Genomic DNA, 115,343 nt, shown 5'->3' with positions numbered 1-115,343 from the left:
CATAAATGATGCATTTTGGGATAATCTGTCTGACTAATGTTTTAGTCAAAAGCATATTGATTTTATTATCCTCTACAATTAATATTTTTGGTTCTTCATTTTCAAATTGCAGTATGCGGTTTTCTGTAATTACTTTTAAAGGATCGATTAACTTGTTTTGCTTTAATTTATTACTGCTTTTTAATTTTATGTCAAAGAAAAAAGTACTTCCTACATTATACAGGCTGTCAATCTGCAGTTTACTGTTCATTAAACTTAGTAATTGATTTGAAATTGTTAATCCAAGTCCTGTTCCGCCAAATTTTTTGGTTGTAGAACTGTCTTCCTGCGAAAACGCCTGAAAAATGATTTTTTGATTACTTTTTCGGATACCAATACCTGTGTCTTTTACTGAAAATCTTAAAAGAGTTTTATTTTTATAGACTTCTAATGTAGAAATGGTAAGATCAATTTTACCGGCATGAGTAAATTTAATTGCATTTGTCAATAGATTAATGAGTACTTGTTTTAATCGGATATAATCGACCCAGATGAATTTTGGAACGTCATCATTAATTATATAATTTATTACTAAATTTTTGGAATGAGCCTGATAATTAACCAATTCTTTTATTTGAAGAATAATGTCATTTATACAGTATTTTTCTACGTTAAGCTCTAATTTCCCAGACTCAATTTTAGAAAAATCAAGTATGTCATTAACCACCTCTAATAAAATATTTGCGGATTGGTTAATGGTATTCATATATTGTTTTTGAGTCGTTTCGAGCTTAGAATTCATCAGCAGATCGGTATAGCCTATGATTCCGTTTAGAGGCGTTCTAATTTCATGACTCATATTGGCAAGAAACTCTGATTTTGCCTTGTTTGCCGCTTCTGCTAGTTCTTTTTCTTTAACGATGGATTCGTTTTTCTTTTTTTCGGTAATATCGATAAGAATTCCTTCCATAAAAGTAATTTCTCCATTTTTTAAAATCGAATCTCCAAATTCTTCTACCCAGACAATTGAACCATTTTTATGCGTAATCCGATAAATAATATGCAATGGTATTTTATCCTCCAGAGCAGTTTTGTTTTTTAATATAACATTTTCTAAATCTTCATCAAAAATTAAGTCTATGAAAAATATTTTATTCTCTAAAAAATCAGATTTAGGATATCCGGTCAGTTTTTCAATTTCGTCATTGAGGTAAATTTTTGTGTATTTTTCATCGTAATTGGATAAATACACAGTTCCGGGGATATTATTGGCTAATAAACGGAACCGTTCTTCACTTTCCTCAATAATTGATTCATTCATATTTCGTTCAATGGATGTGGAAATGTTTTTTACTAATAACTGTAATATTGAGATTTCATCCTGACTCCAAATACGTTCTTCTGTTGAATTATCAAAAACAAAAAAGCCATCAAATTCATTTTTTATGAAAATAGGAAAAAACAGCATTGTTGCTGGATTTAATCGGCTTAAAGCAGCACTTACGGTTTCATTTTGGACATTGTTTTTAATGATTTCAAAAAATTCTGCTGGAGAGAAATCCTTTAAAGTGTTGTCAAATTCAGAGAATTCCAGATTTTGCAGGATAGGATAAACAGTGTCGAAATTCTGCAGTTCATTTGTCCACATACATTTTTGGTCAAATAAATTGGTTTTTTTTTCTTTTTTAAAAAATGAGATTCGTTCTGATTTTGTTACTCTTCCTAATTCATTAATTATTCCTCTAATAAGTTTTTCAGTACTTTTTTCTAATAAAAACTGATTAGTATTTTTATTAATAACTAACAGCAATTCGCTTTTGTAAGCTAAATTCCGTTCTATTTCTAATCGTATATGTGATGCTAAAGCAATTACAATTAAATCGGAAACAGATTTCACAAAATTGATATCTTCATTGTCCCAATTTTTAATTCTATGTGTGGATTCGTACGAAAGGATACTTTTTAACTCTCCGTCAATAAAAATAGGAGTGTCCAGTGTTGAGTATATGTTATTGCTGTAAACATAATTGTCTTTTATTTTGTTATTATCAGTATAAGATCTAATATCCGACTGTACTACTTGAAGTTTACTTTCAATTTTTTTAAAATACTCCAGATTTTCATTTCTGAAAAAGCGAATGTCATTTTCCAGAATATTTTTTTTGGATTCATAGAGTTTACTGCAGATTATCTTATCCGTGTCATATATCCAATAGCCTACTCGGTTTACTCCTAATGCAGCAGAGGTAATATGCAGGATTCTAGTAATCGTCTGATCAAAATTTTCATTACTGGAATGGTTTGAAACCGCTATATCTTTTAAGGTTTTGCTGTATTTTCCTATTTTATACTGTCTCTTAGATTTTTCATCTTCGATGTTTTTTAATAGTGTTATATCTCTTGCAATTCCAGAATATCCATCAATTTCTCCACTACTGTTTCTTCTGACAAAAACATTTTGGGAAATCCATAACTCACTGCCGTCTTTTTTGATAATAGGGAATTCGAGTGTTGTAAAATTTTCTTCAATATCAAGAATGTTTTGGTAAAAACTCATGGTATTGGTTATGTAATCTTTTCTTATTAATGAAGAGAAATCTTTGTTGAGAAATTCATCTTTTGAATATCCTAAAGTTTTTATTGCATAATCATTGACAAAAGTAAATCGGCCTCTAGCATCTGCTTCAAAAATAATATCAACAGCGGTTTGAATTAAAATTTCATATTGTTTTCTGATTTTTATTTCATTGGTAACATCTTGGCCAATTCCAATGATGGAGTTTTCATTGAACTTTTTATCAATCCACTGAATGAATTTGTATTCACCGTTTTTACATTTTAACTTCCTTATATATAAACGATTGTCTACAAAGGTTTTATGGTAGTCGAAGCCGATAAATTCAGGGTCTTCTGTTAGTTTCCAAAAACCATACCCCATCACTTCTTCTGGAGTGTATCCTAAAATAGCCGTTATAGTATCACTGCAGAAGGTTACTTCTCCCATTTTGTTTGTGGCAATGGTCAGTGAGTTCCCTTTGTTTACAATTTCATTTGTAAAATTGACCTTTTCCTGAATTTTATAAATAGCGATATGCTTAATATGATTTATTATAAATATCATTATAGAATAATTGATAAGTATAACAGCTTTGGAGGTAGGAACTATATTAAAGGTAAATATTGTAATTAAAAAAGCGCAGACGAATCCACAGAAAATCCAATATTTTTTTATAGGCTTTATAATAAGATAGGAAAAGAAAAATGCTAAAATGAAAGTGTAAGTTGGTATATTATCTGTTGGTAAAAAAACGATATTGTATGCCGTAGTTATGAAATGTATATAAAATAAGACCGTAAATATTGTTTGAACTCTATTGTATAAATATTTTGATTTTTCACTCAATATAAAGAACAATAAAAAAATAACTCCAACAGAAAAGTAGTAATTTAATAAGCTTTTGGGCCTAACCTTAAATAACTCAAACAATATTTCTATTAATGGAAGAGATAGTCCGAGAAATAATAAATAGAGTAAATATTCTCTTTTGTCTAACTCTTTTGATGTAAGATTATTTGTGTTTTTTAGAATACTGTTTATTTTGTGGTTGGAATAAATAATTGCAAGTAAAATGACAAAAAACAGTGCCAGTAAAATGGTATTCCGATTCGTAATGTCTATTAATAAATTTTGTACCAGATTTAATGCCATGGGCGTATAAACTGAACTTGATAAAGAAAAGTTGAAGTTGAAAAACAGTAAAATTTCACAACATAATAGCATAGTTTTCGGGGGTGACTATTTAATAAAATGTTTTAATCGTCTGCAATTTAATTTTAATAGTTAAAAAGTTATTCATTTTCGGCAATACTGTTTATTCCTATAACTGCACTGTAAATGGCATAATTCATAGAATAAATAAAAGGTATTGTAAAAAACATACCGACACAGCAAGCCATAAGACCTATTAATGAACCAATAATTGCTACAACTATTAACCCTAATAAAACAATTGGCTGTTTGAAAACAATTTGAATACTGTATTTTATTGCATCCATTGCCTGTAAGTTACCAAATATAATCAGAGGAATGGTAAGAAGTGTTATAAACGATATGAAATAGTTAGTTATGATGCCCAGAAACTCAAATTTTATATATCTGAATAAAGTAGCCTGAGCAAATGCAATTGTAGTAATAATAAGAGTCGAAATGATAATTTCTTTTAAATAAGGTAATTTATAGAGTGAAAATAAAGAAGAAATCGGGAAATTTTCATCTCTGTCTCCATGATCTGCCATTTTTAAGAAAGCCGCCTGAAAAGGACTGAGCAAACAGGAAATAATTATGGAAATAATTCCCACGGTATCTATATTAGACTCAATAAGTTTTTCAATTTTAAGCTGTCCCGAAGAAAGTTGCTTTGTCATTTCGGTTACACCAACAATTGAGATTAATGAAAAAGCGCTGAAAGCAATGAATAATATGCTGAAGATAACTATAACTGATCCAGCATATAAAGCAATTTTCTTGTAATTTTCAAAGGCATGATTGAATACATCTCCAAAATCAATCTGGTATCCGTTTTTTTCAATTTCCTGTAATTTTTCTAAAGTTTGGTTCATTATATATTGTTAGATTAGTTATTCGTATATTTAAAAAGACTTTTTAAATGAAGCCTCGAGATCAATGATATTATATTCTAAATCACAATTCAATTATTATAAAGGTATGTATTAGTGTACAAATTTACTGTATTTTTTTTTATTTAAATGAAGAAGTTTTTTTGACACTTTTATATCTTTTTCTGAGTGTTTATAGCCAGTTCAATAATTTTTTTAAAGTACTAATTTTGCTGTCTGTATAAGGAGCATATCTTAGGTTTAAATCCAGCCAATTTGCTTTTTTTACAATTCCTTTATGATGGGAAAAAGTGTCAAAACTCAATTGACCATGATAAGCACCAATTCCGCTGTGGCCTACTCCGCCAAAAGGAAGTCTTTTGTTTGCAAAATGAATTATAGTATCATTAATACAGCCTCCGCCAAAAGAATGATTCAAAATTGTTTTTTTTGCAAATTTTCTGTCATCAGTAAATACATATAAAGCTAACGGCTTTTCATATCGTGAAATTATTTTATCAATTTCTTTTTCATCTTTATAAGTAATTATAGGAAGTAAAGGGCCAAAAATCTCTTCCTGCATCAGAGTGCTTTCAAGATCATTTTCTTCAATTAAGGTTGGTGCAATATAGCAGTCTTCAATATCAGTTTCACCTCTGAAAATTACTTTCTCCGGCTCGATCATACTGACTAAACGATGCCAGTTTTTTTCGTTTACGATTCGGGCAAAATCGGGAGAGTTTTTTGGGTTTTCTCCATAAGCATTTGTAATTTCATTTTTTAGGAAATTTACAAAATGACTTTTCATTTCTTCTTGAATCAAAATATAGTCTGGTGCAATACAGGTTTGTCCGGCATTCAGAAATTTCCCCCAGACAATTCTTTTAGCTGCAAGTTTGAGATTTGCAGTTTCATCAATGATGCAGGGGTTTTTACCGCCTAATTCAAGGGTGACCGGAGTAAGATGTTCTGCAGCGGCTTTTGCAACAATTTTTCCAACAGCAGCACTTCCAGTAAAAAAAATATAATCCCAGCGCTGTGCCAATAATTTTTTAGCAGTTTCAATACCGCCTTCAATTACTTTTACATGCTGATGATGGAATACTTTCTCTATAATTTTTAGAACTATAGCCGATGTCTTTGGCGTTAATTCAGAAGGTTTTAATACTACTTGATTTCCTGCCGCAACAGCCGCTATTAAAGGACCTACCGCTAATTGAAAAGGATAATTCCAAGGTGCTATAATTAAAACTTTCCCATAAGGTTCTTTTACAATGTAATCTGTCGAAGGAAAATTAAATATAGAGGGGATTACGTTTTTAATTTTGGCCCATTTTTCAATATTCTTTATTGTATCCTTTAATTCCCAAATAATATAACTGATTTCTGTAGCAATTGATTCAAATGGAGGTTTTTTGAAATCCTCAAGTAATGCCTGGATGATTTCATTTTCATTCTTGATAATTTCATCCATTAATTTTATTAAAGCTTCTTTTCTGGTACTAATATTTAATTTGTAACTCATAGTAAAAAAAGATTTAAGTCATTATCTAAGTGCAAGTTAAATTTAAAATTCAATATAAAATACTTTTTATACGAAATTTAAATAGCTTTCCAGATTACTTCATCTGGAGTTGGAGCAGTTATAATAATCTCTTCTTTCGAAACAGGATGAACAAAGACCAGCTTTCTGGCATGCAAATGGATGCCTCCGTCAGGATTGCTTCGGTCAAAACCGTATTTTAGATCTCCTTTTATTGGTGAGCCAATAGCTGACAGCTGTGCCCGTATCTGATGATGTCTGCCCGTGTGTAACTGGATTTCAAGTCCAAAATAATTATCCAGTTCCTTGATGATTTTATATTCCAGACTAGCTTTTTTACTATCTGGAACTTCTTTTGTATGGGCTTTTGAAGTATTATTTTTCTCGTTCCTTTTGATGTAATGAATCAGCGTATCTTCGCTTTTTGAAGGTCTGTTTTTGACTACTGCCCAATAGGTTTTTTGAGTTTCCCTGCTGCTGAACAATTCGTTCATTCGTGTCAAAGCCTTGCTGGTTCGGGCAAAAACTACAATTCCGGTTGTAGGCCGGTCCAGTCGATGAACAACTCCAAGGAATACTTCGCCAGGCTTATTGTATTTGTCTTTTATGTATTCTTTTACAACCTCGCTCAATGGCTTGTCACCCGTTTTGTCCCCTTGGACAATGTCGCCCACACGTTTATTTACAACAATCAGGTGATTGTCTTCGTGAAGGATTTGAAGATTATGTTTATTTGAAATTACTTTCATTGCTTTTTGAGTTGCTAAGATACTCAGATGCTAAGTCCCTAAGTTATGGAAAAACTTAGAAACTTAGCATCTCAGAGACCTAAAGTCTTAGTATTGTTCTTTCTCGTTTGGAAAATCCTGTGATTTTACATCGGTTACATATTGGCTGATAGCCGAAGTCATTCCTTCGTAAAGATTCATGTAGCGTCTTAAAAAACGAGGGCTGAATTCATTATTCATTCCCAGCATATCGTGGATCACCAATACCTGTCCGTCAACTCCGCCTCCGGCACCAATTCCGATTACCGGAATGGAAATGCTTTTTGCAACTTTTTCGGCCAAATGAGCAGGTATTTTTTCAAGAACTAATGCAAAGCAGCCCAATTGTTCTAGTAGTTTAGCGTCTTCAATTAACTTTTCGGCTTCTTCATCCTCTTTGGCGCGAACGGTATACGTTCCAAATTTATAGATAGACTGTGGTGTTAATCCCAAATGTCCCATTACCGGAATTCCAGCGTTCAGAATTTTTTTTATGGATTCTTTGATTTCTTTACCGCCTTCCAATTTTACAGCGTGACCACCGCTTTCTTTCATAATTCTAATGGAAGAACGCAAAGCCTCTTTAGAATCAGATTGGTAACTTCCAAAAGGCAGGTCAATTACAACCAAAGCTCTCTCTACAGCCCTCACAACAGATGAAGCATGATAAATCATCTGATCCAAAGTAATTGGCAGTGTTGTCTCGTGACCAGCCATAACATTGGATGCCGAATCCCCAACCAGAATTACGTCAACTCCGGCAGTGTCCACAATTTTAGCCATGGTATAATCATAAGCTGTAAGCATGGAGATTTTTTCGCCATTGGACTTCATGTCAATTAGTGACTTGGTGGTAACTTTTTTGTAATCTTTTTTAATTGCAGACATGTAATTTCCTATTTTATTTCCGAAATCTCGGGATTGAAATTGTTTTGAAAGTGTAAAAGTAATAAATAGAATTTTTCTAAATTGAGTTTTTAGAAAGAATATGTGGTTGAGAGCTAGTCAAATTGTGACATTGGTAATTTATTATATAGTTTTGGTGAATTTTGTTAAGATATGTAGTTTTTTAAGAGAAGGATTTCAAGGATTTAGACCTGACAGGTTTCAAAATCCTGTAGGTCTTACAATTGAAACCAAAAAATCACAATTGCCTGTCTCTACAAAAGATTGCAACGAAGAGCGGGAACCATTATTCCTAAAATGCCAAATCTTTCTGCTCCTGAAAATAATGATTGGTTTCAGGGAATTTGAAATCTTTATAAAATCTTTATATCCTGCTTCGTTATATTATAAAATACTTATAGGATATGATTTAACTTTGTCATATCAAATAAATACAGGGATTATGAATAGTATTTTGAATCAGATGAAGATTAAAAATCAATATTTGATAAGCGTTTTATCAGTTGGTATTGTTGCATCATTGTGTTTGTTTATCAGGGATTATTTAGACTACAAAATTGTTGGTTATCTGCTGTTAGTGGTCGTTTCAGTATTGTCGATGTTTTTGACAATTTTGCCAATAGTACTCAGCGCAGTTTTGAGTGCATTGATTTTGAATTTTTTATTTATTCAGCCATATTATACATTTCACATCAGCAATGCCGAAGACTCCTTATTATTGTTTTTGTTCTTCATTATTGCTCTAATCAATGCAGTTTTAACACACAAAATCAGAAGAGCTGAAAAGATATTGCAGGTAAAAGAGGTTAGAATTAATACGATGAAACTTTACAATGCCCTTCTGGATTCATTGTCTCATGAATTGCGAACACCGATTTCGACGATTATGGGAGCGATTGATACTATTCAAACCAAATCGGTGCCTATTTCTGAAGAAAATAAAGAAAACTTATATGCCGAGATTGAGAAAGCATCCTTGAGACTGAATCATCAGGTAGAAAATTTACTGAATATGTCCCGGCTGGAGTCAGGTGTTATTGAACCCAAGCTGGATTGGTGTGATTTAGAAGAATTGATTTATAATGTTTTGGATCATTTAAAGGATGATTTACAGTTTCATAAAGTGGTTGTGAAAACAGATGAAAATTTACCGCTTTTCAAGTTAGACTATGGTTTGATGCAGCAGATAATTTATAATTTGGTTTTTAATGCTTCACAGTACACGCCCAAAGGTGCCAAAATAGAAATTAAGGTTTCCTATAATGCAGATGTCGATTTTGAATATAATCCAGATAAAGTATTTCCGTGTGTAATCACAATTGCCGACGATGGCATTGGTTTTCCCGAAAGCGAAATTGATAAAGTATTTGACAAATTTTATCGACTTCAAAATTCCAAGACTGGAGGGACAGGACTTGGATTGTCTATTGTAAAAGGATTTGTCGAAGCGCAGCACGGGATAGTAACGCTTGAAAATAGGGAAGAAGGAGGATCGGTTTTTATCCTTCGTTTTCAAACCCTGATTATGAATACTAAAGAAATTTCAAATGAATAATGGTGTCCAAATTTTGGTAATTGATGATGAAGTTCAAATTAGAAAACTACTTGAAATCACATTGGATTCCAATGATTACAGAACAATTTTTGCCGTGAACGCAAAAGAAGGATTGTCGACTGCAGCCAATCATCAGCCTGATTTGGTTATTCTCGATTTGGGTCTGCCTGATGAGGACGGACAAGCTGTTTTGAAACGCCTGCGCGAATGGTATAAAAATCCAATTATTATTTTAACCGTAAAAAGTGCCGAAGATGAAATTGTAAAAGCGCTTGATAACGGAGCCAATGACTATTTGACAAAACCGTTCCGCACGCAGGAATTACTGGCTAGAATCCGGACAGCATTGCGGAATAATGTAACGGAGGAAAAAGAACTGATAATTGAATTTGGTTCGGTTTCAATCGATTTGGCTTCCAGAATTGTCAGGCTGAACAATGAAATTTTGAAACTCACGATGACAGAATACAATCTGCTTTCCATTTTTGCAAAAAATGAAGGGCGCGTATTAACTCATCAATATTTATTAAAACAGGTTTGGGGAAACAGTTATGCTGACCAGACACAATACCTCCGGGTCTTTGTTGCCCAGCTCAGAAAAAAGATAGAAGAAGACCCAAACCGTCCTAGGTTTATTATTACTGAATCTGGTGTAGGCTACCGATTCAATACAGGTTAAAATCAGCTAAGAAAGTTTAAAAAAGAATACAATTTGAAGTGTGTTATACGCCTCATACAGGACTTTCTATGTCCAAAAATTAATGAATAAATAAGAATAAATTTTAAATAAAATGAATAAATCAACGGTTCAAAAAGTTACAGCTGCATCACTTTTAGTGGCACTCGGAATTATTTACGGAGATATAGGAACCAGTCCGTTATATGTTATGAAAGCCATTATCGGGCAAAGAGAAATATCGAAACTATTAGTTTATGGAGGGATTTCGTGTATATTTTGGACACTTACTTTTCAGACAACTTTTAAATATGTTTTGCTGACACTTTCGGCAGACAATCATGGAGAAGGAGGTGTGTTTTCCCTCTATGCATTAGTCAAACGATTTGGAAAAGGAAAATTGGTGATTCCGACTATTCTGGGAGCCACAACGCTTTTGGCTGACGGAATTATTACACCGCCTATTTCTGTAGCTTCGGCTGTAGAAGGATTAGGTGATGTAGTTCCAAATATTCCAATACTTCCAATTGTTATTGTAATCCTGTCTGGTCTTTTCTTTTTTCAGCGTTTTGGCACCCAGAAAGTAGGATTCTTTTTTGGTCCAGCCATGGTGGTTTGGTTTTCCATGCTTTTGGTATTGGGATTTGTACAGATTTTGGAGCATCCTGCGATTTTGACCGCTTTGAATCCAGTGTATGCTTATGAGTTATTGGTTGAGTATCCTCATGGATTTTGGCTGTTAGGCGCTGTTTTCCTTTGTACCACTGGAGCCGAAGCCTTGTATTCGGATTTAGGACATTGCGGAAAAAGTAATATTAGAATCACATGGGTTTTTGTAAAAATTGCTTTGGTTGTCAATTATTTGGGACAGGCCGCTTGGTTAATGAATCAAAGCAACCCTTTTCTTGAAGGCAAAAATCCTTTTTATACAATAATGCCTCAATGGTTTTTGTTTTCGGGTGTTGTGATTTCGACTTTTGCTGCAATTATTGCTTCACAGGCATTGATAAGCGGTTCGTTTACATTGATTAATGAAGCGGTGTCACTTAATTTTTGGCCTCGGGTGACGATGAAAAACCCAACCAATTTGAAAGGACAGATTTACATTCCGTCAGTGAATACCATTTTGTGGATTGGCTGTATTTTGATGGTTTTGTATTTCAGGACTTCATCTAACATGGAAGCGGCTTACGGATTTTCGATTACGATCGCCATGCTGATGACGACAGTTCTTTTAAATTATTATTTGATTTACATCAAAAAAATGAACAGGATTCTCATTACTGCAGTCATAACAGTTTTTGTGGTTATTGAAATCGCATTTTTTGCGGCCAATATTGTCAAAATCAAAGAACGATGGATGTTTTTGTTTTTTGAGCTGTTTATATTTATGACAATGTATGTTTGGTATTTTTCAAGAAAAATTAATAACAAGTTGGTGAAATTTACCAATCTGACTGAGTACTCGGCAAAATTTAAAGAATTGAGCAATGATATTTCAATCCCGAAATATTCTACCCATTTGATTTATTTGTCAAAAGCCGACAGGGACTATGAAATTGAAGAGAAAATATTGAATTCAATTTTTTCTAAAAAACCAAAGAGAGCCGATGTGTATTGGTTTTTCCATATCAACCGGACAAACTCTCCTTTTGATCTGAATTATGAGGTTATAGAGCTGCTGGATGATAAAGTAATTAAAATTGTGTTGAATATCGGTTTTAGGATTCAGCCAAAAGTGGAATTGTATTTTAAACGAATTGTCCAGAATCTGATTGATAACAAAGAGTTAAATCTGCACATTCGTTCTGACGGTTCTACAAAATACAATGCGGAACCTGATTTTAAATTTGTTATTATTGAGAAGTTTTTGTCTGTAGAAAATGAGTTTTCTGTAAGAGACGAACTTTTACTGAACTCTTATTATATGCTGAAAAACATGTCTTTATCAGATACCAGAGCTTTTGGACTTGACAAAAGCGATGTTGTCATCGAAGAAATACCAATAGTTTATCATCCGATTACTAAACTGGAATTGGAAAGGAAGGCAGTTAGTTAGCAGTTTTCAGATTACAGAAGGCAGATTTCAGTCTGTGATAAACAGATAAAAAAGATTTCAGAATAAGAATATTAGCATCTTATCTGAAATCTTTTTTATGCTTCTATAATTTTCGATATTTCTAAAATCTGCCTTCTGCTATCTTAATTCTTTTGTCTGCTTTCTTAAACCTAACAATCCGCCATATTTACGGCAACTGCGAGTCCGCCTTCGGAGGTTTCTTTGTATTTGGAATTCATGTCTTTGGCCGTTTGCCACATAGTATCAATGACTTTGTCAAGAGATACTTTAGCATTTTTTGCATCAGTTGCCAAAGCAAGTTCTGCTGCATTTATCGCTTTTATGGCACCCATTGTATTTCTTTCAATACACGGAATCTGTACCAAACCTCCAATTGGATCACAAGTTAGTCCTAAGTGATGCTCCATGGCAATTTCTGCAGCCATTAAGACCTGCTCTGGAGTTCCGCCTATTAATTCGCATAAAGCGGCGGCAGCCATAGCACTCGAAACACCAATTTCGGCCTGGCACCCGCCCATTGCTGCCGAAATAGTAGATCCTTTTTTGAAAATACTGCCTATCTCGCCCGCAACCATCAGGAATTTTTTGATTTCGTTTTCGCCTGCCTGATGGTTTTCGATAACTAAATAATACATCAAAACGGCAGGAATTACACCTGAACTTCCGTTTGTTGGAGCAGTTACAACCCGGCCTAATGCAGCATTAACTTCATTTACCGCTAATGCAAAACAGCTTACCCATTTTAGAATCTGGCGGAACTTTACTTCGGTTTTTCTGATTTCTTCCAGCCATTCCTGCGGTGTAGAATAATTACATAGACCAATCAGATTTTGATGCATGTCAAAAGCGCGTCTTCGTACATGTAAACCTCCGGGAAGTATTCCTTCGGAATGGCAGCCAATATACATGCATTCCAGCATAGTGTTCCAAATACGCAGTAATTCGTGATGAATTTCTGTTTCGGGGCGCATGGATTTTTCGTTATCATAAACGATTTCAGAAATGGATTTATTTTCTTTGGCACAATAGGCCAAAAGTTCGCTTGCTTTGTTAATAGGGAAGGGGAAGGCGCATTTTATTGCAACTTTATTTTGGGCATTTTCCCGTTCTTCTTTGACAACAAATCCGCCTCCTATGGAATAAAAAGTAGAACTGTATTCTGCTTCGTTATTAAAATATACAGTAAATGTTAATCCATTAGCATGAAAAGGAAGAAAGTTTTTATTGAAAACAATGTCCTGAAGAATATAAAAGGGAATATTGATTTGGTTTCCCAAATGGATTTCGTTTTTGGCTTCAATCGATTTGATGATTTTGTTAATATTTTGGATAGGAATGTATTCTGGGTCTTGGCCGCTAAGTCCAAGCATAATTGCCAAATCGGTGGCATGTCCCTTTCCGGTTAATGAAAGAGAACCGTACAGATCTACTTTTACCCTGATGACAGTATTGATGTCGTAATCGCTTCTGAGTTCATTTAAAAAACGTTCTGCTGCACGCCAAGGTCCAAGGGTATGCGAACTGGATGGACCAACACCAATTTTTAACATATCAAAAACAGAGATACATTCTTCCATAAATTTTTATTTTATTGATGAACAAATATAATTATTAATTTATGTAATATTGACTATTTTGTTTTAATAAGTGTGAATTTGATAATATTAGCATGGGTTTTTGTTGATGCTTTATTGGATTGTTAAAAATGAAAGATAGGGAAAGAGCTGTTTTGTTTTTTTAAAGAAAAAAAATAAAGATATAGTGGAGAGCAGGACGGGTGTTTCCTAGAATTTATAATGTTTCTGCTCCAATAAAATATTAATTGTTCTTTAGTTAAAAGCCTGCCAGTCATTCCTTAGTTTTAGGAACAAAAAATATTTTGATAAAATGCTGTAGTTTTTATTGATTTTATTGGTCTGAAAAGATTTAAAACCTATATTTGTCGCTACATTCAAAAATTCCGGAAAACATGTTTGAATTTCAACAGTATTTAGGCTTTTTACTTTTCTTAACCATCCTTACAATGGGATTCTGGTTAATGTTTTTCTTAGTTGGTTTCGTATCTTACTGGGTAGGTGGAGCAACTTGGGAAGCATATAAAGAAAAGAGAGCAAAACAAAAAGAAGAAGAAGCTTAGTCTTTTTTTTGCTTTAAAATAAAAAAGGATTCGTATTACGAATCCTTTTTTTATTGTGTCTACTGAGAAGATTATCCAGGGAAATCGCCGCCTCCGCCATCTCCTCCGCCATCATTTCTAGGCTGAGCATTCTTTTCTCTTTCATTTTTCGCTTTGTTGAAACGGTAAGTAAACGATAAATTGAACTGACGTTTACGGAACTGCATTTCGCCATATGAGATTTGATTATCAAGATAGGTGTATGATCTCATTTTTCTGGTGTTGAAAATATCACTGATATTGAATGCAATTGTCGCTTTATCTTTCATTAGATCTTTACTGAAAGCGGTATTCATAGAAAACTGATCTAAGTTTTTTCCTTGTGCAGTTTTTTGTTCCCCATTATATGTGCCGTTCAGCTGCCAGTCAATTTTGTATGGCAAAGTTAATTTTGAACTTACTCTTGCAAACCAAGAGGTAGCTTGATTGTCAAGATTTTGTACTACAAGTTTTCCTGTCGTATCCGTGTAGCTGTGTTCTCCGGTTGTTTTTACATTGTATAAATTGAAATTACTGTTTATTCTCCATATTTTGAACGGATTATAATTTAAGGTAAATTCAAAACCAAATTTTTGTTCTTTTCCTAAGTTTATAGGCTGGCTTTTGATTACTGGAACTCCATTCACTTCATCACCTGTAGGTGACCGTACAAAGCTGAAAACATCTTTGGTGTCTTCAAAATAAGCAGAAGTATTAAAAGTTACTTTTTCCCAGCGTTTGATGTATCCAAAATCAAATTTATCTGTTAGAGAAGGATCTAAATCTGGATTTCCTTGAAAAATATTGACATTGCTAGAATAATTTACAGCAGGGTTCATGAATCGCCCTCTTGGTCTAGTTAAACGTTTGCTGTAACTTGTTGTTAAGTTACTTTGATCTGAAATTTCATAACTGATGAAAGCACTTGGAAACAAATTGCTGTATTTTTTAGTATTGAAATCTTTAGGGTCTTCTAATAAGTTAACTTCGATATTAGTGTCTTCCCAGCGCAGTCCAAATAAATAAGAGAACTTATTTGCTTTGAAACCATATTGAGTATAAAGGGCATTGATATTTTCTTTGTACTCTAAAGTATTTGATAAATTATCGATTCTTGCTCCATTTTCATCAAGAACGTAATATTCGTTGTTTAAGTCACCGAAACTTCCTTTATATCCAGCTTCAAACTGACTGCCTTTTCCCAATGGAAGAACATAATCAGCCTGAATTTGTGCTTGCTTTTGAATTTGGTTGTTTAAGGTGTTATTGTAGTTATTAGAACCTGTAATTATACTTTGGCTGTCATCAGTATTTCTTGAGATAGAAGCATCAACCGTAAGTTTGTGTCCTTTATCGTTGAAGTTTTTAATTAAGTTTGAAGTATAGGAGATATTTTCACTGCCTGTATCTCCAGTATTCAAACGATACGTTGAACCTGTGTAAATGCGGGAAGCGTCATAGTTATTGTAGTTGATCAAATCATTAGAATCGCCTGTATATTTTTCATAATTAATGGCATTTGTCCAATAAGTATTTGGAGCAACTGTCCATTCAAGTCCAGCTCTTCCATTAAAACCATCATTGGTTCTTTCTGTATCACGGTCTTCATTTAAATAATTTTTAATAGAACCGTCGTTATTAAAATACTGAGAATTCGTTTTACCGCCGCCTTCGTTCGTTCTGTGGTTGTAACCAGCAGTAGTGAAGTAGTTTAATTTTTCGGTTTTATAATTCACATTAGCAGTTAAACCATATGTTTCAGGAATACCTGTTGAAGCGATAAGAGTTCCGTTAAAACCCTGGTTTTTACCTTTTTTAAGTAAAATATTGATTATACCCGAACCGCCTTCGGCATCATATCGAGCAGATGGATTGGTAATTACTTCCACTTTATCAATAGCATCAGCAGGGAGCTGTCGTAATGCTTCTGCGATATTTACGGCATAAGATGGTCTTCCGTCAATTAAAATTCGGACGTTATCACTTCCTCTTAAACTTACATTTCCTTCGGTATCAACAGAAACAGAAGGGACATTATCCAAAACATCACTTACAGTACCGCCTTTTACCATCATATCCTGACCAACGTTATAGACTTTTTTGTCCAGTTTTATTTCAACTGATGACTTTTCGGAACGGACAACAACTTCATTCAGCTGTGAAGCATCATCTTCAAGTGCAATTGTGCCTAATGAAGTTTTTTCGGTTATGCTTTTTCCTTTTATGTCGACTGATTTAAAGGAAATAAATTCGATAGTAATGTCATAAACGCCAGGAATAACATCAGCTTCGTATTCTCCTTTGTTATTAGTAATTCCGCCGGAAATGGCTTTTGGATTTTTTTGATTCTTTAAGGTGATAGTAGCAAATTCTAAAGGCTGGTTACTTTTTTTGTCTACAATTTTTCCAGTAACCTTAACTTTGTTAAAAGAAGGAGGTCTTTGCTGGGCAAAATTGGTTAATCCTAAAAGTAAAAATAATAGGACTACATTAAATTTGAAATTTTTCATTTGTAATAAATAAGATTTCTGGGTAAGACGCAGAAATTTGAAAATAGTTTAAGTTAGGCTTCTTAAACTTATGTTAATGTTTAAATAAAAGGAGAAACCTTGTCTAAATCTCTGCCAATAATGGCCTGGCCATCTTTAACAATGATAGGTCTTTCGATAAGAATTGGATTTTCGGCCATTGCCTGAATAATCTGATCGTCAGTTAGTGTTTTTCCTTTGAAATTTTCTATCCATATTTTTTCTTTTTGGCGCACTAGTTCAATTGGACTGAAATTCAGCTGTTTTAATAACACAGTTAATTCGGCAGCTGTCGGAGGTGTGCTAAGGTAATTGATAATCTCAAAATCTTTATTTGATTCTTCTAAAAAAAGCAGGCAGCTTCTTGATTTTCCACAGCGCTGGTTATGGTAAATTTGTATCATTTTTGTATCATTTTTGGGTTGTTCTAAAATAAAAATGGCTACTTTAGTTTCGGCAAAAATAAGATTTGAAAAGCCATTTGAATTATAATTTAGAAAAAAATAACCAATGTTTATAAAGCAGGGAATTGATAAAGAAAATAAATTTTGGAAGTACCTTTTAGGGTTATTAATTATTGTCGGAGCTTCTTTTTTAGGACAGATGCCTATGCTGGCAGTAATTTTATATCAGACTTCTTTTAAAGGGAAGTCATATCCAGTGACAGATGAGGAAGTATTTCATTTTTTAGAGCCTAATTTGAATTTGTTTCTTTTATTGTTTTCCTATGTAGTTGCTTTGGGCGGTGTGTTTTTTGCAGTTCGATTTTTACATCGGCAGACTTTTATTTCAATTGTTACCGGCCGAAAGGAAATCGACTGGAAAAGAGTATTGTTTTCATTCTCAATTTGGTCTGTATTTACCATTGTTACAACCTTGGTTTCGTATTATTTAAATCCATCTGATTTTGAAATCAATTTTCAGCCCGTTCCCTTTTTAATTTTATTCATTATAGCATCTTTATTGATTCCAATACAGACAACAGTTGAAGAATTAATTTTCAGAGGTTATTTAATGCAGGGCTTTGCTAATTTGTCTCGGAACAAATGGCTGCCATTGTTAGCTACTTCAGCTATTTTTGGATTACTGCATTTGTCTAATCCCGAAGTTTCGAAGATTGGCAATATAATTATGGTGTATTATATTGGAACCGGACTGTTGTTAGGGATAATGACTTTAATGGATGACGGAATGGAATTGGCATTAGGATTTCATGCTGCAAACAACTTGATAGGAGCTTTATTAGTGACATCAGATTGGACTGCTTTTCAGACGTATTCTATTTTTAAAGATGTGTCAGAACCTGAAGCCGGATTTGATATTATCTTCCCTGTAATAGTGATTTATCCTTTGCTTTTGATTATATTTGGGTATAAATACAAATGGACGGAGTGGGTAAAAAAACTGACAGAAAGTATTTGATTTTTAAATAAGTAACATAAAATTATCAATATTATTATGAGTGCAATAACATACAAAAACGTACACAATCATTTTAAAATAAATGGACATCATTTAACAAAAGAGGATTTATGCAGAATTGCTTATAGTTTTATAAAAGAAGGAGCAGATTTCGAGCAGGCAGTCGGAGATTTTTTACTGGATTGGTTCGATGATAAATCTTATATTGATATGTATACTTCGGGAACTACAGGTGAACCAAAAACAATAAGAGTTGAAAAAGAGGCCATGGTTCAATCAGCGATTTCAACAGGAGATTTTTTTGGACTAGAGCCTGGAAATAAAGTGCTGCATTGTCTGCCGGTAAATTATGTTGCAGGAAAAATGATGTTTGTACGTTCATTTATTCTAGGTCTGGATATGGATTTTGTAGAGCCTAGTTCACATCCTTTGGAATATAATGATCAAAAATATGATTTTGCAGCTATGGTGCCGCTTCAGGCCAAAAACTCAATCAATAAGCTGACTAATATCAAAAAGATAATTATTGGGGGAGTTAAAGTTCATAAATCATTGGAACAGGAATTGGTTAAATTACCAGTCCAGATTTATGAGACTTATGGAATGACGGAAACTATTACTCATATAGCTGCTAAAAAAATTGGTACAGAAGCATTTACAACATTGCCAAACGTTACAGTTTCTATAAATGAAAATCAATGCTTGGAGATTGTTGCTAAAAATATCAGAAGCGAAAAAATTGTTACAAACGATATCGTGAAGTTAATTTCAGATACGCAGTTTATCTGGTTAGGACGTTTTGATAATGTAATTAATAGCGGCGGTATTAAAATTATGCCGGAGCAGGTCGAGGGTAAACTATCGACATTGATACCTAGACGTTATTTTGTAAATGGTGAGCAAGATGATAGTTTGGGTGAAAAAGTGGTTTTATATGTAGAAGGAGAAACTATTAAGATTGATAATTCAGTATTTGATGTTTTGGATAAATATGAGAAACCAAAAGACATTATTTTTATACCTAAATTTAAAGAAACTGCTACTGGCAAAATAATGAGAGAAGAAAGTAAAAAATTAGTATTAGCTAATTAAACTTTAAGTAAAGTTTCGGGAAATAAAAAAGAGAGGACAATGTTCCTCTCTTTTCGTTTTTGATATTTTCTGCTGATTCCGGATTGCTATTATTGCTGCATTTTAAAATAGTAATCTGCCGAATTTTTTCCGCTTCCATAAATTAGAAAACCCACACACACTGTTAGAGTTAGTATTGCTAAAAGTAAATTTTGATGGTGCATTTGTCCCATAAAGTTGATAATAATGGCACTAATTAAAATAGGCAGCTGTCCTGCTATGGCCCAGCGTGTCAATAACCCGAAGAATATTAAAATACCGCCGATCAAATGAGCAGGAGCTATATAATGAATCAAGAACATGCCTCCGCCAAATTTGTCAAACTTGTCTATAGGTGATAATAAATCAACTAAATATTGGGTGTTTGAAAAAAAATAAACTCCTTTCATAAATAAAAAAACACCAAGAGCCATTCTAAGGATATCTACAGGTAAATAAGTATGCGCATTGGCCCACTTATTCAAGCTTTTTACATTGTTCATAATATCAAGAGTTTTAAATTGTTACTACTAAGATACTAATAATTAATGATGTATGTGTATTTTTTTTGTGCTTTTAATTATGGATGCCGTTATTTTAGAGTAATATCTTCGCTATTTTGATTTTCGCTGAAAATTATGGGGTTCTTTTTAATGTCTTCCAAGATCCAGCTCAGTTCTAAATCTTTACTGCTTTTAAAATCAGCTGGAGTTGGGATAATTTCTTTATCTGGAAAAATACCGCGTCCTTCGAGTGCTGTTTTATAAGATGGAGCAACAACCATTAATCCTATTGTTATTTTTATATCAGAATTTGGCAGTTTAACAGTCGGCATGATACCTGCAACAGTTCCGTTGTATGCACCGCCTGTTTCTTCACCTACAAAAGTGGCTCTCTTTGATCCTTTTAAATTAGAAGAAATAATACTGGACGCTGAAAATGTGCCTCCGTTTATCATTACGTATATCTTTCCTCTGAATGCATTTTTATTTATTGGTTTTCTCTTTGATGCAGAATTAGGAATGTAGTAATCGCCGTCTTCATTTTTATGAACATTAAGATACATATAAGGCGCATAAAAAGGAGTTATGAAAAATTTTGCAAATAATGGAGCTTTGCTAAAAGGTGTTTTTTCGATTAGAGCCGTTTTTGAAACCACTTGAAAAGGATCTGTAAAAGCATAAGATGCATCCGATAAATAACTGTATAGAATCTCAATTTCTTTTAAGGAACCGCCAGGGTTATTTCTTAAATCAATTATTAATGTTTTTGTTTTATACTGCTGCATTTTCATAAAGCTTTCTTCATAGAAACGAGAAGGTTTTCCCAATGCAAAATGGCTGATTTTAAGTAAAGCAATACTGTTGTCTTTTTCGATGAACTTTAAATCACGATTATTCATTTTCGTGTTTTCATTATAGCCGTACGTTTTTTTATCCTTACTTGTTAGGAAGTTAATTTTCGCTTCATGTCCAACTACTTTCATTAAAGCTCCGTTTCCCTCTTTTTTTGGTGCCGCTTTTCGTTTAATAGATGTTGTGTATAAAGAATCACTTTGTTTAAAAACATATTTTAAACTGTTTTGAGGGCCATTTTCATTGGTGTAAAATGTAGAAAACATTTTGGAAACTCTTTTTCTTTTAAATGTTTTGTTATATCCGTCTGAGGCAAAAAGCGTGTAATATTCATGAATTAATTCACTGGTTTTTTGGTCATTAATGGATATAACTTCTGCTCCTGTCTGTATTGCTTCATCGTCTGATCTGTTTTTAGTGACATACATTTTGTCATTAAGAATTTCAAATTCAAATTGCGAAAAAGGACCAGCTCCCAGTTCTTTGATCGCTTCTTGTTCCGATTTGCTTAATATTTTTACTGAAGGGGAAACAATCAAATGACCTTGACGGATCGAAGAAACCACAGGACTAAGTTTTTTGTAAAATTCATAGCTGGTCATTGGTTTTGTAATGGTACTTTTTAAGCTGTCGAATTTAAAATCGAGTTCTTTTTTTGAAATGTACCAATACAATTTAGGCTGGAGTCGCTGCAGTTTTTGATAAGTAAAATCGACGTCTTCTTTTAGGTCACTTTCCGGTATTAAGTCGTTTAAATGCTCATTGTGTTCTTTCACAGAAGTACATTGTATAAGCAGTAAACTGAAAAATGAAAGTAAGAGAATTTTCCTCATAAATGAAACGTATACAGAGTTTTGTGAAATCAATTTTATCTTACTCGATATAGAAATGCTTGTTTTTTGCAAATATAAAATTTATGCTTATGGTTGGAAAGCTAATTTATGTTAAAAAAAAACATTTTGTTAAAGAATCTAAAAATACTGGTTAATTATGAGTTTACAAACCTAAACCTGAATTACCCCCAAATTAAATTTCTTTTCAATAGGGGAGTGGTTGGCGGCTTCAATACCCATCGAAATCCAGGTGCGGGTTTCCAGCGGGTCAATAATGGCGTCTGTCCATAAATGAGCGGCCGCATAATAAGGCGAAACCTGTTCGTCATACCGGGCTTTGATTTTTGCAAATAATTCGGCTTCCTTGGCTTCATCCACAACTTCCCCTTTTCCTTTTAGCGAAGAAGCTTCAATTTGTGCCAGAACTTTTGCAGCCTGAGTGCCGCCCATTACGGCAAGTTCAGCACTTGGCCAGGCAAATATTAGCCGTGGGTCGAATGCTTTTCCGCACATGGCATAGTTACCAGCTCCGTATGAATTTCCAACAACGACTGTGAATTTTGGTACAACCGAATTGGAAACGGCATTGACCATTTTGGCACCGTCTTTTATGATGCCGCCGTGTTCCGATTTTGAGCCGACCATAAAACCGGTTACATCCTGAACGAAAACCAATGGGATTTTCTTTTGGTTACAGTTGGCAATAAAACGGGTCGCTTTATCTGCCGAATCGGAGTAAATAACACCGCCAAACTGCATTTCGCCTTTTGTAGTCTTAACTACTTTTCTTTGATTGGCTACAATTCCTACAGCCCAGCCGTCAATTCTTGCATAGCCGGTAATTAAGGATTGTCCGTAACCGTCTTTATAAGCTTCAAATTCTGAATTATCGACCAATCGCTTGATGATTTCCATCATATCGTATTGCTCGTTTCTGGCTTTTGGCAGAATGCCGTAGATTTCTTTTTCGTCCAATGCAGGTTTTTCTGTTTTGATACGGCTGAAGCCAGCTTTATCGAAATCACCAATTTTATCGACTATGTTTTTTATTTTGTCCAAAGCATCTTTGTCGTCCTTTGCTTTATAATCTGTCACTCCCGAAATTTCGCAGTGCGTTGTCGCTCCGCCCAGGGTTTCATTATCGATGCTTTCGCCAATGGCCGCTTTGACCAAATAACTTCCAGCCAAGAAGATACTTCCCGTTTTGTCTACGATTAAAGCTTCGTCACTCATAATCGGGAGGTATGCACCGCCAGCAACACAGCTTCCCATAACTGCTGCAATCTGGGTAATTCCCATACTGCTCATTATGGCATTGTTCCTGAAAATGCGCCCAAAATGTTCTTTATCCGGAAAAATTTCATCCTGCAAAGGCAGGTAAACGCCTGCGCTATCAACTAAATAGATAATGGGTATACGGTTTTCCATTGCTATTTCCTGAGCTCTCAGGTTTTTCTTGGCAGTAATCGGAAACCAGGCTCCGGCTTTTACAGTTGCATCATTGGCGACAACAATACATTGTTTTCCTTTGATGTATCCAATTTTTACAACAACACCTCCCGATGGACATCCTCCGTGTTCCTTGTACATATCTTTGCCTGCAAAAGCACCGATTTCAATGGATTTTGCATTTTCGTCCAATAAATAATCAATTCGTTCCCGAGCGGTCATTTTGCCTTCAGTATGCAGTTTTTCGATTCTTTTTTCACCGCCGCCAAGTTTTACTTTGGCAAATTTTTGTCTGAGTTCAGACAGTAAAAGTTTATTGTGATCTTCGTTTGTATTGAAGTTTAAATCCATAAGTGTAAATAGTATTTTTTGTGACGCAGGCTAATTTAAGGAAACGTTTGAAATTATTCGATTTTGCTAAATTATTTCTAATTATAGGAATTTGTGATGCAAAAAAAAGTTATATTAAATTTTTTCTTTGTGTAAAAGATAATTATTTTTTGTCAATTATATTTCCATTTAAGTCAAATAAGACACAAGGATATTGAATTCCTATATTTTCTCCAAATTTTGAATAGTTGTAATTTAAAACTTTCTTCCCTTGCATTACATAAAGTAATAAAGTATTGTCAGGTAATAAAAACCAAATAGAGTTTTCTTCTATTTCTTTATTTGTTAACTCTATAAATATTGCTTTTTCTACAAAATCTTTTTTAAACCTATAATTACAGCCGCAGTGATTTCTTTCAGATGTTTTTATTGCTTCATTTATATCGAAAGATGGTTTGATGTTATTTTTTTTATACCAGTTTAAGCTTTCAATATAATCATCTTGTTTTTTCCACTCAATTGGATTTTTATTAAAGTTGTCAATATTATAGTCATTTATTGGTTTATTGTTAAAATAATAAATATCAAGTTTAACCGATGGATTTTTATTGATATAGTTAATTATAAAATCAATGCTTTGGACTCGTTTGATGATATCTTTATAATTAGATTTAATACTGTCTCTTGAGTAGATGGATTCTCTTTCTTTTGTTGCTAAAAACATAATATTTATTTGAGACAGCATTGATGCGTTTTTTAATCTTGAATAGTATGTCTTTGGTTCGTTCCAGATATATCTTCCACGGCCGTAAATTTCTCCGATTTTTAAAATTTCAAAATCTGATTTTAGTTCATTTAATTCATTAATGTAATCATAAGCTGAAAGTTCATATAAAGTTGGAGTGTTATAGTCTATGATTCTTTTAATTAAATATTTTGTTAATTCTTCGGTTTCAATAATTTTTTCATATTGCTTTTTGTTTTCAAATAAATTAAAAAATAATTTATCAATTGAAGGGTTGTAATTCAGTGTATTATTTGTGTTTACCCAGGGGATTTTTTTTGTATTTGGTAATGATTTTCTAGAAGAATATGTGTTAATTAGAATATTGTTTTCAAATAATCTGATAATATATTCATCTCTATATCTCTGATGCATATTGACACAGCAGCCTAATCCAAGGTAATCAGTAAAGAGCTTCTTGTAGGTTTGGAGTTGAGTCAATTTATCTGAAATATAATCCACTTGTTGACTATTCCATCCGATATATTTATTGTCATAATACTTTAAGAGATGTTTTGGATTTTGAAGTATGGTGATAGTATCAATCTTTGTTTCTGTAAAAAGTTGGTTAATAGACTTAATATTTTTGAGTTCGCTTATAAGCTGATTTATTTTTTTTGAATTCTTAATATCGATTTTGCTTGTTCTATATAAATATTCATTGTTATCAAAGTCTGTTGCGTACAGATTGCGGTTAATTTCAATAGTATATTTTGTATTTTGAGCAAGTAATGTCCCTGAAAAGAATAATATGGATATTAATAAATGCTTCATTAAAAAATAGACATAATTAGTAGTTAGTATCTTTTATTTAAAATCCCAAGCAATTTAATCTTCTTTAAAATCATATAAAAATAAAACCCCGCCATTTTTTGAAAATAACGAGGTTCAGTATCTGTAATCTAATTTTTTGCCTTATTTCAAAACTTACATCGCCATTGAAATTGAATTTTACCATTGAAATTCTTAATTGTAAACTTTGTTGTAATATTCATCAACCATTCGTGCCGAATCAAAAAACGGTACAATTTGTTTCATACTGGTTTCTACCAAATCCCACCAGTCATCGGGATTGTCATAATACAAAGGCAGTATTTCTTCCTCCAGCATTTGGTATAAATTATACAAATCCATTTGGTCCTGCTGGTAAACAGGTAAATTATGGTCAACAATCGGCAGTACAAAAGAATTTTTGGTTTCATTCAAATCTTTGAATTCACGAACCCATCCATCATTGGTTGAAAAATTAATCGCACCGTTCATAGCAGCAGTTACTCCCGATGTTCCGGAAGCTTCCCTTGTTACCCTCGGATTGTTGAGCCAGACATCGGCTCCTTTTTTTAACTGGCGTGATAATTTTAATTCGTGTCCGATAAGTACAGCCATATTCTTGAAATCCTTGCTGATATGAGTAAGATTGTCAAAATTGTGAATCGCACCATAGTCAGTTGGATACGGTTTTCCTGCAAAAATGATTTGAATTGGTTTTTTAGGATCGTTCATTAAGCTTCTGAATTTTTCAAAATCTCTGGTGATTAGATCGGGTCTTTTGTATTCTGCAAAACGCCGAGCCCATACAATTGTTAAAATGTCCGGGTCAAATATTTTTCCCGTTTGATCGGCTACAACTTCAAAAAGCTTGGTTTTCAGTCTCTTTTTTCGGCTGATTAATTCCTCTCTGTCTTTAGTTGCGTGCGCATCATCAAGCCATGGATCTACCCAGTATTTTTTGTTTTGAGCATTGGTAATATGCGTTATGGGGCAAATACCGCTGAAATCTTTCCACATATCTCTGGATACTTCTCCGTGCAGTTTGGAAACGCCATTGGCTTTGTGGCTTAAACGAAGTGCCACCAGCGAATGATTGAAAGTATTGTCTTGGATCCCGGTAATTTCCCGAACGGTTTCCAGTGGAATCCCGGCAAAAAAACTAAGGTTTTCCAAAAAGTGAATATCGTGTTTTTCATTTCCGGCTTCTTCGGGAGTATGTGTTGTAAAAACCATTTTTTCTCTGATTTTTTCAACGCTTTTGTATTTGTTGTACAAATGAAAAACCGAAGAAACGGCGTGAGCTTCGTTTAAATGATAAATGTCCGGTTCATAGTCCAGGGCGTCCAGCAGTTTGGCACCGCCCAATCCTAAAACCATTGTTTGAGCAGCTTTGGCACTTGGATCTGAATCGTATAATCTAAAGGTAGTTGATTTTGCCAGATAATCGTTCTCTGGTACATCTGTGGAGAGGAAAAACATCGGTACAGTTCCAAAGGTTTCCGGATCTAAGAAATAGGCTTTAATCCAGACATCGTGATTGTTTATCTTTATGGTAAATTTGATATTGGTGTCTTCAAGGAAGCTGTAATTTTTCTCTCTAAAGAGCACTCCCATCGAAAGATCTTCTTTCAAATACTGGTCATAATATCCTTTTTTCCATAAAATACCGATTCCAATTAAATTTTGTTTCAAATCATAGGCACTTCGCATATGCGATCCTGCGAGGAAACCCAGTCCGCCGGAATAGATTTTGAGAGATTGGTCGATGGCAAATTCCATAGAGAAATAAACCGCCGATTTTTTATATTTTTTATCAAATGTATAGGGATGTCTGTATTTTTCAGGTAAATTATTGCTCATATAGTATAAGAGTTTTGAGTTTGATACCAAACAAATTTAAATAATTTGTTTGTCAAATTGATGATTTAAAGGCTGTATATGAAGTCAGTAATGTGTTATTTATCAGTTTTTTGAACGATATCGTTTTAGAAATAATTTATTTAAAATGGGAAGTTGGTTTTATTGCATAGACGTCATTTGACGGCAATTTTTTTTGCACTATTCTTAATCGTATTTTGTGGTGTGGAAAAAGTAAATGCGGGATGTGAATTATGAAATTTTCCTGTTTAATGATGTAATGACGGCTGTTTTGTCTGAATCTAATTTTAAAGAGTTAAAAAATGGCTAAGATTTGTTTAAAAACAGTTTTATTCTTTTTCTATGTTTTTATATTTTTTTTACTTTAAATGTGTTACTTATTTTTTTGAGTTGCTTGATAAATAGTTTGTTTAGTGGTATTTGCGTACTATTTGTCAAGTAAAAGAAAATGCCTTTCAGATTTGAAAGGCATTTTTTCTATAATTTGTTAATTGATTAACTGAAAACTATTCTTCTTCACGCTGTCCCATCATCATTAGGTAGGCTTTTAGGAATCCGTCAATGTTTCCGTTCATAACGCTGTCAACGTCACTGGTTTCTTGTCCCGTTCTTACGTCTTTCACCAGTTTATAAGGCTGCATCACGTAGTTGCGTATTTGTGAACCCCACTCGATTTTCATTTTGCCTGCTTCAATGTCAGAGCGCTGTTCCTGCTGTTTTTTTAGTTCAATTTCATACAATTGAGAACGAAGCATCTGCATAGCCCGGTTTCTGTTATCGTGCTGTGAACGCGTTTCCGAACACTGAATCTGAATACCTGTGGGTTTGTGGGTCAGCTGTACTTTGGTTTCAACCTTGTTCACGTTCTGTCCTCCGGCACCACTGGAACGGGCGGTTGTGATTTCTATGTCAGCTGGGTTGATTTCAATCTCGATGGTGTCGTCAACAAGCGGATATACATAAACGGAAACAAATGATGTATGCCTTTTGGCATTACTGTCAAAAGGAGAAATACGTACCAAACGGTGCACGCCGTTTTCACCTTTTAAATATCCAAAAGAATAATCGCCCTCAATTTCTAGTGTCACAGTTTTTATTCCTGCCACATCACCTTCCTGATAATTTAGTTCCCTGATTTTGTAACCTTCTTTTTCAGCCCACATCATGTACATCCGCATGAGCATCGAAGCCCAGTCACAGCTTTCGGTACCGCCGGCACCGGCTGTAATTTGAAGAACAGCACTTAAACTGTCACCTTCTTCCGAAAGCATGTTTTTGAATTCTATCGCTTCAATATGATTTTCAGCAATAGCGTACTGATGGTCCAATTCCTCAACAGAAAACTCACCTTCTTTGTAAAAATCATAGGCAAGCTGCAGCTCGTCTGTCATATCAACAGCTTTGTTGTAATCTTCAATCCACTTCTTTTTACTTCTAAGATTTTTTACAAGAGCTTCGGCTTCTTTGGCGTTGTTCCAAAAGTCGGGAGCGAAGGTTTTCTCTTCTTCGTTAGCAATTTCGATAAGTTTGGCATCGACGTCAAAGATACCTCCTCAACGCACCAAGGCGTTCTACAATACCTTTTATTTGTTCGGTAGTTGTCATAAATTTATAGTAATTTTGTATCGCAAAATTATTGGGTCAGCAGTTTTTTAGTCCTGGCAGCAGTGAAAATCCTTTTCTGTTTTTTCTTAAAAATAGAAAAGATTATAACGGATAGCAGGATTAGCTCCTAATAATAATTTTACTAGTTTTGAGTTACAAAAATAGGATATAGTTTTTAGATTATGGAAATAAATTTGATAAGCGATACGATTACCAAGCCTTCTTTGGAGATGCTGCAGTATATGTTCAATGCCCAAGTGGGTGATGATGTGTATAAGCAGGACCCTACGGTTATTGCTCTTGAAGCGAGATTGGCAGGAATGTTTGGTATGGAAGCTGGGCTTTTTTTTCCGTCGGGAACTATGGCAAACCAAACAGCAATTAAACTGCATACGCAGCCTGGCGAACAGTTAATTGCTGACAGATATGCTCATGTTTACAATTATGAAGGAGGCGGAGTTTCGTTCAACAGCGGAGTTTCCTGCTGTCTGCTGGACGGAAACAGGGGAATGATCACAGCTGAACAAGTGGCAGGTGCAATTAATGATCCGGAGTTTTACCACAGTCCGCTGACAAGTTTAGTATGTGTGGAAAATACCACTAATAAAGGAGGCGGAGCCTGCTATGATCTTGAAGAATTAAAAAAAATAAAAGCTGTTTGTGATGCCAATGCTTTAAAATTTCATTTGGACGGTGCTAGAATCTGGAATGCCGTTGTTGCCAAAAAGCAGCATCCAAGGGAATTTGGAGCATTATTTGATACGGTTTCAGTTTGTTTGTCTAAAGGACTGGGAGCACCAATTGGATCTGTGCTTTTAGGAGATAAAGAAACCATTCACAGAGCATTGCGTGTTCGCAAAATATTGGGAGGCGGTATGCGTCAAGTAGGTTATTTGGCGGCAGCCGGAAATTTTGCTTTGGATCATAATATCGCCAAATTGCTCGATGATCATAGAAGAGCTAAAGAAATAGCAACTGTATTGTCAAGACTGTCATGGATAGACAGTATCGAACCAGTGGAAACCAATATTTTGATTTTTTCGGTGCGTGAAGGGCTTAGCGAAAGACTGCTTATCGAAAAACTGAAAGAGAAAAATATTTTAATTAGCTCACTCGGACATGGGAAACTCCGAATCGTGACGCATCTGGACTATAAAGAAGTGATGCATACTTATGTTTTGGAAACTCTGCAGAAGATTGTTATTTAGTACTTACCTGTTAAGTATTTAGTCCTTAGATGAAAAAGCGAATGAAACTTAATATTAAGTTTTATTCGCTTTTTTGATTATGGTTTGAAATTCTGGCTAAGGACTAAACTATTTAAAAAGATTGTCCATTCCTGGAATCATCGGCATATCCATTTTTGCGACAGCGTCCAATTCAGCTTGATTTGTTTTAGAAGCTTTCTCGATGGCTTTGTTTAGTACCAAAATCAAGTAATCTTCCAGTTGTTCTTTGTCTTCCAAAAGGGAATCATCAATGGTGATTGATTTTATTTTTGAATTGGCGGTCAAAGTCACTTTTAATAAATTATCGCTGCTTTGTTCGTCAATAAGCACGGTGTCTAAACGTTTTTTAGTATCTTCGATTTTTTGTTGGGTTTCTCTAAGTTTTCCCATCATTCCCATTAAATCCATTTTGTTGTCTTTTAAATTATTGAAAAACAAAATTACTGAATTTGATTTTTAATTAAGTTAAATAAGATAAAAAACGAATCCGTTTTAAAATTGCTTTGTGTTACTTTTGCATCAAATTGTTAAAACCAACCGAAAACAATGTCAGAAAACAGTTTACCTCCCGTAGCTAAGATAATCCCTAAGAAATTAAAGAAATTTAACCAAGTCAGAATCGATAATTATTTTTGGTTAAACGACCGGGAAAACCCTGAAGTTATTGACTATCTGAATCAGGAAAATGCTTATTATCAGGAAAAAACGGCCCATACCAAAGATTTTCAAACTGCACTTTTTGAAGAAATGAAAAGCAGAATTAAGGAAGACGACCAATCGGTTCCTTATCTCTACAATGGGTATTATTATATCACCCGTTACGAAAAAGGGCAGAATTACCCAATTTATTCCCGAAAAAAAGAAAGTCTTACCGCAAAAGAAGAAATACTGTTCAACTGTAATGAAATGGCTAAGGATAAGTCCTATTTTCAGCTGGGAGCATTAAGTATCAGTCCGGATAATAAATTGGCACTTTTCAGCTGTGATATTGTCGGGAGAAGAATTTATACCATTCAGATAAAAAATCTGGAAACAGGTGAAATTTTAGAAGATAAAATAGAAAATGTTACCGGAAGCGCTGTCTGGGCCAATGATAATAAGACTATTTTTTATTCTGATCAAGACGATGTAACCCTTCGTTCGGATAAGATTTTTAAACATAAATTAGGAACTAAGCAGGCAGATGATGTCTTGGTGTATTTTGAGGAAGATGAAACTTTCAATGTTGAAATTGCAAAATCCAAATCGAAGAAATATCTAGCTATTGAATCTAACAGTACTTTAACTACAGAATACCAAATTCTTGAAGCAGATAATCCTGACGGTGAATTTAGGATTTTTCAGAAACGTGTCCGTGGATTGGAATACAGTATTAGTCATTATGAAGACAGTTTCTATATTATGACCAATAAGGATAAAGCTGAGAACTTCAAACTGATGAAAACTCCGGTGAATAAAACTTCAAAAGCCAATTGGGTTGAAGTTATTGCACACCGAAACGATGTTTTGCTGGAAGATATTGAGATTTTCAAAGATTTCTTAGTTGTAGAAGAACGTGAAAACGGCCTGAATAAAATCCGGATTATGCCCTGGAGCGGAGAAGGGGAGTATTATCTGCCTTTTGAAAGTGAAACGTATACCGCTTACACAAGTTCCAATGTTGATTTTGATACCGAAATATTGCGTTACGGATACCAGTCTATGACAACACCGTCGTCAATTATTGATTTTAATATGAAGACAAAAGCCAAAGAAATTAAGAAAGAGCAGGAAGTCTTAGGCGGTAAATTTGATAAAAACAACTATGTTGAAGAACGTGTTTGGGCGACCGCAGAAGATGGGTTGAAAATTCCAATTTCGATGGTGTATAAAAAAGGCCTGAAAAAAGACGGTACTAATCCGCTGCTTCAGTATGCTTACGGTTCTTACGGGCATTCTATGGATGCCGCTTTTTCATCAACCCGGCTGACACTGCTGGACAGAGGATTTATTTTTGCAATCGCCCACATACGCGGAGGTGAAGATTTAGGAAGACAATGGTATGAGGATGGGAAATTATTGAAAAAGAAAAACACTTTTACCGATTTTATAGATTGTTCTAAATTTTTAATAGCAGAAAAATATACTTCACCGCAGCATTTGTATGCCGAAGGCGGTTCTGCAGGTGGTCTGCTGATGGGAGTTGTAGTGAATACAGCACCCGAATTGTATAATGGTGTTATCGCTCAAGTCGCTTTTGTGGACGTTATTACTACGATGCTTGATGACAGTATTCCGCTTACCACTGGAGAATATGATGAATGGGGGAATCCGAATGTTCGAAAATATTATGATTATATGCTGTCGTACTCACCCTATGATAATGTGCTTCCGCAAAAATATCCGAATATGTATGTGTCCACAGGATTGCATGATTCTCAGGTACAATACTGGGAACCAGCTAAGTGGGTGGCTAAATTACGCGCTTTAAAAACAGATAATAATCTCTTGTTTTTGGATACAAATATGGATGCAGGACACGGCGGAGCCTCTGGCCGCTTTGAAGCAATTAAGGAATTGGCAAAAGAGTATAGTTTTTTATTAGATTTAGAGAAAATTAAAATCTAATTAGATTTTTTTTGTTAGATTTGCATAATATCGGGGTCTATTAAAAAATGCTCTCAGATAAACTATTTTTTTATGAAAGAAGAAATAAATGCTTATAATAATGTTTTAGAGTTAATAGGGAATACGCCGCTTATTAAACTAAACAATATAACCGAGAATTTAGAAGGTAATTTTTATGCAAAAGTAGAATCCTTTAATCCGGGTCATTCTTCGAAAGATAGAATTGCTTTGTATATTATAGAAGAAGCAGAAAAACAAGGAATTTTGTCGCCAGGCGATACCATTATCGAAACCACATCAGGTAATACTGGTTTTAGTTTAGCAATGGTAAGTATTATAAAAGGATACAACTGTATTCTGGCAGTAAGTTCAAAATCTTCAAAAGACAAGATCGATATGTTAAGGAGCCTGGGTGCGAAGGTTTATGTTTGCCCTGCCCACGTATCTGCAGATGACGATCGGTCTTATTACAATGTAGCAAAACGACTGCACGAAGAAACCAAAGGATCGGTTTACATTAATCAATATTTCAATCAATTAAATATTGATGCGCATTATAAGTCAACAGGGCCGGAAATTTGGAAACAGACTAATGGTAAAATTACTCACCTTGTTGCTTGCAGCGGAACTGGAGGAACAATTTCAGGAACCGCAAAATATCTAAAAGAACAGAATCCAAACATTAGAATACTTGGAGTTGATGCATTTGGTTCGGTTTTGAAAAAATACCACGAAACCAAAGAATTTGACAGTGACGAAATTTACCCATATAGAATAGAAGGTTTAGGTAAAAATCTGATTCCTTCGGCGACTGATTTTGATATCATTGATAAATTTATCAAAGTATCAGATGAAGAAAGTGCTCATTCCGCAAGAGAAGTAACCCGAAAAGAAGGTTTGTTTGTAGGTTATACTTCAGGAGCGGTAATGCAGGCAATCAAACAGTATGCAGAGGAAGGGGAATTTGGAGCCGACAGTAATGTAGTGGCAATTTTTCCTGATCACGGTTCGCGTTATATGAGTAAAGTGTTTAGTGATGACTGGATGAACGATCAGGGATTTTTTGACAGTGTTAACGAAGAAGAAGAGCAAAAAATAGAATTTATTAAATAATATTTTTTTAGATATCAAAAAGCCGCAGAATTTAATCTGTGGCTTTTTTTATGGTTTTGACGTAAAAAAAAGCTCCGGTATGACCTGGAGCCTTTTGTTATTGTTATGCCTGTCTGGTTTTTTTATTCTTCCATAGTATGATACACGTTCATTACGTCATCATCCTCTTCCATTTTTTCAATTAATTTTTCTACGTCAGCCATTTCAGCTTCAGTTAGTTTTTTTGTGATTTGAGGGATTCTTTCAAAACCAGAAGATAATATTTCTAAACTTCTGTTTTCCAATTCTTTTTGGATAGTTCCAAAACTTCCAAAAGGAGCATAAATTAAGATGCCGTCTTCGTCTTCAAAAACTTCTTCTGCACCAAAATCGATTAACTCTAATTCTAATTCTTCAGGATCAATTCCTTCTTTAGGAATTCTGAAGTTACAGGTGTGGTCAAACATAAATTCTACAGAACCTTGGGTTCCTAGAGTTCCATTGCATTTATTGAAATAACTTCTTACGTTAGCAACTGTTCTGTTGTTGTTGTCTGTGGCAGTTTCTATCAAAAGGGCAATACCATGCGGAGCATATCCTTCAAATAAAACCTCTTTGTAATTTGCAGTGTCTTTATCTGTTGCTTTTTTGATGGCTCTTTCAACATTGTCTTTTGGCATGTTGGCTGCCTTAGCATTTTGAATAACAGCTCTTAGTCTTGAATTGGCTTCAGGATTTGGACCTCCTTCTTTTACAGCCATTACAATATCTTTACCAATTCTGGTAAATGCTTTGGCCATTGCAGACCAGCGTTTCATTTTTCTACCTTTTCGGAATTCAAATGCTCTTCCCATTGATTGTTTTATTTTGAATTACAAAAATACAGCTATTCCTTATTTTTCCAAAAGCTATGGAAAAATCTTTTTGCAAAATATGTTAATTAGTCTTTCTCATTGTCATATAGTCTGATATAATTGAAATTGACTCATTCAGATAATGATTCGATTTTAAGCTGTCGAGCTGTATTTTGTTGTATTCTGTAAGCGACGGGTAGAGCAGGAGTAACGATTTGTTGTATTCAGAATTATATACGTTTAAGCTGAGGTTATCTGTAGAGAAATTATTGATTTCCTCAGATAAAATGTTGATGCCGGCCTGATTTTCAAAAATGGCATCTAAGGTCATTGGTATTTCAAATTTTGCTTTGTTGATTATAGTGTCAATATTTGAATTGAGTGCAATAATGGAATTAAAATAAGGATCCAGTGCAACTCTGTTTCTGCTTTTTTTAGCAAGCGATTCGATTAATTCATTGCTTACATATGGCGTAAACCGGATTCTGGATTTTAAGGAGTCATTTTTTAAGGCTGTTGGAAATTCGCTTTCTTTCTGAAAAACATCCTGATAAACTGTAGGAATGAGTACATCAGGAACAACACCAACGCCCTGATGGCTTTTGCCGGTGATTCTGTAAAATTTGCTTACCGTTAATTTTATAAAATGCTGATCATCATTTTCTTCCAAAGGAAGGATGGTCTGCATAGTTGCTTTACCCAATGAGGTGCTTCCTATCAAAATGGCACGATTATAATCCTGCATTATATCGGCAAAAAATTCGCTTGCTGAAGCTGAATTTCCATTGATGATAATCACTATAGGACCTTTGTAGATAACGCCTTTATACGGGTCGTTTATTACTGATAATTGTTTTTTATTGTCTGCTACTATCGAAATAGGACCGCGGTCTATAAATAATCCTGCTAATTTTACAGCTTCTTCCATTGAACCGCCTCCATTGTCAGTAAGGTCAAGAATTAGTCCTTTTACATCGTCCCGCAGTAGTTTTACTGTTTCTTTTGCAACATCCTGTGCGCATCCTTTGCTGTTTTCTTCTTCAAAGTTGGAATAAAAGCTGGGTATTTTTATATAGCCGACTTTGATGTCTTTATCAGCGATAAAACTGTAAACGGTATTTTCTTCGTCTTTCAAAACCTGCTTTTCAATGGTTACTTTGAAGTTTTTGCCAGAATTTCGCTTAAGTGTTAAAGTTAGGTTTGTGTTTAGTTCTGAAGACATCATTGTCGCAATCGATTCTAATGAAGAACATGAAACTTCGAGGGTTTCTTTTTGATTGGAAATAGCTAATATCTGATCTCCTTTTTTGATTTTACCAGTCTTAAAAGCAGGGCCGTTTGGATCAATTTCAATTACATTGATTTCGTTTTTTTCATTTAAGCTGACTTCTAATCCAAGTGAAAGTTTTTCTTTGGATAAAGTCGAAACAAAACTGGATTTAGTGTCATTGCTGAAATAATTGGTATGCGGGTCAAAATAGACACAGAAAATATTATAAAAATCATCTTCGAAAAGTTTACTGCTGGTTAATGATACATTGATTTTGCAGAGTTCATTTTCGATAATGCTGTTTTGAGATTTAAGACTCATCGAATTGAAATTGAGTTTGAGTGAGTCTAATTTTTTACTTTTTCCGGCAATATCATCAAATATTTCATAACGGATTTTTTTATTCCAGGCTTTCTGCACTTCATTTGCCTTTAGATAAAAAGTGAAATCTTTCTTTTGAAAACGAATGGTGTCTTTAGTACCGAAATTTATAGTTTCAGTTTTAAGTTTCTCTAATACCGCTTTGTTTCTTAAAAGTGATTTTCTGTATTCGCTTTTGATATCGTCCAAAAAGGAACAGTCTTTTTTTAAGATAAGATCATCCAGCTGAAACCGGTATTTATTTGCAAGTGAATCTGCTTGTGATTTTAAGAAAATGTTTCTTGCAGGATCTAAATTGTTTAATAATTCATCAAAAACATAAGCCGATAAACTGTCGTTCACCGGCTTTGGTCTGTAATGTTCTTTTTGGAGTAATGTGTTTATTTTGAGCAAAATTTCACAACTAGTACTGCTATTTTGAGCAAATAGTGAGAATGTAGACAATAGCAATACTAGTGCAGTTTTTTTCATGTAAATGTCTTTCTTGTTAATTACCAAGATTCTAAGTTACTAAGTTTCTAGCTTTAAAATAAAAAATATCCTTTTCAAGTTATTTTTTATTTATCAAATTATAATAAAATGAGCCTTAGATTCTCAGAATCTTCTAAAAAAGAAATTATTTTATATGACTATCCGCAAAGCATACTAAATGTTTTTTTGCCACAGATTACACAGGTTCTCACAGATTTTACATGTATTTTTTAGAAATCTGTGTTAATCTTTATAATCTGTGGCCAATTTTATCGATTTGGTATTAGTCACGGATAGTCATATTATTTTTTATAAAAAGGAAGTTTTACTACTTTGGCAGGAACATCATTTTTTCTGATTCGGATAAAAATATCACTGTCAACAGCACTGTTTGGCGTGGTAACATAGCCTAAACCAATTCCTTTGTTCATGGATGGTGACATAGTTCCCGAGGTTACAATGCCTATTATGTTTCCTGAAGCATCAACGATCTCGTAATCGTGTCTTGGAACAGAACGTTCCTGCATTTCAAAAGCTACTAATTTTTTGGTAACACCAGCTTCTTTCTGTTTTTTCAGATTATCTGAATTGGTGAATTCTTTAGTAAATTTAGTAATCCATCCCAAGCCGGCTTCAAGCGGAGAAGTAGTGTCGTTGATATCGTTACCGTATAGACAGAATCCCATTTCCAAACGGAGTGTATCTCTGGCGGCCAAACCAATTGGTTTGATTCCGTATGAAGCTCCAGCTTCAAAAACTTTGTTCCAGATCGTTTCAACTTCCGAGTTTTTGCAGTAGATTTCAAATCCGCCTGAACCTGTATAACCCGTTGCCGAGATAATAACATGCGGAAAACCTGCAAAATCAGCCACTTCAAAATGGTAATAAGTAATTGCAGACAAATCGATAGAAGATAAAGACTGCATCGCTTCAACCGCTTTTGGTCCTTGGATTGCGAGAAGAGAATAATCATCAGATAAATTTTTCATCTCAACGCCTAAATCGTTATGTGCCGAAATCCAATTCCAGTCTTTATCAATATTCGATGCATTTACTACCAGTAAATATTGTTCTTCTTTAATTTTATAGATAATCAGATCATCTACAATTCCGCCTTCATTGTTAGGCAGACAGGAATATTGGGCTCTCCCGATTGTTAAAGCTGATGCATCATTCGAAGTCACTTTTTGAATCAAAGCCAATGCATTTGGACCCGAAAGTATAAATTCGCCCATATGCGATACATCAAAAACACCTACTGCATTTCGAACCGTTTCGTGTTCTGCATTTACCCCTTCATAAAGAATAGGCATATTGTACCCGGCAAACGGCAGTATTTTCGCTCCCAAACCCTCATGTATGTGCGTTAAAGCAGTATTTTTCATTTGTTTTTTTATATAAAAATTAAAGTGCTAATTTATAGCTTTTATTTTGCCTGACAATGGTTATAAATATTCAAAATATAGCTTTTTGGAATAGTGTATTATTATGTTTTCGAAGTGTTTAAAAAACTGAATGTAGGATACTTAAGGAGAGATTAGTTAGTTTTACCACCCATTTACCATGCCTTGACCTCTTCTCACAGCTTGACCGTTTTGTTAAAATTGGTTTTGAAACCATTTTGGTGCTTCAATTTGATTATCATAAATATATGATGTTATTTTTGCTAAATCATTGAAACTTATTTTAAAATTAAATTTTCTAAAATCCCTCAGCAATAATTTCAAGTATTTTATGGTTTATAATTTCAAAAGTTCTGCCCTTATTTATTAATACACCTTGTTTTTCTAAGTAACCAATAACTCTGACCACTGTTTCTTTTGATGTTTCGCTGTATTTTGAAATGTCAGATTTAGTCATAATGATTTCAGATATCCCATCTTCATTTCTATACTTTTCGTTTAATATTAACAAAATTAAAGCAATTTTTTCTTTTGCAGATTTGTGTGAAAGCGATGAAATCAAGTTAATCCAAACATTAAATTCAAAACTTAAAATTTCGACTAAATTAAATGATAAATTAGAGGACTCTTTGGCAATTTTAATGAATTCATTTCCCTCATAAATCTCAATTTCACTATCTTCAAGAAAAATTGCGGTTACTGGATGTTTTTCATTGCTTAACAAAGGTCTAAAACCAAAAAAATCACCATGAATATATACATAAACAATTCTGGTTTTACCATCTTGACCAAGCTGCTCTATTTTTACCTTTCCTTTTCTTAGATGGTATACTGCCTTTGGTTCTGAACCCTGCTCATACAAAACATCATTTTTAGTAAACAATTCAACACTCTTTATTCCTTCTAATTTTAACATATAATCAGGTTCTATTGAACCCAAAAGTAGGTTGCTTTTAAAAGAGTATTTTAAAATTTCAAAGGCCATAAATAAATTATTTAATATAGGATTGACGACTGTCAACTTTAATCGTACAAATATAGGTTTACTTTGTAATATCTAAATTGAAAATAATTACAAACCTTAAAAAAGATTAAATGAATTTAAAATTAAAAATGAATCTAGTAGTGACAAGTTTTAAAAACAGCATATAATTTTTTTAAATGCCGCCTAATACATATAAAACAGGATGTTAATAATAAGATGATTGATATTTAAAAGCAATTAAATTTTAATATTAAAAAGAGTATTGTAATGCAGTCAATTTGTATTAAATAAGGCATCACTAAAAAATTGAGCAAGTATTTCAGAAAACATTAAATTAAAATCCTTTAAATAATTATGAAAAAAAATATCTTTTTATCCTTTTTAATTATAATAGCAGTAAACAGCATCAATGCACAATCAACAGGAGTAACAAAAAGTCTTATTAGTTCTTCAGCAATAGTTAAGAAGTATCATCAAAAAGCCGAGCTTGAAAAAATGAAGAAAGGGGAATTGATTGATTTGTATATTGAAAGAATTAATATAATCATAAATAGAGTCCCATTCATTGCATTAACAAATAAACGCGGTGTCTCTATAAATGATCTTGGAATTCCTAGTACTTCAAATAATATTAAGCTAGTAGAAAATCAACAAGAAAATATTAAGGTTTTTTTGGAAGGGACTGAAAAATTTGAAAGATCACTTGCTCCATTTGCAGATACGCCAGACCTCATAAATGCTATCATATATTTAGAATCTATGCTTAAAGAATTAAAAATGATTAGAGAGTAAAAAGCAAGTGAAATTTTTCAAATGTTTAAATTTGAAAAAACCGACTATTTCATTAGTTTACTTTGAAATGGTCGGTTTTTATTTTTCAAATTTTATTTAAGCCTAGATCGTTTCATTAATTTGAAAGCAATGATATACTTGGAAAAAAGCCTGTAAAGTATCTAATTAAAAAGGCAAATCAGCATAAAAAAGCACATCTAATGGAGTGCTTAAAAAAGAATATTGATTTTAACTTCCTTAAGAAATATTTAGTTTTTCAGAAACTATTGTTTTATTTACTATCCCTTACACAATGCATTTTAGTAGAAATTGTTGGTTTTGTTTAAATTATTGAAAATCAGAAATATTAAGCTATTTATGTAAAAGGATTGTTTGTTGAGAAATCAAAATGTAATTTAGATTTCTCTATTAAAGAAGAAAACCCTTTTTGGTTTTAACTATTACTTTTAATGATTTCTTTTATAATATTGAATGAAATTAGGCAGGGTATGCAATTTTATAAAAAGATTGCGGAGTTTTAATAGCCAAAAAAACTATTGCCAGTTAAAATAGAAAATGAAATCTTATTATTTCTTAGAAAATAAATTTTCAGCAACCCAGGCTGGGCCAATCAATAAAAACTGAATGTCTTTAAGAAATGACGGCTTTTTACCTTCTATATTATGTCCGTAAAACTGTCCGATCCAAGCCACAACAAAAACGGCTATTGAAAATGCCCAAAGCGGAACAAACTGACTAATGTAATAATTAATGACTAAGCACAGAATCGAAAATATCGCTATTTTAACAGCCATTGTAACGGATAATCGGAGGTAAAAGAATAATACAAATACCAAAATAACTGCAGCCCAGTTTTCGATTATTGGCTGGTTCAATTGCAGTAAATTAGTTAAAAAAACGCTCGGAATACTCATCAATAATCCCACAATAGAAAAGAAAATCGCCGGTACACAGACATAGTGTATTGCTTTGTTTTTTGGATTTTGATGACTTACTGCATATTCTTCAAACCATTGATCTAATGTTTTCATAATTAGTGTTTTTTTTACTAATTTATGAAATAATAATTAATACGGATTAATGCTAAAGTGTTTTTTCTAAGACTGCAAATTCCAGATGCCGGTCTGTAATTATGGTATCTGCATCATTGAGCGCAAAAGGTTCTCTTACTCCAGTGTCGATATACCCATGGCGGTTATACCATTCAATCAATTTTTCTCTAATCGTGATTACAGTCATTACGATTTTGGATAAACCTAACGAACGTGCATGAACTTCGGCTTCATGTAAAATTTTCTTTCCAATGCCTTTATTCTGCAGTTCAGGTGAAATAGCCAGCATTCCCAGATAGAGTTTGTCTCCTTTATCAGTAAGCAAAACCGATCCGATGATTTGATTGTTTTCTGTAAATTTTAAAATAGTATTGTTTTTATCTTTAAATATTTCATTCAGCTGATCTAAAGTAATTCTTTTACCTGCTAAAAGGTCTGCTTCGGTAGCCCATCCTTTTTTTGAAGTTTCACCGCGATATGCAGAATTGATTAACTTTTCTAATGCCGGAATATCATCTGAGGCAGCTTTTGTAATCATGAAGAATAATTTTAAAGTCTATATATTTATTGTCCAAAGGTAAAAAAAACTACAGCGAAATTGTCTTAAGCTGTAGTTCTCAGAATGTATTATTAGATTTCTTTTTAAATTTCAATTTTTGCTCCCATAATTTTTAGAAATTCTCTGATGAAACTTGGATGCGCAGGCCAGGCCGGTGAAGTCACCAGATTACCGTCAACAAATGCTCCATCTACCGGAATGGATTGGAACTCACCACCAGCCAAAGTTACTTCTGGACCAACGGCTGGGTAGGCGGTAAGTTTTCGGCCTTGTACTACGTTGGCAGCCGTTAAAATCTGGATGCCGTGACAGATGGCAGCAACAGGTTTATTAGTGTCAAAGAAATGTTTTGTTATTTCGATTACTTTGCTGTTCAATCTCAAATATTCTGGAGCTCTTCCGCCTGCAATGACCAATCCGTCATAATCGTTTGCATTAACATCATCAAAACTGTAATTTAAAGCGAAGTTGTGTCCAGGTTTTTCAGTATAAGTCTGGTCGCCTTCAAAATCGTGAATGGCAGTTTTTATGGTGTCTCCCTTCTTTTTGTCAGGGCAGACGGCATGAACAGTGTAACCAACCATTTCCAGCATTTGGAACGGAACCATAGTTTCATAATCTTCGGTGAAGTCACCGGTTAAGAACAATACTTTTTTCATTTTATCTCAATTTTAAAATTATTATAAAGAAGGAAATTAAAATTCAAGCATAAATATAAGATGAATCTGATTTATTTTAATTATAAAGTTAATGAAAAAGAGATTATTGTTTTGATTTTTAAGGAAGTAAGTTTTGTTAAATTTAAATCAAAAACAAAAAACTACAAAGTAAAGTTTCCTTTTCTTTGTAGTTTTGGTGTATCTATAAAAAGAGATTTTTTGTTAATCTTCCTCAATTTCAAATTCGGCATCTTTTTCCCAAATCTCCATTTCGCACGGTTTGCAGTTGAATTTTAGTTTGTATTCCAATTCTCCCTGTTTCAGTACCAAAGGCTCTTTCAGTTTGCCTTCCATAGTGTCTTTATGGTATTTTGGACATTTGGCCAGCTCGTATTTGATGCAGTATTTGGTTGTCATCACACGAGATTTTCCGGGATCCCACTGCAGTTCAAATGCTTTTTCTATTTCGGTAACGCCGTGACGCTCATAGAATTTACGTGCCAGTTTGTTCGAAACGTTATACATGAAATCCAATTTGGTTTCTGGGTATGGATGACTTGTTTTTTCGATTTTGCGTTCTTCGCGTTTGTAGTTTTTCAAACGAGTTTCAGACAATTGTTCGTACACCGTTCTGCGCATTTCATTGATTTTTGAAATAGGTAAAAACCAATTATCCGAAAACTGAATCGTTATTTCATCGGCTGTGTAAGGTGTAAAACCTGTTTTTGCCAATTGTGCTTTGATGTTTTCTTCAATGGATTGATTGTTTTTGGTCTGCTCTTTTGGATGCGCCAATTGAACCGAACTTGTATTGCCGTCTTCATCGGTGGCAAGCAGTTCAAAACCAGTTTCGTTTTCGAACAATAACAAAGTAGTGCTTATTTTACGGACTGCACTGTCTTCACGTTCTACAATTCTGATGAAAGCAGCGTCATTGTTGCGGTATATAAAAGTTCCGTCTTTAATTTCTTTCAGAACGTTTGGATATGCCAAACCATTTTCTGCTTTATTCACATAAATTCCTTCTGCTTCATTGTTATCGTTTATGAAACAAAGTCCGTCACCATTATTGAGCAGTTCTCCATTTTCAATTTGGTAAGCGCCTCCAATGGTTTTAATTAATTTTCCAATGTATTGCCCTTTGGATTTTGGACTTTCCCAAGAACCAATTGTATCGTGGCGTTCATTTACAAAATAATCGGTATAACCGCGGTTAAATGTACGGTTCAAAGCTGAATCAAAAGTGTAAGTGCATTTACCCGAAGAAGCTTTGGTATATTTGTCATTACCTTCAAGAAAATTATCCAGTTTTTGTCTAAGGTAGGACACGTTGTTTTTTACATAAACGATGTCTTTCAAACGCCCTTCGATTTTGAAAGAACAAACACCAGCTTCTACTAAACTTGGAATTTCGTTCGAAACATCAAAATCTTTGATCGAAAGTAAGTGGGTACTTTTGATAAGTGTTTCTCCGTGACCGTCAATAAGGTTGTAGGGCAAACGGCAGTTTTGCGCGCAGGAACCGCGATTAGCAGAACGTTCTCCATTGGCAACACTCATGTAACAGTTTCCGCTGAAAGAAACGCATAAAGCTCCGGTTACAAAGAATTCCAATTCCACATCAGTAGCATTGCTGATTTCTTTGATTTGGTGCAGATTCAGTTCGCGGGCCAAAACCACACGTTTGATTCCGGCATCGGCAAGGAATTTCATTTTGTCAGCGTCTCGGTTATTGGCCTGTGTGCTCGCATGCAGAATGATAGGAGGGAGATTCATTTCCATAATGGCCATATCCTGAATAATCAATGCATCGACACCAATATCATACAATTTCCAGATCATCTGACGGCAGGTTTCCAGTTCGTTGTCGTAAAGAATGGTGTTGATTACCACAAAAACCGGAACATTGTACAGGTGAGCATATTCTACCAAAGCAGCAACATCTTCAATAGAGTTGGTAGCATTGGAACGCGCACCAAATTGAGGAGCACCCACATAAACAGCATCGGCACCGCTGTTAATGGCTGCTATACCGTGAATTAAATCTTTTGCAGGCGCTAAAATTTCTATTTTCTTTTTCATCAGTCGATGATTTTTTTAATTTCTAAAAAGCGTGCAAAGGTCTTATAAATATTCCAAGATTTCTAGCCTAAAGGGATTTTTTTTGGATTTGGTCATAATGGACGTAAAGAAAAGCTTAGTTTTAATAATTAAAAATGCAAGGTTAGTAAAGTTTTGAGGACTTTGCACTAAATTTTCGCGTTTTGCGGTTAAATTAAAAACATTGAATCCTATCAAATTTTCGTACTTTTAATAGAAAAAATCAAACTTATGAATGCTCCAATTTCTATTGATAGAAACGAAATTTTAAAACGCTATAAACCTATTGCGAAGCTCACGCATAAAGGCCTGCAGGGACACGCTCTGATAATTGGCGGTAGTTATGGAAAGATAGGAGCGGTATGTCTGGCTGGTAAAGCTGCACTGAAAACTGGCTGTGGACTCGTAACTGCTTTTGTGCCAAAATGCGGTTATCAGATTGTTCAAATTTCAAATCCAGAACTGATGGTAATAACCGATACTGATGAAAATCATCTTTCGGATATTCGTTTTGATTTAAAACCAAATGCCATCGGAATCGGTCCTGGAATGGGACTGCATATTGAAACTCAGAAAGCGTTTCATGATTTTTTGTCGAATAAAAGTGTTCCGATGGTTATTGATGCCGATGCATTAAATATTTTGGCGCATAATCCGTCTTGGATGGCGTTGGTCTCGCCTAAAACTATTTTGACACCGCATCCCAAAGAACTGGAACGGCTGATTGGTAAATGGCATTCAGAGGCAGAAATGTTTCAAAAAACTATTGCTTTTTCGTTAGTCAATCAAGTGATTATTGTAATGAAAGGAGCGCCGACTTACATCATAGACGGTGAAATGGTTTATCTCAACACTTCAGGAAATGCTGCTCTGGCAACCGCAGGGAGCGGTGATGTGCTGACAGGTATAATTTCCAGCCTTTTGGCGCAGTCGTATAAACCTTGTGATGCAGCTATATTAGGTGTTTATCTGCATGGATTGACCGCTGATATTGCGCTGCCGGAAACAGGTTATCAGTCTTTTATTGCTTCATCAATTATTGACTATCTTGGGAAAGCGTATTTGAGTTTGGAGTCTTAGGCTTGTTTAAACTGTTTAATCGTTTAAAGGTTTAAATTGTTTGCAAAAAAAGAGACAAGAATTAACTTGCCTCTTTGGAATTCTTTAAAAAAATGCAGTTTAATAATTATATGCAACAGCTTCTAATTGAGAATCAGTTTGATTGGTAATCACAACAAAAGGAAAACCTTGTTTGGCAGCTTGTTTTTTTATTCTGATTGAAGCATCTGCAATCCAATCAGATTTCATCTGTCCTTTTGGTTTGTGGATTGTGGTTTTCAAAGCTGTTCCCTGATATAAACCGTTGGCCTGACTGTTTGTTATAATCTGTACATTTTTATATCCGGTTTTACCAGAAACATCTGCTTTGCGATTGTCAATAAGTATTGAATTTGTCTTCTTATCAATCACTTTTTCAATAGCAAAAAGACTGATTTCGTTAACAGTACTGCTTCCTGGAAGCGAATAAAAAACAGTGTTGTCTTTTGTGGTAACATAATTTACTTCTAGTTTTTCTCCATTTTGTTTTACAATAATGTGAGAATCAGCAAATATTAAAGAGGTAAATAAAGCAAGTGCAAGTGTGAATATCGTTTTCATATGTATGTTTGAATTTAAATTTAATTGTATAAAAGTCTGTTCCAAACCTTACAGGTTTCGAATAGCTGATTTTAGGCAGTTAAATAAAATTCAGGTGGTGGATTTGTTAAATCCAAAATTACTGATTGTGGTATGGCATCCACTTTGCTAAAGTGCAGTTCAGTCGAAGGTATAATGTGAAAAGGAAAGCTGAAAGTTGCTGGGAAGTCTAAAACTATTTCGAATGTTTTTTCTTCCACTTCTGATTTTCCTTCAGGCACTGCTTCTTTTTTATCAGAAGCTTTCTTTTCGGAAGCTGTTTTTATAATAGTAGAAACAGACGGCGCTGCCCAAGTAAGGGTAAGCAGTAAGCAAACGGTATAAAATGCTATTTTGCGTGCTGTTTTCATGTTGGTAAATTTATGGGAAAGTCCAGTAAAATCAAAGGTTTTAACAGAATTTTGACTATTTATGTATGCAATAATTAGAGGCTGAAAATTGAGATGTTTTTTGAGAATGATACCCTGCTGAAAACAGGGGTGATCTTGAAAATAATACTTAAAATTCTGGTATGACCCCTTGTTAAATTCAAGCAAGATGCTTTTGTTTGAAATTAATTTTAATTGTATGAATCGCGGCTAATTATTTTTCAATGGAGAGTTCTCATTTTTTTTTTTTAACTGGTGATTCTAGGAGTGCTTAATTTTTCGAAAGAAGTTATTGAAAATTATAAAAAACAGTTCTGGCTTGCATTTTGATATTTTATCTTTGTCCTGTCAATTGCATTTGAAATAAATGGATACAAAAAGAAACATAATGAAGAAGCTGTTTTTTATAACTGCTGTGATTTTTTTACTGCATAGCTGTAATAAAAAGCAGAACAAAACTTTTAGAAAATTTTACAAAGCTTCAAAAGGAGATTCAACAGCTTTTCTGTCAATGGTATTTACAGAAAATACATTTTATGGAGAATATGAAATCCGATACGGTCTTTTGGGGAAAGATTCAGGAGCCGTTAGAGGGAACAGGATTGGTGATACTTTGCGGGGTGATTTTTGTTACAGATCGTATGGCGGCGATATAAAAAGAGCTCCTTTTGTTTTACTGCAGCGCAATCAGAAATTAAAATTAGGAACGGGATTAATTTCTACTTATATGACCATACCTTTCTATGTAAAAGGAACATTGGAGTTTAAAGATTCCAATTTTTTATTTGAACCAATAGATAAGAGCCAATTCGGAAAATGATTCTTTTTAAACCATTAAGATATTAAGCTTAATGATTCTTAATATCTTAATGGTTAATTTTTTTAACTAGTTTTTATATTTCCAGACCAATACATCGGCAGTTTTCATTGATGGTGTTCCAATGATTATTTCAGCATTGGCTGGGAGTTTCATTTCATACACCTTGTCAGAATAATTGACTGCAATTCCAAAACCATCGCGGTATTCTGTCGTTACACCTTCTGGGTAATTTTCAATCGGAATGTTCTGCTGCTGATACAATTTAGTTAAAACTTGTTTTTCAAGATCTCCTTTTTTTGAATCAACACCAATATAAGTCACAGTTCCTTTGCCTAATTTACGAGAAGTAACTGCCGGTGTTCCGGCATAAAAGTCACCCTGAAAAGTTCCCCATACTTCTGTTCCTTTATTAGGTTTCAGTAAATCGCCCCAGCTTGTCCATTCAAATTCCTGATTGTTGAATTTGATTTTATCAGGAGATTGTGGCATTAATAGATCATAAGATTCAATTTCAGAACCAATTAAATTCCACATCGGCTGATAAAATTTAGCTTCCCAAAGGTGTCCTTTTCGGTTTTGGATTCCTGTACGGCAGCTTAATACTAAGTTTCCGCCATTTTGTGCATACGCAGTCAGTTTGTCAATCATCTGCTGGTCAATCATTTGATAGGCAGGGACAATTAATACAGGATAATTTGAAAAATTAGTAGTGTCACGTACAAAATCTACAGGAGCTCCAAACGATTTTACGGCTTTATAGTATTTTGTAAAATGGCCTATTGTATTCCATTGATTGGTCTGTCTGTTTAATTCAATTCCCATTACATTATCAGCATTGAATAAAATTCCGGTTTTGCGCTGCAGATAAGCTTTTGGTAATTGCGCTTTGGCATCATATTTTTTGCGGAGCGTATTGATGTCTTTGATAAACTGGCTAAATTCCAATCCGCCGGTAGTAGGAGTAACACCGTCCGTTCCTACGATTCCGTAATGATACTGCTCGTAGCCGTATAAAGGTGCACGAAAACGGTAGGTACAGGTAAATTTGCTTCCGCCTGCGAATACATGCCACAGCCACATGCGTATTGCTCCAGGTAATGGCTGCGGATTAATGCTTCCCCAGTTTACCTGTCCTGGCTGCAGTTCCATCACGCCGTAAGCGCCTTTCAGCGGACGGAAAAAATCATTAGACATCGGGATTCTGGAATATTCTCCTACGCGAAAGCCTTTTGGGCCAATGCCAAGATCGCTGCCATAAACCATGTATCGGGTGTAGCTGACAAAATCAAGTTCTTTGCTCTGTCCTACATAACCCACATCATACATTGGAATATAATTGGAAGTAATCCATTGATTTGGATTTGAGAATTTACGGATTTCTTTGGCCTGGTCGTCCAAGAAGGTTGCCGTTTCATTGTCGGCAAAACGGTAATGATCAAGCTGAGAGTGCAGATTCATTCCCCACACTGAATGCAGCGGAATATTGATTTCGTCAAAACTGCTGTAAGTGCCGCTCCAGAAATTGTTGCCCCATGCTTCGTTAAGCGTACCAATAGTTTTGTATTTGTCTTTCAGCCAGTCACGATAGCGCTGCGGAGCATCTTTTCCATAATCCAGAAAACGGCGTGGTTCATTATCAATCTGCCAGCCCATAATACGTTTGTCATTACCATATCTTTTGGCGAGTTCAGCAATCATTTTCATCGAATAAGAGCGGTAGTAATTACTGGAGAAAGTGGCATGCTGGCGTGTGCCATGATCCATTTTGGTACCGTCTTCATTAGTAGCAAGCACTTCAGGATGTTTGCGGACAAGCCATACAGGAGGTGTCGCGGTCGAAGTACACATAACAACTTTCAGGTGATATTTTTCGGCCAGTTCCAATGACTTATCGAGCCATTTGAAATCGTATTTTCCTTCTTCCGGCTCCAGTTGCGCCCAGGCGAATTCTCCAAAATGAGTGAATTCAAAACCCATTTTTTCCATGTTTTGAAAGTCACGCTCCCATTGCGAAGGATCCCAATGTTCAGGATAATAGTAAACTCCCACAGAAGTTAAATCTTTTGCAGGAAAGAATTTTTCTAATTTTTGTGCAAATGAATTAGTACCTAAAAGAAGCACTAAAGCCAGAAAGTATTGCTGATACAATGCTGTGAATTTATATTTCATAAGAAAATATTTAGAAGTGTATGGATTACAAATATAAGTTTTTTGAAGAATGCTAAGGGGGAGAAAATCGTTTAATAGAAGGTCTAATTGGTTTAATTGTCTAATGATTTTGATAATTTAATTAAATCTTAAAATCTTAGTTTCTTTACTGCATAGTATTTTAAAAGAATATGACTGTCCAAAAATAATACATGTATTTTTTTTTCGCCGCTGATTACACAGATTCTCACAGATTTCATTATTTTTTTAATCTGCGGTTAATTCGATCTGTTTGGTATTAGTTAACACGGCATTCGCATTTAAAAAAAGATAAACACGAATTTCACCAATTAACACTAATTCTTATCAAAAATGAAATCAAATTTTACAACTTTTTACAGTTTCGAATATTTTATGTAATTAAACAGCAATCTTAATTCGTGCAGATTAGTGTAATTAGTGTCAGAAACTTTTAAAAGCGAATGCCGTGATTAGTTAAGGATAGTCATATAAAAGAAAATTGTTATTTGTAAGTTTGTAGTTCATGAATTGAATTATGAGAAAACCACTTGAATTAAGAACAGTAAATGTTACGCGTTACATTTCACCGCTGCGGGAAGGCGGTTCACTGCCGGCTCTTGCCGAAGCCGATGATGATTTTAAATATGTTTTAAAATTCAGAGGTGCCGGGCATGGTGTAAAAGCCCTAATCGCCGAATTAATTGGCGGAGAAATCGCAAGAGTCTTAAACCTCAAAATGCCCGAATTGGTGTTTGCTAACCTTGATGAAGCTTTTGGACGTACCGAAGCCGATGAGGAAATTCAGGATCTGCTTCAGGGCAGTCAGGGGCTGAATCTGGCTTTGCATTTTTTATCTGGAGCGATTACTTTTGATCCCGTGGTGACAAAACTTCCTGCGGATTTAGCTTCGCAGATTGTTTGGCTGGATGCTTTTATTACCAATGTTGACCGTACTTTCAGAAATACTAATATGCTTATCTGGCACAAAGAATTATGGCTTATTGATCACGGTGCGTCCTTGTATTTTCATCACTCCTGGAACAGCTGGGAAACGCATGCCAAAAGTCCTTTTGCATTAATAAAAGATCATGTTTTACTGCCGGAAGCAAGTCTGTTGAAAGAAACAGATGATGCTTTTAAAAAACTGCTCACCAAAGAAATCCTGCAGGATATTGTTAATTATATTCCAGAAGACTGGCTCCATTGGGAAGACAGTGAACAGACTCCAGACGAAATTAGAGGCGTATATTTTCAGTTTTTATGGACTAGATTGAATCATTCAGAAATCTTTATAAACGAAGCCGAAAATGCAAGAGAAAAACTTATATGAGTATGCCGTTGTTCGCGTTGTGCCAAGGGTTGAGCGTGAAGAATTCCTGAATGTGGGCATTATTCTGTTTTGCAAAAAGGCAAAATTTATAAAAATGCTTTATTCAGTCAATGAAACTAAATTGTTGTTGTTCTCTGAAGATTTTGACCTTGAACAACTCGAATTGAATTTGGAATCTTTTCAAAAAATAGCCCAGGGAGGCAAAGCCGGAGGACCTATCGGCGAGTTTGATATTCCGTCCCGTTTTCGCTGGTTAACTGCTATCCGAAGCTCGTCTATACAAACTTCAAGGCCGCATTCCGGTTTCTGTGATGATTTAGACAAAACGATTCAGCGCTTGTTCGAAGAATTGGTTTTGTGATCATCCGTGAAATTTGTCATTCCGCGTTTCTGCAAATGACTTTTTTTAAAGCTAAACAATTCGGCAAGCTTGTCATTCCGACGGAGGAGGAATCCCCGCAAGTAATTCCGCTATCAAAATCTCCAATCTTTGTCGAGCTTCTAACGGAGATTCCTCCTCCGTCGGAATGACAAACTATATGAGTAATACGATGCGTACTACTTTGCTTTCATAGCCTTAATCCGTTTATCGGCTCTGGAGTTTTGCAATGAAATAACAGCCCAAATGACCGTGGAAACCTCTAGATTACATGGATTTTCAATCCGATCCGTTCCATTATCTATTGAATTTAAATTCAAATAATTTATATTTTGCATCATTTTTTGCAGTAAGATTGACTAGATAGCTTGTCTTTGCCTTTGTGGATTGCCAATCCGCCAATCGGGGAATTATCTTGAGGGATTTATTTTTTCGATACTTGTGACAACCGTATGTCCCCATTCATTAATCTTTTCAAGGGCTGGGATAAAGGTTTTACCAAATTCTGTCAAGTTATAAATTACTTTTAAAGGCGGCTTAGTTCCTGTGACTTTGCGGTTTATTAAATTATTTTCTTCTAACTGTTTTAATTGTATGCTAAGCATCATTTCCGTTATAATCGGTATTTCTTTTCGTAATTCATTGTATCTCTTTTCCCCTTCAATTAAATGATATAAAATGACACTTTTCCATTTGCCTCCAATTAAGTCCATTGCTAAGCTCACGGTACAGGGGTAAAATTTTCCATTATATTCAATATCTTTTGCCATATCCTTTATCCTATCCTTTATGATAGTTATTGCAAAGTTATGGGTAGTTATCTAATTTCGCAACTATAAAAATAATAGTATTATAAATCAATAGATTAAAGTAAAAAAAATATGTACGAGAAACAAAATGCGATCGTTTTCCCTAATCAATATACACCGGGCAGTACAGATAATTTCTGTTCAAATGAAGTTATTGTAAAAGGCTTAAATACAAATCAGATTTGATCGTTACTGGTTAATCCCTTCATCTGGCCAAAATATTATCAAAACTCAAGTGATATTGAATTCGATGAACCTGCAATCACTGAGTTGTATCCAAATGCTAGATTTCGATTTAAAACTTTTGGATTTCCAATCGAAGCCCAAATTACAGAGTTTGTGCCATTGGTAAAAGGAGAGGCAGCTCGTTTAGCTTGGCACGGCTGGGCAGAGGGAGATTCCGAAACCCGATTAGACGTTATCCATGCTTGGTTAATCGAAGATTTATCTGGAAATCGTGTACGCATCCTTACTCAAGAAAGTCAAATTGGTAAGCCTGCTATAGACTTAGCCAATGCAAAACCCAATCCAATGATAAATGGTCATCAAGATTGGTTAGATGGTTTAGTTACATATGCGAAAACCAATTTGTAATTTTGGTTTGCAACAAGTTTTTAAGGCTAGATTAAAAAAAGGAGCAAATGATTTGTATAAACAACTCTCTGAAGTTTGTAACTTATGAGGGAACAAAAAATTATATATAATTATAACCTTTACAAATACAAAAAGCTGCAAGAGTGAATTTCTTGTGGCTTTTTTTGTTGTGAAAAATTAACTTGATTGGCTGTCTTTACTGACACGGATTGCTTCTTCAGTTCGCTATCGTTTGCGCAATATCATTAAGTTTAGGACTTCTTACTACACTTTGTCTAAAAATAATTCTCGCAAAGTCGCAAAGAAACCCGATTTTAACTTTGCGGCCTTGCGCCTTTGCGAGAGCGAATTAAAGCTTAACTTAATGAGATTGATCGCTCCTGTTAAAATCTGCCATCTGCATTTTTATTTGTTGAGGGGGTTGTTGAAATTTATTTAAATCAATATACTTACGTATAAATACTTAATTTTTTTTGAAAAACTGCGTTTTGGCAGTTTTTGTTCCAAACAAAGCCTTTAATTTTGCCTTGTAGATAAGTAAAATACTTAGACGTGAGTTTGATACTTAGAAAAGATAAACAATACTAAACGATTAAATTTTTTTGATATGAGTTCAATTTCAACAAATCAACCGCTTTCGAGTTTAAACATTTTTAGTGGAAAAGGAGTTCAGATGCGTACCTTCCACATTACATGGTTAACATTTTTCTTTTGCTTTTTTGCATGGTTTGGTATGGCATCACTTATGCCGATCGCCAAAGAGCAATTGCACCTGACAAAAGACCAATTAGGTAACATTCAAATTGCATCGGTATCGGCAACCATCATCGCCAGATTATTAATAGGCCGATTAGTCGATAAATTTGGACCAAGAATAATTTATACTTGGTTATTAGTGATCTGTTCCGTACCGGTTTTACTGATTGGTACTTCACAAACATATGAGAGTTTCCTGTTTTTTAGATTAGCTATTGGAGTTATTGGTGCTTCTTTTGTTATCACGCAGTTTCATACTTCGGTAATGTTTGCCCCGTCCATTAAAGGAACTGCCAACGCTACGGCAGGAGGATTTGGAAATGCAGGTGCTGGTCTGGCTAATATTACCATGCCTCTTATTGCAGCAGGATTTGTGGGATTAGGAGTGTGTACTAAGGAGGACAGCTGGAGATATGCCATGATTGTTCCTGGAGTGATGTTATTGGTTTTTGCTTTTTTATATTTCAGATTTACCAAAGATTTGCCAAATGGTAACTATAAAGAACTTGGAATAGAAACAGCGAATAAAGAAAATACCTTTATGTTGGCTGTAAAAGATTACCGTACTTGGGTTTTGACCATTGCTTATGCAGCTTGTTTTGGTGTTGAGATCACTATTGATAATTTTGCTCCTATTTATTTTACGGATACTTTTGGAGCTACTTTGAAAACGGCAGGAATCTGCGCAGGTATTTTTGGATTAATCAATCTTTTTGCAAGACCATTAGGAGGAATAGTTGCTGACAAAGTTGGTAAGAGATATGGTTTTTCGGGAAAAAATTTATTGCTTGCGTTACTGCTTCTTATAGAAGGTGTAGGTGTTATTTTCTTTGGAATGACAAATCAATTGGGAGTTGCTATCTTTTTAATGTTCTTGTTTGGAATGAGTTTAAAAATGGCTAATGGAGCAACATACAGCTTGGTACCATTTGTAAATCCAAAAGCAGTAGGCAGTGTTGCCGGAATTGTAGGGGCAGGCGGGAATATAGGAGCGATGTTGATTGCTTTCCTGTTCAAAGCCAAAGCGGTTAAATTTACCAAAGATGTGATTGACGAAAGTGGAGTATCACAAACTAAGGATTTAATTGATTACACAAGTGCTTTTTATGTGTTGGGAATCATTATTTTATTGACAGGATTTGTAGTTTTGGCTATAAAACTTTTGGTTAAAGATAAAGAAGAAGTGAAATTACCTGCTGGTGTGAATTTAGTGTATCAAACAGTAAAATCTTAAATCTGGAAAAACAAAAAGAGTATATGTTTTTGTTTAAAAAGAAAGGTTGTCCGGATAAGGACAGCCTTTCTTTTTTTGTTATTTTTATGGTAAGATTAATTTAGATCGCTTTTTTTGCGATACGGATTGCAAATCTGTGATATCGGGGTTTAACTGAATTGTAAAAGAAGAATACTCGGATGATTATATAAATGTGTAAACTTTTTTTAGGACGAAATAGGGAGTAGCGTGGCTAAATTTAATTTCGAGACTTCATAGCAATATCTTTCATAATCACTTGATAACAGCCAATTATAATTCCTTTGATTGGTTTTGAAGTAGTCAGTCCGCCATTATCCCCCAAAGTCCCACGCACTCTTTGAGAATAAATAATCTGACCGAGATTTAAATCATAAACTTCTAATTGAAGAATATAATAATTCCAATTTTTTGCATAATAATATTGATCAACTGTAAAATTGTCAATATATTTTCCAGCAATAGAACTCAGAGAATGGCTATTCTCATTATGGTATTTAATATTTATAAAATAATCATAATTTGTTCCTTTTTTTAAATCTAAAATCACAGATTTACTTGGATTTAAGGGAATGTTATTTGCAATTAAAAGTGACTTATCATTTGAAGAATTGACTAATCTATTATTCAAATACTTTGAAAAGTCTTTAACAACTATTTTTGTCAGTTTGTCTTTGATACTATAATCCGCATCTATATTTCCTAAAAGCCATTTTCCATTTGAAAAATCAATTCCAGTTGTTTGAGTTAGAATTTCTTTTTGATAAACTCCACGGCTGCACGATGAGAAACAAATATTAAGGGACAACAGAAGAAAGACAATATTTTTTTTCATTATAAATGTTTATTTTTTATAAAACTACGAAAACAATAAAATAATCTTATAAAAAAATAAACCAATAATTTCCTGGCACATTTGATCATTTTAATCATGCTAAAACTAATGAAAAATACTAGCAAGACGCAAGTTTAATTTCAGAAAATATTTCTTTTATATATCCTGACTGATTTTGCTAAGAACATTGACGAAATGGATAATGTTGAAATTCAAACTTCATCTTTTTGCATGATAAAAATAAAAGGCAAAAAGTTAAAAATATGATTTTATTCATTCCTGTATGTTTAAGAATTGACAGTAACTTATATATTCGCTCCAATTATCGGTTATCCGTTTAATTTAGGATTTGAATAATTTATATTTAATGTCATTTTTATAATGTAAAATTAGCTTTATGGTTTGTCTTTGTGGACACGGATTACACCCGAGCGATAGCGAACTGACGGAGTAAATCCGCGCGATCGGGTTAATTGGCATCATTCAATAACGTGTTATTTCTTTTCGAAAGATAATAAAACATTCTTACAAAATCTAAAAGACAAATCTTTTGGTATTCCCTAAGTCTAAGACAACCCGTTCAGCCACTTGAATTGCCTCCCGTAGCTCGAAAGTGCTCGTTCAACCACTTTGACAGACCACCTTTTTTGAAAAAAAGGTTTTTTTGAATATTTTGCGATAAAAATCCCGTGTTGCTTTTTTATATGCTTTGTCGATCTCTCTGCGGGTACAGAAAAAATTTCTGCGCTAATGTGGGTTACATATCAAGGATGTTCGGGTAAAAAGTCGGGAGACTTTTAAGAGATTTAGAATTTATAAGAGCATAAAAAAAATGCGCAAAGTCAGAGACATTTGCGCAGCAGTGTAGTTTTTTTATGGGAACACTTAGGAGAGCGGGGAGTAAGATATCCAGTTATCAGGATTTACCAATTATCATTTAGTAATCTGTCGCTCTTTCTTTAAAAGTTTTTTCCCATTTTTCATTATGTTTATTTACATATTCTTCTAATTCATTAACTGGATAAAACGAGTAAGTGAAGCTATAATCACTGTTTTTGTTATTGTATAAATTATCGAATAAATGATGAATGTATCTATAATAATACTTTTTGCTTAATTCTAATCCTTCATTTATGTATTTATCATATTCGTCGTTTTTAGATTCCTTTAAGTATTTGCAATAAAAATAAAGTGCTTCTAAATAGTAATATTTTATATGAGACAAGTTGTGTAAAGCTTTTTTAAATAACAAATGTTTTTCGTCTATAGAATCAGAAATAAATGCAAGCATTAAATCTTTTAAACCTTTTGTATATGGATTAGTTACAACCAACTTATTTAACTCTTTTCTATCAATTTTTTTAATTTTAGATAGAGTATAAGTTGATTGCATTATCTCTAAATGTTCTTCAAGATATAATGAGCTTATATAGTTCTCTAGTTGTTCTACATTTAAACGATTAAACATTAATTCATATTCAAAAAAATAAAAGCCATCCTTTTGTCTTGAGATAGTGTTTGGAATACCTAGATAAAAAAAGCTAGCGTCTAAATATTGAGAAAAATCATCATTGGCAATATGAGATTTTATTTTACTGATTGTATGACCCTCCATATTATGTATACTTGCTATAATATTCTTGTATCTGCTCTCTATATATTCTTCATTTTTCAAATTTCTATTTTCCAATTCTTCAGGTGTAAATAAAAGGGATAGTTGCGAATAGGAATTTTCAAATTCTTCAAAAAAATATGTTTTATTAAGCTTGATTACCTTAATTAAAGTTTCTGCGTGTGGCAAATCATTAAAATATTCTTTAGTTGAATTTAATTTTTTGTAAAATTCTTTTATCTGTTTTTCATTAACTATGAAATCTTCTAAATCATAAATGTAATTTAATAAGTACTTTTTTTCTGGAACTGGTCCTTTTTCTTGTAATTGTATATTTGGTATGTAGCTAAATACATTTAGCAGATTATTTTTAAAATAATTGTAAACTTTTAAAGCTTCAGAAGTATTTTTCTTTCTTTCAATCAATTCAATTAATTCAAGTATATGGCAATTAAACATATAGGCGTCTAAACAATATATTTGTTTAGACTCATTTTGTTTTTTTGAGAACTGGTATTCTGCAAATCTTCGAATTATTGGTTGTAGTTGTAGAGTGCCATTGTAGTCCTCGACAAGAGATTTGTTACGTAATATTCGTAATTCTTTATCGCTTATATTATTTGATGATGTTTTTTTCTCAAAACACTTTTTAAAGTTAGATAAACCAATTCCATCAGGGAAAAGACTCAAAAGTTCAAACGCAATTTTTTCTTTAGAATTTAGTGTTGTATATGAATAATTGATTGATTGATAAATTGATTTAGTTCTTTCTATGTTTAGATCAGCTTTATGCTTAAATACAGAAGAAAAATCTTCGTTTAGAGACTCAAAAAAATGTTCTTTTATTTGATCACGAAGCTCTGAAATATGTTTAAATCTTGTTCTTGATTTCGTTACTAATTTTATTGCTAAAGGATTATTATTGAGTAATTCTTCTAATATTTCTTGTCTTAATATTCTTATTTCTGACTCGTTTTCTACTTTACCATAATCTAATTCAAATAAAGATAAAGCATCATCTGTGGCTAGGGGAGCTAAAGAATATAAGTCTTCAAAATCATCTAAATTCGGAATTTTTTCTCTAGAAGTAATGACAATATTTGCAAAATCTGTAGCAAACTTAATTAAATCTATAACTTCATTATATTCTAAATCATTCAATGAGTTAGCAACAGTTTCAAAATTATCTAATATGATAAGAGCATCTAATTTTCTTGAGCTATAGTTTTCAATTAAGTATTCTTTGAAATTTATAATATTCCTTAAATTAAAAGCATCATTCAGAAGTTCTTCAAAGTCCTCAAGGCTTTTTATGTTTTCACAAGAATTAAATGAAACCCCTTCTTTAAAATATCCTCTATTATATAATTCATAAGAGACTTTTTTAATTAATGTTGTTTTCCCTGTTCCTCCTGAAGCCTTAATATTTAAAACCTTATTACTTCGAACGATGTTATGAAGTTTTGAGATTATAGATGCTTGTTCTTCAGTTCTTCCAATTATATTTTTGAGTGATTTTTCACCAATATCCAAAACCCTATTGTTCGAATATATTGATGATTTTTTTGAAGAACCTTTTGTGAACTCTAACGTTGTCAGTTTAGACAATCCAATTGAAATTTCTTCATTAGGATTGAATTCTAAATCTTTGTTTCTTAAAGCTTTATAGGCAAATTTTCTTATTATAGCTCTTTTGTATGTAGATATATTAATAGTATGGAAATTTGAAACAAGTTCAATTTTATCATTTGTGATAAATATTATTGGAATTTTATCATTTGGAATGTGATTGCAAATCTCTTCTGCAGTCATTAAATCGCTTTTGAGATTGTCATCTTCAATATATAGTTTATCCTTAAATACTTTTGTTGCAATTATTAGAATATCATAATCATCTATCGACTCTAAGGTCCTAGTATTTAAATAGCCTGTAAAGAGATTGATGTTTAGATCATCTAGACAATTTTCTATTACTGATAACTCTGAATCAAGTAAGAGGTCTAAAGGTAGTGGCTTCAAAAAAGCAATTCTAGGTATTTTAGAAAATTCTTTCTTGTTGGTTATTGCAATTTCGTCAAAAGAATTTTTTAATTCTTTTTTAAAATCTAAACAATTTTCAAAAAAGGTATCAATGTCGGTTTCATAATCCTGAATAATCAAAGACTTTAGAAATTTATACTTTTCAAAACCATTTTCTTCTTTTGTTAAAATATAATGATGATTGTGATTATCAAAAATTGTATCTAGACTTGAAAAAATCAAGTTTATGTCAGGGTCATTGAAGCTGAAACCTACGAAAAGAATCGTTTTGTTTATAAAAATAGATTTTAGCTTTTCTTTAGATGAAGTGTCACCGCCATATAATTTCCTATAATCATCACTAAAAATAATACAATTATCTGGTTCTGTATAACAGCCGTGTAGTTTGAAAATGTAAGATTTACTTGATTTAGTTATTTCGCTAATGTTAAAATTAGAAGTAGATTTCGAAGGAATAATCGAATTTGAACAAGCTTCCTCAAAAGCATTATCATAATTGGTTGTAATTATTGCATCAGTTACTTCTAAGATTTTTTTATGTAATAAAAAGTCCTGATTTTTATCTATTTTAAAGTTTTGCTTTATGTAGGAACGAACTTTTGTATGTTCACTTTGAATCTTATCTAAAACTTCAATTGGAGTTAATATTCCACTTTCTAAGACTGGGAGTAAATCATCAAATTTTTTTTCATTTATATTATTTATTACATTCTTTGTTAATTCTTTCCAAGACGGCAATTTGAATTTTGTAGATAAACCAGAACCTGCAAAAATCACAAGTCTATTATTTTTTATTGCTTCTTGAATTTCAAGAGGTATATTCATTTTATTAAAGTTATTTTATTCATGTAATATGCTAATAAATATATACCTAAATTTGATTATATAGTTAAAATTTTATTACTTTTTTCAAATATATATTTTTTTCTTACTATTTTTTAAATTTTATATTGAATTGTAGTCTTTTAACTTTTGGACAAGAATAAAAAATGTTGTTATTTGAATCAATGTCCCTTAAATATATAATGTCGTCATAGCCCTGATGGAAGCGACATCCTGTGTGCCTGGGGTTCGGGCACACAGATACAGCGGACAGCAGGATTAGCTCCAAAAAAAAACGACTGAAATAATTCTCAGTCGTTTTGTATGTGGTGCTATATTTATGGGTTATCCTAAGAAAGCTTTCAAATCATCGTAAGTTTTAATTTTTACGCTTACTTTTTCTTTGTTCATCACGCTTTCAATTTGTTTAGGAAGCGGTAAAGTAACGCCCAAAGCAGGTTCTACTACGTCTAGGAACTTGATAGGATGTGCTGTTTCCAAGAAAACACCAATGGCGTTTGGCTTGTTTGCCAATTCTTTTTTCAATCCTAAATAGCCAACAGCTCCGTGTGGTTCTGCGATATATTTTCTATCGTCATTATAAATATGCTTCATCGCTGTTAAAGTTTCAGCATCGGTGAAAGTATAGGAAGTGAAATCTTTTTCGAATTGTGCCAAATCATTGTTGTACATTTCTTGGATACGAACAAAGTTGCTTGGATTTCCTACGTCCATAGCGTTTGAAATCGTTGCGATAGATGGTTTCGGGTCGTAAATTCCGTTCACAAGGAATCTAGGAACGGTATCATTTACATTGGTAGAAGCCACAAAATGATCGATAGGCAAACCTAATTTCTTGGCAATGATACCCGCGCAGATATTCCCGAAGTTGCCGCTTGGACAAGAGAAAACCAATGGTTTGTTTTGACTCTTTAATACTTTGTAAGCAAAGAAAAAGTAGAACATTTGCGGTAACCAACGCGCAATATTGATAGAATTCGCCGAAGTCAGGTTTTTGTGCGTTAAAGTTTCATCCAAAAACGCTTTTTTCACCATATCCTGACAATCGTCAAAAACACCATCTACTTCAAGTGCTTTAATATTTTGTCCCAAAGTGGTCAACTGTCTTTCCTGTATGTCGCTCACTTTTCCGGAAGGGTAAAGGATTACGACATCAACGCCGTTTACGCCAAGAAAACCGCTCGCAACAGCTCCTCCCGTATCTCCGGAAGTTGCCACAAGAACCGTGTTTTTAGCATCTTTTTTGTCTTTGTTGAAATAACCCAGGCAACGGGACATAAAACGCGCTCCTACGTCTTTGAAAGCCATTGTTGGCCCGTGAAATAATTCAAGGGAATAGATTCCGTTTTCAACTTCCACAACAGGGAAATCAAAGCATAAAGTTTCGGCAATGATTTGTTTTAAAGTTTCTGTTGGGATTTCGTCTCCCACGAATTGTTTGATAGCTTCAAAAGCAATTTCTTCGTGCGATAAATTCTCAATTGAATCAAAAAAACTTGATGCTAATGGTGTAATGCTCTCAGGGAAATACAATCCTTTGTCGGCTGCTAGTCCTTGTATTACTGCTTCCTGAAAAGAAACGTTTGGGGCATTATGGTTTAAACTGTAATATTTCATTGTTATTTACGATGTTTGATATACGATGTGCGATATTTTGGATATATGATATGTGATAAAGGAATTTTAGATTTTGATGATTTATGAAAGACGATATTTGATTTTTAGTTTTAACATTTATTATTTCAAACATCGTCTATCGGATATCGTACTTCTTAAATTATTGATATTCCTTCGTCATTCACTTTCGAAACGTGAATTTCGTAAGGCAGATTCATTTCTTCGTAAACGGCACTCATGGCTTTGGCAATTTTATCGGCGTTTTCTTTTCCTTTGCTTAAAGCGAAAATAGAAGGTCCTGAACCCGAAATTCCTGAACCCAAAGCTCCGTTTTCATAAGCGGTCTGCTTGATTAAATCAAATCCCGGAATCAGCATAGAGCGGATCGGTTCAATGATTTCGTCATGCAGAGAACGCCCGATTAGTTCGTAATCCTGAGTGTAAAGACCGGCTACTAATCCGCCGACATTTCCCCATTGCGTAATGGCGCTTTTCAGCGAAACGGTTTGTTTCAATACCGAGCGGGCATCTGATGTTTTCAACTCAATTTGTGGATGAACCACCGTTGCATACAATTCGGATGGGCTTTCGATTTTGATAATATCCAAAGGATTTGAAGATCTTACCAACGTAAAACCTCCCAAAAGGGCAGGGGCAACGTTATCTGCGTGAGCGTTTCCGCTGGCTAATTTTTCACCTTGCATCGCAAATTTTACCAATTCTTTTCTAGTGAAAGGACGACCCAATAATTCGTTGATTCCAAAAACAGCTCCCGCAGAACTCGCCGCACTGCTTCCGATACCGCTTCCGGCTTTGATGTGTTTGTAGATTTCGATTTCAAAACCAAATTCGGTTTCCACTTCTTCCAGCATCGCCAAAGCAGCAACACCTGAAACATTGTTTTCGGTTTCCATTGGCAAATCGGCACCTACGATTTTGGTAATGCGAACTCCTTTTTCATTAGACTTGCGAACAATCATTTCGTCGCCTTGAGTAGCCAGACAAAGCCCAAGTACATCAAAACCACACGAAAGATTCGCGATGGTGGCGGGGCAGAATAGTTTTATTTCTTCCATTTTTATTGCATGCGTACAGACGCGATTAATCGCGTCTCTACCGATTTTATATTACACATTACCTATTCTAATCACATCGGCAAAAATTCCTGATGCTGTAACCGCCGCACCGGCACCGGCACCTTTTATCAATAATGGCTGATCCACGTAACGATCTGTGTAGAATAAAACGATATTGTCTTTTCCTTCCAGATTGTAAAATGGATGATCTTTTGGAATGAATTGCAAACCTACGCTTGCTTTTCCATTTTCAAATTGAGCGACAAATTTCAATCGGCTTTCTTTTGCATTGGCTTCTGCCAAAATAGATTCAAAGTGTTTTGCATGTTCTTTTAACGAAGCGAAAAACGCATCATTATTAGTTGTTCCCATACATGCTGATGGAAGGAAAGCTTTGTTCTCAATATCTTCAATTTCCATTTGATAACCGCTCTCACGAATCAAAATCAGGATCTTTCTGGCTACATCAATACCGCTTAAATCAATTTTTGGATCAGGTTCTGTAAATCCCTGAACGCCGGCTTCTTTTACAACGTCATGAAAAGTATTGTTTTCATCAAAATTGTTAAAGATAAAGTTTAAACTTCCAGACAAAACAGCTTGAATTTTATGTACTTTATCACCAGAAGCGATTAGGTTTTTAACCGTGTCAATGATTGGCAATCCAGCCCCGACATTCGTTTCAAAAAGGAAAGGCGCATTGAATTGACGCGACAAACCTTTTAGTTTTTTGTAATTATCATAAGCCGATGAACAGGCAATTTTGTTACAGGTTACTACAGCAACATTCTGTTTTAAATACTGCTCGTATGTTTTAGATACTTCTTCATTGGCAGTAATATCAACAAAAATACTGTTGCGTAAATTAAGTGCTTTTACTTTTGAAATAAATTCTTCCTTGTTGGCTGTTTCTCCTTTTTCCAAAAGTGACTGCCATTCTTTCAAAGAGATTCCGTCTTCGTCAAAATGCATTTTTCTGGAATTAGAAACCGCAATAACTCTCAGGTTTATTTTCAGGTTTTCTTTTAAGAATTTCTTTTGCTGGTGGATCTGCTCGATGAATTTTTCACCCACATTTCCAACACCCATTACAAACAGGTTTAACTGTTTAGTGTTTTCTTCAAAGAAGTTTTCGTGTAAAGTATTCAGTGCTTTTTTAACGTCTCTTTCGTTAATAACTACCGAGATATTTCTTTCCGAAGCACCTTGGGCAATCGCACGGATATTAACATTGTTTTTTCCTAAAGTACTGAACATTCTGCCGCTTAAACCTTGGTGGTTTTTCATGTTTTCGCCAACTAAAGCGATGATACAAAGATTTTGCTCTACAATACAAGGATCAATTTTGTTTTGGACAATTTCGATTTGGAATGCTTTGTTGATTGCAATTTCAGCCGTTTCAGCATCCGAATTTGAAATACCAATACATATAGAATGCTCTGATGAAGCCTGAGTAATAAAAATTACATTGATGCTTTCATTAGACAACACTTCAAACAATCGTTTTGAAGAACCGGCAACACCAATCATTCCGGAACCTTCCAGAGTAATTAAAGTAATATTGTCGATATGTGTAATTCCCTTTACAGGATTGCTGTGGTCAGCAGCGTTGTTTGAAATCAAAGTTCCTTCGGCTTGCGGCTCGAAAGTATTTTTGATATATATTGGAATGTTTTTTCTTAAAACCGGCTGAATTGTCGGCGGGTACAATACTTTGGCACCAAAATGAGACAATTCCATTGCTTCTTGGTACGAAATTGTGGCAATTGGCTGCGCCTGTTTTACAATTTTAGGATTAGCAGTAAACATTCCGTTTACATCAGTCCAAATCTCTAAATCACTTGCGTTTAATGCTCCTGCAATGATTGCAGCAGTATAATCAGAACCGCCGCGTCCCAAAGTAGTATGGATTCCATCTTCGGAAGTTGCAATAAAACCAGGCATTACAACCACTTGATTTTCATTTGAAGCAAAAAAATCAGTGATTAATTTATTTGTAATCTCAAAATTCACCGCAGCTTTACCAAACTGATTATTGGTTTTAATCAATTCACGGCTGTCTTTGTAACTGCTGTTTTTTAGTTTTTGTTTTAAGGCTTCGGCAATGATGAATGATGATAATAATTCTCCAAAACTTAGGATAGTATCCAAAGTTCTTGGAGATAATTCGCCCAGAAGAAAACAGCCGTCAAGCAGTGTTTCCAAATGGTTGATGATTCTTTTAATATGACTTAATAAACCGCTCTGCTCACTAACAGGAGTCAGCTGTTTAAGTGCTTCTAAATGTTTTTTCTCGATTTCGGCAGCAATTTCTTTAAAGCTTTCGTCGTTGGATGCAGCTTTGGAAGCGGCTAACTGCAGTAAATCGGTTACTTTGCTTAAAGCGGATACAACAACAACAAGTTTTTCATCTTGTGCTTTATTAAGAACTATGTCTAAAACTAATTTTATGTTTTCTGCATTGGCTACCGAAGTACCGCCAAATTTTAATACTCTCATAAGAAGTTTATTTGTTTTATGTAATTTTTAAACCGCTGTTTTAATTGTTACTATTTGAAAATCAGCAATTTTGTATTTTTATTTTTGATTGTAAAAAGATTTCTATACACCCATGACTTTCTTTCTTTAAAGAAAAAGTACAATAGCTGGATTATATGTAAAATGTATACCCCTAAGGGGTAGTAATTGTTGTAGTAGATGTAGTTGTAACAGCAAGAGCAACCCAAATTTGAGTTGTTACCGAAGGATGATATGTGCTGTTAAAATTCTTCATTTTGATTTTCCAAAAGTACTGTTTTTTATGAAAAAAGAAAGCTTTGTTGTTCGTTTTTGCGAATAGTTTAATAATTAAAATTCAATAGTGATTCAAATTCAATATTGCGCAATTTATTCATTTGTTTATTGAGATTATCTTTATTTTCTGCTGAAGTTTTTTGCAGTTTTGCCACTGATGTAATGGCTGAATCGTACCAGTTTTGCTTTAAAAACGATAATCTGGTCTTTGGAATTTTTTAAAATTTAAGTAACAATCAGCTTCTGTGGCGGTTTTTAGACTTTGTATCGTCTTAAATTTTAAATTATTGTTATAAAACGTTGTTTTTTAACAAGGTTTTGTGGAATTTTGAACACTTAAAATCAGATAAAATGGAGAATACACATTATATAAGTACCGAATTGCTTTCTTTTGAAACACTGCAGGAGATTATTTCCCATCATAAAACCATTGTGCTTTCCGAAAATGCAAAAACGAATATTCTAAAGTGCAGAAAATACCTTGATGCTAAAATGGCTTCGCATCCAGAACCTATTTATGGAATTAATACTGGTTTTGGTTCGCTTTGTAATGTGAAAATTTCAAACGAAAATTTGTCAAAACTCCAGGAAAACCTTGTGAAATCACACTCTTGCGGAACAGGTGAAGAAGTGCCGAATGAGATTGTAAAAATAATGCTGCTTCTTAAAATACAATCGCTGAGTTATGGTCATTCGGGCATACAATTGGAAACGGTGCAGCGATTGATTGATTTTTACAATAATGATGTTTTGCCAGTAATTTATACTCAAGGGTCACTTGGAGCATCAGGAGATTTAGCCCCTTTGGCTCATTTGTCACTGCCTTTATTAGGAGAAGGGGAAGTCTGGTTTGAAGACAAAAAAGTAAATTCGGCAGAAGTATTAAAACGTTTTGAGTGGAAACCGATCGTTTTGAAATCCAAAGAAGGTCTGGCGTTGTTAAACGGAACGCAGTTTATGAGCGCTTATGGAGCTTATATTGTGATGAAAGCCAATAAGTTTTCTTTTTTGGCTGATTTAATTGGAACAATATCTTTGGAAGGTTTTGACGGCAGAATCGAGCCTTTTAATGAGCTGATACATTATATAAGACCGCATAACGGGCAGATTACTACTGCTAAAAGAGTAAAAGAATTTCTCGACGGCAGTGAAATCATCGAACAGCCAAAAACTCATGTTCAGGATCCGTATTCGTTCCGCTGTATTCCGCAGGTTCATGGCGCTTCCAAAGATGCTTTTGATTATGTGAAGAAAGTATTCAAAACTGAAATTAATTCAGTAACGGATAATCCTAATATATTTATCGAAAGCGATCAGATTATTTCCGGAGGCAATTTTCACGGTCAGCCATTGGCTTTGGCACTTGATTTTATGGCGATAGCTTTGGCAGAATTGGGAAGTATTTCCGAGAGAAGAACCTATCAGCTGATTTCCGGACTGCGCAATCTTCCTGCTTTCCTGGTAGATAATCCAGGTTTGAATTCCGGATTTATGATTCCGCAGTATACGGCCGCAAGTATTGCCAGCCAGAATAAACAGCTGGCAACTCCTTCAAGTGTGGACAGCATTGTTTCCAGCAACGGGCAGGAAGATCACGTGAGCATGGGAGCGAATGGGGCAGTAAAATGTTTGAAGGTAATGGAGAATCTGGAACGTATTTTAGCCATTGAGCTGATGAATGCTTCACAGGCAATTGAATACAGAAGACCTTTAAAGTCAAGTGATTTTATTGAAATGTTTTTAAAATCCTACAGAAATGAAGTGCCTTTGGTTAAGGAAGACAGAATTTTACATTATGATATTGAGCAAACAGTGGACTTCTTAAACAGTTTCCAAATCGAAGATGATTTGTTAACATTGGCTTAACATTAGCTTTAAATAATGAAGTAATTTTGCACTACATAAAAATTAAACAAATGTCATTAAATAGTATTTTTCAATTTCTGGTTCCAAAGGACAAAAAATTCTTCCCTCTTTTTGAAGAAGCATCAAGTAATTTAATTGAATTAGCTTCAAATCTGCACGAAGCTGTAAATCTTCCTTTAAAAGAAAGAGAAGCTTTATTTCATAAAATAGATGAATTAGAGCAAAAAGGTGAAGATATTACCCGTCAGACTAATTTAGAGTTGAGCCGTAACTTTATTACTCCTTTTGACAGGGAAGATATTCACTCTTTGGTAACTTCGATAGATTATGTAGCGGATTATCTTCATGGAGCTGCTTCAAGAATGCGTTTGTATCAGGTGGATAAAATCACAAAATCAATCCGTAAAATGACAGAAATCAATCTGGAAGCCTGTCAGAATATTGATGTTGCTGTAAAAGAACTGAAAAACCTGAGCAACATGAAAACGATTACCAATGCTTGTGCAAAAATCAACAAGCTGGAGAATAAATCGGATATGGTTTATAATAAAGCAGTTTTTGAAATTTTCGAAAACGAAACTGATGCTAAAAATATCATTAAATATAAAGAAGTATTGTCAGTTTTAGAATCAGCAACTGATAAATGCAAGAGTGTTGCCAGTGTGTTAGAATCTATTACAGTAAAACATTCTTAATTTAATCTATTCATTCTGAAGATATTGATATGACTTTACTATTAATTATTATAGTTCTAGCATTAATTTTTGATTACATCAATGGTTTCCATGATGCTGCCAATGCTATTGCTACTGTTGTTGCAACCAAGGTTTTATCTCCTTTTCAGGCGGTGCTTTGGGCTGCTTTTTTTAACTTTTTGGCTTATTGGGTTTTTGGTTTAGGTGTTGCAAATACCGTTGCGAAAACTGCAGATTCAAGCCAAATTGATTTAACAGTAATTCTTGCAGGTGTTGTTGCAGCTATTATCTGGAATTTAATTACCTGGTGGCAGGGAATCCCTTCTAGTTCTTCACATACTTTAATTGGCGGTTTTGCTGGAGCAGCGGTTGCTCATGCAATCTCAATTCACGGATTTTCAGACTATACAATCCTAGAAGACGGTGTACAGCATACTAAACACTGGTATGATATTGTAAGCTGGTATAAAGCAGGGAAAGACGGCGGTATGCCTTCCGGAGTTGTGATTATCATAGCATTTATTGTTTTGGCACCTCTGCTTGGAGCATTAATTTCATACTTAATTTCTATTTGGTTATTAAATGCCTCAAGGAAAAGTATTCTGCCTAAACTTTTTACAATTGCATTGATGATAGCGTCAATATGGTTTGTATATGGACAGATGGTTCCTTTTGAGAAAATTGAAAAACCTCGTTTCGAGTCTCATTTCTGGAGTATTCTATTCGAGTCACATAATATCAAATGGTTTTTAGTAGCTTTTATAATACTTTCAATTTCTACATTTGCTTTGCTGTTTAGCAGTTTGAATTTACACAAAGCCGATGCAGTTCTGAAAAAAATGCAGCTGCTTTCTTCTGCAGCATTTAGTTTAGGTCACGGAGGAAATGATTCTCAAAAAGTAATGGGAATTATCGCAGCAGCGGTTGCGGTTTATATTAAAACCAGCGGTGTTGATATAATGAATCTGCCGGAATGGCTGCAGGTTGTTCTTCCAGATGACGATAAAGGCATCAAAGGAGTAATGCCGGAATGGATTCCTCTAGCATGTTATACAGCTATTGCGGTTGGAACATTAAGCGGTGGCTGGAAAATTGTAAAAACAATGGGTTCCAAAATAACCAAAGTAACCTCTTTTGAAGGTGTTGCTGCCGAAACTGCAGGAGCTTTGACACTTTATTTTACTGAGCATTTTAAAGTACCGGTAAGTACAACACATACTATTACAGGATCTATTATCGGGGTTGGATTAACGAAACGCATCTCGGCAGTTCGCTGGGGAGTAACAGTAAGTCTGCTTTGGGCTTGGGTACTTACGATTCCAGTTTCAGCATTGCTGGCTGCATTGGTATATTGGATTCTAAAAGTATTTTTGTAAAATCTATACTTAACATATAACGAAAAACCATTCATATTCGAATGGTTTTTTTATGCTTTAAAATGAATTTTGCTATTTTTTTGGAGCCAGAAATTTTCTGCAAGAAGCAACTGTTGTCCCGCTCTTCGCTGTAATCTTTTGTAGAGACGGGTTTCAAACCCGTCTCTACAAAAGGATTTTTACTTCGATCGGGGCTAGATTAGAAATTTAGTATTTATTTCAACTTTCTTAAAATTGAATTTAAGTTAAACGGGGCGGTAGTTTTTATAAGTAATACGTTTAGTAATCTTTTAAATAAAGTACTAATTACCCCGAACTAGATTTTTGTGATTTTTTCTTCGTTTGTAATGAGTCTGCTTTAAGTTTTTATCACCAGTAATGATGCTTATATTTCCATCTATTTCAAGCATGGCTAGTTTTACATCCTTAAAATATTCGACACCATGCTCTCGCATTGCTTCTTTTAATTCATCTGAAGTAATATTTAATTTGCTTAGGTTTTTAAAATCTAAAGTCCCGTTATGAATTAAAATTTCTGGTTTTTCGAGAAAGAAATCACTAAATTTTTTATAACGGTATATTAATTTCTTCAATACAAAATTAATCACAAACAGAATTGTCGCAGCGGCCAAACCTCCCCAGAGTGTTGTGTTGTTTCCAACCATTGCATTTTGAACCGAATTACTTATCAGCAGAATCAAAATCACATCAGAAGTATTAAGCTGTGATAATTCTTTTTTGCCAAAAAGACGCAGTGCAATGACCATAAATAAATATACGGCTGCACTGCGGATGGTGATGTCTAAATATGGATTCATTTTTTTAGATTTAAGTATTCAGATTCCAGGTTTAGTATTTAAGTAACAGATGATATTGTAATCTGTTATCTGCAATCTGCAATCTAAAATTTATCTTATTTTAAAGTTCTTCTCAATTGCTTTGATCATTTCACCAGCAATATCTTTATTAGTAGCACCTTCAATACCTTCAAGTCCTGGCGAAGAGTTTACTTCGAGCAGCAATGGTCCTTTAGAAGAACGGATAATATCTACACCGGCTACTTTTAAGTCCATGGCCTTTGCAGCTTTTATAGCAATCTTTTTCTCCTCTGCGGTTACTTTTATGATAGAAGCAGTTCCTCCCAAATGGATATTCGCTCTAAATTCTCCAGGCATTGCTTCTCGCTGGATAGCGGCCACCACTTTGCCGTCAATTACAAAACAGCGGATATCTTTTCCATTGGCTTCTTTTATAAATTCCTGTACTAATATATTGGCATTTAGGCTTTTGAAAGCGTTAATTACACTTTCAGCTGCTTTTTTTGTTTCTGCCAATACGACACCTTTTCCCTGAGTTCCTTCAAGTAATTTTACAATAAGCGGTGGTCCGCCAACCATTTTGATTAGATTGTCGGTATCCAAAGGTGAATTTGCAAATCCAGTTGTTGGAATATCAACGCCGTGATTCAGTAATAACTGCAGTGAAAACAGCTTGTCTCTCGATTGTGTTATAGCGGTTGATGAATTTAAACAAAACACTTTTAACGCTTCGAATTGTCTTGTTAAAGCACAGCCGTAAAAAGTAATGCTGGGACGGATTCTTGGTATAATAGCATCAAACTGATTTAAAATTTTACCACCGCGGTAATGAATTTCGGGAGTTTTAGCATCGAGTTTCATGTAGCATTCCTTAATGTTTAAGAAATGCATTTCATGGCCTCTCATTTCGCCGGCTTCCATAATTCTTTTATTGCTGTATAATTCAGGATTGCTCGCTAAAAGGCCAATGCGTAAGCCTGAACTGGCTTTCTCTGAGTTTACGTATAATTCCTGAAGACTTTCGATAGTAGGCTGTCCTAAGAGGTATTTTTGTTCTGGATCAACAAGGATTCTCCCGCTCATAGCTTCTCTTCCTAAAAGCATTCTGAAACCCATGGAATCTCTATTGGTCAGTGTCATTTCGATAGGCCATTTCGATTCGCCAATAGCTATACTGGTTTGAATGACATAACGGTGTTCCCTAAAACCGCTGGAGCTTTTTACGATACGTTTGCCAACCAAAGGAGCCTCACAGTGAATAACTGTTTTGATATTATTTTGTATGGGGTTGATGTCAAATTTAACCCAATTGGCATCATTTTTTATAAATGGAGCAATATTTATGGCATGCAAAGCAGATGTTTTGGCACCGGAATCTACTCTTGCTTTTATTGTAGGAATTCCTAATTCTGGAAATGAGCACCATTCTTCGCTGCCCAGTATGACTTTATTTTGTACCATAAATTAATTTTGGTTGTTTTTTTATATAATTCAAATGTAAATATTTGTTTTTAAAAAATACGAAATTATCCTATAAAGAATAAACCCGTTATGTTATTAAAACGTAACGGGTTTGTTATGGATTTTTTTAAATTTAAATTATTGATTAGTAGGTTCTTCTGCTTTGTGAACTTTTATAGTCAACTCTTGAGAACCATCTTCAATATCCATGAATATTTCGTCACCTGAAGCAATTTTTGAAGTGATAATTTCTTCTGCAAGAGCGTCTTCAATATACTTCTGAATTGCTCTTTTTAAAGGTCTTGCTCCAAATTGTTTGTCAAATCCTTTATCGGCAATAAAAGCTTTGGCTTTGTCAGACAGTTTCAATTGATATCCTAATTCATTGATACGGCTGTATAACTTTCTCAATTCAATCTCGATAATTAAATTGATATCTTCTTTTTCTAAAGAATTAAATACAATTACATCATCAATTCTGTTCAAAAATTCAGGAGCAAAAGTTTTCTTCAAAGCATTTTCGATAATGCTTTTAGAGTTATCATCGGCTTGAGCAATTTTGGCAGCAGTACCAAATCCAACGCCTTGTCCAAAATCTTTCAATTGACGTGCTCCAACATTTGAAGTCATGATAATTATAGTATTCTTGAAATCAATTTTTCGTCCTAAACTGTCAGTCAAATAACCGTCATCAAGCACTTGAAGCATCATGTTGAAAACATCTGGATGTGCTTTCTCAATTTCGTCAAGCAATACCACACAATATGGTTTTCTTCTTACTTTTTCAGTCAATTGTCCGCCTTCTTCGTATCCTACGTATCCAGGAGGCGCTCCAACTAATCTTGAAATTGCAAATTTCTCCATGTATTCACTCATGTCAATTCGAACCAAAGCATCTTCGGAATCAAATAATTCTTTTGCAAGAACTTTGGCTAACTGTGTTTTACCAACACCTGTCTGTCCTAAGAAAATAAAAGAACCAATTGGTTTGTTCGGATCTTTTAATCCAGCACGGTTTCTTTGAATAGAACGCGCAATTTTTAAAACAGCATCATTTTGCCCGATTACTTTGTCTTGAATCAGTTCAGGTAATTTAGCCAGTTTGTTGCTTTCAGTCTGTGCAATTCTGTTTACAGGAATGCCAGTCATCATAGAAACTACATCAGCTACATTGTCTTCGGTAACAACGATTCTGTTGCTTTTAGAGTCTTCTTCCCATTGTTCTTGTGCTATGGCTAAATCTTTCTCTATTTTTTTCTCGTCGTCACGAAGTTTAGCTGCCTCTTCATATTTTTGTTTTTTAACAACCAGATTTTTCAATTCGCGCACTTCTTCCAACTGTCGTTCTAAGTCTAATATCTGCTTAGGAACATCAATATTGGTGATGTGAACTCGGGATCCGGCTTCATCCAATGCATCGATAGCTTTGTCTGGCAGGAAGCGTTCCGACATGTATCTGTTTGTTAATTTAACACAGGCTTCGATAGCTTCGGGAGTATAAATAACATTATGATGATCTTCATATTTGTTTTTGATGTTGTTCAAAATAGCAATTGTTTCCTCAACAGATGTAGGTTCTACAATTACTTTTTGGAAACGTCTTTCAAGAGCGCCGTCTTTCTCAATATATTGTCTGTATTCGTCAAGAGTTGTAGCTCCAATACATTGGATTTCTCCTCTTGATAAAGCAGGTTTGAACATGTTTGAGGCATCAAGAGAGCCAGTAGCGCCACCAGCACCAACTATAGTATGAATTTCGTCTATGAAAAGAATGATGTCGTCATTTTTTTCCAGTTCATTCATAACTGCTTTCATGCGCTCTTCAAACTGACCTCTATATTTTGTACCAGCAACTAAGCTGGCCAAATCTAGAGTTACCACTCGTTTGTTAAATAATATGCGGGAAACTTTCTTTTGAATAATGCGCAAAGCCAAACCTTCAGCAATTGCTGATTTACCCACACCAGGTTCACCTATTAATAATGGGTTGTTTTTTTTGCGTCGGCTCAAAATCTGAGAAACACGTTCTATTTCTTTTTCACGCCCAACTACAGGATCTAGTTTTCCTTCCTCGGCCATTTCTGTTAAATCTCTTCCAAAATTATCAAGAACCGGAGTTTTTGATTTTTTATTTGATTTATTGGCTGGATTATTAAAGCTGCCTTCTTTGAGACTGTCATCTTGTCCTGAATCATCATTATATGATTCGTTTTTTGGCAAGTTTTCTAAAAATTCTTCTTCGTTTGGAGTCATATTAATGTATTGTTCTTTTGCTACGTCATAATCTATTTTTAGTTTATTCAGCAGCTTGGTTGTAGGATCGTTTTCATTTCTTAAGATACACAGCAGCAGATGTGCTGTGCTAATGGAGGAGCTCTGGAAAACTTTTGCTTCCAAAAAAGTTGTCTTCAAAGCTCGTTCGGCTTGACGGGTCAGATGTAAATTTTTCTTTTCTACACTGACATCAATGCTAGGGCTGGCGGGGCTTAGTATCTCAACCTTTCGTCTTAAATGATCAAGATCAATAGCGAGGTTGTTCAGGATGTGAATAGCTTTACCATTACCATCCCTCAGAATGCCAAGCATCAAATGTTCAGTACCTATAAAGTCATGTCCAAGACGTAAAGCCTCTTCTTTGCTATAAGTAATAACGTCTTTTACTCTAGGTGAAAAATTATCATCCATAATATTAAATTTGTTTTTATGTAAATTTAGTAAACATGAAGTTTAAAAGCAAAAATCATACCTTATAAATCTATTAATGCTAATTGACAAAAAAAATGAAGAATATACCGTTAAAAGGAGCTTAATTTATTAACTAAATGACAATAAAAATTTGTTAATAAATCGGATAAATTTATGGTTGCTTTATGGCTGAAAAAATATTGAGAAAGCTTATATTAGCAGGATTTTTTAATACAAAATAATTTTAATTTAAGAATATATTTATGTCTGACGGAGAAAAGTTAATTCCAATTAACATTGAAGATGAAATGAAATCAGCTTACATCGATTATTCGATGTCAGTAATTGTCTCGAGAGCCCTTCCTGATGTAAGAGACGGTTTGAAACCAGTACATCGAAGAGTACTTTACGGAATGTATGATTTAGGAGTAACTTCAAGATCTGCCCACAAAAAATCTGCAAGAATAGTCGGGGAAGTTTTAGGAAAGTATCACCCTCATGGAGATACCTCAGTTTATGATGCAATGGTGCGTATGGCTCAGGAATGGAGTATGCGTTATTTATTGGTTGACGGACAAGGTAACTTTGGATCTGTAGATGGTGATAGTCCTGCAGCAATGCGTTATACTGAGGCTAGAATGAAAAAGATTTCGGAAGAAATCATGGCTGATATAGAAAAAGAAACAGTTGATTTCCAGCTTAACTTTGACGATACTTTATATGAGCCAAAAGTAATGCCGACAAGGGTTCCTACATTATTAATTAATGGTGCTACAGGAATCGCAGTAGGTATGGCAACAAATATGCCTCCTCATAATTTAACTGAAGTTATCAATGGTACATTGGCGTATCTTGATAATAATGATATTGAAGTTGATGAATTGATGAATTATATCAAAGCTCCGGATTTTCCAACAGGAGGTGTGATATATGGTTATGAAGGTGTTCGTGAAGCTTTTAAAACGGGTCGAGGTCGTATTGTCATGCGTGCCAAAGTTGGCTTTGAAGAAGTAGACGGAAGAGAATCAATCATTGTTACTGAAATTCCGTATCAAGTCAATAAAGCTGATATGATTAAACGTACAGCTGATTTGGTAAATGAGAAAAAAATAGAAGGTATTGCTAATATTCGTGACGAATCGGATAGAAATGGTATGCGTATCGTTTATATTCTGAAACGCGATGCAACGCCAAACGTTGTTTTGAATACCTTATATAAATACACGCAGTTACAATCTTCTTTTAGTGTAAATAATATTGCATTAGTAAACGGACGTCCTCAAATGCTGAATCTGAAAGATATGATTCATTATTTTATTGAGCACCGTCACGATGTAGTTGTCCGCAGAACACAGTTTGAATTGCGTAAAGCTGAAGAAAGAGCACATATATTAGAGGGTTTAATTATTGCGTCAGATAATATTGATGAAGTTATTGCGTTAATTAGAGGATCAAAAAATACTGAGGAAGCCCGTGATAAATTAATCGAGAGATTTAGTTTGTCTGATATTCAGGCAAGAGCGATTGTTGAAATGCGTCTGCGTCAGTTAACAGGTCTGGAGCAGGATAAATTAAGAGCGGAATTCGAAGAATTGATGAAATTAATTGAGCATTTGAAAGCTTTATTAGCAGATGTTAATTTAAGGACTGCATTGATTAAAGAAGAACTTGAAGAGATTCGTGATAAATATGGAGATGAGAGACGTTCGCAGATAGAATATTCCGGTGGAGATGTCAGTATTGAAGATTTAATTGCTGATGAAAATGTGGTAATTACTATTTCTCATGCAGGTTATATCAAACGTACAAATCTTACCGAATATAAAACACAGAATAGAGGAGGAGTAGGTCAAAAAAGTGCAGGAACTAGAGATCAGGATTTCTTGGAGCATATGTACGTGGCGACAAACCATCAGTATATGATGTTCTTTACTCAAAAAGGAAAATGTTTCTGGATGCGTGTTTATGAAATTCCGGAAGGAAGCAAAACTGCAAAAGGAAGAGCGATTCAAAACTTGGTAAATATTGAAAGTGATGATAAAGTAAAAGCTTTCATTTGTACACAAGACCTAAAAGACAAGGATTACATCAATAGTCATAATCTTGTGATGGTAACTAAGCAGGGTCAGGTGAAGAAAACATCTCTGGAGAAATATTCTAAACCAAGGGTAAATGGTGTTGCAGCTATTACTATTAAAGAAGGTGATGAACTTTTAGGAGCTCAGTTAACTAATGGTGAAAGTCAGATTATTTTGGCTGTTAAATCTGGAAAATTAGTTCGTTTTGAGGAAACTAAGACACGTCCGATGGGAAGAACAGCTTCTGGAGTCCGTGGAATTACATTGAAAGATGATACTGATGAAGTAATTGGTATGGTTACTGTTGATAAAAACGATATTAATGATTCTCAGATTTTAGTGGTAACTGAAAATGGTTATGGAAAACGTACCAAATTAGTTGACGAAGACGGTGAAGATGTTTACAGAATTACAAACCGTGGAGGTAAAGGTGTGAAAACACTTAATATTACTGAAAAAACTGGGAAACTAATTTCTATTAATGCTGTTACTGATGCTGATGATTTGATGATTATCAATAAATCTGGATTAACAATAAGAATGGCTATTGAAGATTTACGTGTAATGGGTCGTGCTACTCAAGGAGTCCGATTGATTAACTTAAAAGGTAAAGATTCAATTGCAGCTGTTACAAAAGTTATGAAAGATGATGTTGAGGAAGTTGTTGTTGATGAAGACGGTAATGTTATTGAATCTGCTATTGAAAGGGTCAAGCCGGATTTAGAAGTTCTTGAAGATGATGGTTCAGTAGATGAAGACGAGGATGAGGAGACAGATGAAGAATTAGAAGAAAATGAAGATGATGATTCTGATGAGGACAAATAATAAATAAAGTAATTTTAAACATTGATACTTTATGATAAAAATCATTAAGAATCAATGTTTTTCTTATTAATTTTGAATTTAAATTAAAAACTATAAATATGAAAAGTAGATATGTAATAATTGCGTCAGCATTATTTTTATCAGTAACGAGTTTTGCTCAAAAAAATGAAATTAAAGCTGCGGAAAAATTATTAAAAGATGGTAAGTCTGAGGAGGCAATTGCAACTTTGACGGCTGCTGAATATTTAACGGCTAATGCTCCTGATGCTGAAAAGGCACAGTTCTTATTTGTAAAAGGTAATGCGTATTATGATTTATCTAATAAAAAAGTAGATACGGATAAGAATTTGATTTTGGCAGCAAAAGCTTATCAGGAATTAATTGAGGCTGAAAAAGTTTCAGGTAAAGCAAAGTATTCTTCACAAGCGGTGGTTTCGGTTACTCAGATTAAAGGGAAATTGGTTAATGCGGCAATTGAAGATACTAAAGTTAATAAAGATGCAGAAGGTGCAGAAAAACTATACCAGGCTTACTTGTTGGAGAAAAAAGATACAATCAATCTTTACTATGCAGCTTCAACTTTTGTAAATGCAAAAGAATATGACAAGGCTCTTAAACTTTACGAAGAATTAAAAGTTTTAAATTATTCAGGAAAAGCAACTTATTATTATGCTGTTAATAAAGTAAATAATCAAGAAGATTTTTTTAATACTGCTGCTGATAGAGATAGAATGGTTAAGATGGGAACCCATGAAAAACCAAGAACTGAAAATGTTCCTTCTAAAAGAGGTGAGATATACAAAAATGTTGCTTTGATTTATGTTCAGCAAGGGAAAATTGATGAAGCTAAGAAGGCTGTTTCTGATGCTAGAAAAGCGAATCCGGAAGATAATTCATTGTTGTTAACTGAAGCTAATTTATATCTTGAGACCAAAGATATGGATACTTATAAAAAGTTAATTTCTGAAGCTGTAGAAAAGAATCCAAATGATGTTGATTTGATATTTAATCTTGGTGTTATAAGTGCTCAAGCAAAAAATTCTAGTGAAGCTGAAAAATTTTATAGTAAGGTCATAGAATTAAACCCAAAATACACTAATGCATATATTAATATGGCAGCGATGAAGTTAGAGGATGAAAAAAACATCATTGATGCAATGAATAAGTTAGGTACTTCTGCTGATGACACTAAGAAATATAATGTTTTGAAAAAGAAAAGGGAAGACTTGTTTAAAAGTACTATTCCTTTCTTGCAAAAAGCGGTTGAGCTGGATCCTACTAATCCAGATGTTTCAAAAACATTGCTGAATGTTTATAGTGCTCTAGAAATGACAGCAGAATACAAAGCTTTAAAAGCTAAAATGTAGACTCTGTTTTCTAATAATAAGAGTGAAGTCCCGCTTGATATCAGAGCGGGATTTTTTTTGTTTTTGTTACATATTGTTTTTATAGAGTGATAAGTTATGCCATTTATAAATATAAAATAACCTAATTTTTATTTATAAATGGTATTATAAGTGTATTGATATTCTTATGATGAATAAGTATTTAACAAAAAAAACTAAAGATTTAAAAAGACATTTTTATTATGTTTACGAAATCGTTATAATTAATTTAAAAAATTGTTTAAAAAATACTTGTGTTATCAATTTTTAATTTTATTTTAGAGGCAAATTAAAAATTCGATAAAAAAATGCAATAAAAAAACGTTGTAAATTATATATTGTTAAAAAAAATAAATTTTGAAAATTTTAAATAATTTGATTGTCTAATCTTAATAATTGTAAAGTATGATAAAACATTACGCTTCATAGTTGATCTCCTCTATCAGCTAAAATTTGGATTTTAAATACAGTGATGTTGTTTCCATACTGTGAATTTTCAGTTTGGAAATTATTATTTGTTTTTTAAAGTCTGAAAAAAAACAAAATCTATAATAATCTAAAACTTAACCTAATGAAAAGAAAATTTGTAATACTATCAATGGTGTTATTGATAAATGTTTGCGTTAATGCCCAAAAAGGACAAATAAAAGAAGCTCAATCTGTTTTTGCAAGCGGTAAATCTCAAGATGCGCTAGGACTTCTGAAAAAGACAGAATACCTTATTGTTAATGCAAATGATGAAGATAAGTCTGATTTTTATTTTTTGAAAGGAAATGTATTGAAGGACTTAGCAACAAAAAATATTGATCCTGCTAATAATTTTGCATTAGCATCTGAAGCTTATCAAGAATTGATTAAGGCTGAAAATGAAGGGGGTAAGTATAAATTTACTTTACAGGCTAATACTGCATTAAAGGACATGAAATCTAATTTAGTTAATGGTGCTGTAGATGATTTTAAAAATGGAAAATATAAAGAAAGTGCCGAAAAGAGCTATAAAGTTTATTTGTTTGATAAAAGAGATACTTTGAATTTGTTTAATGCTGCAGCGGCTTCTATGACGGCCACGGATTACGAATCTGCTATTAAATATTATGAGGAATTAAAAAAGATTAATTATTCTGGAAAAAGAATGCTTTATTATGCAACAAATAAAAAGACTAAAGAGGAGGATGCGTTTGTTTCTGCAGGTGCTAGGGATTCTGGAATTCTAGCGGCTCTTTATGAAAAGCCTAGAGATGAATTTTCTCCTTCAAAAAGATTAGAGATCAACAAGAATCTGGCTTATATTTATTTGTCAAAAAATGATTTTGAGAAATCTGAAATCTGCTACAATAAAGTAGTGGAATTAGATCCTAAATACATAGATGCTTATATCAATTTAGCTTATGGTAAATTGGAATCAAAAAAAGTATATGTTGATCAAATGTCAGCTCTTGGTAATACTCCAAAAGAAATGGAGCAATATGACCAATTGAAAATTAAAAAAGATAACTTGGTTAAAAGTGCAATACCGTATTTAAAGAAAGCATTGACTATTGATCCAAAAAACCAAGATGTTATTAAATCTTTGTTAAGTGTTTACCGCTCGTTAGATATGACTAATGAATATAATGCTCTTAAAGCAACAATGTAGAGTGTAAATGATAGGTTTTTTTAGAGTTTTCTAGAAAAAAAATATCAATTTAAAGCCATTATTCGATGAATATTAGAATATTTCATTGAATAATGGTTTTTTTATTTGGATCTGTTTAAAGAGTTTGTAAATCAGTAACAACTTTAGAATATGTTTAAAAAAACGCTGCTATGAAGGTGTGGAGTAGTTTGTCTAAATTATTTTTTTAATTACTCTAAGTTTATGGGTATGTTTGTTGTTTTCGGCATTGTAAATTCCTAAATGGTCTAAGCGGTCAATTCGTACTTTTCCGCTTGCATGGATAATATAATTGTTTTCCATTATGATTCCGACATGTGTAATGTTACCTTCGTCGTTGTCAAAAAAAGCTAAATCACCAGGTTCGCTTTCTTCTATGAAACTTAAAGCTTCCCCTTGAGTTGCTTGCTGCGATGCATCTCTGAGTAATTTATAGCCATTAAGTTTGTATGTCATTTGTGTAAATCCTGAACAATCAATTCCAAAAGGAGTTTTTCCGCCCCATAAATAAGGCGCATTCAAATACATAAAGGCAGTAGTGAGAATGCTGTTTTTTGGTTTTGTGCCACTTGTTTTTGTTCCTTCAAAATCAAAATTGTTTTTATTTATTTCTGGATAATTTAAAAATGATAAAGAAGATCCAAGCGGTATTGGAATTAATAAATTAGATGGAGCTAGGATATACTCTATGAGATCAGCATTCAAAATTATGGCATCTGAAGAAAGCTGTGTATAGTTTGATTCGGTAATTATTTGAAATTGTTTTGTATCTATCCAGCCTTCGTAATGGTCAAATTGTGTTTTAATGTGACTCCATTGTTTGTATTGTTCCAAAACTTCAAAATGCTCTCCAAATAGAATTTGGGAAACAATTTCACTTTTATCACTGGCTTCAGCCCGAAGTGGAATCATGGCTAGATTACAAATTCCAAACATTTATATAAATTAGTTTAAAAATAAATACGAATCAAAAATGACTGTAAAAATAGTGATTTTCAATTCGTATTATTTAATTATTTTCTATTATTTGGATGCTTATGAAATATTTCTTTCTATAATTAAAGCAGATGCACCGCCGCCACCATTACAAATAGCTGCCGCGCCATATTTTGCATTATTTTGTTCTAAAATATTTAATAAAGTAACGATAATACGCGTTCCGGAACAGCCAAGCGGATGTCCTAGTGAAACTGCACCTCCGTTAATGTTTACTTTTTCATTGTCTAATCCAAGTATTTTTGAGTTTGCTAATCCAACTACTGAAAAAGCTTCATTGAATTCGAAATAATCAATTTTATCTAATGTTAGATTGGCTTTCGCTAATGCTTTAGGAAGTGCTTTTGCTGGGCTGGTTGTGAACCATTTTGGTTCTTGGGCTGCATCAGCATATCCTTTTATAAATGCTAATGGTTTTAAACCTAATGCAATTGCTTTTTCTTCACTCATTAATATGATGGCTGCGGCACCGTCATTAATGGTTGATGCGTTTGCGGCTGTTACAGTTCCATCTTTTGTAAACACTGCATTTAAAGTTGGAATTTTTTCTAATGTAACATTAGTGTATTCTTCGTCTTTCGAAATGATAATTGGTTCGCCCTTTCTTTGAGGAACAGCTATGGGTGTAATTTCGTTGTCGAATTTACCTTCGCTCCATGCTTTTGCAGAACGCTCATAAGATTGAATGGCAAAATTATCTTGCTCTTCTCTTGTAATCTTGTATTCTGACGCACAAAGGTCTGCAGAAACCCCCATGGCATTATTGTCGTATGCGTCTGTTAGTCCGTCTTTTTGTAAGCCGTCTACCATTGTACTTGGACCAAATTTTGTTCCGCTTCTCAAATGCATATAATGAGGGATTAAGCTCATGTTTTCCATGCCTCCGGCAATTACAACCTCTGCATCGCCGCATTGAATTGCTTGTGCACCTAACATAACTGCTTTCATTCCTGATGCACAAACTTTGTTAACTGTGGTGCAGGCCACTTCATTGGGAAGTCCTGCGTAAATTGCAGCTTGACGGGCAGGAGCTTGGCCTATGCCGGCTTGAATAACATTGCCCATGAAAACTTCGTCCACTAAATTTGGGTCTAATTCTATTTTGTCTAATGCTCCTTTTATAGCGGCTGCTCCTAATTTTGGTGCAGTTACAGTAGATAATCCTCCCATAAAACTGCCGATAGGTGTTCTAACAGCAGAAACGATAACAACTCTTTTACTCATGTTTATTATTATGTTGATTTGTATAGCAAATTTAACCTCTTTTTTATAATATTAAAATTTTAATCTGGTTTATATTAGCATATATTTAATGAAATTGTGTTTTGTGATTTATTTTCATATGAAAAATTCAATAAGTGACTGTTTGCTTTGGATTTGTTGTAATTTGTAAGTGGTATATGATTTTTTAGACCTTGCTATAAAATTTTCTATTGTGTTTTCCTTTTAAATCTAATATTTTGCTTCTAAAATTAAAGTTTTGTCTAAACTGTTTAGTGAGGTGAGATTTTTTTGTTTTTTTTTATTGTTTGCTATATCTTTGATTGTGAAGTTATTTAGGTGAAAAGCTAAAAAAAATTAAAAAAATATGCAGAAATAGTTGTGAGAAACGTAAACATGTCTTAAATTTGCAACCGCAAAACAGGACACGTTTCCTGAGGTTTTGGAGAGGTGCCAGAGCGGTAATGGAGCAGATTGCTAATCTGTCGACGGGTAACCGTCGCCAGGGTTCGAGTCCCTGTCTCTCCGCAATTTATTTGTAATTAAGAATCATAGCAAGATTCAATGTTTAGAACATTTTTACAAATAGATTCAGTTTTTTTCGGGGTGTAGCGTAGCCCGGTTATCGCGCCTGCTTTGGGAGCAGGAGGTCGCAGGTTCGAATCCTGCCACCCCGACAGATTAAAATAATGGACGCATAGCTCAGCTGGATAGAGCACCTGCCTTCTAAGCAGGCGGTCGAAGGTTCGAATCCTTCTGCGTTCACATAAGAGGACAAATCAGTTTTTTGCTGATTTTGTCCTTTTTTTTTAGCGTATAATTCCTTGTAAAACAATAACATAAGTCGAAGTGATTCGTTAACTTTAGTGGTTCGAACTTCATTTTTTTCAAAAGTGATTTTTTCAGGAAATATCGAACCAATTATCTTTCTTTTACCTTCTATTGAAGCTTCTTCATAAAGTTTATCAAGTTGTGAAATATGGCTTAGGGCTTTATTTAAAAGAGATTCCACATTAGTAGTTTGATTGTTTTGGCTTGTTAGCTGTGCTTCTAAACGATTTATTATCTCTGCGGTTTCGATTTTTATTTTTCTGTAATCGTCAGCATCTAAATCTCCGGATATTAATAAATCTCTTGCCCTTGTTAATCTTTGATTTGTTTCTTCCAGTTGTTTTTTTAGTAGATCAGTATCACTTCGATTGTAATTTGTTTTATTATTAAATACAGAAGTAATTGTTTGCTTGTATAGCTCTAAGAAGGGTAGTGGTCTAACGTATTTTCTAAGCCCCTCAGTAATTTTTTCATTTACTAATGGTGCCTTTTCGCGAAATGTACAATCCTTTACACAATGATAATGTTGAATATATAAATGATTTAAAAATTGATTACGTGATTGATTTACTAAAAAAAGATAAAAAAGCAAGAAACTATACTAATGCTGCATTAGCGGATGAAGGAGGATTTAGCAGTACACAACGTTTTGCCTCAGCCTTCTTTGCCAGAACAAAGATGCCTACCTCCTATTTTATTGATCAAATTAAAAAAGGCTAGTTTTTACTCTATTGAAATTAAACATGTTACAATACCCTTAATATCTAATAAAGGAAGTTTAACATTCTTTTTAATAGGATTGTGGTGGATTTTGGTTGGTGAACTGTTATTTTTACATCCTTAATTAAAAATAAAACACATTATGAAAGACTTAGTTGCAAAAATTAATGCCGAATTCGAAACGTTTAAAACTGAATCTGACTCACTTGTAGAAAAAGGTGTAAAAGCTGCTGGAGCAAGAGCCCGTAAATCAACTTTGGAATTAGAAAAACTTTTAAAAGAGTTTAGAAAAGTTTCAATTGAAGAATCTAAGAAATAATTTCATCTTTACTTTAATTATTAGTCCTTTCAGAATTCTGAAAGGACTTTTTTGTCTATTCCGACCATAGTAATTATTGGAATCTACCAATCCTGTTATTCATCAGTTTCAAATACTTTTCTTTCATAACATTTGATAAAAAAGACATTTCGATTAGTTTATTCCATTTCGATACACTTTTGTTCATGTCTGATAAAATTGCATCAATTGTCTTATCATTTAGTTCCAACCGCTCTTTTGCAAAATAATCAATCCATTCTGCAGCTTTGAAATTGCTCTTTTTACCTTTAAGTGATAGTGCAACTTCTTCCTGTGGATTTTTAATGGAAATTGAAGAATTTAAGAAGTCATACACCGGTGTCAAAGTTGTTTTTCCTGCTTTTGTGATTACCGAAAAGTTCTTCAGGTGCATATCTTCGTTTCCTGTTATGAAACAGAACAAGATCCTTTTAAAGAAATCGGCTTTGGCTATGGCAGGAAAAGTACAATACTCATCGATTACCTTTACCAATTTTTCCATAGTATAATTATACTTGGTATCCCTGGAATTACCGGTCAATTGGGCAAAATCTTCTGTAGCGTATTTTCTTCCTTTGCCGTATCTGTCAAACCGTTTTATAAAATAGGAAAGGCTTCCATCTTTTGAGTAAACCATTCCATGAAAAGGAACATCAAGACCATAAGCTGCTGCCATTTTCATAGTTACATCTTCATTTTCCGGTAATTCAGGAAACAGATCATTTTGAGGTTTAATAATAAAGTTACCAAACTGATCTACAATTTCAAATTGATGATTTGCTACTGATATAACTGCACTCAATTTTGGCTGTACTCCCTGGATAGATAATTTCCTTGCACGATTGGCCGCTTCTTGCCTCTGCTCAACTGCCGTAAATGGTAAATCGGTTAATGCACTAAGTTTAGGTGCAATCATTCGAAGTCCTTTTTCACTGTATTTTTCCGATCCGCACAATTCATAAGTTATAGGACATCTATTCATCTTTCCACTCTTTTACCGTTACTGCACCCACTAAATCATTTCCCGTGGCCACTAGTTGCGAGAAATAATCGCTTTTATCAATCTTGCCTATTTTTAAAAGCCCCTCTAACATTATTCCTTCAGGTAATAATCCTTCAAAAAAAGATGGAAATTTTGCAAAGGAATACTTTTTATGAGTCAATGGCATCGTCAACGATACCGCTTCTCCTTCATATTGCTCATCATAAAGAAATTCATAGCTGCCGCTATTTTCCTCAATCAAGACCCCCGCCCTTTTACCGTGTACCAATATTATTGCTTTTCTCATGACTATTTATGGATTGGACTTTTAAACTGCACTACAATATTCAACACTTTCAATATGGCCAAAAGCTTACTCCAAGTAACAGTCTCTTTATTTTTCTCAATATCAAAAACTGTAGTCTTTCCTACTCCTGCCAAGTTTGCCAATTCCAATTGTGTCAGTCCAGCTAGCTTCCTATGCTCTTTTATGAAGAGTCCTAAATCAAAATCATTCATATTTTACCGTTTTGACAGTAAAAATAAACAAATAGATGTTATATTGGGCTATTTTTATTAAAAAACTATTGTTTTTTTACTGCTAAAACAGTAAATAATACATACGTTAGTAAGAATAGATTAAAAAGAGATTCATAACACTTAGTAATTACTGTTATAACAGTAATTACTAAGTGTAAAGAAAATAACTAGAAAAACTTTTAAAAGAGTTTAGAAAAGTTTCGATTGAAGAATCTAAGAAATAAGATTTTCAATATTTGCTCTTTGAATATCCAGAGGGCATTTTTTTTCAATGGCAGTACACTAGTGTCACACTATAATAAAACAGGATTGAAGAAGCTTCACTTTTTCTTTTCTTGATCAACAACCAGTTTTAAGGAATTTATATAATCTGTATCAAATTCTATAACTCTTATTTTGTTCAGCTTAAAACTCATTTCACCTTCAAACTCCCCTTCAGTTCCCATAAAATCTATTATCAGCTCTTCCTCATTTAATTCTATGAGTTTACCAAGGTAAACAGCTTTATCTGATTTTGTTGCAATTTGAAAAATCTCATATTTGTCCGCTAAAAAAAATATAATTGAAGTCAGATCTTTAAGTGGAATTATTTCCTCCGCACTTGTTTTTAAACCTTTAAGTTTAATTACTTTTTCTGTGAATTCATGATCCTTGTCTTGAATAATTGATTTTACATTCTTGTTTTTTAATATGGTATAACCATCAATTATAAAGTCAACTGGATTGTTTTTCAGTAAAATCCAATCTTCAGTCCAATCAATAAGAAAACCGCTGAAGATGTCTTTCTTGTCTTCAAATTCTATTGAAATTAATTGTCGTAAATATTTTTCCATTATACTTTTTAAGTTTAGCGTGTGTATTCCTGCTATATCAGTTCTTTTGTCCTGTTTAATTTTTGCTTTCAGATGAGCTGCTGGGTTCAAAAAAATCTTTTTTTGATTTGTGTTACCAAAGTATCACGCCTCCAACCTTGTTCCAAATTTTACTGCATATACCAATAGCGCATGGACAGATCCTTTACTTTCTGCAAAAGAATAGTATGTTTTGTATAACCCCCTAATATAATTAATTTAGCCTGATTTCCTGTAATTGCGCAATTGCGGTATCGTTAAAATGAGCAACGGGATAATTCACATTCTATCGTCATTTTGTAAAGATATTGATTTGTAAAATAATAAAAAACAACTTCACTAAATCAACAAAAAAAGCGTCAACTCAAGAATATTCACACAGCATTTTATTAAAACAGTTCAGGGAACCTATAGAGTGTTTTATTTTCATTATTTAAAGTCATTCGGACTAACCCACTCTATCGTGATTTCATACACTATCCATGCCTTTGAGTAGGCTTTGACTAGCTTGGACATGGCACCTGACCCGTCCTAAATATTTTGCTAGTGCAGTCCTGTGAAATAATTAGTTTGTTTGATTTTTAAGAACAAATAAAAAAGCGCAAAAGTCGGGAGACTTTTCGGAGGGGGAAAATCGGATAAGTTATTGCGGTTAACTGCTATTGGTCGCTGTCTTGATTACTTAAATTCTCTTTTATCATTTTTACCGTTTCATACAAAATGTCATTCTTTGTTATTTTGGAATGACAAATTGGACAAAGCATTAAGAGATTTGAAAATTCATTATTTAAAGGATTTTCGTCAATGTGATGTATATGAAAGTGCTCAACATCTTCATTAGGACATATTGGACATTTTGATTTGATTTCTTTTTGTAAAATTGCTCTTGTTTTGGTAGGAATAGTTTTTCTAGGTTTTCCTGAACTTGAATTTGACTTTCCTTTCATTTTAAGCTCAAATACATATTTATTGAACTCTGCACATTCAGAATAATGTTGAGTTTTTAAAACTCTGTTTTTTGGTGGTTTGTAACAGTCATCATATTCAGCAGAAATACATGCTTGATTTGGAAATAAACAAATAAATTTACTTCTGGACACATACCATCAAAACACCAAAAACTATTGCCATCAATCCAACTTGGGGCTTCTCCTTGCACATCTATTTTTTTTACACTGAAATCCTTTGGCAACTCACTATCTTTTAATAATGCCTGCTCTGGAGGGACTCTATTAGCAAGTAACTTAGTAAAGAATTAAATGGAGAGCTTTGGTTTGAGAGCTTTGAAAATATAGGTAAAATATTTTATTTGTCTTTGCCATTAGCAAGATATTTAGACCAAGATGTAAATGTTAAATTTTAGTTAACTTAAATAAACAAGAAGATTTATAATAAAGCGACAGTAGAAATAGGTTATATAAATCAAGACAACATCCAAAAAATTCAAAATTTAATTAATCTATTCGGGTCTAAAATGGAAAACCATAAAAATGATAAAGGATTAGAAGCTGATATAAATTGGAAAGCTTCAATATTTTTTTCAAAAATCATAATTAAAGCTAAATCGCCTGATTAATATTGATCAAAAGCTAAATTAGTCAGTTTTCTATTGATTAACTATACGACCTTTTCTGCTAGGAAAGCCTTCTAAACGTCCTTCAATAATGTCAAAATCCGAAGTGATTACAATTTATTTGCTTTTCCATTTGGGTGGTTTTCGTTGGTTTAAGCATTATTACATCTTTTACGTTCAAAGCATACACCAAATGAGTTTCCAAACACCGTTTCTTATAATGGTTTTTAAGAACTGATGCAAAGTGTTAACTATTTTTGCAAAAACTTGCTGTCTAGCCAATTGTACAGGAATTTCATTTATAGACTCAAAACCAATAAGAATTTGTAATAACAAACGATACAGTTAAAACTAACCATTATCGGTGTTTTATTAATTGAGTTCAAGTTTTAAAGATTAGTGATAAAATGTATACTGAAATTTATAAAAGCTAATTTTGTTTGAAAATAACTTGCTTTAGTTTATGTCAGCTCAAACCAAAATTTAAAATGAGAATTAATTAAATTTTGATTTTTTGTAATTTAAAAATTGTTTTATTTTATTAGCTTTAAATCATTAAAAACTTTCAAAAGATTCCACTAATATTTTCAAATCTTCAAGTAAAAGGTTCGAATTTATTACTTCTGCGTTCACATAGAAGCCCGCTATTTAGCGGGTTTTCTTGTTTTTATGCCTTTTTTAATTCTTTTATTTTCGAAAACTAACGAAATTGAGGATTTAAATTTGTTACTGCTTAAAAAAAACATAAGAGCTCTTTTAATTCATGATTTCGGATTAAAATGATGCAGAATCAGTTTTATTTCATTGGAAACTTCTGCGCAGCATTCGTCTTTTGAGTTGAAAAAGGAGCTTTTAATGCTGATTTTATAATCAATGAACCAGTAATAATTTCATTTCGACTAAAAAATGTTCGGTAAACATCAGATTTTTATGGTGAATCAAAATGTGATTTTCTGATTGCAGTCCTAAATGCATAGTATTAAGTTTTACTTTCGAAAATCCGTTATTAAATAAAAAAGATATATAATCGAAGTGTATAGAAAAGAAATACAGTATTTTCCATTACCATAACATCATTTACGTCTTCTCCTGTAACAACGTAATTTTTGCAGACCATTAGACCATTTTATATTTATTAAGGTTAATAAAAAGAGGTCAGTCTAATTAAAAACTGACCTCAAAAAGGAAATAGTAATGTTTAGCTCTTCAAATAATTAAAATGTTTTAGCCAGTTAGAATTTATTGGTAATTGTGATTTCACCAGATGCTTAATTTATTTGGTGATACTTATTTAAGCAATGTAAAATTGTAAGTAATTTTTATTTTGTCAGCGATTTTTTTACTGACTACGCTTGGTATTTCAATATCAAAATCTTCAGGCTTTACTTCAAACGTGCCGTTTACAATAAGCCCGTTCGGAGATTTGGAAACTTTTACAGGTACAGAAACAGTTTTTGTTTTACCATGAATTGTCAAATCTCCATTTAAAGTAAAAAATTTAGAGCTGGCTGTTATTTTTGAGGTATCAAAATCTTCAATTTTTCCTTTTAGCGTGGCCTTAGAAAATTTTTCAGATTCCATATAATTTTCATTAAAATGTTCCTCCATTAAAGCAACTTTGAAACGAAAACCTTTTATCAAGACTAAAGCAGCAAAATCTCCAGTGGATTGTTCTAAAACGGCTGACACGCTTTTATTTTCTGCAGCAACTTCTTCATACGAAGGCACAGATGCCTGAAATTTTATACTGCCGGTTTTTGTTATCACTTTTTGTGCAGATATGTCTGTATTTACAGCAATAATCAGCAGTAATGCAAAGAAATTGATAAATGATTTTTTCATAATAATTAATTCTCTTTAAGTCCGTCGGTATTCCATTTTAAAATTAAATCAATATTTGTCTGAGACATTCTTCCGCCTTGAGGCATAAGTCCCTGCTGACCGTTCTGCAGCTGAATTCTGCTTAATAGACCAGCACTTTGAACAGCTGCTTTAACTCCGGCATAAGTTGTTAAAGGCCTGAAAGATGCTGCTCCTGTGCTTGAATGACAGCTTATACAATTAGCATCAATAATTGATTTTATATTTTGAGTATAAGTAATTGTGGTCGTTGGTGTCCCAGGATCTGGTGTTGTTGGTGTTGTTGGCGTCGTTGAGATATCATCATAAGTGTCAGAATTACTGCAGCTCGTAAGCGCAGCCAGTAAAAATGTAAGTGCAATTGCTTTTTTCATAATTAGTTATTTATAGTTGTTAAAATACTCTGTATAAGTTAAATCCAAAAAAGAAGTCTCCTTTGTTCCATTCGCCAGCTGCATTAGTGAGGTATCCGCTCTCGCTCATGGACTGTGAATTGGTAAAGATGAGCTGAAAAACATGTCCGCCGGTTTCGACATCAAGTCCTACAGACAGTGGGTTTTCATAAAAATTTGGCTTGTCAAAATTGTGCATGTATTCTAAATTCAGAGATAGCCTTTTTGTTAATTTATAGCGTCCGCCTCCGCCAAAAGAAAACTGATTGTCGTTTTCGATATCGGGATTGTAAAGATTTTTATGTACAAATGAAGGAATAATTTCTAATGAAAGCTTTTTGCTGATTTTTCTTGAAATCAGTAACTGCTGCACAGAAGTAAGCCTGTGTTTGAATTCCAGCCCTGGATATTGATCTTCTTCCAGATAAGTATTTATATCTGCTACACTGTACCCGACAATATCAACTGGAAAATTAGCATCTTGTCTGGCCAGTCTGTATTTAAGTCCTGTTTCATACATTTTATTTAAGGTATGTCTAGAAAGACTGACAGAAAGCCAATCTGTAACTCCGTATATACCGCCCAGTTTTGTGGTTGCATTATCAAGTCCAAAGAAACTGTTCAAGCCATCTTTTACAGTTCCAAATCGGTGAGAGACAACAAAATAAAATTCTTTCTTGGCGGGCATTTTTGTTGTCTGCAGTGTAACAAGCTGTAAGGCTTTAAATGTTGCTGTAGAATGACTGTCCTCAACCTGAGTAGAATCAAGGCTTTTTAAAAGATCATCTTGAGAATAAGCCATAGTAGCCAATAAAAGGCATATTGGAATTAAAAATTTCTTCATAAATTGTTTGTTTTTATTATTTATTAATGGTGCATTGATCTAGTTTTACTTCTTCAAAAAGTTCATCATAACCAATGCATTTGCCCTTTACGGTCAAGTTTTTGCTGATTGGCTTATTTTTGATTTCCTTATTAAAAACACAAAAAACACTATTTTCAAGAACTACTGCCGAATCTGTTTTTTTTGTAGCCAAACCAGTTATTTCGATAGTTTTGTTTAGGTATAAAGAATCTGCTTTTTGTGGGTCAGCGGTATAATCAGCAATTAATTTTGTTGCAGCTATACTGCGTTCCGGCATTTCTGATTCTATACTTCTGGCTTCCTTAAAGAGAAATCCGTAATAAAAATAAATGCCCCCTGCAGCCACTAAAAGCGCTCCTGCAATTACATATGCTATTCTTTTTCTTTTCATTTTTTAAGCTTTAATTTCATGAAGAACAATTTCCGTTAGATTTCAAATACTGAATCTTTTAATTTGTGTTAAGCGATTTTATAGTTGAAACATTTTGGCACTGTTTTTTACCAAAAAAATCTGAAGTCAGTTCTTGCTGATTTAGTACTATTTTTTTCATTTATATATTCCTGTTAATGGAATCCAATAATAAAACAGTATTGATACGGATTACCCTACCAAAAAAATGTATTTTTTAGAAAAAAAAGCTGAAAGAAATATTGAGGTTTTTACTATCTAAAGTTTTTTGGATTAAAAAGAAATCCTAAAACTCAGGTTTGGAGTTCTTTGCAGAGAAAATGTTTCGACTTCCTCAATAGAATTTGACAGAGAACTTATTCGATAATTTTCGCTGATTTCATTTTTTCTATTCAGAATGTTCAGGATGGATATTCCTGCTTTATATTGAATTCCGTTTGCAGTTTTCCATTTGTAAGTTGTAGAAAAATTAACCTGCGAAAAAATGGTCAAATTTGTATTGTTTGGTTTATTATAAATCAATACAGGGTTTGAAAGATCGATTCTAGAGAAGTCAGGAGATGTTTTTGGTCTTCCAGATGACCATTTTGTTCCCAATGCAATTTTAAAATTGTTTTTTTCAAAGATTCCTGCCCATGATACCGTATGTGTCAGCTCGAAATTGTTCGGGAAACTTGGGTATTCATAATCGGCAAAATTGTAATTATTGTTGTTGTAAGTGTAATTCAGCCAGGTCAGAAAGTGATTCATCTTTTTTTGAATGAGGATTTCTGTACCCACTATTTCATAATCACCAGTTGTTCTCACAAACTCTAATTGGTTTTGAAATCCCTGGCTTGAACTTGTAATTCCAATTACTTTTTTATAGAAATTTTCTACATCAAGCAGCCAGTCATTCTTTTTATAGAATAAATTTAAAGATAATTGTCTGCTTCTTTGTATAGGGACTGTTGTATTATTGGAGACAATCCAGCGTCTTTTTTCAATACCAAAATAATCCTTCTGAAGGTCAATAATCTGTTGGGAATTTTGGCTTTTTAATTCTGCTAATAGTTCTAAATTCAGATTTTTGCTGAATCCATAGTTAAACCGCAGGCGGGGTTCAGGAATGTACTTTTTGAACTTATCAATGTAGTTCAGCCGCACTCCTGCATTTAATATTATTCGGGAAAGCGTATCATTATATTTACCTTCTAATATCAGAGTATGGGTTCTTAAAACGTCTTTAATTTTGCGGTAAAAACTCGGAATGTTTACCTGCTCTAAATTTGTAATGCCAATTTCATTGAACTGATAACCAGTATTAATACTAAGTTTAGAATTGAGGGTATGATTGTTTTCTAAATTAATTCCATTATTACCAACCGTGTTTTCCTGGGTAACTGTCTGGTTTTCATTCGTCGTTTTCTGGTCTCCCAAAAGTTCATAAGCAGAATTGTAAATGTTGATTTTAGTTGTGTTGAAGCTGTTCCAGTTTCTCTTCCATGACAGATTTCCTCCATAATTCTGCTGGCGCAGAATATTAGTTTCTGATTTGTTTGTGTTGTTTACAGATGCACTTTGAAAAACCTTGAGATTATCTTTTATTGTTATTAAATCAACAATCATTAGATCTTTGTGTCCTATTTTTTGAGCATATTTGAAGGTCGCATCGTAGAAATCAAATTCTTTGTCACTTTGATAATTAATGTTCTGATTTTTAGAAAAATCAGTGATTGTCGTGTTTTGAAATACTTTATTGAAATACTCTTTATATGTTGGTGTTTCCAGATAATCAGTTATTGACTTTCGTGCAGAAATTTCAATATAACTCTTTTTTGAAAGGTTGTATTTGGCATAAATATCAGCATTAATCATGTTGATTCCTGCACTAAAACTATTTTTTTCTGCTGTTTCAGGAGTTGAAGAAATGGCAACTACACTGGAAACGCTTTCACCATAAAAAGCAGAACTCCCGTTTTTATAGATAGAAATAGTGTGCGCCAGATTAGGATTAAAAACAGATATTAAGCCAAAAAAATGCCCTGTTTGGAAAATTCGTATTCCATTCCATAAAAACAAGTTTTGATCGTGTGTACCTCCGCGTACATTGATGCTGGACACACTTTCATCTATACTGTTTACTCCCGGAATCTGCTGCATAGTCTGCAAGGCATCAGGTTCGATAAGTCCTGGCAGAATACCAAACTTTTTTGGTTTAATTTCAAAAGAGCCATCACTGTTTTTGGAAATTCCAGAAGCAAGAATAGCGTTAGTTTTAATTTCTTCCAGTTCTGTAATTTCAGATTCTAATACTATTTTTAGACAATCTTTAGAATCTAAATTTTCAGAAATGATTTTTTTGGTTACAAACCCAATATGACTAATCGAAAAAATATTTTTAGGACCTTTCTCAAATTCAAAATAACCCTCAGAATCTGTTGTAATTTGTGTACCGCTGTTTAAACGAACATTGGCATTTTCAATAGGTTTTTTATCAATATCAGAAAAAACATAGCCACAGATTATCTGAGGCCGACTTTCTTTTTTATAAATATTAATGAATTTTCGTTTAATAAGCTCAAATGATAAATTAGTATTTCTTGAAAGATACTGCAGTTTTTGATCTAAAGAAAGTGATTTCCCGGGTGGAATTAACTGCAGTCCGGTAACATTATCTTCCGTATAATTAAATACAACTTGATGCTGCTGTTCTATATTGGTTATTATTTTCTTAAAAGGCATGGCTTTCTCTTTGTCTTGAGAAAAAAGATTCAAGGCAAGAAAAAATATAAAAAACAAAAAATGAAATTGTTTGGGGAGGAACATTTATTTTCCGTCAATAATTATTTTATTTTTTGAGACTTTTTGAACCTTCAAATTATAGGTTGTGTTAATGATATGCAATGCTGTATTTAGATCTTTAGCGGGCAATTTACCAGTAAATATAGACAATGTGTCTTTGTTATTTAGTTCGATCGTAATGTTGTACTGCCTCTCGACTTCGTCCAATAGAGTTCTGAGATTCTCCTTATAAAAACATATTTGATTGTCCATCCATTCTGGTTTCAATGAATTAATTTTCATTTTAACCTGTTTACCGTTTTCAAAACTAACGCTTTGTCCATGTGTTAATAGAATTTGAGTATCGGCATAATTTACTTTAACGCGTCCTTCATAACATGTTACATCAAACCTGTTTTTTCTGGCTTTAACGTTAAACTGAGTTCCTAAAACCGTTACTTTTCCCAATGAAGTCTGTACTTCAAAGCGTTTTCCTTTGGATACCCTGAAATAAGCCTCTCCCTTTAGTTCAAGATGTCTGCTGTTGTTCCAGTTCCATTTTTTATAGTTTATTTCAGAACCGGAATTTAAAACTACTTCAGAATTATCAGGTAATGAAAAAGTCGTTTTCTGGCCAAAACCTGCCGTCTCCGTTTGAGGTACTAAAAATTTCAGAACAAAGGTAATTCCAAGCGCAATAACAAAGACTGCGGCTGCGCGAAACATCCATTTTTTATATAAAGGAACTGCTTTTGGTGCTGCTTTTTTCTGCTTAAGAATATTTGACAGCATGCTGTTTTCATCCAGATCGCCAACTTCTAAATGCTCTGTATAATTTTTTATTTTTTGGTATTTTTCGAAATCGGGACTAGCTTTAAATACAGCTAACTCATCCTCAGATAAATCATTGTTGAGCCATTTGGCTAATAACTGATCTTTTTCCATTGTACTGGTATTATTTGATTAAAACAATTTGGGCTTAATTTACCCTACTTTAATATATCAATTTCTTTGCGTAAGCTTAACAAAGCTAAGTGGATGCGTTTTTCAACAGCCTTTACGCTAATATTTAAATCGGAAGCAATCTCGCTGTATTTTTTTCCGTCAATTCTATGCATCAAAAAAGCAATACGCTGTTTTTCGTTTAAGTTTTCTATAGCTTTCAAAAGTTTGATCTGAAATTGTTTTTCTTCTAGAATATATTCTGGATTTTCATTTGTTTTGTCTAAACCTGTGAAGTTTTTTTCATATCGCAAGACAACTTTTTGATGTGCAATCTGATTAAGACTGCTGTTATTTGCAATTGTATAAACATAAGATTTTGCTTTTTCCAGCGGTACTGAAGCACAGTTCTGCCAAAGTTTTAAAAAAGCTTCCTGTGCTAAATCTTCTGCTTGGTCTGTATTGCCAAATTTGTAAAACAGAAAATTTCGAACAGCTTTTATATGACTTTTGAAAAAAGACGAAAAAATTATTTCGTCACAAGTGTTTGATTGGTTTTTATCTGGCATTTATATTTTCAATTTGTGCGGTGTAAAAGTATTTGTTTTTAGTTTACGTAGGGTAAAAGTAAAGATGATTGTTTTATAGTAATCAAATGTTATTTTTTCTGAAATAATTTGAAATGTAAAGAATGCATCCAAAACCATTGAAGCCGAATTTATTAAAAACAGTTTTAAATTTTATTACCTTTGTAAAAATATAAATATGTTTACTTTAAAAAAATATTTATCATTAATACTATTTCTGTTATTATTGTCTTGTCAAAGCGAAATAAATGAACAGGATTATGATATGCAGGGAACAGTTACCAATGTATCTCCTCTAACTACTTATCTGCAAAGGGTTGCAATGGTCAAAACGGTGCAGGATAATATAATCGATAATTCCAATTACTGTACTATAAAACTACCCTATACAGTTACCGTTAATGATGTGAAAATTGCTGTCAACACTATTGATGACTATCAAAAAGTATCTGATAATATTAATGCAAATTCGTATGATGCTGATATTGTAAAAATAGATTTTCCAGTGACAATGGTTTACTATAATTACATTGAAAAATTAATTCCCACTCAAGCTGATTTTAATACTTTAATTGATTATTGGAATCTTTATCCTGATCTTTTATCTAAAATTAATGGGCTGAATATTAATTATCCTATAACAATTAATATCTATAACAGTTCCAGTCAAATTGCAAGTTCTGTGTCGATTATAAGTGATCAGGCGTTTTTTAATTTCATAAAAAACATGAATAGCAGTGAGTATATTTCGTTAAAATATCCAATTTCTGTAGTAGATTATAATAATCAGTCAAAATTGATTACAAATAATTTAGATTTTGAAAATGCTATTAAATATGCTATCGATTACTGTCCTGAAAACAACATTGTGTCACTCGATTTTACAGAAACGATAACAAAAGGTTCTTGGGAAATTCCATATTTTTTTGCTGATTCTGAAAAAACATCTTCTTATAACGGATACTTATTTACTTTTAAAACTGATAAATCGGTTGTCGCTGTCAAAGATGGTATTTCAGAAACAGGTCAATGGGAATGCAAAACACTAAATGGCGTGTGTGAATTAAAAATAAACTTCAATTCAAAATTATTAGGCGAGCTCAATAAAACCTGGAAGCTGTTTGAGTTTAATAATTCGCAGATACGGATGCGTAATCTAAGCAGCAGTACTAGTTATCTTTATTTTGAAAAAAAATATTAAATGTTTAATCAAAATTCCTCAAGGCTTTTGTCTTGAGGAATTTTTTTGTTTGGTTTCTTGTTTTAAATACTTTTTTACTGCATTTTTAATTTTCTTATTTTTATGAAAATTTATCAGATATGACATTTTCTTTCAGACCTTTCTTGTTTTCCTTTTTTCTTTTAATCCAATTGAATTGTATTTCTCAGACTACTCTTTCGAATACACCTACGGCAGCGGAAATCAGTGATACTGCTTTTGTTAATTTGAAAGATTTCAGCAAGGATTTTGTTTATGATATGAAATATGCAGCAGACGATAATTTTTTGAAATCTAAAGTTTATGATTGTGCCGAATGTTATCTGCGTTACAGAACTGTAAAAGCATTAATTCTGGCCAATGAAAGATTCATGAAGAAAGGTTTTAAAATTAAATTATTTGATTGTTACCGTCCGCTGGATATTCAAAAAAAGATGTGGGCGATTGTTCCAAATCCTGAATATGTTGCAAATCCGGCAAAGGGTTCAATTCATAACAGAGGAGGAGCTGTAGATATAACACTGGTGGATTTTGATGGGAAGGAATTAGATATGGGAACTTCTTTTGATTTTTTCGGTAAAGAAGCCAGCCATGATTTTTCCGGCTTTTCAAAAGAAATCAGAAACAACAGAAACCTGCTCAAGAAAATTATGATTAAGGAGCATTTCAATTCGTTTGATTCAGAATGGTGGCATTACAATTTAAAAGCAGGATTGAATGATTCCGTTTCAAATTTTAAATGGAAATGCATATAGCCTATAAGTTATTTTTTGTTACAATCCTCAGAAATGTTTTAGTTTTTTATTCTTTTTTTGCTCTTCCTTTATTCTTAGTGTATTACAAAAAGAGTGTGTTATCCCCTAAAAAAAATCCTATAAATTTTTAAAACCATAAGTAGCTAATTATGCGTGCTTTGCATTTTTGGTAAGATTATGCTTTAAAAATAATGAAAAAAGTGTATTTCATCGATTAAATTGTTGTTTTATTAAAAAATGTATTTACTTAGTATTACAAATCATTTGTAAACAGTGATTTAAAAGCCCCAAAAAACAAAAACAAATAACCGTTAATTGGATTTTAAAAAAAGAACTTGAAATTCAATTTTCTGATGTAATAAAAATAAATCCATAAGATTCATTTTTATTTATCATTAAAACCTACAGAATTTATGAAGAGAATTTTACAAAAATGCGTTGATTTAGATAATAAATCAGGAATTACGTTTGTTGAAGTTGTGGTAATCGGTGTACTGATTCCCAAGGTAGTCCAAAATATAAAGGACTATGTAATTAATTTTGATAAGGATCACGATAATACCAATCAAAATGTTTATACTTCATAAAAAGTAAAAAACCATCTCAAATCAGTTTGAGATGGTTTTTTTATTTTTTCAGAATAAACTATCTGTCATTTTTTTCTTTTGGAGCAATGTAACCATCCGCTCTCATTTGCTTTGCACTGGCTTCCATTATTTCATCAACAGTTATGTTTATTTTAATAAAATTAAGAGCAGTTATTTTTTGATATAATAACATTTAAAAAAAACAAAATTCCACGAGATTTTTATTTAATAAGCCTTTTTGATTCTGTCTAAATCTCTTTTGGTATCCTGCTCTTTCAAAGATTCTCTCTTATCATATGTTTTTTTACCACGGCAAAGCCCGATCTGTAATTTGGCCAGACCTTTTTCATTAGTAAATAATTTCAAAGGCACTATTGTCAGACCTTTGGCCTGTACGCTTCGGGCCAATCCTTTAAGCTCTCTTTTATTCAAAAGCAGTTTGCGCTCACTGCGCGCTTTGTGATTGAATTGGTTCCCAAAACTATACTCTTCTATATAAGTATTAATGGCAAAAAGTTCCGTGCCGCTAAATTCACAGAAACTTTCGGTAATATTAGCTTTTCCTAATCGAATGGATTTTATTTCGGTTCCGCCCAAAACAATTCCGGCAGTATAGGTTTCCAGAATTTCATAATCGAAACGGGCTCTTTTATTGAGTATGTTGACAGTTTTTTGCATAGTAGGGCAAATTTAGCAACTAATTAATGAAAGTACAATTGTTTTTGGGAAAATGCCATAAATTTGCATCATGGAAAAACATCAGTCAAAAGATCCGCTTCACGGCGTTACACTTCAAAAAATAGTGGAGACATTAGTAGAATATTATGGTTTTGACACCTTGGGAGAACTGATTAAAATAAAATCGTTCAACGAAAATCCAAGCATAAAATCAAGCCTTACCTTTTTGCGAAAAACAGATTGGGCAAGAAAACAAGTCGAAGATCTGTATATTAAAACACTTCCAAAAATACAATCCAGATAATTAGAAGCTTAATCCAGCTGTTCACTATATCTCTTGTCCCGAACCCCGGGACAACAGGATGCCGTTTCCATCTGAGCTAGGGCATTAGTTTTCATAATAAAGATTTAGTGTTGAATAACAAGTGATTTTTACTATTTAAAGACTCATTTCCATAATTGGCATAAACCTGTTTTTTATTGAGGTTTCGAACTCTCCAATTTTTTTGAATCCAAATTTCAGATAAAACCTTTCAGCATTTGGTTCCGAATCTAATGTTATTTTTTCGAATTTTTCATTTTTCATTCGATCCAAAAAATCATTCATTAAATATTTTCCGAAGCCTTTTCCAATATATTCCGGCAAAATAAATAAGTTGTCAAGAAGCACATTATTTTGTTCTTTGATGATGTATGAATAGTAACCGATAATTTCATTGCCATTTACTAATTTATAAACAGAATTATTTTCAATATAATCTTTGGAAATGGTCAGGTTATTATTCCATTTCAAAATCTGCTCTTCAGAATATCCCCAATTTGCTTTTGACTTTTTTGTTATTTCTGTCAAAATCTTATGATCATCTGTGTGCGCTTTTTTGATTCCCATATTCAAAATTATTTATTCAATTTAGAATAAATCATGCTGTCTAGAAATCGCCCTTCGTAAAATTCATTTTCAATTAAATGAGCTTCTTTTATAAAACCATTTTTAAGTAAAACTTTTTCTGAACCTGTGTTTTCAGGATCCAAAATAGCTTCTATAGAATGCAGCTTCATATCTTTAAACCCATAATCAACTACTCTCCGCAGGGCTTCCGAAATAATTCCTTTCCCATTGTATTCAGGAAAGAGCATGTAGCCCACTTCGGCTCTGTAGTGTTCTGGTTTCATCCGATAATGACCAATGATTCCAATAATTTTTTCAGGTTTGTCCAGGAATGCTATTCCCCAGTTGATGCCGATGCCATTTTCAATTTTGTCATCAAACATGGCAATAAGCTCCAGAGCGTCTTCTTTATTTTTAAGATATGGCCTTGGAATGTATTTCATAACTTCGTCGTTTGAACGCAGAGCCAAAATAGCTTCAGCATCATTTTCTATTACCCGACGCAATACTAATCGCTCCGTTTTTAATACAGGAAAAGGTAAAAAATTAACTTCAAGCATACTCTCTGTTTTTAATTGTTTTATAAAATCTCAATACTGAAAGCAGCGTGGAAACTTTCATCTGCATCCAAAACCTGAATTCCTTCTTTGTCCAAAAGCGCACCAGATTTGTCTACAGTGTCCGAATAACCGAACCATGGTTCAATGCATATAAATGGTGCATTTGGTGGTGTCCAAATTCCTAAGTCCGGAAAATCAGAAAAACTTACTTTCAAAAACGGCTTAGAATTCTCTAAAATAGTAACCGATTTGGATATTATGTTTTTAAAAACTAAAGCATCATTTGCAAATAAATCATAATTTAAATGCAATTCATTTTTGTCTAGCGCTATTTCATTTGTTGTATTCGAAATCAAACCGTCTTCCAATAAATAATAGTTCAAAGAATCTTCTTTTTCGAATGCTAAAGAGTAATTTTTAAAATCATTAGGCAAATCAAATGCAGGATGTGCACCAATAGAAAACGGCATTTTAGATTTTCCGTTATTAAATACTTTGTATTCAATTTTCAATGTTTTGTTCTCCAGCGTGTAAACTAAATGCAGATCAAAATCAAAAGGATATTTTTCTTTGGTTTCCGGAGTAGCGGCTAATGAAAAAGTAACGCTGTTTTCATGCTTATCAATCAATTCAAATTCCATTTCGCGCGCAAAACCGTGACGGGACAAATGGTAGTCAGTATTGCTGTACTGATAAGTATTGTTTTTTAAAGTGCCTACAATTGGGAATAAAACAGGGGAGTGCTTTCCCCAAAATTCTGGATTTCCATTCCAAATATATTCTTTGTTTAAATTATCTTTCAAAGAGCATAATTCAGCTCCTGTATGTTTTATTTCTGCAGTTAAAACGGCGTTTGATATAGCTGTAGTCACAATTATGGTTGTTTTTAATAGTTAAAATGTTATTGTAAAGGTATTTTATAATTCTTATTTAAAGAAGGAAAACGAGAATTTATTTGAAGCTAAAATCAATCAAATTCTTAATTTTAACTTGAAAATCAATTTTTTTTCCATTAATTTGTTTTAGAATGATAAAAAACATGAAATATATACAAAATAGATAATAAAAGTGCTTTTGGATACTATTTCACCGCTAAATGCAAATTCAATAAAAAACAATAACTACCTACATATGAAAAACAATCGTTTTGGAGCCTTACTTCAAATGGCTTTATTAATTGTATTTAATGCCTCATGGAGCCAGGAAACTCCCGCAGCAGGAACTGCAAATACCGCTCCTGCCTCAAAGTATAATTATAATGATGCTTTTGGGCCGTTTTTTTATACAAAAGATGCCACAGCAACCCGATCCGCAAGCGGTGAACCAGGTTATGGATACTGGCAGAACAGAGCAGATTATAAATTGACTGCGAAATTAAACGAAAAGACAAATGAAATTACTGGTACAGACATTGTAACCTATACTAATAACAGTAATGATAAACTGTCTTTTGTCTGGATGCATTTAGATCAGAATTTATTCAAAGCCGATTCCAGAGGAAATGCACTTATACCGCTTGACGGAAGCCGTAACGGAGCTAGAGGCGAAATTTTTGACGGAGGACACAAAATTAAATCTGTTAAAATCGTCAGCACAAGCAAAGGAAAATCGGTTGAGAAAGAAGCTAAGTTCATTATTACAGATACCAGAATGCAGGTTTTCCTTCCAGATGATCTGAAACCAAAAGGAGGAACTGTAAAAATTAAAATTGATTTCTCTTTTATCTCTCCAAAAGAAGGTTCAGACAGAATGGGGGTTCTGGAAACTAAAAACGGTAAAATTTTCACCATGGCACAATGGTATCCGCGTATGTGCGTGTATGACGATTTAAGAGGATGGAATACTAATCCTTATTTGGGAGCATCTGAATTTTATTTAGAATACGGTGATTTTGATGTTAATATTACAGTACCTTCCAATCATATAGTGGTTTGTTCAGGCGAGCTGTTAAATCCAGCTGCGGTATATACTGCTACTGAACAAAAAAGGTTTGCTCAGGCTAAACAAAGTGAAAAAACAGTATTTATCCGTACTGCCGAAGAAGTCGCAGCCAATGCATCAAAAGCAGGAACCGCTTCTGAAAAGACATGGCATTTTAAAATTAAGAATTCAAGAGATCTTTCCTGGGCATCTTCGCCGGCATTTATATTAGACGGAGCCCGAATTAATCTGCCAAGCGGTCAAAAATCACTTGCGTTATCCGCTTATCCTGTAGAAAGTCAAGGAAATGAAGCATGGGGACGTTCTACTGAATATACCAAAACTTCGATTGAAAATTATTCTAAAAGATGGTTTGAATATCCTTATCCAGTGGCTACCAATGTGGCAGGAAATGAAGGCGGTATGGAATATCCGGGCATTGTTTTCTGCAGCTGGGAATCAAAAGGAGAGGATTTATGGGGAGTTACAGACCATGAATTTGGCCATGGCTGGTTTCCAATGATTGTAGGATCTAACGAACGCTTATTTGGATGGATGGATGAAGGATTTAATACTTTTATCAATTCGTTAAGTTCGGCTGATTTCAATAATGGCGAATATAAAAGCAAAGTAACCGATCTTCATAAAAATGCGGATTATTTTACCAGTCCAAGTAACGAACCTATTATGAGTTCACCGGATAATATGAAGGAAAGAAATATTGGACTTTTGTGTTATTTCAAACCAAGTGCAGGGCTGATAATGCTTAGAGAACAAATCTTAGGGCCAGAGCGTTTTGATCTGGCTTTTAGAACTTATGTAGAACGCTGGGCTTTTAAACATCCGGCTCCGGATGATTTTTTTAGAACCATAGAGAATGTTGCCGGTGAGGATTTAGGCTGGTTTTGGAAAAGCTGGTTTGTTAATAACTGGCGTCTGGATCAAGGTGTAAACTCTGTTAAATATGTAAAAAATGATCCAAGCAAAGGTGCGGTAATTACTATTGAGAATCTTGAAAAAATGCCAATGCCAGTGATTTTGGACATAAAAACCAAAAGCGGTAAAGTCAGCCGTGTCAACCTGCCTGTAGAAATTTGGCAGCGCAACACCAGCTGGTCTTTCAAGGCAGATACGACTGAAGAAATTGAAAGCATTGTTATAGATCCGGGTCACGTATTTCCAGATGTAAATGAAAGTAATAATACATGGAAATCTGATAAAGGGGTAATTGAAAAAGATATTATTCTGGATGCTTACTTAGGGAAGTTTTCTACCAAAGCTGCTCCATTAAAAATTGAGTTTACTGAAAAAAACAGTGTGCTGTACGCAGAAATCACGGACTATCCTAAATTTTCACTGACACTAATTGGAAAAGATACATTTGAGTCTAAAGAGGCGGGCGTTACATTCCAGTTTAACGAAGCTAAAAACGGATTTGAGATGATTATCAGCTCCAACCAAAAATTGTCTTTTACGAGAGATTAAAAAGAAAAGACTCTTTGTTATTAAAAAAATATAATTAAGCTTATAAAAAGCCATTATTCAATGAATATTCTAGTATTCATTGAATAATGGCTTTAAGTTTTATAATTTGAGAATTTTTTTTCTCCTACTTTGTTATATCATGCCATTTAGATATATTAAACAGTCTGATTTAAATAAAGAAATAGTCAAAACTGCATAGATTTTTCACACACCAAGTACTGTTATCCCAAGACGTACAGATGAAATAAATTTAATTGATTACAGGTTCTTATATATTTCATGTTAAAAAATAATGATTATGATATTAAAAACAAATTTTAAAATAGCGATATTAATTTTCTTTTTTAGCAGTTGTAATAGTCAGACCAAATCTAATAAGGTTCAGGAAAAACAGCAACTAAATTTCAATTTATTGGGTGAGTGGAAGTTGAAAAAAAGGCTTTTACAAGATGAAAAAACACCTCTTTCTCAAAAAGAATCTTTAGAATGTGCGGGTAATATTACTACATTTAAAATTAATTCTTTTATAAGTCCTAAAGATAAATGTTTTGGAGGATATGCATGTTCTTCCCCAAATTATAAAATTCAAAAAGTTAATGCATATGAATACTTTGAAAATGATTCAGCATTTTTAGAACTTTTGGGTATTACTAAAAAATATATAGAAGTTATAACTTCTGATTGCGGTGTACCTTTTAATTCCATTATTATTTTAGATAAAAACAATATATGTTATGGAATGGATGGCTATGAATATTTTTTAGAAAAAGTTTTAGTTACTTCTAAATTAAAGAAAGTGAATACAATAAATAATCCTGTTGGTAGGTGATACTGTAAGATGTTTAGTGCATGAAAAAAACGCTTGTAGTGGTTTTGTTATTCAGGGAACACGTAAAAGTGGGAAAGCACTCCATGTGAAGTCAATAAATAAAGATGTGCCTTTGGAGGTAAGATAACCCGAACGTCCTTGATATGTAAACCCAGATGGCTCGGATATATCCACGCAACGATAGGCAGAATTGCATTCTGTGCCCACAAAGTTGAGCAGACAAAGCCTATAAAAATAAAAAAGCAACTCATAACTGGGTTGCTTTTATTGTTTAAAAATAAAATTATAAGTATTAAATGGAAAACCAAATACATTTTATGCCTCTAATTATTTTACAAATCCTTAATTTCTGAATATTTGGGAACAAGCATTTTCATGATAAACCATGCCGTTAAATAAGCTAAGGCACAAAGAACAAACATTATTGTATATCCAGTTTGAACATGTCCCAGGTTTTCATAATAATCAAAAAGAGCACCGCCTAATTTTGAAACCAGAACACCGCCAATTCCACCTGCCATTCCGCCAATTCCGATGATGGAACCAATTGCTTTTTTAGGAAACATATCGGAAACAGTTGTGAATATATTTGCTGACCAAGCCTGATGTGCAGAAGCGCCAACACCAATTAATAATACTGGTATCCAATAACTGATATTGCCTAAAGGCTGTGCTAATAAAACCACTAGCGGAAACAAAGCAATAACAAACATTGCTTTCATTCGGCCTTCATAAGCATTGTACCCTTTATTGATGAAATACATTGGGAAATAACCGCCATATATACTCCCAAACATTGTCATAGTATACAATACTGAAAGCGGAAAAGCAATATCGGTTTTAACAAGACCAAATTGTGCCTCCAGATATTTTGGCAGCCAGAAAAGGAAGAACCACCAGATTCCATCTGTCAAAAACTTTCCAATTACAAATGACCAGGTCTGTCTGTACTTTAAAAGTTTTAACCATGAAATTTTTTCTTTTGGAGCTGCATTTTCAGCTGGTTCTTCAGTGGTTTCTCCATCCAGAATATATTTTAATTCAGCTTGAGATAATCTCTTTTGTTTTTCAGGTTTTTCATAAAGGATATACCAAAAAAACATCCAGATAAAACCAATGGCGCCAATAATAATAAATGCGCTTCCCCATCCCCAGTGAACTGCAATCCACGGAACTGTCAGCGGTGCCAAAATAGCGCCGACGTTTGATCCTGAATTGAAAATACCTGTTGCAAGCGACCGCTCTTTTTTTGGGAAATATTCGGCAATTGCTTTAATAGCTGCTGGAAAATTTCCTGCTTCGCCAATAGCTAAAAATGATCTGGATATCATAAATCCGGCAATAGAAACAGGAACGGCTACAATACCTGCCCATGCCAGCATTGAATTAAATGCTGTACCTATAGGAATTGCGTATGCATGCATAACCGCTCCGACTGACCAAACTGCTATAGCTAAAATATATCCTATTTTGGTTCCGATTTTATCTATCAGTCTTCCGGCAAAAAGCATCGAAATAGCATAGACAAATTGAAATATGGCAGTAATATCTGCATAATCAGAATTACTCCAATGAAATTCTTCTGAAAGACTTGGTGCCAGTAAACTCAGCACTTGTCTGTCTAAATAATTGACTGTGGTTGCAAAGAAAAGCAGCCCGCAGATTGTCCATCGGTATTTTCCAATGACTTCGGCTTTATTATGCATTGTTTTTTAGTTATTATAGTTTTTAACAATAGTTTAAATAAAGCTATTTCTGATCAAAGCCGAAATAGCTTACTGCGTTCTCACTGCATATTCTGATGACTAAAGCACCAATTAATTTGATGTCATTTGGTAACTCTGCCTTTTCCATTTCCTGTCCTAAAATATTACACAGAATACGTCTGAAATATTCATGTCTTGGAAAAGAAAGAAAACTTCTGGAATCTGTAAGCATTCCGACAAAACGGCTTAATAATCCGAAATTAGAAAGTACATCAAGCTGTTTTTGCATCCCGTCTTTTTGATCCAAAAACCACCATGCTGCGCCGTACTGCATTTTGCCAGGTGTCGATCCGTCATTAAAATTTGCTGCCATTGCTGCAATCATTTCATTGTTACTTGGATTCAGGTTATAAACGATGGTTTTGGCTAATGCATTTTCAGAATTTAATCTGTCAAAAAAACGGCTCATATAAGGAGCCATAGTTTGATCATCTATAGAATCAAACCCTTGGTCCGGGCCTAATAACTGCATCATTTTGCTGTTATTATTACGAATTGCCCCTACATGAAATTGCTGTACCCAGGATTTTTCAGCATTCATGACAGCAACTTTGTGCAAAACAGCTGATTTGTATAGCACTATTTCGCTATTAGTAAGCGATTCCAGCTGTATGCCTTTTTTGAATATTTGATCTACTGCAGCATCTGTATAATCAGATCCAAAGTAGTTTTCATGTCCATGATCAGATATTCGGCAGCCGGTTTCATGAAAGTATTGATGGCGTTCTCCCAAGGCTTTAATTAAAATTGAAAATTCCTTGATGGAGTAACCAACAACTGTTTCTAATTTTTTTACCCAATCCACAAATGCTTTGCCTTTTTCTATTTCAGCAGCTTTGTCTGGACGAAAAGTTGGTAAAACTGCAATTTCAAAGCCTTCATTTTTTAGCTGCTTGTGGTAATGTAAATCGTCGGTGGGATCATCAGTAGTTCCTACCATTTTGACATTCATCTTACGAAGAAGGCTTCGAACACTATATTCTGGTTTTTTAAGTAACTCATTACATGAATTATAGATTTGTGAAGCGGTTTCAGAGTTTAATAATTCTGTTATGCCAAAATAGCGCTGCAGTTCTAGATGAGTCCAATGGTACAAAGGATTACGCAGTGTATATGGAAGCGTTTCGGCATATTTTAAAAATTTATCACGGTCGGAGGCATCACCGGTAATATATTTTTCGGGAATACCGTTGGCACGCATTGCTCTCCATTTATAATGATCGCCATTAATCCAAAGCTGTGTAATATTTTCAAATTGACGGTCTTCAGCAATGTCTTTTGGAGAAAGATGTGAATGATAATCATAGATTGGCTGTGCTTTTGCAAAATCATGATAGAGCTTCTTTGCAAAATCGTTATGTAGTAAAAAGTCGTCTGTTATAAAGCTTTTTTGCATACTGTTGTTTTTAATGTTTTATTTCTGAACTGTGAAATCTTTTTGCAATACTTCATAACTGTTACCGCCAACCATTAGCGTAAACTTGCCGGGTTCAACAGTTTTATTGTTATTTATATCCCAAAAAGCCAGTTTTTCGACAGGCAGTTTAAATTCTGCTTTTTTTGTTTCTCCTGGTTTTAAGCTGATCCGCTTAAAATCTTTAAGTTCCTTTACCGGACGGGCAATTGAACCAAATAAATCAGCTGTGTACAATTGCACTATTTCGACAGCCTGATATTTACCTGTGTTTTTTAAATCCACAGTAACGGTTAAAGTATCAGTCTGTGATAAAGAAGCTGCAGACAAAGTTAGATTGGTATATTCAAAAGTGCTGTAGGACAATCCATATCCATAATCATATAAATTATCAAAAGCCGCATCAAGGTAGTAAGATGTTGTGCCTAATGAAGACTGTTAATATAATTTCAGTTTTTTTTGCAGGTCTTCCTATTTTGTCATGGTTATAATATGTTGGTATCTGTCCCACATATTTTGGGAAAGTAACAGGTAATTTTCCGCTTGGAACTGACTTACCAAATAAAATATCAGCTACTGCAGGACCTCCCATAGTTCCTGGATGCCATAAATACAATACTGCATCTGATTGTTCTATTTCTTTAGCAATTGTTAATGGTCTTCCGGCCATGACCAAAGTAACTAATGGTTTCCCCATTTTGCTTAATTCTTCGATTAACTGTGATTGTGCACCTTTTAAATTTATATCGGCCAGACAATGTGCTTCTCCGGACAATATGGCTTCCTCGCCTATAAATACAAGTATGGCATCGGCTTGTTTTGCTGCCTCAACAGCTTTGGAAAAATTAGCAGTATTATTGTCTCTGCTAAAAGCAAGTCCCTGTTCGTAAATGAATTTAACATCTTTTCCATATTGTTTCTGTAAAGCTTTTAATGGCGTCTGTGTCATTGTTTTTTCACCATCAAAACTCCAGGTTCCCATTTGATCGTGAGGTGCATCAGCCATTGGTCCAATAACTGCAACTGTTTTAATGTTAGAGGTTAAAGGCAGAATGTTGTTTTTGTTTTTTAGCAGAACAAAAGATTCTTCTGCCGCTTTTTTTGCTGCCTGCAGATGACTTTCAGAATAGATAGAAGATTTAGCTTTTAAATCAACATATGGATTATCAAATAAACCTAATCTGAATTTCAATCTAAGTATATTTCGAACTTCATCATCAATTGTTTTTTGCTGTACTTTTCCTTCTGCAATCAGCGTTTCAATATTTTGCAGGTAAGTGCCCGAAGCCATTTCCATATCTACTCCAGCATTCGCCGCTTTCATTGCGGCATCTTTATTGTCTTCGCAGAATCCTATCCGCACCATATCTCTGATGGCATTATAATCGGTAACTACCACACCGTCAAATCCCCATTCTTTTCGCAGTACATTTCGCAAAAGAAATTCATTTCCGCTGGCAGGTATACCGTCATTGGTATTAAAAGAGGTCATTAAAGTAGCACAGCCGGCATCTTTAATGGCTTTTTCAAAAGGAGGCAGGTAAAAATTCCTTAATTGTCTTTGGGTTATGTTCGTCAAATTATAGTCACGTCCGCCTTCTGCAGCACCATAAGCAATAAAGTGTTTGGCACAGGCGGCAATAGAGGAGGGGGTAGACAGATCATTTCCCTGAAAGCCTTTAACCATAGCCACAGCCATAATTTCTGACAGATAGGTATCTTCCCCAAAACTTTCTGCGATTCTTCCCCAGCGTGCATCTCTTGCAATGTCCATCATAGGAGCAAAAGTCCATCTGATTCCTTTTTCAGATGCTTCTCTTGCTGCTATCTGAGCACCAGTTTCTACAATTTCTGGATCGAATGAAGCTGCTTGTCCCAATGGAATTGGAAACATCGTTTTGAAGCTGTGAATAACATCTCTGGCTATTACTAATGGAATTCCTAATCTGGATTCTTCTTTTGCAATTTTCTGCAGTTTATTTACCAGTTCAGGATTTTCGACATTTAACATGGAACCCACTTCACCGGAGCGGATTTGTCTATATAATTCCTCCGAAGGATTACGGCCGTTGATTTGATTCATCTGTCCGATTTTTTCCCTGAGTGTCATTTTAGATAACAGAGCTTCGATTTTGTCTTCTGTCTTTTTATCTTGTGCAAAACCTGCAGTTATTGCAAAGCAGCTAAAAATTAGGATGCAGCTTAACTTTTTTGGAAATTTCATATTTATCAGCTGATATACTATTGAAATAATTCCGCCTTTCACAAATTTGTTTCGCAAAAATGTGAAGACGGAATACAGTTATTTATAAACTTCTTTTGATTCCCAGTTCCAAACCGCGTAATTCGGCTAAACCTCTCAAACGCCCAATTCCTGAATAACCGGGATTTGTTTTTTTCTTCAGATCATCCAGCATCTGATGACCGTGATCCGGGCGCATTGGAATGATTCTGTTGGTTTTTCTTTCCATTTTCACGATAGATTTAACTACTTCATACATGTCTACATTTCCTTCAAGGTGATTGGCTTCATAGAAGTTACCTTCCTCATCGCGCTGTGTGCTTCTTAGGTGGATAAAATTCATTTTTTCTCCGTTGCGGTCAATCATTCCGGATAAATCATTTTGAGCAATTACACCATAAGAGCCAGTACACATACAGAATCCGTTTGAAGGAGAATCAATGGCGTTTAACAGCTGTACTAAATCAGCTTCAGTGCTCACGACTCTTGGCAGTCCTAAAATCGGATAAGGAGGATCGTCAGGGTGAATAGCCATTTTTACGCCAACACTCTCTGCTACAGGAACAATTTCGCGAAGGAAATAGTATAAATTTTCTTTTAGTCTATCAGCATCTATACCGTTATATCCTTGAAGCACTTTCAGGAAATCTTCTACAGTATACGATTCTTCAGCACCTGGTAAACCAGCGATAATGTTTTGCTGTAATTTTATTTTATCGGCATCTGTCAGTTTTTCAAAAGTGGCTTTCGCCTTCGCTTTTTGTGCTTCTGTATAGGTATCTTCTGCTCCCGGACGTTTTAGAATAAATAATTCGAAAGCAGCAAATTCATTGATGTCAAAACGCAAAGCTTTGGAACCATCCGGCATTTCATATGATAAATCAGTTCTTGACCAGTCTAAAACAGGCATGAAATTATAACAGACAATATGAACACCGCAGGCAGCAAGATTTTTGATGCTTTGCTTATAGTTTTCAATGTAAGTCAAATAATCACCTGATTGTTTTTTGATGTCCTCGTGCACCGGAATACTTTCTACAACCGAAAAAGTTAATCCTGCTGCTTCCACTTCATTTTTTCTTTTCATGATTTCATCCACTTCCCACACCTGTCCGTTTTTAATGTGGTGCAGGGCAGTCACGATTCCGGTTGCGCCGGCCTGTTTAGCATCTGATAATTGTACTGGGTCATTTGGTCCGTACCATCTCCATGTTTGTTCCATAATTTCTATATTTTAATTTTAATTTATATACTTTTCGCCCCGAAACCGCCATCAACTTTGATAATGGTTCCTGTAACGAATTTTGACATATCACTGCACAAGAAAAGCAATACTCCATCTAAATCTTCAGGAACTCCGAAACGTCCCATTGGAGTATGTTCAATAATTGTAATACCTCTTGGTGTTAATTCACCTTCTGGAGTCAGTAATAAAGCTCTGTTCTGCTCACCGATAAAAAATCCTGGAGCAATAGCATTCACGCGGATTCCTTCTCCATATTTTGAAGCTAATTCTACAGACATCCATTTAGTAAAGTTGTCAATTGCCGCTTTTGAAGCCGAATAACCAACAACTCTTGTCAAAGGACGTTCTGCAGATGCTGAAGAAATATTGATAATCACACCGCTTTTTTGTTTTGCAAAAAGCTCAGAGAATACCTGAGAAGGCAAAATTGTTCCGATGATGTTAAGGTCAAGAACTTTTTGTAAATGATCTTTCTTCAAATCATAAATTGCCTGATCCGGTCCGATAGTAGCACCCGGCATATTACCTCCTGCAGCATTGATTAGGATATCCAGACGGCCGTATTTTTCAATAATGAAATCGCGAATGGCTTCCATTTCTTCCTGATTTAAAACATTTCCTTTTACGGCAAATGCTTTTCCTCCTTTGCTTTCTATCCTGTCTACAGCTGTTTGTGCTTCTTCAAGAGTAAGTCCGACAATTCCTGTAGTAACTCCCTGCTTAGCTAATACTTCAGCCATATTACTTCCCAATACACCGGCACCTCCTGTAATAAGGGCTATTTTCCCATCTAAATTAAATATTGAATTCATTTTTTTTATTATTTATATTAATTAATTATTTTATGTTTTCTATTATGCGGAGTACATCTTTAGTTTTGTTTTCAATAGTCTGATAGTCGCGTGCTTCCATAAGTTTTTTGCTGATTAACTTGCTTCCCATTCCAACAGCTGAAACCCCTGCATTAAACCAAGCCTGTATACTTTCTTTAGTTGTATCGACTCCGCCGGTTGGCATAAAAATTAAATTTGGAAAGATGTCTTTTATACTCGCAAGGAAGTCTGGTTCTATTTTGTTTCCCGGAAATAGTTTTATAAACTGGATTCCTTTATTCTCGGCGGCAATTATTTCGGTAGGTGTCATGCAGCCTGGGATATACAGAATCTCTTTGCTTTTTAATAAATCTGCTACCTCGGGTACAAGGCCGGGGCTTATAAAGAAATCGGCTTTCAGTTCGAGATAGGTTTCTGTCTGAAGTTCATCTTTGATAGTTCCAATTCCAATAAGCAGATCAAACATTTCTGCATCGCGTACAGCAATTAATTTTTTAAAGTTTGCCGTTGCTTCGTTTCCTCTATGTGTGTATTCGATTGCTTTAATACCTGCTCTGTAGAGCGCGCGCAGTATTTCGATACTTACAGTTTCATCCTGATTAAAGTATAAAGGCAGTATACCTTGTTTTGTAATCGTTGTTATTACCTGGTCAATTTTAGTCACTTTTGTACGTTTTAATTAGTTTATGGTTATTATCGAATAACTCTTCCGCCTGTTGATCCATTCATTAAAGCAGAGATATCATTTGAAGAAGCCAGATTAATATCGCCGGCTATCGAATGTTTGAGGCAAGAGGCAGCCAAAGCATATTCAACCGTTTTCTGTGAATCATCGGGCCAGCTGGTCAGTCCATAAATAAGGCCAGCCATAAAAGCATCACCAGCGCCAATACGGTCAATGATGTGCGATATTTTGTATTCTATTGAATGATATAATTTTGAATTTCTCCACAAAACCGCACCAATAGTGTTGGCAGATGCATTGGCATCATAGCGTAGTGTAGAAACAATTGTTTTTAACTTTGGATGGTGCTGCTGCCATTTTTTATAAACTGTTTCAAAAGATTCATCTGGAGCTGTCTGTATAGCCAAGCAGTTTTCTGAATCATCAATACCGCCTAGTAAAACATCACAGTATTTTACAAGGTTTGGCATAACTTCATTTGCTTTTTTGCTATAATTCCATAAAGTTGGTCTGTAATTTAAATCAGCAGAAATTGTCAGCCCCATTTCTGAAGCAATGATTAAAGCTTCTTCGCATACATCTGCCAAATCCTGAGACAGGGCAGGAGTGATGCCTGACCAATGAAACCATTTGGCATCTTTAAAAATTGTTTTCCAGTCTATCATTCCCTTTTTCAAAAGTGAGAATGAAGAACTGTTTCGGTCATAAAGGACTCTCCCCGGCCTTTCTGAAGCACCGTGTTCAAAATAGTATACACCTAAGCGGTCACCTTGTTTTACAATATTAGTTTTCATTCCGTACGAAAGCATTTCGCTTTCAGCAGAAGCACCAAGCTCATTTTGAGGCAGTGCAGTTACTAAATTTACATTATGTCCCATTAAGGCTAATGATGCTCCAACATTTGCTTCAGCACCGCCATAATGCACCTCAAATGTTTTAGATTTAAACAGCTTTAAGTGATTTGGAGGAGAAAGACGAAGAAGTATTTCTCCAAAGACAATAATTTCTTTTGACATAATTTTTATATTTTTTTCGTGTGCGCACACGGGTTTTGATCTGAAATCTGAAATTTAAAAATTTTCGCCTCATTTAGAATAATAGAAACGAATAATATTATTTTATAATATAAAGTTCTGTTTGATGTATTATGGTTTTCGTGTGCGTACACGTACATTGCAAATATATGTAAAAACTTAAATAAAAAAAGCGATTTTTGAAATAAAAAAATTATTTTTGTGACTTTACTTAAAATTTTAACTTAAATCTCGAAGAATATCATAACAATAAAGAAAATAGCAGAATTAGCGAATGTTTCCCCGGGCACAGTGGACCGAATCATTCACAAGAGGGGACAGGTATCACAGGAAAATATTGATAAAGTAAATGCTATCATCAAAGAGCATGGTTTTAAGCGAAATATTTTTGCTAGTAATCTGGCTTCGAATAAAAAATCTAAAATAGCTGTTTTTCTGCCAAAGTTTGAAAAACTGGAATATTGGGAAAGCCAGCTGAACGGAGTTAAGAAAGCTGGTGGTGATTTTGGTAAATTTGGTATTGAACTGCATTACTTTCTTTATGATTTTGACAGTATTTCATTTAAGAAAATGTTTGCTGATGTGCTTGATTTTGAATGTGAAGGATTGCTTTTTTCACCTATTTTTCATGAAGAGTCCCTTATATTCCTAGCCGAGTATAAAAAGAAAAATATACCGGTGGTTATGATTGACTCGGATATTAAAAATGAAATTCCCCATTTTTATATTGGTCAAGATGCTTTTAAAAGCGGTTACTTAGCAGGAAGGCTGATTAGTTTTGCTGTAAAAAATGAGCGGAATGTACTTATTGTTAAAATTACTAAAGAAATTGACAGCACTTCAACTTATTTGCAGCGTATTAAAGGATTTTATGCTTTTTTTGAAGATCATCCGGAATTAACTAATTTTAGTTTTTCTGAAACAACGATTAGTACAGATGCGGGCCAGCTTACCTTGGATATGTTTAAAAACTGCAGCAGTATATTTATTCCTAACTCCAGGGCATATGTTGTTGCACAATTTTTGGAAGAGCATAAAATCAAAGGAATTAGAATAATCGGGTATGATCTCTTAAAAGAAAATATTACGTATTTAAATTCGGGAGTGATTGACTTTTTGATTAATCAAAAACCAGAAGAACAGGGATATATGGGGATCAATTATCTTTATAAGAAAATCATTCTGCATGAAAATTTTGACGATGCCCATTTTATACCGCTTGATATAATTGTAAAAGAAAATTACAGCATGAGTCTAAATAAATAAACACAACTTGGAACCTACAAACCAAGTTGTGTTATCAACCAAAAATTAACCCCAAATTTTATTTTTAGCTGTTCTATTTGCCAAATTGTGCCGGAAGCTTATTTGACTATTAATTTTTTCGTTGTAATTGTTCCGTTAGATGTTACTGAAACCATATATATTCCTGTTTTCAAAACACGGTCAAGATCAACTGCCTGCGAGCTTTCTCCGTTCAATTTTTTTGAATAAACAGGAATTCCTGTACTGCTAAATATGCTTAATGAATCATATTTTACATCAAAGAAGTTAATATTAAATACTCCATTGTTTGGATTTGGATAAATATAAAAACTGTCATTATTTAAAGAAGAATCTGTTGATTCAGCTTGGTCAGCAGCTTTAACTGCATTCACTTCATCCTTTTTAACCAGTGCAGCTGGTTTAGCAGTATTCACT

Annotated in this window: 94 protein-coding genes and 3 tRNA genes (1 of these 97 running past the window's edge); 34 read left to right on the top strand and 63 right to left on the bottom strand. The window is 33.8% G+C overall.

Annotated features, from left to right (window positions below; all coding sequences use genetic code 11):
- The 5 genes from IRZ80_RS09350 to panB form a co-directional block, all read right to left on the bottom strand.
- Positions 1 to 3,100: the 5' portion of a PAS domain S-box protein gene (locus tag IRZ80_RS09350; protein ID WP_194641296.1), read on the bottom strand. Its footprint begins 293 nt before the window's first position; only the first 3,100 of its 3,393 coding nucleotides appear in the window; the start codon lies at positions 3,098 to 3,100; the stop codon falls past the left edge of the window.
- A 728-nt stretch (positions 3,101 to 3,828) separates the two neighbouring features.
- Positions 3,829 to 4,599, bottom strand: a complete 771-nt coding sequence (locus IRZ80_RS09345; protein ID WP_194641295.1) for a hypothetical protein — start codon at positions 4,597 to 4,599, stop codon at positions 3,829 to 3,831.
- 190 nt (positions 4,600 to 4,789) lie between these two features.
- Positions 4,790 to 6,121, bottom strand: a complete 1,332-nt coding sequence (locus IRZ80_RS09340; RefSeq protein ID WP_194641294.1) for an aldehyde dehydrogenase — start codon at positions 6,119 to 6,121, stop codon at positions 4,790 to 4,792.
- A gap of 77 nt (positions 6,122 to 6,198) precedes the next feature.
- Positions 6,199 to 6,888 (bottom strand): RluA family pseudouridine synthase, encoded by a 690-nt coding sequence (locus IRZ80_RS09335; protein WP_194641293.1) that lies wholly within the window; start codon positions 6,886 to 6,888, stop codon positions 6,199 to 6,201.
- A gap of 87 nt (positions 6,889 to 6,975) precedes the next feature.
- Positions 6,976 to 7,794 (bottom strand): 3-methyl-2-oxobutanoate hydroxymethyltransferase, encoded by an 819-nt coding sequence (gene panB / locus IRZ80_RS09330; RefSeq protein ID WP_194641292.1) that lies wholly within the window; start codon positions 7,792 to 7,794, stop codon positions 6,976 to 6,978.
- Positions 7,795 to 7,918: 124 nt separating this feature from the next.
- Between panB and IRZ80_RS09325 the strand changes: the two genes are divergently transcribed.
- From IRZ80_RS09325 to IRZ80_RS09315, 3 genes are all read left to right on the top strand, one after another.
- Positions 7,919 to 9,367 carry an ATP-binding protein gene (locus IRZ80_RS09325; protein ID WP_317174750.1) on the top strand — a complete coding sequence of 483 codons (1,449 nt, stop codon included), beginning with the start codon at positions 7,919 to 7,921 and terminating at the stop codon, positions 9,365 to 9,367.
- Complete coding sequence (locus IRZ80_RS09320; RefSeq protein ID WP_194641291.1) at positions 9,360 to 10,046, top strand: response regulator; 687 nt, start codon at positions 9,360 to 9,362, stop codon at positions 10,044 to 10,046. Before IRZ80_RS09325 ends, IRZ80_RS09320 begins: the two co-directional genes overlap by 8 nt.
- Positions 10,047 to 10,158: 112 nt before the next feature.
- On the top strand, positions 10,159 to 12,102 hold the full coding sequence (locus IRZ80_RS09315) for a KUP/HAK/KT family potassium transporter (protein WP_194641290.1): 1,944 nt from the start codon (positions 10,159 to 10,161) through the stop codon (positions 12,100 to 12,102).
- A gap of 170 nt (positions 12,103 to 12,272) precedes the next feature.
- Here IRZ80_RS09315 and IRZ80_RS09310 read toward each other — a convergent pair whose 3' ends face one another.
- Entirely contained in the window at positions 12,273 to 13,700 is a 1,428-nt protein-coding gene (locus IRZ80_RS09310) for an L-serine ammonia-lyase (protein ID WP_194641289.1), read from the bottom strand.
- Between the two features lie 392 nt (positions 13,701 to 14,092).
- On the opposite strand from IRZ80_RS09310, the gene IRZ80_RS09305 reads away from it, so the two are divergent.
- Positions 14,093 to 14,260, top strand: coding sequence for a hypothetical protein (locus IRZ80_RS09305; protein ID WP_194641288.1), 168 nt, complete (start codon positions 14,093 to 14,095; stop codon positions 14,258 to 14,260).
- Positions 14,261 to 14,331: 71 nt separating this feature from the next.
- On the opposite strand, the gene IRZ80_RS09300 is transcribed toward IRZ80_RS09305, so the two are convergent.
- Both IRZ80_RS09300 and IRZ80_RS09295 read right to left on the bottom strand, forming a co-directional pair.
- Complete coding sequence (locus IRZ80_RS09300) at positions 14,332 to 16,788, bottom strand: outer membrane beta-barrel family protein (RefSeq protein WP_194641287.1); 2,457 nt, start codon at positions 16,786 to 16,788, stop codon at positions 14,332 to 14,334.
- 80 nt (positions 16,789 to 16,868) lie between these two features.
- The gene (locus tag IRZ80_RS09295) at positions 16,869 to 17,210 is read right to left on the bottom strand and encodes an arsenate reductase family protein (protein WP_194641286.1); all 342 of its coding nucleotides are present in this window, start codon (positions 17,208 to 17,210) and stop codon (positions 16,869 to 16,871) included.
- Positions 17,211 to 17,316: 106 nt separating this feature from the next.
- On the opposite strand from IRZ80_RS09295, the gene IRZ80_RS09290 reads away from it, so the two are divergent.
- Together IRZ80_RS09290 and IRZ80_RS09285 are read left to right on the top strand one after the other, a co-directional pair.
- On the top strand, positions 17,317 to 18,228 hold the full coding sequence (locus IRZ80_RS09290; RefSeq protein WP_194641285.1) for a CPBP family intramembrane glutamic endopeptidase: 912 nt from the start codon (positions 17,317 to 17,319) through the stop codon (positions 18,226 to 18,228).
- 36 nt (positions 18,229 to 18,264) lie between these two features.
- Complete coding sequence (locus IRZ80_RS09285; protein ID WP_194641284.1) at positions 18,265 to 19,320, top strand: AMP-binding protein; 1,056 nt, start codon at positions 18,265 to 18,267, stop codon at positions 19,318 to 19,320.
- Between the two features lie 89 nt (positions 19,321 to 19,409).
- On the opposite strand, the gene IRZ80_RS09280 is transcribed toward IRZ80_RS09285, so the two are convergent.
- The 6 genes from IRZ80_RS09280 to prfB form a co-directional block, all read right to left on the bottom strand.
- Entirely contained in the window at positions 19,410 to 19,841 is a 432-nt protein-coding gene (locus IRZ80_RS09280; RefSeq protein ID WP_194641283.1) for a DoxX family protein, read from the bottom strand.
- Positions 19,842 to 19,930: 89 nt separating this feature from the next.
- Positions 19,931 to 21,526, bottom strand: coding sequence for a S41 family peptidase (locus tag IRZ80_RS09275; protein ID WP_194641282.1), 1,596 nt, complete (start codon positions 21,524 to 21,526; stop codon positions 19,931 to 19,933).
- Positions 21,527 to 21,697: 171 nt separating this feature from the next.
- Positions 21,698 to 23,326, bottom strand: a complete 1,629-nt coding sequence (locus tag IRZ80_RS09270) for an acyl-CoA carboxylase subunit beta (RefSeq protein ID WP_194641281.1) — start codon at positions 23,324 to 23,326, stop codon at positions 21,698 to 21,700.
- A 142-nt stretch (positions 23,327 to 23,468) separates the two neighbouring features.
- Complete coding sequence (locus IRZ80_RS09265; RefSeq protein ID WP_194641280.1) at positions 23,469 to 24,863, bottom strand: hypothetical protein; 1,395 nt, start codon at positions 24,861 to 24,863, stop codon at positions 23,469 to 23,471.
- 192 nt (positions 24,864 to 25,055) lie between these two features.
- Complete coding sequence (gene glgP / locus IRZ80_RS09260) at positions 25,056 to 26,720, bottom strand: alpha-glucan family phosphorylase (RefSeq protein ID WP_194641279.1); 1,665 nt, start codon at positions 26,718 to 26,720, stop codon at positions 25,056 to 25,058.
- A 524-nt stretch (positions 26,721 to 27,244) separates the two neighbouring features.
- Positions 27,245 to 28,343 (bottom strand): peptide chain release factor 2 gene (prfB, locus tag IRZ80_RS09255; protein ID WP_194641278.1). Its coding sequence is split into 2 segments (ribosomal slippage): positions 27,245 to 28,279 and positions 28,281 to 28,343, totalling 1,098 coding nucleotides; the frame shifts between segments, so codons are not numbered across the junction.
- A gap of 182 nt (positions 28,344 to 28,525) precedes the next feature.
- Here prfB and IRZ80_RS09250 point away from each other — a divergent pair.
- Positions 28,526 to 29,551, top strand: coding sequence for a threonine aldolase family protein (locus tag IRZ80_RS09250; protein ID WP_194641277.1), 1,026 nt, complete (start codon positions 28,526 to 28,528; stop codon positions 29,549 to 29,551).
- Between the two features lie 108 nt (positions 29,552 to 29,659).
- Here IRZ80_RS09250 and IRZ80_RS09245 read toward each other — a convergent pair whose 3' ends face one another.
- A complete protein-coding gene (locus tag IRZ80_RS09245) occupies positions 29,660 to 29,980 on the bottom strand; it encodes a YbaB/EbfC family nucleoid-associated protein (protein WP_194641276.1) in 321 nt (106 codons plus the stop codon).
- 138 nt (positions 29,981 to 30,118) lie between these two features.
- On the opposite strand from IRZ80_RS09245, the gene IRZ80_RS09240 reads away from it, so the two are divergent.
- Positions 30,119 to 32,179 (top strand): S9 family peptidase, encoded by a 2,061-nt coding sequence (locus IRZ80_RS09240; RefSeq protein WP_194641275.1) that lies wholly within the window; start codon positions 30,119 to 30,121, stop codon positions 32,177 to 32,179.
- Positions 32,180 to 32,251: 72 nt separating this feature from the next.
- Entirely contained in the window at positions 32,252 to 33,292 is a 1,041-nt protein-coding gene (locus tag IRZ80_RS09235; RefSeq protein WP_194641274.1) for a PLP-dependent cysteine synthase family protein, read from the top strand.
- Positions 33,293 to 33,414: 122 nt separating this feature from the next.
- On the opposite strand, the gene IRZ80_RS09230 is transcribed toward IRZ80_RS09235, so the two are convergent.
- From IRZ80_RS09230 to IRZ80_RS09215, 4 genes are all read right to left on the bottom strand, one after another.
- Entirely contained in the window at positions 33,415 to 34,125 is a 711-nt protein-coding gene (locus IRZ80_RS09230) for a YebC/PmpR family DNA-binding transcriptional regulator (protein WP_194641273.1), read from the bottom strand.
- A gap of 82 nt (positions 34,126 to 34,207) precedes the next feature.
- Positions 34,208 to 36,247 (bottom strand): S41 family peptidase, encoded by a 2,040-nt coding sequence (locus IRZ80_RS09225; protein WP_194641272.1) that lies wholly within the window; start codon positions 36,245 to 36,247, stop codon positions 34,208 to 34,210.
- 302 nt (positions 36,248 to 36,549) lie between these two features.
- The gene (gene gcvT, locus IRZ80_RS09220) at positions 36,550 to 37,632 is read right to left on the bottom strand and encodes a glycine cleavage system aminomethyltransferase GcvT (RefSeq protein WP_194641271.1); all 1,083 of its coding nucleotides are present in this window, start codon (positions 37,630 to 37,632) and stop codon (positions 36,550 to 36,552) included.
- 316 nt (positions 37,633 to 37,948) lie between these two features.
- Positions 37,949 to 38,635: a Crp/Fnr family transcriptional regulator gene (locus IRZ80_RS09215; RefSeq protein ID WP_194641270.1), complete on the bottom strand. Its 687-nt coding sequence runs from the start codon at positions 38,633 to 38,635 to the stop codon at positions 37,949 to 37,951.
- Positions 38,636 to 38,989: 354 nt separating this feature from the next.
- On the opposite strand from IRZ80_RS09215, the gene IRZ80_RS09210 reads away from it, so the two are divergent.
- Complete coding sequence (locus IRZ80_RS09210; RefSeq protein ID WP_194641269.1) at positions 38,990 to 39,427, top strand: hypothetical protein; 438 nt, start codon at positions 38,990 to 38,992, stop codon at positions 39,425 to 39,427.
- Positions 39,428 to 39,993: 566 nt separating this feature from the next.
- On the opposite strand, the gene IRZ80_RS09205 is transcribed toward IRZ80_RS09210, so the two are convergent.
- The 4 genes from IRZ80_RS09205 to IRZ80_RS09190 all read right to left on the bottom strand — a co-directional run bounded on the left by IRZ80_RS09205 (position 39,994) and on the right by IRZ80_RS09190 (position 43,779).
- The gene (locus IRZ80_RS09205; RefSeq protein WP_194641268.1) at positions 39,994 to 40,458 is read right to left on the bottom strand and encodes a DUF962 domain-containing protein; all 465 of its coding nucleotides are present in this window, start codon (positions 40,456 to 40,458) and stop codon (positions 39,994 to 39,996) included.
- A gap of 52 nt (positions 40,459 to 40,510) precedes the next feature.
- A complete protein-coding gene (locus IRZ80_RS09200; RefSeq protein WP_194641267.1) occupies positions 40,511 to 41,017 on the bottom strand; it encodes a GNAT family N-acetyltransferase in 507 nt (168 codons plus the stop codon).
- A gap of 104 nt (positions 41,018 to 41,121) precedes the next feature.
- A complete protein-coding gene (locus IRZ80_RS09195) occupies positions 41,122 to 41,697 on the bottom strand; it encodes a DJ-1/PfpI family protein (RefSeq protein WP_194641266.1) in 576 nt (191 codons plus the stop codon).
- 222 nt (positions 41,698 to 41,919) lie between these two features.
- Positions 41,920 to 43,779, bottom strand: a complete 1,860-nt coding sequence (locus tag IRZ80_RS09190) for a peptidase U32 family protein (RefSeq protein WP_194641265.1) — start codon at positions 43,777 to 43,779, stop codon at positions 41,920 to 41,922.
- Positions 43,780 to 44,028: 249 nt separating this feature from the next.
- On the opposite strand from IRZ80_RS09190, the gene IRZ80_RS09185 reads away from it, so the two are divergent.
- Positions 44,029 to 44,877: an NAD(P)H-hydrate dehydratase gene (locus IRZ80_RS09185; protein WP_194641264.1), complete on the top strand. Its 849-nt coding sequence runs from the start codon at positions 44,029 to 44,031 to the stop codon at positions 44,875 to 44,877.
- Positions 44,878 to 44,976: 99 nt separating this feature from the next.
- Here the strand turns inward: IRZ80_RS09185 and IRZ80_RS09180 are convergent, their stop codons facing one another.
- Positions 44,977 to 45,456 carry a hypothetical protein gene (locus IRZ80_RS09180; protein ID WP_194641263.1) on the bottom strand — a complete coding sequence of 160 codons (480 nt, stop codon included), beginning with the start codon at positions 45,454 to 45,456 and terminating at the stop codon, positions 44,977 to 44,979.
- Positions 45,457 to 45,527: 71 nt separating this feature from the next.
- Complete coding sequence (locus tag IRZ80_RS09175; protein WP_194641262.1) at positions 45,528 to 45,845, bottom strand: hypothetical protein; 318 nt, start codon at positions 45,843 to 45,845, stop codon at positions 45,528 to 45,530.
- Between the two features lie 406 nt (positions 45,846 to 46,251).
- Here IRZ80_RS09175 and IRZ80_RS09170 point away from each other — a divergent pair, with 406 nt between their 5' ends.
- On the top strand, positions 46,252 to 46,683 hold the full coding sequence (locus IRZ80_RS09170) for a hypothetical protein (RefSeq protein WP_194641261.1): 432 nt from the start codon (positions 46,252 to 46,254) through the stop codon (positions 46,681 to 46,683).
- Between the two features lie 66 nt (positions 46,684 to 46,749).
- On the opposite strand, the gene IRZ80_RS09165 is transcribed toward IRZ80_RS09170, so the two are convergent.
- Positions 46,750 to 48,852, bottom strand: coding sequence for a beta-galactosidase (locus IRZ80_RS09165; protein ID WP_194641260.1), 2,103 nt, complete (start codon positions 48,850 to 48,852; stop codon positions 46,750 to 46,752).
- 535 nt (positions 48,853 to 49,387) lie between these two features.
- Here IRZ80_RS09165 and IRZ80_RS09160 point away from each other — a divergent pair.
- A complete protein-coding gene (locus IRZ80_RS09160; protein ID WP_194641259.1) occupies positions 49,388 to 50,182 on the top strand; it encodes a HipA family kinase in 795 nt (264 codons plus the stop codon).
- Entirely contained in the window at positions 50,160 to 50,543 is a 384-nt protein-coding gene (locus tag IRZ80_RS09155; RefSeq protein WP_194641258.1) for a DUF3037 domain-containing protein, read from the top strand. The genes IRZ80_RS09160 and IRZ80_RS09155 overlap by 23 nt, the downstream gene beginning before the upstream one ends.
- A 428-nt stretch (positions 50,544 to 50,971) precedes the next feature.
- Here IRZ80_RS09155 and IRZ80_RS09150 read toward each other — a convergent pair whose 3' ends face one another.
- A complete protein-coding gene (locus tag IRZ80_RS09150; RefSeq protein ID WP_194641257.1) occupies positions 50,972 to 51,331 on the bottom strand; it encodes a winged helix-turn-helix transcriptional regulator in 360 nt (119 codons plus the stop codon).
- 378 nt (positions 51,332 to 51,709) lie between these two features.
- On the opposite strand from IRZ80_RS09150, the gene IRZ80_RS20970 reads away from it, so the two are divergent.
- Entirely contained in the window at positions 51,710 to 51,964 is a 255-nt protein-coding gene (locus IRZ80_RS20970) for a hypothetical protein (RefSeq protein WP_228520852.1), read from the top strand.
- 607 nt (positions 51,965 to 52,571) lie between these two features.
- On the top strand, positions 52,572 to 53,954 hold the full coding sequence (locus IRZ80_RS09140) for an MFS transporter (RefSeq protein WP_194641256.1): 1,383 nt from the start codon (positions 52,572 to 52,574) through the stop codon (positions 53,952 to 53,954).
- A gap of 238 nt (positions 53,955 to 54,192) precedes the next feature.
- On the opposite strand, the gene IRZ80_RS09135 is transcribed toward IRZ80_RS09140, so the two are convergent.
- The 5 genes from IRZ80_RS09135 to thrA form a co-directional block, all read right to left on the bottom strand.
- Positions 54,193 to 54,807, bottom strand: a complete 615-nt coding sequence (locus tag IRZ80_RS09135; protein WP_194641255.1) for a hypothetical protein — start codon at positions 54,805 to 54,807, stop codon at positions 54,193 to 54,195.
- Between the two features lie 937 nt (positions 54,808 to 55,744).
- Positions 55,745 to 59,284: an SIR2 family protein gene (locus IRZ80_RS09130; protein WP_194641254.1), complete on the bottom strand. Its 3,540-nt coding sequence runs from the start codon at positions 59,282 to 59,284 to the stop codon at positions 55,745 to 55,747.
- A 342-nt stretch (positions 59,285 to 59,626) separates the two neighbouring features.
- A complete protein-coding gene (thrC, locus tag IRZ80_RS09125; protein ID WP_194641253.1) occupies positions 59,627 to 60,919 on the bottom strand; it encodes a threonine synthase in 1,293 nt (430 codons plus the stop codon).
- Positions 60,920 to 61,074: 155 nt separating this feature from the next.
- A complete protein-coding gene (locus IRZ80_RS09120) occupies positions 61,075 to 61,995 on the bottom strand; it encodes a homoserine kinase (protein ID WP_194641252.1) in 921 nt (306 codons plus the stop codon).
- 51 nt (positions 61,996 to 62,046) lie between these two features.
- Positions 62,047 to 64,494: a bifunctional aspartate kinase/homoserine dehydrogenase I gene (gene thrA / locus IRZ80_RS09115; protein ID WP_194641251.1), complete on the bottom strand. Its 2,448-nt coding sequence runs from the start codon at positions 64,492 to 64,494 to the stop codon at positions 62,047 to 62,049.
- Between the two features lie 645 nt (positions 64,495 to 65,139).
- Here thrA and hutH point away from each other — a divergent pair.
- Genes hutH through IRZ80_RS09100 form a run of 3 tightly spaced genes read left to right on the top strand, consistent with a single transcriptional unit; the run spans position 65,140 to position 68,725 of the window.
- Positions 65,140 to 66,654 (top strand): histidine ammonia-lyase, encoded by a 1,515-nt coding sequence (gene hutH / locus IRZ80_RS09110; RefSeq protein WP_194641250.1) that lies wholly within the window; start codon positions 65,140 to 65,142, stop codon positions 66,652 to 66,654.
- A 50-nt stretch (positions 66,655 to 66,704) separates the two neighbouring features.
- The gene (locus tag IRZ80_RS09105; protein ID WP_115812441.1) at positions 66,705 to 67,349 is read left to right on the top strand and encodes a DUF47 domain-containing protein; all 645 of its coding nucleotides are present in this window, start codon (positions 66,705 to 66,707) and stop codon (positions 67,347 to 67,349) included.
- Between the two features lie 29 nt (positions 67,350 to 67,378).
- Entirely contained in the window at positions 67,379 to 68,725 is a 1,347-nt protein-coding gene (locus IRZ80_RS09100) for an inorganic phosphate transporter (protein WP_194641249.1), read from the top strand.
- Between the two features lie 302 nt (positions 68,726 to 69,027).
- On the opposite strand, the gene IRZ80_RS09095 is transcribed toward IRZ80_RS09100, so the two are convergent.
- From IRZ80_RS09095 to IRZ80_RS09085, 3 genes are all read right to left on the bottom strand, one after another.
- On the bottom strand, positions 69,028 to 69,543 hold the full coding sequence (locus IRZ80_RS09095) for a DUF421 domain-containing protein (RefSeq protein WP_194641248.1): 516 nt from the start codon (positions 69,541 to 69,543) through the stop codon (positions 69,028 to 69,030).
- A 90-nt stretch (positions 69,544 to 69,633) separates the two neighbouring features.
- Complete coding sequence (rimK, locus tag IRZ80_RS09090) at positions 69,634 to 71,004, bottom strand: 30S ribosomal protein S6--L-glutamate ligase (protein ID WP_194641247.1); 1,371 nt, start codon at positions 71,002 to 71,004, stop codon at positions 69,634 to 69,636.
- 138 nt (positions 71,005 to 71,142) lie between these two features.
- Positions 71,143 to 73,689, bottom strand: coding sequence for an ATP-dependent Clp protease ATP-binding subunit (locus IRZ80_RS09085; RefSeq protein WP_194641246.1), 2,547 nt, complete (start codon positions 73,687 to 73,689; stop codon positions 71,143 to 71,145).
- 263 nt (positions 73,690 to 73,952) lie between these two features.
- Here IRZ80_RS09085 and gyrA point away from each other — a divergent pair, with 263 nt between their 5' ends.
- The 3 genes from gyrA to IRZ80_RS09070 all read left to right on the top strand — a co-directional run bounded on the left by gyrA (position 73,953) and on the right by IRZ80_RS09070 (position 79,613).
- Positions 73,953 to 76,592, top strand: coding sequence for a DNA gyrase subunit A (gyrA, locus tag IRZ80_RS09080; RefSeq protein WP_194641245.1), 2,640 nt, complete (start codon positions 73,953 to 73,955; stop codon positions 76,590 to 76,592).
- 98 nt (positions 76,593 to 76,690) lie between these two features.
- A complete protein-coding gene (locus IRZ80_RS09075) occupies positions 76,691 to 77,959 on the top strand; it encodes a tetratricopeptide repeat protein (protein ID WP_194641244.1) in 1,269 nt (422 codons plus the stop codon).
- Between the two features lie 589 nt (positions 77,960 to 78,548).
- Positions 78,549 to 79,613 (top strand): tetratricopeptide repeat protein, encoded by a 1,065-nt coding sequence (locus IRZ80_RS09070; protein ID WP_194641243.1) that lies wholly within the window; start codon positions 78,549 to 78,551, stop codon positions 79,611 to 79,613.
- Between the two features lie 192 nt (positions 79,614 to 79,805).
- On the opposite strand, the gene IRZ80_RS09065 is transcribed toward IRZ80_RS09070, so the two are convergent.
- Together IRZ80_RS09065 and IRZ80_RS09060 are read right to left on the bottom strand one after the other, a co-directional pair.
- Positions 79,806 to 80,567, bottom strand: coding sequence for a C40 family peptidase (locus IRZ80_RS09065; RefSeq protein WP_194641242.1), 762 nt, complete (start codon positions 80,565 to 80,567; stop codon positions 79,806 to 79,808).
- Positions 80,568 to 80,666: 99 nt separating this feature from the next.
- The gene (locus tag IRZ80_RS09060) at positions 80,667 to 81,851 is read right to left on the bottom strand and encodes an acetyl-CoA C-acyltransferase (RefSeq protein WP_194641241.1); all 1,185 of its coding nucleotides are present in this window, start codon (positions 81,849 to 81,851) and stop codon (positions 80,667 to 80,669) included.
- A gap of 441 nt (positions 81,852 to 82,292) precedes the next feature.
- Between IRZ80_RS09060 and IRZ80_RS09055 the strand changes: the two genes are divergently transcribed.
- The 5 genes from IRZ80_RS09055 (at position 82,293) to IRZ80_RS09035 (ending at position 83,718) form a co-directional block, all read left to right on the top strand.
- A tRNA-Ser gene (locus IRZ80_RS09055) sits at positions 82,293 to 82,376 on the top strand.
- A gap of 74 nt (positions 82,377 to 82,450) precedes the next feature.
- A tRNA-Pro gene (locus IRZ80_RS09050) sits at positions 82,451 to 82,525 on the top strand.
- Between the two features lie 14 nt (positions 82,526 to 82,539).
- Positions 82,540 to 82,613 (top strand) — tRNA-Arg (locus IRZ80_RS09045).
- A gap of 624 nt (positions 82,614 to 83,237) precedes the next feature.
- Positions 83,238 to 83,399, top strand: a complete 162-nt coding sequence (locus IRZ80_RS09040) for a hypothetical protein (protein ID WP_194641240.1) — start codon at positions 83,238 to 83,240, stop codon at positions 83,397 to 83,399.
- Between the two features lie 142 nt (positions 83,400 to 83,541).
- The gene (locus tag IRZ80_RS09035; protein WP_194641239.1) at positions 83,542 to 83,718 is read left to right on the top strand and encodes a histone H1; all 177 of its coding nucleotides are present in this window, start codon (positions 83,542 to 83,544) and stop codon (positions 83,716 to 83,718) included.
- 73 nt (positions 83,719 to 83,791) lie between these two features.
- Here the strand turns inward: IRZ80_RS09035 and IRZ80_RS09030 are convergent, their stop codons facing one another.
- The 13 genes from IRZ80_RS09030 to IRZ80_RS08970 all read right to left on the bottom strand — a co-directional run bounded on the left by IRZ80_RS09030 (position 83,792) and on the right by IRZ80_RS08970 (position 95,482).
- Positions 83,792 to 84,718 carry a HipA domain-containing protein gene (locus IRZ80_RS09030; protein ID WP_194641238.1) on the bottom strand — a complete coding sequence of 309 codons (927 nt, stop codon included), beginning with the start codon at positions 84,716 to 84,718 and terminating at the stop codon, positions 83,792 to 83,794.
- Positions 84,711 to 85,025 (bottom strand): HipA N-terminal domain-containing protein, encoded by a 315-nt coding sequence (locus IRZ80_RS09025; protein ID WP_194641237.1) that lies wholly within the window; start codon positions 85,023 to 85,025, stop codon positions 84,711 to 84,713. Before IRZ80_RS09025 ends, IRZ80_RS09030 begins: the two co-directional genes overlap by 8 nt.
- Before the next feature lie 2 nt (positions 85,026 to 85,027).
- Complete coding sequence (locus tag IRZ80_RS09020) at positions 85,028 to 85,237, bottom strand: helix-turn-helix domain-containing protein (RefSeq protein ID WP_194641236.1); 210 nt, start codon at positions 85,235 to 85,237, stop codon at positions 85,028 to 85,030.
- Positions 85,238 to 85,578: 341 nt separating this feature from the next.
- A complete protein-coding gene (locus tag IRZ80_RS09015) occupies positions 85,579 to 86,091 on the bottom strand; it encodes a hypothetical protein (RefSeq protein ID WP_194641235.1) in 513 nt (170 codons plus the stop codon).
- A gap of 677 nt (positions 86,092 to 86,768) precedes the next feature.
- On the bottom strand, positions 86,769 to 87,056 hold the full coding sequence (locus IRZ80_RS09010; protein WP_194641234.1) for an HNH endonuclease signature motif containing protein: 288 nt from the start codon (positions 87,054 to 87,056) through the stop codon (positions 86,769 to 86,771).
- Positions 87,057 to 87,112: 56 nt separating this feature from the next.
- Complete coding sequence (locus IRZ80_RS09005; protein ID WP_194641233.1) at positions 87,113 to 87,301, bottom strand: hypothetical protein; 189 nt, start codon at positions 87,299 to 87,301, stop codon at positions 87,113 to 87,115.
- Between the two features lie 1,668 nt (positions 87,302 to 88,969).
- Complete coding sequence (locus IRZ80_RS09000; RefSeq protein ID WP_194641232.1) at positions 88,970 to 89,524, bottom strand: YceI family protein; 555 nt, start codon at positions 89,522 to 89,524, stop codon at positions 88,970 to 88,972.
- Positions 89,525 to 89,529: 5 nt separating this feature from the next.
- Positions 89,530 to 89,916, bottom strand: a complete 387-nt coding sequence (locus IRZ80_RS08995) for a c-type cytochrome (RefSeq protein WP_194641231.1) — start codon at positions 89,914 to 89,916, stop codon at positions 89,530 to 89,532.
- A gap of 19 nt (positions 89,917 to 89,935) precedes the next feature.
- Positions 89,936 to 90,778 carry a DUF5777 family beta-barrel protein gene (locus IRZ80_RS08990; RefSeq protein WP_194641230.1) on the bottom strand — a complete coding sequence of 281 codons (843 nt, stop codon included), beginning with the start codon at positions 90,776 to 90,778 and terminating at the stop codon, positions 89,936 to 89,938.
- Positions 90,779 to 90,794: 16 nt separating this feature from the next.
- A complete protein-coding gene (locus IRZ80_RS08985; RefSeq protein WP_194641229.1) occupies positions 90,795 to 91,190 on the bottom strand; it encodes an OB-fold protein in 396 nt (131 codons plus the stop codon).
- A gap of 291 nt (positions 91,191 to 91,481) precedes the next feature.
- Positions 91,482 to 93,989 (bottom strand): TonB-dependent receptor, encoded by a 2,508-nt coding sequence (locus tag IRZ80_RS08980; protein WP_228520851.1) that lies wholly within the window; start codon positions 93,987 to 93,989, stop codon positions 91,482 to 91,484.
- Positions 93,990 to 94,016: 27 nt separating this feature from the next.
- Positions 94,017 to 94,916, bottom strand: a complete 900-nt coding sequence (locus IRZ80_RS08975) for a FecR family protein (protein ID WP_194641227.1) — start codon at positions 94,914 to 94,916, stop codon at positions 94,017 to 94,019.
- A gap of 44 nt (positions 94,917 to 94,960) precedes the next feature.
- Positions 94,961 to 95,482 carry an RNA polymerase sigma factor gene (locus tag IRZ80_RS08970; protein ID WP_194641226.1) on the bottom strand — a complete coding sequence of 174 codons (522 nt, stop codon included), beginning with the start codon at positions 95,480 to 95,482 and terminating at the stop codon, positions 94,961 to 94,963.
- Positions 95,483 to 95,678: 196 nt separating this feature from the next.
- On the opposite strand from IRZ80_RS08970, the gene IRZ80_RS08965 reads away from it, so the two are divergent.
- From IRZ80_RS08965 to IRZ80_RS08955, 3 genes are all read left to right on the top strand, one after another.
- Complete coding sequence (locus tag IRZ80_RS08965) at positions 95,679 to 96,701, top strand: hypothetical protein (protein WP_194641225.1); 1,023 nt, start codon at positions 95,679 to 95,681, stop codon at positions 96,699 to 96,701.
- A 119-nt stretch (positions 96,702 to 96,820) separates the two neighbouring features.
- Positions 96,821 to 97,474, top strand: a complete 654-nt coding sequence (locus tag IRZ80_RS08960) for a M15 family metallopeptidase (protein ID WP_194641224.1) — start codon at positions 96,821 to 96,823, stop codon at positions 97,472 to 97,474.
- A 413-nt stretch (positions 97,475 to 97,887) separates the two neighbouring features.
- Positions 97,888 to 98,061: a hypothetical protein gene (locus IRZ80_RS08955; protein WP_194641223.1), complete on the top strand. Its 174-nt coding sequence runs from the start codon at positions 97,888 to 97,890 to the stop codon at positions 98,059 to 98,061.
- 225 nt (positions 98,062 to 98,286) lie between these two features.
- On the opposite strand, the gene smpB is transcribed toward IRZ80_RS08955, so the two are convergent.
- On the bottom strand, positions 98,287 to 98,739 hold the full coding sequence (gene smpB, locus IRZ80_RS08950) for an SsrA-binding protein SmpB (protein WP_194641222.1): 453 nt from the start codon (positions 98,737 to 98,739) through the stop codon (positions 98,287 to 98,289).
- Positions 98,740 to 98,809: 70 nt separating this feature from the next.
- On the opposite strand from smpB, the gene IRZ80_RS08945 reads away from it, so the two are divergent.
- Complete coding sequence (locus IRZ80_RS08945) at positions 98,810 to 99,043, top strand: VF530 family DNA-binding protein (protein ID WP_194641221.1); 234 nt, start codon at positions 98,810 to 98,812, stop codon at positions 99,041 to 99,043.
- Between the two features lie 135 nt (positions 99,044 to 99,178).
- Here IRZ80_RS08945 and IRZ80_RS08940 read toward each other — a convergent pair whose 3' ends face one another.
- Genes IRZ80_RS08940 through IRZ80_RS08930 form a run of 3 tightly spaced genes read right to left on the bottom strand, consistent with a single transcriptional unit; the run spans position 99,179 to position 101,060 of the window.
- On the bottom strand, positions 99,179 to 99,628 hold the full coding sequence (locus tag IRZ80_RS08940; protein WP_194641220.1) for a GNAT family N-acetyltransferase: 450 nt from the start codon (positions 99,626 to 99,628) through the stop codon (positions 99,179 to 99,181).
- Positions 99,629 to 99,636: 8 nt separating this feature from the next.
- Positions 99,637 to 100,188 carry a GNAT family N-acetyltransferase gene (locus IRZ80_RS08935; protein WP_194641219.1) on the bottom strand — a complete coding sequence of 184 codons (552 nt, stop codon included), beginning with the start codon at positions 100,186 to 100,188 and terminating at the stop codon, positions 99,637 to 99,639.
- Positions 100,189 to 100,208: 20 nt separating this feature from the next.
- Complete coding sequence (locus IRZ80_RS08930; RefSeq protein ID WP_194641218.1) at positions 100,209 to 101,060, bottom strand: aldose 1-epimerase family protein; 852 nt, start codon at positions 101,058 to 101,060, stop codon at positions 100,209 to 100,211.
- A 259-nt stretch (positions 101,061 to 101,319) separates the two neighbouring features.
- On the opposite strand from IRZ80_RS08930, the gene IRZ80_RS08925 reads away from it, so the two are divergent.
- Positions 101,320 to 103,593: a M1 family metallopeptidase gene (locus IRZ80_RS08925; protein ID WP_194641217.1), complete on the top strand. Its 2,274-nt coding sequence runs from the start codon at positions 101,320 to 101,322 to the stop codon at positions 103,591 to 103,593.
- Positions 103,594 to 103,891: 298 nt separating this feature from the next.
- On the top strand, positions 103,892 to 104,422 hold the full coding sequence (locus tag IRZ80_RS08920; RefSeq protein WP_194641216.1) for a hypothetical protein: 531 nt from the start codon (positions 103,892 to 103,894) through the stop codon (positions 104,420 to 104,422).
- Positions 104,423 to 104,754: 332 nt separating this feature from the next.
- On the opposite strand, the gene IRZ80_RS08915 is transcribed toward IRZ80_RS08920, so the two are convergent.
- The 8 genes from IRZ80_RS08915 to IRZ80_RS08885 form a co-directional block, all read right to left on the bottom strand.
- Entirely contained in the window at positions 104,755 to 106,128 is a 1,374-nt protein-coding gene (locus IRZ80_RS08915; protein WP_194641215.1) for an MFS transporter, read from the bottom strand.
- Positions 106,129 to 106,171: 43 nt separating this feature from the next.
- Positions 106,172 to 107,584 carry a glucuronate isomerase gene (gene uxaC, locus IRZ80_RS08910; RefSeq protein WP_194641214.1) on the bottom strand — a complete coding sequence of 471 codons (1,413 nt, stop codon included), beginning with the start codon at positions 107,582 to 107,584 and terminating at the stop codon, positions 106,172 to 106,174.
- Positions 107,585 to 107,602: 18 nt separating this feature from the next.
- Positions 107,603 to 107,968, bottom strand: a complete 366-nt coding sequence (locus IRZ80_RS20965; protein WP_228520850.1) for a fibronectin type III-like domain-contianing protein — start codon at positions 107,966 to 107,968, stop codon at positions 107,603 to 107,605.
- A gap of 37 nt (positions 107,969 to 108,005) precedes the next feature.
- Positions 108,006 to 109,826, bottom strand: a complete 1,821-nt coding sequence (locus IRZ80_RS08905) for a glycoside hydrolase family 3 N-terminal domain-containing protein (RefSeq protein ID WP_228520849.1) — start codon at positions 109,824 to 109,826, stop codon at positions 108,006 to 108,008.
- Between the two features lie 82 nt (positions 109,827 to 109,908).
- Entirely contained in the window at positions 109,909 to 111,066 is a 1,158-nt protein-coding gene (gene uxuA / locus IRZ80_RS08900) for a mannonate dehydratase (protein WP_194641213.1), read from the bottom strand.
- A gap of 23 nt (positions 111,067 to 111,089) precedes the next feature.
- The gene (locus IRZ80_RS08895; RefSeq protein ID WP_194641212.1) at positions 111,090 to 111,902 is read right to left on the bottom strand and encodes an SDR family oxidoreductase; all 813 of its coding nucleotides are present in this window, start codon (positions 111,900 to 111,902) and stop codon (positions 111,090 to 111,092) included.
- Positions 111,903 to 111,927: 25 nt separating this feature from the next.
- Complete coding sequence (locus tag IRZ80_RS08890) at positions 111,928 to 112,587, bottom strand: bifunctional 4-hydroxy-2-oxoglutarate aldolase/2-dehydro-3-deoxy-phosphogluconate aldolase (protein ID WP_194641211.1); 660 nt, start codon at positions 112,585 to 112,587, stop codon at positions 111,928 to 111,930.
- 29 nt (positions 112,588 to 112,616) lie between these two features.
- Positions 112,617 to 113,624 (bottom strand): sugar kinase, encoded by a 1,008-nt coding sequence (locus tag IRZ80_RS08885; RefSeq protein ID WP_194641210.1) that lies wholly within the window; start codon positions 113,622 to 113,624, stop codon positions 112,617 to 112,619.
- Positions 113,625 to 113,870: 246 nt separating this feature from the next.
- Here IRZ80_RS08885 and IRZ80_RS08880 point away from each other — a divergent pair, with 246 nt between their 5' ends.
- Entirely contained in the window at positions 113,871 to 114,908 is a 1,038-nt protein-coding gene (locus IRZ80_RS08880; RefSeq protein ID WP_317174752.1) for a LacI family DNA-binding transcriptional regulator, read from the top strand.
- A 98-nt stretch (positions 114,909 to 115,006) separates the two neighbouring features.
- Here IRZ80_RS08880 and IRZ80_RS08875 read toward each other — a convergent pair.
- On the bottom strand, positions 115,007 to 115,343 hold a 337-nt coding region (locus IRZ80_RS08875; RefSeq protein ID WP_194641209.1), incomplete at its 5' end, for a T9SS type A sorting domain-containing protein.

Origin of the sequence: Flavobacterium sp. HJJ (genome assembly GCF_015351475.1) — a bacterium.
In the GTDB taxonomy this organism is placed as follows: Bacteria; Bacteroidota; Bacteroidia; order Flavobacteriales; family Flavobacteriaceae; genus Flavobacterium; species Flavobacterium marginilacus.
The sequence above is the reverse complement of the archived record's forward strand: the minus strand, read 5'-3'. Positions and strand labels throughout refer to the sequence as shown.

What these genes read in the sequence shown, in the direction of transcription:
- IRZ80_RS09345 (WP_194641295.1), bottom strand. Translation starts at nt 4,599, where the DNA reads ATGAACCAAACTTTAGAAAAATTACAGGAAATTGAAAAAAACGGATAC.
- IRZ80_RS09340 (WP_194641294.1), bottom strand. Translation starts at nt 6,121, where the DNA reads ATGAGTTACAAATTAAATATTAGTACCAGAAAAGAAGCTTTAATAAAA.
- IRZ80_RS09335 (WP_194641293.1), bottom strand. Translation starts at nt 6,888, where the DNA reads ATGAAAGTAATTTCAAATAAACATAATCTTCAAATCCTTCACGAAGAC.
- panB (WP_194641292.1), bottom strand. Translation starts at nt 7,794, where the DNA reads ATGTCTGCAATTAAAAAAGATTACAAAAAAGTTACCACCAAGTCACTA.
- IRZ80_RS09320 (WP_194641291.1), top strand. Translation starts at nt 9,360, where the DNA reads ATGAATAATGGTGTCCAAATTTTGGTAATTGATGATGAAGTTCAAATT.
- IRZ80_RS09315 (WP_194641290.1), top strand. Translation starts at nt 10,159, where the DNA reads ATGAATAAATCAACGGTTCAAAAAGTTACAGCTGCATCACTTTTAGTG.
- IRZ80_RS09310 (WP_194641289.1), bottom strand. Translation starts at nt 13,700, where the DNA reads ATGGAAGAATGTATCTCTGTTTTTGATATGTTAAAAATTGGTGTTGGT.
- IRZ80_RS09305 (WP_194641288.1), top strand. Translation starts at nt 14,093, where the DNA reads ATGTTTGAATTTCAACAGTATTTAGGCTTTTTACTTTTCTTAACCATC.
- IRZ80_RS09300 (WP_194641287.1), bottom strand. Translation starts at nt 16,788, where the DNA reads ATGAAAAATTTCAAATTTAATGTAGTCCTATTATTTTTACTTTTAGGA.
- IRZ80_RS09295 (WP_194641286.1), bottom strand. Translation starts at nt 17,210, where the DNA reads ATGATACAAATTTACCATAACCAGCGCTGTGGAAAATCAAGAAGCTGC.
- IRZ80_RS09290 (WP_194641285.1), top strand. Translation starts at nt 17,317, where the DNA reads ATGTTTATAAAGCAGGGAATTGATAAAGAAAATAAATTTTGGAAGTAC.
- IRZ80_RS09285 (WP_194641284.1), top strand. Translation starts at nt 18,265, where the DNA reads ATGAGTGCAATAACATACAAAAACGTACACAATCATTTTAAAATAAAT.
- IRZ80_RS09280 (WP_194641283.1), bottom strand. Translation starts at nt 19,841, where the DNA reads ATGAACAATGTAAAAAGCTTGAATAAGTGGGCCAATGCGCATACTTAT.
- IRZ80_RS09275 (WP_194641282.1), bottom strand. Translation starts at nt 21,526, where the DNA reads ATGAGGAAAATTCTCTTACTTTCATTTTTCAGTTTACTGCTTATACAA.
- IRZ80_RS09270 (WP_194641281.1), bottom strand. Translation starts at nt 23,326, where the DNA reads ATGGATTTAAACTTCAATACAAACGAAGATCACAATAAACTTTTACTG.
- IRZ80_RS09265 (WP_194641280.1), bottom strand. Translation starts at nt 24,863, where the DNA reads ATGAAGCATTTATTAATATCCATATTATTCTTTTCAGGGACATTACTT.
- glgP (WP_194641279.1), bottom strand. Translation starts at nt 26,720, where the DNA reads ATGAGCAATAATTTACCTGAAAAATACAGACATCCCTATACATTTGAT.
- IRZ80_RS09250 (WP_194641277.1), top strand. Translation starts at nt 28,526, where the DNA reads ATGGAAATAAATTTGATAAGCGATACGATTACCAAGCCTTCTTTGGAG.
- IRZ80_RS09245 (WP_194641276.1), bottom strand. Translation starts at nt 29,980, where the DNA reads ATGGATTTAATGGGAATGATGGGAAAACTTAGAGAAACCCAACAAAAA.
- IRZ80_RS09240 (WP_194641275.1), top strand. Translation starts at nt 30,119, where the DNA reads ATGTCAGAAAACAGTTTACCTCCCGTAGCTAAGATAATCCCTAAGAAA.
- IRZ80_RS09235 (WP_194641274.1), top strand. Translation starts at nt 32,252, where the DNA reads ATGAAAGAAGAAATAAATGCTTATAATAATGTTTTAGAGTTAATAGGG.
- IRZ80_RS09230 (WP_194641273.1), bottom strand. Translation starts at nt 34,125, where the DNA reads ATGGGAAGAGCATTTGAATTCCGAAAAGGTAGAAAAATGAAACGCTGG.
- IRZ80_RS09225 (WP_194641272.1), bottom strand. Translation starts at nt 36,247, where the DNA reads ATGAAAAAAACTGCACTAGTATTGCTATTGTCTACATTCTCACTATTT.
- gcvT (WP_194641271.1), bottom strand. Translation starts at nt 37,632, where the DNA reads ATGAAAAATACTGCTTTAACGCACATACATGAGGGTTTGGGAGCGAAA.
- IRZ80_RS09215 (WP_194641270.1), bottom strand. Translation starts at nt 38,635, where the DNA reads ATGGCCTTTGAAATTTTAAAATACTCTTTTAAAAGCAACCTACTTTTG.
- IRZ80_RS09210 (WP_194641269.1), top strand. Translation starts at nt 38,990, where the DNA reads ATGAAAAAAAATATCTTTTTATCCTTTTTAATTATAATAGCAGTAAAC.
- IRZ80_RS09205 (WP_194641268.1), bottom strand. Translation starts at nt 40,458, where the DNA reads ATGAAAACATTAGATCAATGGTTTGAAGAATATGCAGTAAGTCATCAA.
- IRZ80_RS09200 (WP_194641267.1), bottom strand. Translation starts at nt 41,017, where the DNA reads ATGATTACAAAAGCTGCCTCAGATGATATTCCGGCATTAGAAAAGTTA.
- IRZ80_RS09195 (WP_194641266.1), bottom strand. Translation starts at nt 41,697, where the DNA reads ATGAAAAAAGTATTGTTCTTAACCGGTGACTTCACCGAAGATTATGAA.
- IRZ80_RS09190 (WP_194641265.1), bottom strand. Translation starts at nt 43,779, where the DNA reads ATGAAAAAGAAAATAGAAATTTTAGCGCCTGCAAAAGATTTAATTCAC.
- IRZ80_RS09185 (WP_194641264.1), top strand. Translation starts at nt 44,029, where the DNA reads ATGAATGCTCCAATTTCTATTGATAGAAACGAAATTTTAAAACGCTAT.
- IRZ80_RS09180 (WP_194641263.1), bottom strand. Translation starts at nt 45,456, where the DNA reads ATGAAAACGATATTCACACTTGCACTTGCTTTATTTACCTCTTTAATA.
- IRZ80_RS09175 (WP_194641262.1), bottom strand. Translation starts at nt 45,845, where the DNA reads ATGAAAACAGCACGCAAAATAGCATTTTATACCGTTTGCTTACTGCTT.
- IRZ80_RS09170 (WP_194641261.1), top strand. Translation starts at nt 46,252, where the DNA reads ATGAAGAAGCTGTTTTTTATAACTGCTGTGATTTTTTTACTGCATAGC.
- IRZ80_RS09165 (WP_194641260.1), bottom strand. Translation starts at nt 48,852, where the DNA reads ATGAAATATAAATTCACAGCATTGTATCAGCAATACTTTCTGGCTTTA.
- IRZ80_RS09160 (WP_194641259.1), top strand. Translation starts at nt 49,388, where the DNA reads ATGAGAAAACCACTTGAATTAAGAACAGTAAATGTTACGCGTTACATT.
- IRZ80_RS09155 (WP_194641258.1), top strand. Translation starts at nt 50,160, where the DNA reads ATGCAAGAGAAAAACTTATATGAGTATGCCGTTGTTCGCGTTGTGCCA.
- IRZ80_RS09150 (WP_194641257.1), bottom strand. Translation starts at nt 51,331, where the DNA reads ATGGCAAAAGATATTGAATATAATGGAAAATTTTACCCCTGTACCGTG.
- IRZ80_RS09140 (WP_194641256.1), top strand. Translation starts at nt 52,572, where the DNA reads ATGAGTTCAATTTCAACAAATCAACCGCTTTCGAGTTTAAACATTTTT.
- IRZ80_RS09135 (WP_194641255.1), bottom strand. Translation starts at nt 54,807, where the DNA reads ATGAAAAAAAATATTGTCTTTCTTCTGTTGTCCCTTAATATTTGTTTC.
- IRZ80_RS09130 (WP_194641254.1), bottom strand. Translation starts at nt 59,284, where the DNA reads ATGAATATACCTCTTGAAATTCAAGAAGCAATAAAAAATAATAGACTT.
- thrC (WP_194641253.1), bottom strand. Translation starts at nt 60,919, where the DNA reads ATGAAATATTACAGTTTAAACCATAATGCCCCAAACGTTTCTTTTCAG.
- IRZ80_RS09120 (WP_194641252.1), bottom strand. Translation starts at nt 61,995, where the DNA reads ATGGAAGAAATAAAACTATTCTGCCCCGCCACCATCGCGAATCTTTCG.
- thrA (WP_194641251.1), bottom strand. Translation starts at nt 64,494, where the DNA reads ATGAGAGTATTAAAATTTGGCGGTACTTCGGTAGCCAATGCAGAAAAC.
- hutH (WP_194641250.1), top strand. Translation starts at nt 65,140, where the DNA reads ATGGAGAATACACATTATATAAGTACCGAATTGCTTTCTTTTGAAACA.
- IRZ80_RS09105 (WP_115812441.1), top strand. Translation starts at nt 66,705, where the DNA reads ATGTCATTAAATAGTATTTTTCAATTTCTGGTTCCAAAGGACAAAAAA.
- IRZ80_RS09100 (WP_194641249.1), top strand. Translation starts at nt 67,379, where the DNA reads ATGACTTTACTATTAATTATTATAGTTCTAGCATTAATTTTTGATTAC.
- IRZ80_RS09095 (WP_194641248.1), bottom strand. Translation starts at nt 69,543, where the DNA reads ATGAATCCATATTTAGACATCACCATCCGCAGTGCAGCCGTATATTTA.
- rimK (WP_194641247.1), bottom strand. Translation starts at nt 71,004, where the DNA reads ATGGTACAAAATAAAGTCATACTGGGCAGCGAAGAATGGTGCTCATTT.
- IRZ80_RS09085 (WP_194641246.1), bottom strand. Translation starts at nt 73,689, where the DNA reads ATGGATGATAATTTTTCACCTAGAGTAAAAGACGTTATTACTTATAGC.
- gyrA (WP_194641245.1), top strand. Translation starts at nt 73,953, where the DNA reads ATGTCTGACGGAGAAAAGTTAATTCCAATTAACATTGAAGATGAAATG.
- IRZ80_RS09075 (WP_194641244.1), top strand. Translation starts at nt 76,691, where the DNA reads ATGAAAAGTAGATATGTAATAATTGCGTCAGCATTATTTTTATCAGTA.
- IRZ80_RS09070 (WP_194641243.1), top strand. Translation starts at nt 78,549, where the DNA reads ATGAAAAGAAAATTTGTAATACTATCAATGGTGTTATTGATAAATGTT.
- IRZ80_RS09065 (WP_194641242.1), bottom strand. Translation starts at nt 80,567, where the DNA reads ATGTTTGGAATTTGTAATCTAGCCATGATTCCACTTCGGGCTGAAGCC.
- IRZ80_RS09060 (WP_194641241.1), bottom strand. Translation starts at nt 81,851, where the DNA reads ATGAGTAAAAGAGTTGTTATCGTTTCTGCTGTTAGAACACCTATCGGC.
- IRZ80_RS09035 (WP_194641239.1), top strand. Translation starts at nt 83,542, where the DNA reads ATGAAAGACTTAGTTGCAAAAATTAATGCCGAATTCGAAACGTTTAAA.
- IRZ80_RS09030 (WP_194641238.1), bottom strand. Translation starts at nt 84,718, where the DNA reads ATGAATAGATGTCCTATAACTTATGAATTGTGCGGATCGGAAAAATAC.
- IRZ80_RS09025 (WP_194641237.1), bottom strand. Translation starts at nt 85,025, where the DNA reads ATGAGAAAAGCAATAATATTGGTACACGGTAAAAGGGCGGGGGTCTTG.
- IRZ80_RS09020 (WP_194641236.1), bottom strand. Translation starts at nt 85,237, where the DNA reads ATGAATGATTTTGATTTAGGACTCTTCATAAAAGAGCATAGGAAGCTA.
- IRZ80_RS09015 (WP_194641235.1), bottom strand. Translation starts at nt 86,091, where the DNA reads ATGGAAAAATATTTACGACAATTAATTTCAATAGAATTTGAAGACAAG.
- IRZ80_RS09010 (WP_194641234.1), bottom strand. Translation starts at nt 87,056, where the DNA reads ATGAAAGGAAAGTCAAATTCAAGTTCAGGAAAACCTAGAAAAACTATT.
- IRZ80_RS09000 (WP_194641232.1), bottom strand. Translation starts at nt 89,524, where the DNA reads ATGAAAAAATCATTTATCAATTTCTTTGCATTACTGCTGATTATTGCT.
- IRZ80_RS08995 (WP_194641231.1), bottom strand. Translation starts at nt 89,916, where the DNA reads ATGAAAAAAGCAATTGCACTTACATTTTTACTGGCTGCGCTTACGAGC.
- IRZ80_RS08990 (WP_194641230.1), bottom strand. Translation starts at nt 90,778, where the DNA reads ATGAAGAAATTTTTAATTCCAATATGCCTTTTATTGGCTACTATGGCT.
- IRZ80_RS08985 (WP_194641229.1), bottom strand. Translation starts at nt 91,190, where the DNA reads ATGAAAAGAAAAAGAATAGCATATGTAATTGCAGGAGCGCTTTTAGTG.
- IRZ80_RS08975 (WP_194641227.1), bottom strand. Translation starts at nt 94,916, where the DNA reads ATGGAAAAAGATCAGTTATTAGCCAAATGGCTCAACAATGATTTATCT.
- IRZ80_RS08970 (WP_194641226.1), bottom strand. Translation starts at nt 95,482, where the DNA reads ATGCCAGATAAAAACCAATCAAACACTTGTGACGAAATAATTTTTTCG.
- IRZ80_RS08965 (WP_194641225.1), top strand. Translation starts at nt 95,679, where the DNA reads ATGTTTACTTTAAAAAAATATTTATCATTAATACTATTTCTGTTATTA.
- IRZ80_RS08960 (WP_194641224.1), top strand. Translation starts at nt 96,821, where the DNA reads ATGACATTTTCTTTCAGACCTTTCTTGTTTTCCTTTTTTCTTTTAATC.
- IRZ80_RS08955 (WP_194641223.1), top strand. Translation starts at nt 97,888, where the DNA reads ATGAAGAGAATTTTACAAAAATGCGTTGATTTAGATAATAAATCAGGA.
- smpB (WP_194641222.1), bottom strand. Translation starts at nt 98,739, where the DNA reads ATGCAAAAAACTGTCAACATACTCAATAAAAGAGCCCGTTTCGATTAT.
- IRZ80_RS08945 (WP_194641221.1), top strand. Translation starts at nt 98,810, where the DNA reads ATGGAAAAACATCAGTCAAAAGATCCGCTTCACGGCGTTACACTTCAA.
- IRZ80_RS08940 (WP_194641220.1), bottom strand. Translation starts at nt 99,628, where the DNA reads ATGGGAATCAAAAAAGCGCACACAGATGATCATAAGATTTTGACAGAA.
- IRZ80_RS08935 (WP_194641219.1), bottom strand. Translation starts at nt 100,188, where the DNA reads ATGCTTGAAGTTAATTTTTTACCTTTTCCTGTATTAAAAACGGAGCGA.
- IRZ80_RS08925 (WP_194641217.1), top strand. Translation starts at nt 101,320, where the DNA reads ATGAAAAACAATCGTTTTGGAGCCTTACTTCAAATGGCTTTATTAATT.
- IRZ80_RS08920 (WP_194641216.1), top strand. Translation starts at nt 103,892, where the DNA reads ATGATATTAAAAACAAATTTTAAAATAGCGATATTAATTTTCTTTTTT.
- IRZ80_RS08915 (WP_194641215.1), bottom strand. Translation starts at nt 106,128, where the DNA reads ATGCATAATAAAGCCGAAGTCATTGGAAAATACCGATGGACAATCTGC.
- uxaC (WP_194641214.1), bottom strand. Translation starts at nt 107,584, where the DNA reads ATGCAAAAAAGCTTTATAACAGACGACTTTTTACTACATAACGATTTT.
- IRZ80_RS08905 (WP_228520849.1), bottom strand. Translation starts at nt 109,826, where the DNA reads ATGAAATTTCCAAAAAAGTTAAGCTGCATCCTAATTTTTAGCTGCTTT.
- uxuA (WP_194641213.1), bottom strand. Translation starts at nt 111,066, where the DNA reads ATGGAACAAACATGGAGATGGTACGGACCAAATGACCCAGTACAATTA.
- IRZ80_RS08895 (WP_194641212.1), bottom strand. Translation starts at nt 111,902, where the DNA reads ATGAATTCAATATTTAATTTAGATGGGAAAATAGCCCTTATTACAGGA.
- IRZ80_RS08885 (WP_194641210.1), bottom strand. Translation starts at nt 113,624, where the DNA reads ATGTCAAAAGAAATTATTGTCTTTGGAGAAATACTTCTTCGTCTTTCT.